Origin of the sequence: Roseovarius aestuariivivens, from assembly GCF_004761875.1 — a bacterium.
Lineage (GTDB): Bacteria > Pseudomonadota > Alphaproteobacteria > Rhodobacterales > Rhodobacteraceae > Roseovarius > Roseovarius aestuariivivens.
Window position 1 is genome coordinate 1 of sequence record NZ_SJEY01000001.1, and the last position, 113,570, is coordinate 113,570.

Annotated in this window: 104 protein-coding genes and 2 tRNA genes (1 of these 106 running past the window's edge); 64 read left to right on the forward strand and 42 right to left on the reverse strand. The window is 63.0% G+C overall.

Annotation, left to right across the window (positions count from 1 at the left end; all coding sequences use genetic code 11):
- On the forward strand, positions 1-651 hold a 651-nt coding region (locus EZV60_RS00005), incomplete at its 5' end, for a transposase (protein ID WP_210115040.1).
- Between the two features lie 103 nt (positions 652-754).
- Here the strand turns inward: EZV60_RS00005 and EZV60_RS00010 are convergent.
- Positions 755-3,214, reverse strand: coding sequence for a GcvT family protein (locus EZV60_RS00010; protein WP_135500882.1), 2,460 nt, complete (start codon positions 3,212-3,214; stop codon positions 755-757).
- 304 nt (positions 3,215-3,518) lie between these two features.
- Here EZV60_RS00010 and EZV60_RS00015 point away from each other — a divergent pair, with 304 nt between their 5' ends.
- Both EZV60_RS00015 and EZV60_RS00020 read left to right on the forward strand, forming a co-directional pair.
- Complete coding sequence (locus tag EZV60_RS00015; protein WP_135500884.1) at positions 3,519-3,893, forward strand: cupin domain-containing protein; 375 nt, start codon at positions 3,519-3,521, stop codon at positions 3,891-3,893.
- Positions 3,894-3,937: 44 nt separating this feature from the next.
- The gene (locus EZV60_RS00020; protein WP_280952560.1) at positions 3,938-5,311 is read left to right on the forward strand and encodes an aminotransferase; all 1,374 of its coding nucleotides are present in this window, start codon (positions 3,938-3,940) and stop codon (positions 5,309-5,311) included.
- Here EZV60_RS00020 and EZV60_RS00025 read toward each other — a convergent pair.
- The 11 genes from EZV60_RS00025 to EZV60_RS00075 form a co-directional block, all read right to left on the reverse strand.
- Positions 5,296-6,024 (reverse strand): cupin domain-containing protein, encoded by a 729-nt coding sequence (locus EZV60_RS00025; RefSeq protein ID WP_135500888.1) that lies wholly within the window; start codon positions 6,022-6,024, stop codon positions 5,296-5,298. The genes EZV60_RS00020 and EZV60_RS00025 overlap by 16 nt on opposite strands.
- 32 nt (positions 6,025-6,056) lie before the next feature.
- Positions 6,057-6,269 carry a hypothetical protein gene (locus EZV60_RS00030; RefSeq protein WP_135500890.1) on the reverse strand — a complete coding sequence of 71 codons (213 nt, stop codon included), beginning with the start codon at positions 6,267-6,269 and terminating at the stop codon, positions 6,057-6,059.
- A complete protein-coding gene (locus tag EZV60_RS00035) occupies positions 6,266-8,836 on the reverse strand; it encodes an oxidoreductase (RefSeq protein WP_135500892.1) in 2,571 nt (856 codons plus the stop codon). Before EZV60_RS00035 ends, EZV60_RS00030 begins: the two co-directional genes overlap by 4 nt.
- A gap of 12 nt (positions 8,837-8,848) precedes the next feature.
- Positions 8,849-10,903 carry an oxidoreductase gene (locus EZV60_RS00040; protein WP_135500894.1) on the reverse strand — a complete coding sequence of 685 codons (2,055 nt, stop codon included), beginning with the start codon at positions 10,901-10,903 and terminating at the stop codon, positions 8,849-8,851.
- Positions 10,893-11,585 carry a TetR family transcriptional regulator C-terminal domain-containing protein gene (locus EZV60_RS00045; protein ID WP_135500896.1) on the reverse strand — a complete coding sequence of 231 codons (693 nt, stop codon included), beginning with the start codon at positions 11,583-11,585 and terminating at the stop codon, positions 10,893-10,895. Before EZV60_RS00045 ends, EZV60_RS00040 begins: the two co-directional genes overlap by 11 nt.
- Positions 11,586-11,622: 37 nt before the next feature.
- Positions 11,623-12,720 (reverse strand): ABC transporter ATP-binding protein, encoded by a 1,098-nt coding sequence (locus EZV60_RS00050; protein ID WP_135500898.1) that lies wholly within the window; start codon positions 12,718-12,720, stop codon positions 11,623-11,625.
- Positions 12,713-13,537 carry an ABC transporter permease gene (locus EZV60_RS00055; RefSeq protein ID WP_135500900.1) on the reverse strand — a complete coding sequence of 275 codons (825 nt, stop codon included), beginning with the start codon at positions 13,535-13,537 and terminating at the stop codon, positions 12,713-12,715. Before EZV60_RS00055 ends, EZV60_RS00050 begins: the two co-directional genes overlap by 8 nt.
- A complete protein-coding gene (locus tag EZV60_RS00060) occupies positions 13,534-14,469 on the reverse strand; it encodes an ABC transporter permease (RefSeq protein ID WP_135500902.1) in 936 nt (311 codons plus the stop codon). Before EZV60_RS00060 ends, EZV60_RS00055 begins: the two co-directional genes overlap by 4 nt.
- A 128-nt stretch (positions 14,470-14,597) precedes the next feature.
- The gene (locus EZV60_RS00065) at positions 14,598-15,722 is read right to left on the reverse strand and encodes an ABC transporter substrate-binding protein (protein WP_135500904.1); all 1,125 of its coding nucleotides are present in this window, start codon (positions 15,720-15,722) and stop codon (positions 14,598-14,600) included.
- 408 nt (positions 15,723-16,130) lie between these two features.
- A complete protein-coding gene (locus EZV60_RS00070; RefSeq protein WP_135500906.1) occupies positions 16,131-16,910 on the reverse strand; it encodes a methyltransferase domain-containing protein in 780 nt (259 codons plus the stop codon).
- A gap of 101 nt (positions 16,911-17,011) precedes the next feature.
- Positions 17,012-17,769, reverse strand: a protein-coding gene (locus EZV60_RS00075; protein WP_135500908.1) for an IS5 family transposase whose coding sequence is annotated in 2 segments (ribosomal slippage) — positions 17,012-17,433 and positions 17,433-17,769 — 759 coding nt in all. Because the reading frame shifts where the segments join, the coding sequence is not laid out codon by codon here.
- Between the two features lie 348 nt (positions 17,770-18,117).
- Between EZV60_RS00075 and EZV60_RS00080 the strand changes: the two genes are divergently transcribed.
- Both EZV60_RS00080 and EZV60_RS00085 read left to right on the forward strand, forming a co-directional pair.
- Complete coding sequence (locus tag EZV60_RS00080; protein WP_135500910.1) at positions 18,118-19,065, forward strand: aminotransferase; 948 nt, start codon at positions 18,118-18,120, stop codon at positions 19,063-19,065.
- The gene (locus EZV60_RS00085) at positions 19,058-22,678 is read left to right on the forward strand and encodes a DEAD/DEAH box helicase (RefSeq protein ID WP_135500912.1); all 3,621 of its coding nucleotides are present in this window, start codon (positions 19,058-19,060) and stop codon (positions 22,676-22,678) included. Before EZV60_RS00080 ends, EZV60_RS00085 begins: the two co-directional genes overlap by 8 nt.
- 150 nt (positions 22,679-22,828) lie before the next feature.
- On the opposite strand, the gene EZV60_RS00090 is transcribed toward EZV60_RS00085, so the two are convergent.
- Positions 22,829-23,047 (reverse strand): SDR family oxidoreductase, encoded by a 219-nt coding sequence (locus EZV60_RS00090; protein ID WP_135500914.1) that lies wholly within the window; start codon positions 23,045-23,047, stop codon positions 22,829-22,831.
- Positions 23,048-23,116: 69 nt separating this feature from the next.
- Here EZV60_RS00090 and EZV60_RS00095 point away from each other — a divergent pair.
- Both EZV60_RS00095 and EZV60_RS00100 read left to right on the forward strand, forming a co-directional pair.
- A tRNA-Gly gene (locus EZV60_RS00095) sits at positions 23,117-23,190 on the forward strand.
- Positions 23,191-23,446: 256 nt separating this feature from the next.
- Entirely contained in the window at positions 23,447-25,243 is a 1,797-nt protein-coding gene (locus EZV60_RS00100; RefSeq protein ID WP_135500916.1) for an ABC transporter transmembrane domain-containing protein, read from the forward strand.
- A 115-nt stretch (positions 25,244-25,358) separates the two neighbouring features.
- Here EZV60_RS00100 and EZV60_RS00105 read toward each other — a convergent pair whose 3' ends face one another.
- Genes EZV60_RS00105 through EZV60_RS00125 form a run of 5 tightly spaced genes read right to left on the reverse strand, consistent with a single transcriptional unit; the run spans position 25,359 to position 31,203 of the window.
- A complete protein-coding gene (locus tag EZV60_RS00105; protein ID WP_135500918.1) occupies positions 25,359-26,642 on the reverse strand; it encodes an amidohydrolase family protein in 1,284 nt (427 codons plus the stop codon).
- Entirely contained in the window at positions 26,642-27,586 is a 945-nt protein-coding gene (locus EZV60_RS00110) for an ABC transporter permease (protein WP_135502150.1), read from the reverse strand. Before EZV60_RS00110 ends, EZV60_RS00105 begins: the two co-directional genes overlap by 1 nt.
- Positions 27,586-28,638, reverse strand: a complete 1,053-nt coding sequence (locus tag EZV60_RS00115; RefSeq protein WP_135500920.1) for an ABC transporter permease — start codon at positions 28,636-28,638, stop codon at positions 27,586-27,588. The genes EZV60_RS00110 and EZV60_RS00115 overlap by 1 nt, the downstream gene beginning before the upstream one ends.
- The gene (locus tag EZV60_RS00120) at positions 28,628-30,181 is read right to left on the reverse strand and encodes an ABC transporter ATP-binding protein (protein ID WP_167853421.1); all 1,554 of its coding nucleotides are present in this window, start codon (positions 30,179-30,181) and stop codon (positions 28,628-28,630) included. The genes EZV60_RS00115 and EZV60_RS00120 overlap by 11 nt, the downstream gene beginning before the upstream one ends.
- Positions 30,178-31,203 (reverse strand): BMP family protein, encoded by a 1,026-nt coding sequence (locus EZV60_RS00125; RefSeq protein WP_167853422.1) that lies wholly within the window; start codon positions 31,201-31,203, stop codon positions 30,178-30,180. Before EZV60_RS00125 ends, EZV60_RS00120 begins: the two co-directional genes overlap by 4 nt.
- Positions 31,204-31,414: 211 nt before the next feature.
- Between EZV60_RS00125 and EZV60_RS00130 the strand changes: the two genes are divergently transcribed.
- From EZV60_RS00130 to recO, 5 genes are all read left to right on the forward strand, one after another.
- The gene (locus tag EZV60_RS00130; RefSeq protein ID WP_135500927.1) at positions 31,415-32,410 is read left to right on the forward strand and encodes an NAD(P)H-binding protein; all 996 of its coding nucleotides are present in this window, start codon (positions 31,415-31,417) and stop codon (positions 32,408-32,410) included.
- 70 nt (positions 32,411-32,480) lie between these two features.
- Positions 32,481-33,389 (forward strand): GTPase Era, encoded by a 909-nt coding sequence (era, locus tag EZV60_RS00135; protein ID WP_135500929.1) that lies wholly within the window; start codon positions 32,481-32,483, stop codon positions 33,387-33,389.
- Entirely contained in the window at positions 33,386-33,718 is a 333-nt protein-coding gene (locus EZV60_RS00140) for a DUF1491 family protein (protein ID WP_135500931.1), read from the forward strand. Before era ends, EZV60_RS00140 begins: the two co-directional genes overlap by 4 nt.
- 81 nt (positions 33,719-33,799) lie before the next feature.
- Positions 33,800-34,327, forward strand: a complete 528-nt coding sequence (locus tag EZV60_RS00145) for a universal stress protein (RefSeq protein ID WP_135500933.1) — start codon at positions 33,800-33,802, stop codon at positions 34,325-34,327.
- 89 nt (positions 34,328-34,416) lie between these two features.
- Positions 34,417-35,154: a DNA repair protein RecO gene (gene recO, locus EZV60_RS00150; protein ID WP_135500935.1), complete on the forward strand. Its 738-nt coding sequence runs from the start codon at positions 34,417-34,419 to the stop codon at positions 35,152-35,154.
- Positions 35,155-35,167: 13 nt separating this feature from the next.
- Here recO and EZV60_RS00155 read toward each other — a convergent pair whose 3' ends face one another.
- Positions 35,168-35,749: a TetR/AcrR family transcriptional regulator gene (locus EZV60_RS00155; RefSeq protein WP_425353549.1), complete on the reverse strand. Its 582-nt coding sequence runs from the start codon at positions 35,747-35,749 to the stop codon at positions 35,168-35,170.
- Positions 35,750-35,874: 125 nt separating this feature from the next.
- On the opposite strand from EZV60_RS00155, the gene EZV60_RS00160 reads away from it, so the two are divergent.
- A complete protein-coding gene (locus tag EZV60_RS00160) occupies positions 35,875-36,570 on the forward strand; it encodes a fumarylacetoacetate hydrolase family protein (protein ID WP_135500939.1) in 696 nt (231 codons plus the stop codon).
- A 72-nt stretch (positions 36,571-36,642) separates the two neighbouring features.
- Entirely contained in the window at positions 36,643-37,239 is a 597-nt protein-coding gene (locus EZV60_RS00165; protein WP_135500941.1) for a hypothetical protein, read from the forward strand.
- Between the two features lie 3 nt (positions 37,240-37,242).
- Here the strand turns inward: EZV60_RS00165 and EZV60_RS00170 are convergent, their stop codons facing one another.
- Positions 37,243-38,931, reverse strand: coding sequence for an acyl-CoA dehydrogenase family protein (locus EZV60_RS00170; protein WP_135500943.1), 1,689 nt, complete (start codon positions 38,929-38,931; stop codon positions 37,243-37,245).
- Positions 38,932-39,238: 307 nt separating this feature from the next.
- On the opposite strand from EZV60_RS00170, the gene EZV60_RS00175 reads away from it, so the two are divergent.
- From EZV60_RS00175 to EZV60_RS00185, 3 genes are all read left to right on the forward strand, one after another.
- Entirely contained in the window at positions 39,239-40,012 is a 774-nt protein-coding gene (locus tag EZV60_RS00175) for a sulfite exporter TauE/SafE family protein (RefSeq protein WP_135500945.1), read from the forward strand.
- A 100-nt stretch (positions 40,013-40,112) separates the two neighbouring features.
- Positions 40,113-42,512, forward strand: coding sequence for a phenylalanine--tRNA ligase subunit beta (pheT, locus tag EZV60_RS00180; protein ID WP_135500947.1), 2,400 nt, complete (start codon positions 40,113-40,115; stop codon positions 42,510-42,512).
- Between the two features lie 60 nt (positions 42,513-42,572).
- Complete coding sequence (locus EZV60_RS00185; RefSeq protein ID WP_135500949.1) at positions 42,573-43,022, forward strand: YtoQ family protein; 450 nt, start codon at positions 42,573-42,575, stop codon at positions 43,020-43,022.
- 128 nt (positions 43,023-43,150) lie between these two features.
- On the opposite strand, the gene EZV60_RS00190 is transcribed toward EZV60_RS00185, so the two are convergent.
- Positions 43,151-43,531 (reverse strand): thermonuclease family protein, encoded by a 381-nt coding sequence (locus EZV60_RS00190; RefSeq protein WP_245306157.1) that lies wholly within the window; start codon positions 43,529-43,531, stop codon positions 43,151-43,153.
- A 404-nt stretch (positions 43,532-43,935) separates the two neighbouring features.
- On the opposite strand from EZV60_RS00190, the gene EZV60_RS00195 reads away from it, so the two are divergent.
- Complete coding sequence (locus EZV60_RS00195; RefSeq protein WP_167853423.1) at positions 43,936-44,565, forward strand: TetR/AcrR family transcriptional regulator; 630 nt, start codon at positions 43,936-43,938, stop codon at positions 44,563-44,565.
- Between the two features lie 386 nt (positions 44,566-44,951).
- The gene (locus tag EZV60_RS00200; RefSeq protein WP_135500952.1) at positions 44,952-45,854 is read left to right on the forward strand and encodes a M8 family metallopeptidase; all 903 of its coding nucleotides are present in this window, start codon (positions 44,952-44,954) and stop codon (positions 45,852-45,854) included.
- Between the two features lie 88 nt (positions 45,855-45,942).
- Here the strand turns inward: EZV60_RS00200 and EZV60_RS00205 are convergent, their stop codons facing one another.
- Entirely contained in the window at positions 45,943-47,541 is a 1,599-nt protein-coding gene (locus EZV60_RS00205) for a phosphoenolpyruvate carboxykinase (protein ID WP_135500954.1), read from the reverse strand.
- Positions 47,542-47,936: 395 nt separating this feature from the next.
- Here EZV60_RS00205 and EZV60_RS00210 point away from each other — a divergent pair, with 395 nt between their 5' ends.
- From EZV60_RS00210 to EZV60_RS00240, 7 genes are all read left to right on the forward strand, one after another.
- Positions 47,937-48,638: a response regulator transcription factor gene (locus EZV60_RS00210; protein WP_135500956.1), complete on the forward strand. Its 702-nt coding sequence runs from the start codon at positions 47,937-47,939 to the stop codon at positions 48,636-48,638.
- Positions 48,638-50,362 (forward strand): sensor histidine kinase, encoded by a 1,725-nt coding sequence (locus EZV60_RS00215; RefSeq protein WP_135500958.1) that lies wholly within the window; start codon positions 48,638-48,640, stop codon positions 50,360-50,362. The genes EZV60_RS00210 and EZV60_RS00215 overlap by 1 nt, the downstream gene beginning before the upstream one ends.
- 158 nt (positions 50,363-50,520) lie before the next feature.
- A complete protein-coding gene (locus EZV60_RS00220) occupies positions 50,521-51,003 on the forward strand; it encodes an HPr kinase/phosphorylase (RefSeq protein ID WP_135500960.1) in 483 nt (160 codons plus the stop codon).
- Positions 51,004-51,016: 13 nt separating this feature from the next.
- Positions 51,017-51,955 (forward strand): RNase adapter RapZ, encoded by a 939-nt coding sequence (rapZ, locus tag EZV60_RS00225; protein ID WP_135500961.1) that lies wholly within the window; start codon positions 51,017-51,019, stop codon positions 51,953-51,955.
- Entirely contained in the window at positions 51,952-52,344 is a 393-nt protein-coding gene (locus EZV60_RS00230; RefSeq protein ID WP_135500963.1) for a PTS sugar transporter subunit IIA, read from the forward strand. The genes rapZ and EZV60_RS00230 overlap by 4 nt, the downstream gene beginning before the upstream one ends.
- Positions 52,345-52,386: 42 nt before the next feature.
- Positions 52,387-52,665, forward strand: a complete 279-nt coding sequence (locus EZV60_RS00235; RefSeq protein WP_135500965.1) for an HPr family phosphocarrier protein — start codon at positions 52,387-52,389, stop codon at positions 52,663-52,665.
- A 36-nt stretch (positions 52,666-52,701) separates the two neighbouring features.
- Positions 52,702-53,583, forward strand: a complete 882-nt coding sequence (locus tag EZV60_RS00240) for a lysophospholipid acyltransferase family protein (RefSeq protein ID WP_135500967.1) — start codon at positions 52,702-52,704, stop codon at positions 53,581-53,583.
- A 66-nt stretch (positions 53,584-53,649) separates the two neighbouring features.
- On the opposite strand, the gene EZV60_RS00245 is transcribed toward EZV60_RS00240, so the two are convergent.
- On the reverse strand, positions 53,650-54,525 hold the full coding sequence (locus EZV60_RS00245; RefSeq protein WP_135500969.1) for a 3-hydroxybutyryl-CoA dehydrogenase: 876 nt from the start codon (positions 54,523-54,525) through the stop codon (positions 53,650-53,652).
- 158 nt (positions 54,526-54,683) lie between these two features.
- On the opposite strand from EZV60_RS00245, the gene EZV60_RS00250 reads away from it, so the two are divergent.
- Positions 54,684-55,517 carry a DUF6473 family protein gene (locus tag EZV60_RS00250; protein WP_135500971.1) on the forward strand — a complete coding sequence of 278 codons (834 nt, stop codon included), beginning with the start codon at positions 54,684-54,686 and terminating at the stop codon, positions 55,515-55,517.
- Between the two features lie 55 nt (positions 55,518-55,572).
- On the opposite strand, the gene EZV60_RS00255 is transcribed toward EZV60_RS00250, so the two are convergent.
- The 6 genes from EZV60_RS00255 to EZV60_RS19225 all read right to left on the reverse strand — a co-directional run bounded on the left by EZV60_RS00255 (position 55,573) and on the right by EZV60_RS19225 (position 59,988).
- A complete protein-coding gene (locus EZV60_RS00255; protein WP_135500973.1) occupies positions 55,573-56,502 on the reverse strand; it encodes an electron transfer flavoprotein subunit alpha/FixB family protein in 930 nt (309 codons plus the stop codon).
- Entirely contained in the window at positions 56,502-57,260 is a 759-nt protein-coding gene (locus tag EZV60_RS00260; RefSeq protein ID WP_135500975.1) for an electron transfer flavoprotein subunit beta/FixA family protein, read from the reverse strand. The genes EZV60_RS00255 and EZV60_RS00260 overlap by 1 nt, the downstream gene beginning before the upstream one ends.
- A 270-nt stretch (positions 57,261-57,530) precedes the next feature.
- Positions 57,531-58,103: a cob(I)yrinic acid a,c-diamide adenosyltransferase gene (locus tag EZV60_RS00265; RefSeq protein ID WP_135500977.1), complete on the reverse strand. Its 573-nt coding sequence runs from the start codon at positions 58,101-58,103 to the stop codon at positions 57,531-57,533.
- A gap of 2 nt (positions 58,104-58,105) precedes the next feature.
- Positions 58,106-58,315, reverse strand: a complete 210-nt coding sequence (locus EZV60_RS00270; RefSeq protein WP_135500979.1) for a twin transmembrane helix small protein — start codon at positions 58,313-58,315, stop codon at positions 58,106-58,108.
- A gap of 85 nt (positions 58,316-58,400) precedes the next feature.
- Positions 58,401-59,231, reverse strand: coding sequence for an SDR family NAD(P)-dependent oxidoreductase (locus tag EZV60_RS00275; protein WP_135500981.1), 831 nt, complete (start codon positions 59,229-59,231; stop codon positions 58,401-58,403).
- A gap of 49 nt (positions 59,232-59,280) precedes the next feature.
- A complete protein-coding gene (locus tag EZV60_RS19225; RefSeq protein ID WP_210115041.1) occupies positions 59,281-59,988 on the reverse strand; it encodes an SH3 domain-containing protein in 708 nt (235 codons plus the stop codon).
- Positions 59,989-60,137: 149 nt separating this feature from the next.
- On the opposite strand from EZV60_RS19225, the gene EZV60_RS00285 reads away from it, so the two are divergent.
- A complete protein-coding gene (locus EZV60_RS00285; RefSeq protein ID WP_135500983.1) occupies positions 60,138-62,561 on the forward strand; it encodes a DNA topoisomerase IV subunit A in 2,424 nt (807 codons plus the stop codon).
- Between the two features lie 65 nt (positions 62,562-62,626).
- Positions 62,627-63,097: a YHS domain-containing (seleno)protein gene (locus tag EZV60_RS00290; protein WP_135500985.1), complete on the forward strand. Its 471-nt coding sequence runs from the start codon at positions 62,627-62,629 to the stop codon at positions 63,095-63,097.
- 41 nt (positions 63,098-63,138) lie between these two features.
- On the opposite strand, the gene EZV60_RS00295 is transcribed toward EZV60_RS00290, so the two are convergent.
- Positions 63,139-64,515 (reverse strand): cytochrome P450, encoded by a 1,377-nt coding sequence (locus EZV60_RS00295; protein WP_135500987.1) that lies wholly within the window; start codon positions 64,513-64,515, stop codon positions 63,139-63,141.
- 144 nt (positions 64,516-64,659) lie between these two features.
- On the opposite strand from EZV60_RS00295, the gene EZV60_RS00300 reads away from it, so the two are divergent.
- Together EZV60_RS00300 and tuf are read left to right on the forward strand one after the other, a co-directional pair.
- The gene (locus EZV60_RS00300) at positions 64,660-65,316 is read left to right on the forward strand and encodes a hypothetical protein (RefSeq protein WP_210115042.1); all 657 of its coding nucleotides are present in this window, start codon (positions 64,660-64,662) and stop codon (positions 65,314-65,316) included.
- Between the two features lie 117 nt (positions 65,317-65,433).
- Complete coding sequence (gene tuf, locus EZV60_RS00305; protein WP_135500989.1) at positions 65,434-66,609, forward strand: elongation factor Tu; 1,176 nt, start codon at positions 65,434-65,436, stop codon at positions 66,607-66,609.
- A gap of 113 nt (positions 66,610-66,722) precedes the next feature.
- Here the strand turns inward: tuf and EZV60_RS00310 are convergent, their stop codons facing one another.
- Entirely contained in the window at positions 66,723-67,481 is a 759-nt protein-coding gene (locus EZV60_RS00310; RefSeq protein WP_167853424.1) for a helix-turn-helix domain-containing protein, read from the reverse strand.
- Positions 67,482-67,562: 81 nt separating this feature from the next.
- On the opposite strand from EZV60_RS00310, the gene EZV60_RS00315 reads away from it, so the two are divergent.
- The 7 genes from EZV60_RS00315 to nusG all read left to right on the forward strand — a co-directional run bounded on the left by EZV60_RS00315 (position 67,563) and on the right by nusG (position 72,540).
- Positions 67,563-67,943, forward strand: a complete 381-nt coding sequence (locus tag EZV60_RS00315) for an MAPEG family protein (RefSeq protein WP_135500993.1) — start codon at positions 67,563-67,565, stop codon at positions 67,941-67,943.
- Between the two features lie 238 nt (positions 67,944-68,181).
- A complete protein-coding gene (locus EZV60_RS00320; RefSeq protein ID WP_135500995.1) occupies positions 68,182-69,042 on the forward strand; it encodes an HTD2 family dehydratase in 861 nt (286 codons plus the stop codon).
- A complete protein-coding gene (locus EZV60_RS00325) occupies positions 69,039-70,277 on the forward strand; it encodes a CoA transferase (RefSeq protein WP_135500997.1) in 1,239 nt (412 codons plus the stop codon). The genes EZV60_RS00320 and EZV60_RS00325 overlap by 4 nt, the downstream gene beginning before the upstream one ends.
- A gap of 96 nt (positions 70,278-70,373) precedes the next feature.
- Positions 70,374-70,449, forward strand: a tRNA-Trp gene (locus EZV60_RS00330).
- Positions 70,450-70,638: 189 nt separating this feature from the next.
- On the forward strand, positions 70,639-71,508 hold the full coding sequence (locus EZV60_RS00335; RefSeq protein WP_135500999.1) for a hypothetical protein: 870 nt from the start codon (positions 70,639-70,641) through the stop codon (positions 71,506-71,508).
- Positions 71,509-71,619: 111 nt separating this feature from the next.
- Entirely contained in the window at positions 71,620-71,817 is a 198-nt protein-coding gene (gene secE / locus EZV60_RS00340; RefSeq protein ID WP_135501001.1) for a preprotein translocase subunit SecE, read from the forward strand.
- A 189-nt stretch (positions 71,818-72,006) separates the two neighbouring features.
- Positions 72,007-72,540 carry a transcription termination/antitermination protein NusG gene (gene nusG / locus EZV60_RS00345; RefSeq protein ID WP_135501004.1) on the forward strand — a complete coding sequence of 178 codons (534 nt, stop codon included), beginning with the start codon at positions 72,007-72,009 and terminating at the stop codon, positions 72,538-72,540.
- Between the two features lie 99 nt (positions 72,541-72,639).
- Here the strand turns inward: nusG and EZV60_RS00350 are convergent, their stop codons facing one another.
- Positions 72,640-73,557, reverse strand: a complete 918-nt coding sequence (locus EZV60_RS00350; protein ID WP_135502156.1) for an SGNH/GDSL hydrolase family protein — start codon at positions 73,555-73,557, stop codon at positions 72,640-72,642.
- A 320-nt stretch (positions 73,558-73,877) separates the two neighbouring features.
- On the opposite strand from EZV60_RS00350, the gene rplK reads away from it, so the two are divergent.
- Complete coding sequence (gene rplK, locus EZV60_RS00355) at positions 73,878-74,303, forward strand: 50S ribosomal protein L11 (RefSeq protein WP_135501006.1); 426 nt, start codon at positions 73,878-73,880, stop codon at positions 74,301-74,303.
- Position 74,304: 1 nt separating this feature from the next.
- On the forward strand, positions 74,305-75,003 hold the full coding sequence (rplA, locus tag EZV60_RS00360) for a 50S ribosomal protein L1 (protein ID WP_135501008.1): 699 nt from the start codon (positions 74,305-74,307) through the stop codon (positions 75,001-75,003).
- Positions 75,004-75,148: 145 nt separating this feature from the next.
- On the opposite strand, the gene EZV60_RS00365 is transcribed toward rplA, so the two are convergent.
- A complete protein-coding gene (locus tag EZV60_RS00365) occupies positions 75,149-75,904 on the reverse strand; it encodes a hypothetical protein (RefSeq protein ID WP_135501010.1) in 756 nt (251 codons plus the stop codon).
- A gap of 80 nt (positions 75,905-75,984) precedes the next feature.
- Complete coding sequence (locus EZV60_RS00370) at positions 75,985-76,548, reverse strand: carboxymuconolactone decarboxylase family protein (RefSeq protein WP_135501012.1); 564 nt, start codon at positions 76,546-76,548, stop codon at positions 75,985-75,987.
- Between the two features lie 132 nt (positions 76,549-76,680).
- On the opposite strand from EZV60_RS00370, the gene EZV60_RS00375 reads away from it, so the two are divergent.
- The 8 genes from EZV60_RS00375 (at position 76,681) to EZV60_RS00410 (ending at position 90,373) form a co-directional block, all read left to right on the forward strand.
- A complete protein-coding gene (locus tag EZV60_RS00375) occupies positions 76,681-77,280 on the forward strand; it encodes a TetR/AcrR family transcriptional regulator (RefSeq protein ID WP_135501014.1) in 600 nt (199 codons plus the stop codon).
- 301 nt (positions 77,281-77,581) lie between these two features.
- A complete protein-coding gene (gene rplJ, locus EZV60_RS00380; RefSeq protein ID WP_135501016.1) occupies positions 77,582-78,100 on the forward strand; it encodes a 50S ribosomal protein L10 in 519 nt (172 codons plus the stop codon).
- Positions 78,101-78,173: 73 nt separating this feature from the next.
- Positions 78,174-78,554, forward strand: coding sequence for a 50S ribosomal protein L7/L12 (rplL, locus tag EZV60_RS00385; RefSeq protein WP_135501018.1), 381 nt, complete (start codon positions 78,174-78,176; stop codon positions 78,552-78,554).
- Between the two features lie 603 nt (positions 78,555-79,157).
- On the forward strand, positions 79,158-83,294 hold the full coding sequence (rpoB, locus tag EZV60_RS00390) for a DNA-directed RNA polymerase subunit beta (protein ID WP_135501020.1): 4,137 nt from the start codon (positions 79,158-79,160) through the stop codon (positions 83,292-83,294).
- A 105-nt stretch (positions 83,295-83,399) separates the two neighbouring features.
- Complete coding sequence (gene rpoC, locus EZV60_RS00395) at positions 83,400-87,644, forward strand: DNA-directed RNA polymerase subunit beta' (protein ID WP_135501022.1); 4,245 nt, start codon at positions 83,400-83,402, stop codon at positions 87,642-87,644.
- 135 nt (positions 87,645-87,779) lie between these two features.
- Complete coding sequence (locus EZV60_RS00400; protein WP_135501024.1) at positions 87,780-88,376, forward strand: LysE family translocator; 597 nt, start codon at positions 87,780-87,782, stop codon at positions 88,374-88,376.
- A 57-nt stretch (positions 88,377-88,433) separates the two neighbouring features.
- On the forward strand, positions 88,434-89,864 hold the full coding sequence (locus EZV60_RS00405) for an amidase (RefSeq protein ID WP_167853425.1): 1,431 nt from the start codon (positions 88,434-88,436) through the stop codon (positions 89,862-89,864).
- Positions 89,861-90,373, forward strand: coding sequence for a L,D-transpeptidase family protein (locus EZV60_RS00410; RefSeq protein ID WP_135501028.1), 513 nt, complete (start codon positions 89,861-89,863; stop codon positions 90,371-90,373). The genes EZV60_RS00405 and EZV60_RS00410 overlap by 4 nt, the downstream gene beginning before the upstream one ends.
- A gap of 33 nt (positions 90,374-90,406) precedes the next feature.
- Here the strand turns inward: EZV60_RS00410 and EZV60_RS00415 are convergent, their stop codons facing one another.
- Positions 90,407-91,060 carry a YggS family pyridoxal phosphate-dependent enzyme gene (locus tag EZV60_RS00415; protein ID WP_135501030.1) on the reverse strand — a complete coding sequence of 218 codons (654 nt, stop codon included), beginning with the start codon at positions 91,058-91,060 and terminating at the stop codon, positions 90,407-90,409.
- 174 nt (positions 91,061-91,234) lie between these two features.
- On the opposite strand from EZV60_RS00415, the gene EZV60_RS00420 reads away from it, so the two are divergent.
- Complete coding sequence (locus EZV60_RS00420) at positions 91,235-91,720, forward strand: DUF3576 domain-containing protein (protein WP_135501032.1); 486 nt, start codon at positions 91,235-91,237, stop codon at positions 91,718-91,720.
- 52 nt (positions 91,721-91,772) lie between these two features.
- On the opposite strand, the gene EZV60_RS00425 is transcribed toward EZV60_RS00420, so the two are convergent.
- On the reverse strand, positions 91,773-93,020 hold the full coding sequence (locus EZV60_RS00425) for a glycosyltransferase family 4 protein (RefSeq protein ID WP_135501034.1): 1,248 nt from the start codon (positions 93,018-93,020) through the stop codon (positions 91,773-91,775).
- A 197-nt stretch (positions 93,021-93,217) separates the two neighbouring features.
- Between EZV60_RS00425 and leuS the strand changes: the two genes are divergently transcribed.
- The 4 genes from leuS to EZV60_RS00445 all read left to right on the forward strand — a co-directional run bounded on the left by leuS (position 93,218) and on the right by EZV60_RS00445 (position 97,960).
- Positions 93,218-95,794 (forward strand): leucine--tRNA ligase, encoded by a 2,577-nt coding sequence (gene leuS, locus EZV60_RS00430; RefSeq protein ID WP_135501036.1) that lies wholly within the window; start codon positions 93,218-93,220, stop codon positions 95,792-95,794.
- A complete protein-coding gene (lptE, locus tag EZV60_RS00435) occupies positions 95,781-96,275 on the forward strand; it encodes an LPS assembly lipoprotein LptE (protein ID WP_135501038.1) in 495 nt (164 codons plus the stop codon). Before leuS ends, lptE begins: the two co-directional genes overlap by 14 nt.
- A complete protein-coding gene (holA, locus tag EZV60_RS00440) occupies positions 96,272-97,294 on the forward strand; it encodes a DNA polymerase III subunit delta (protein WP_135501040.1) in 1,023 nt (340 codons plus the stop codon). Before lptE ends, holA begins: the two co-directional genes overlap by 4 nt.
- Before the next feature lie 78 nt (positions 97,295-97,372).
- Positions 97,373-97,960 carry a glutathione S-transferase family protein gene (locus tag EZV60_RS00445; protein ID WP_135501041.1) on the forward strand — a complete coding sequence of 196 codons (588 nt, stop codon included), beginning with the start codon at positions 97,373-97,375 and terminating at the stop codon, positions 97,958-97,960.
- A 10-nt stretch (positions 97,961-97,970) separates the two neighbouring features.
- On the opposite strand, the gene EZV60_RS00450 is transcribed toward EZV60_RS00445, so the two are convergent.
- Positions 97,971-99,131, reverse strand: coding sequence for a TIGR03862 family flavoprotein (locus tag EZV60_RS00450; protein ID WP_135501043.1), 1,161 nt, complete (start codon positions 99,129-99,131; stop codon positions 97,971-97,973).
- A gap of 182 nt (positions 99,132-99,313) precedes the next feature.
- On the opposite strand from EZV60_RS00450, the gene EZV60_RS00455 reads away from it, so the two are divergent.
- The 3 genes from EZV60_RS00455 to EZV60_RS00465 all read left to right on the forward strand — a co-directional run bounded on the left by EZV60_RS00455 (position 99,314) and on the right by EZV60_RS00465 (position 101,509).
- Entirely contained in the window at positions 99,314-99,607 is a 294-nt protein-coding gene (locus tag EZV60_RS00455; protein WP_135501045.1) for an HNH endonuclease, read from the forward strand.
- A 63-nt stretch (positions 99,608-99,670) separates the two neighbouring features.
- A complete protein-coding gene (locus EZV60_RS00460) occupies positions 99,671-100,039 on the forward strand; it encodes a SpoIIAA family protein (RefSeq protein WP_135501047.1) in 369 nt (122 codons plus the stop codon).
- A 93-nt stretch (positions 100,040-100,132) separates the two neighbouring features.
- Positions 100,133-101,509, forward strand: a complete 1,377-nt coding sequence (locus EZV60_RS00465; protein WP_135501049.1) for a multicopper oxidase family protein — start codon at positions 100,133-100,135, stop codon at positions 101,507-101,509.
- Between the two features lie 66 nt (positions 101,510-101,575).
- Here EZV60_RS00465 and EZV60_RS00470 read toward each other — a convergent pair whose 3' ends face one another.
- Both EZV60_RS00470 and EZV60_RS00475 read right to left on the reverse strand, forming a co-directional pair.
- Entirely contained in the window at positions 101,576-102,187 is a 612-nt protein-coding gene (locus EZV60_RS00470) for an enoyl-CoA hydratase/isomerase family protein (protein ID WP_135501051.1), read from the reverse strand.
- Positions 102,184-102,933 carry an SDR family oxidoreductase gene (locus tag EZV60_RS00475; RefSeq protein ID WP_135502158.1) on the reverse strand — a complete coding sequence of 250 codons (750 nt, stop codon included), beginning with the start codon at positions 102,931-102,933 and terminating at the stop codon, positions 102,184-102,186. Before EZV60_RS00475 ends, EZV60_RS00470 begins: the two co-directional genes overlap by 4 nt.
- A gap of 142 nt (positions 102,934-103,075) precedes the next feature.
- On the opposite strand from EZV60_RS00475, the gene EZV60_RS00480 reads away from it, so the two are divergent.
- On the forward strand, positions 103,076-104,614 hold the full coding sequence (locus EZV60_RS00480; protein WP_167853426.1) for a DUF2125 domain-containing protein: 1,539 nt from the start codon (positions 103,076-103,078) through the stop codon (positions 104,612-104,614).
- A gap of 71 nt (positions 104,615-104,685) precedes the next feature.
- Here the strand turns inward: EZV60_RS00480 and EZV60_RS00485 are convergent, their stop codons facing one another.
- Positions 104,686-105,645: a homocysteine S-methyltransferase family protein gene (locus EZV60_RS00485; protein ID WP_135501055.1), complete on the reverse strand. Its 960-nt coding sequence runs from the start codon at positions 105,643-105,645 to the stop codon at positions 104,686-104,688.
- Positions 105,646-105,799: 154 nt separating this feature from the next.
- Positions 105,800-106,642: an isocitrate lyase/PEP mutase family protein gene (locus EZV60_RS00490; RefSeq protein ID WP_135501057.1), complete on the reverse strand. Its 843-nt coding sequence runs from the start codon at positions 106,640-106,642 to the stop codon at positions 105,800-105,802.
- 127 nt (positions 106,643-106,769) lie between these two features.
- On the opposite strand from EZV60_RS00490, the gene EZV60_RS00495 reads away from it, so the two are divergent.
- The 4 genes from EZV60_RS00495 to EZV60_RS00510 all read left to right on the forward strand — a co-directional run bounded on the left by EZV60_RS00495 (position 106,770) and on the right by EZV60_RS00510 (position 110,308).
- On the forward strand, positions 106,770-108,116 hold the full coding sequence (locus EZV60_RS00495; RefSeq protein WP_135501059.1) for a TldD/PmbA family protein: 1,347 nt from the start codon (positions 106,770-106,772) through the stop codon (positions 108,114-108,116).
- Positions 108,103-108,888, forward strand: a complete 786-nt coding sequence (locus EZV60_RS00500) for an inositol monophosphatase family protein (protein WP_135501061.1) — start codon at positions 108,103-108,105, stop codon at positions 108,886-108,888. The genes EZV60_RS00495 and EZV60_RS00500 overlap by 14 nt, the downstream gene beginning before the upstream one ends.
- A gap of 179 nt (positions 108,889-109,067) precedes the next feature.
- The gene (locus EZV60_RS00505) at positions 109,068-109,337 is read left to right on the forward strand and encodes a hypothetical protein (RefSeq protein WP_135501063.1); all 270 of its coding nucleotides are present in this window, start codon (positions 109,068-109,070) and stop codon (positions 109,335-109,337) included.
- A gap of 68 nt (positions 109,338-109,405) precedes the next feature.
- The gene (locus EZV60_RS00510) at positions 109,406-110,308 is read left to right on the forward strand and encodes a DMT family transporter (protein WP_135501065.1); all 903 of its coding nucleotides are present in this window, start codon (positions 109,406-109,408) and stop codon (positions 110,306-110,308) included.
- Here EZV60_RS00510 and EZV60_RS00515 read toward each other — a convergent pair.
- Complete coding sequence (locus tag EZV60_RS00515; protein ID WP_135501067.1) at positions 110,241-111,059, reverse strand: glycosyltransferase; 819 nt, start codon at positions 111,057-111,059, stop codon at positions 110,241-110,243. The genes EZV60_RS00510 and EZV60_RS00515 overlap by 68 nt on opposite strands.
- Before the next feature lie 500 nt (positions 111,060-111,559).
- Here EZV60_RS00515 and rpsL point away from each other — a divergent pair, with 500 nt between their 5' ends.
- The 3 genes in view from rpsL to fusA are tightly spaced (at most 20 nt apart) and all read left to right on the forward strand, a layout consistent with a single transcriptional unit that may run on beyond the window.
- Positions 111,560-111,931 (forward strand): 30S ribosomal protein S12, encoded by a 372-nt coding sequence (gene rpsL / locus EZV60_RS00520; RefSeq protein ID WP_007817136.1) that lies wholly within the window; start codon positions 111,560-111,562, stop codon positions 111,929-111,931.
- A gap of 12 nt (positions 111,932-111,943) precedes the next feature.
- Complete coding sequence (gene rpsG, locus EZV60_RS00525) at positions 111,944-112,414, forward strand: 30S ribosomal protein S7 (RefSeq protein ID WP_135501069.1); 471 nt, start codon at positions 111,944-111,946, stop codon at positions 112,412-112,414.
- Between the two features lie 20 nt (positions 112,415-112,434).
- A protein-coding gene (gene fusA, locus EZV60_RS00530; RefSeq protein ID WP_135501071.1) for an elongation factor G crosses the window boundary here: on the forward strand, positions 112,435-113,570 show its 5' portion. 988 nt of this gene lie beyond the right edge of the window; the window shows 1,136 of its 2,124 coding nt (coding positions 1-1,136); its start codon is at positions 112,435-112,437; its stop codon lies beyond the right edge, outside the window.

Below are 113,570 nucleotides of genomic sequence, written 5' to 3' on the forward strand. Positions count from 1 at the left end.
CGCGGCTGGTTCGAAAGTAGCGGAACGGGTTGGGCTTGCTCATTCAGGAAGGGTAGGGGGCGGTTGCCGAGGTCGCAAGCTCATCCCTCTGACACTGCCCTTGTCGAAACACGGAAACGGCTTCTGGCGCAGATCAAGGCGCATGGGAAGTTGGGATCGGCCGATTTCTTTGATGCCATGGATGGCGAACTGAAAGACCTACTGGATCGTCAAATTGCAGGGCTTGAGGCCCGGATCGAACAGGTCATCGCCACAGATGAGAGCCTCGCCACGACAGCCAATATCCTGCGTTCTGTTCCCGGGATCGGCCCGGTTGCCAGCACGATGCTGATCGCTGAAATGCCGGAACTCGGCCAGATCACCGGAGAGCAAGCCGCCGCGCTCACAGGTCTGGCACCAATTGCACATGACAGCGGCGCGATGCGTGGTAAACGCGCAATTGGCGGTGGCCGACGACTGCTAAGGCATGTCATGTTCCAGGCGGCTCTCGTCGCCAGCCATCACAATCCAGTCCTGAAAAGATTCGCTGACAGGCTTCGCGCAGCTGGAAAACCACACAAGGTCGTCATCACTGCTGTCGCAAGAAAGCTTGTCACAGTTGCCAACGCTCTCTGCAAAACGCGTCAGAAATGGACGGCTCAAGCTGACTGAAGGATACAGTTGCTAGTACGATACTTTCCGGCGCGGGTGGACGATCGCAAAGAGCGCTGTGCGATCTGACCGGGTTAGCATAACTAAGCACAGTCCTCTGGAGTCACCTTTTTACGCGTTCCAGTTTCGGGTCAAACAAAGGTTTAAGCGATGCGGTCGCAGGCACATCACACCCAGCGACTACAATGCTCCAGTCACCTGAAGCCACACGCTCGGCGGTTAAGGGCTCGTCGAGTTCTGCAAACCCAATCCCGACCGCGCTGCCTAGGGTGTGTCCGTAGGCTCCGACTTGGATATAGCCTACCGGCTGGCCACTGAGCTGAATGATTTCGTTGCCATGCATGAGTGGCTCAGGATCGTTCAGAAGGAACTGGAGCATCCGGCGCTTTGGTACACCTTTCTCTTTTATCGCAGCCAGCGCGCCGCGCCCGAGAAATCCGTCGGGCTTGTCCAGCTTGACCGCAAAGCCGAGACCGGCCTCGATCGGATTGTCGGTATTATCCAGGTCCACCCCGAAATCCCGATAGGCCTTTTCAAGCCGCAGCGAGGAGAGCGTCTGCATTCCGGCATTTCGCAGTCCGTGGTCGCGTCCGGCCTTTGTTAGCAGGTCATAGACCTGCACTGCGTGCAGGGAAGGAACGTGAAGCTCCCATCCGAGCTCGCCCACATAGGTTACTCGCAACGCGTAGACACGGAAAAATCCGATATCGATGTGACGGGCGGACATGAAAGGAAACGACTCGTTCGAAAGATCGGCGTCGCTGACGCTTTCCAGAATTGTGCGCGCTTTCGGTCCATGAAGATTGATCTGGGTAATTCCGTCGGTCAGGTCCGTAATGGTCACGAATTCGTCTGCGCCAATCTGCCGCCGCATCCACGTTTCAGTGTGGCCGTGGCTGTTTTCCCCGACGACGACCATGAAGCGATCCTCCGCCATGCGGGTCACTGTCAGGTCGGCCTCGAAGCCTCCGGCCTCATTCGTCCATGCGGTATAGACCACGCGACCCGGCGCCACATCGACCTCGTTACAGGAAATCCGGTTTAGCAGTGCACATGCGCCGCGGCCCTGCACCAGAAACTTCGCCATCGACGACATGTCCATCAGGATCGCATCCTCACGGGCAGCACGATGTTCAGCAGCGTGCCAGTCGAACCAGTTCTGGCGCCCCCAGCTGTAGTGCTCCACCTGTGCCTCTTCTGGCGAGGGCGCAAACCAGTCGGGCAACTCCCAGCCATGGCTTTCCGAGAAGTAACCGCCTGCCGCTTTAAGCCGGTCGTAAAGCGCTGAGCGTTTCAGCCCGCGCGCGGTCTTGAATGTATCATTGGGAAAATGCGCGCCGAAACTTTTGGCCAGTAACTCCGGCGTGCGCGCGCGGCGAAAGGCGGGCGTGTTATGTGTGCCGTCGGCAAAACGATTTACGTTGAAGGCCGTGTGGTCGACAGGGCAGTGCCCATCAACGATCCAGTGCGCCAGCGTTTTGCCGATACCAGGACCGTAGAGTATGCCGAGAGAATTCATGCCAGCGGCGACCCAGGCGTTGCGCAGGCTAGGCGCTTCTCCGACCAAGGGTGCGAGATCCGGTGTAAAGCTTTCGGGGCCGCAAAAGAACTTGCGCACGCCTGCCTCGGCAACCTGTGGCACGCGGGAAAAGGCAGCCTCAAGATGCGGCGCCATACGATCCCAGTCGGGCTCGATCTCTCCGAAGGCGAAGTTGTCCGGTATCGCATCAACCATCCAAGGCGCGGCGTCCGGCTCGAACAGGCCAACCAGAAGACCACCCACTTCTTCACGGTAATAGGACCAGTTGTGTGGATCCTCCAGCAGCGGCAGATCGCGGCTCAGACCCTCTATCTCCTCCGTAATAAGGTAGTAATGCTCGGCGGCCTGAAGAGGCAGGTTCAGGCCCGCCCTGTCGCCAATCTGGCGCGACCACATCCCGGCTGCGATCACCACATGCTCTGCGGATATGTCGCCCTTGTCGGTTCGCACACCCACGGCATGGCCGTCGCGGGTCAGGATATCCTGAACGGCTGTATTTTCAATGATTTGCGCGCCGCGCTTTCGGGCCGCACGGGCGAGCGCCATTGTTGTGTCGACGGGGTTCGTGCGACCTTCCTTCGGATACCAGAATGCCGCCAAGGTTTTGCTGAAATCGCCGATGGGAAAACGTTCCTTTGCCTCCGATGGCGAGATTTCATGAATTTCGAACCCGTGCAGGTTCATGAACGCCGTCCCGCGGCGCATCTCTTCGAGCCGATCCGGCGTATCGGCCGGCTGAATATAGCCAACCTCGCGCCAGCCCGTCGCAAGACCCGTTTCCTCTTCCAGCTCTGCGATCAGGTTTCGGCCGTGCAGATAAAGCTCGCATTCCCACTCGGCGCCCAAGACCGCCGGAACGATTTCGCCTGCTGCGTGCCAAGTAGTGCCTGCGGTCAGCGTGTCACGCTCGAGCACGACCACGTCCGTCATGCCAAGCTGGGTCAGATGATAGGCGATGTTGCAGCCGATCGAGCCGCCGCCGATGATGACCGTCTGCGCGTGAGAGGGAAGGGTGGCTGTCATGAACACGTCTCCTGCGGTGATGTGCTTGCAGGAAAAATACATGCCGGGGGCAAAGCCATAAATCAAGTCAGCGATTGAATGAACATTCAATTCAGGTGGGCAAGCCATCTAAGTTGCGTAAAAAATCGTCGTAGCCCGATCCTGTCAATCGTCCTTGAAAATAGGCAGCTTGCGGTCACGGCCCTAATGAAGCCGCTCTTTCTTGGGCTTTTTGTTGAATGATCATTCAGTCGCGGGCTATCTTGACTTCAGCCAGCAGTCAGCCGTGATCCTGTCGCGGCATATCGAGAACTCAGGAACGCACATGAAACCTATTCAGCCACAGGAAAGAAGGGTCGCGAATATTCACGACATGTCGGCGTATACACCGTACGATCCCGAGGGGGTCAGCGAAACGGGGACGCATTTCATACAGCTGAACCCTGACGCGCAGCGCGACGTAGGGTTCTATATCTACCGGATGGAGCCCGGATCTCAATCGACACCGCACCGTCATGGCGGCGCCGAGGAATTCCTGATCGTCGAGGGCGAGCTCATCGACAATGACGGCACGGTGTACAAGGCCGGAGACGTGGTCTGGCTGGCCGGCGGGACGGAACACACCTCGCATACGGAAACCGGATGCGTGATCGCGGTCTATGCCGAGGCGGCCGAAGAAAAGCCCGGAGGTGGCTCGTGAAGACACAGACAGATCATCCCGGCTTTGCCCCGTCGGATCACAATTTGCCATCCGGAAAAATCGAGCAGTTAGATCAATGCCATCATCTGCATCCATGGGAGGACATGGCCAACTGGAAGCGGTCCGAAAGGTTCGTCATCACGCATGGCAAGGGTATCTACCTATATGACGATCAAGGCCGGGAGTTGATTGACGGGCCCGCCGGCATGTGGGCCGTCCAGATCGGCTATGGCCGCAAGGAGATGGCCGACGCGATTGCCGAACAGGTCATGGGCCTGCCTTACGCCTCGCCCTGGTCGGCGACGACAACCCCGGCGGCGCTGCTGGCGGATAAGGTCACATCGCTGGCACCGGGCGATCTGAACACCGTGATGTTTACCACCGGCGGCTCGACCGCTGTCGATACCGCCATTCGTACCATGCATTTCCTCAACAACCGGCTTGGGCGGCCCGAAAAGAAGATCGTGATCGCCAGGGAGAAGGGCTATCACGGCTCGACCTATTTGGCGGCAAGCGTCACCGGCAAGGAGCGGGACAAGAGCTTTTTCGACTTCGAGGAACGGCGCGTTCATTTTCTGCCGGACGTGAACCCGTATATCCGGCCAGATGGCATGACCGCGGCACAGTGGTGCGATGCCAAGGTGGAGGATCTGGAGCGGGCAATTGCAGAGCTTGGGCCTGGCAATATCGGCGCTTTCATCGCGGAGCCGATCCTGTGCTCGGGCGGTGTGGTGATCCCGCCCGAAGGATACCATCGCAGAACGCTGGAGCTGTGTCGCAAGCACGATATCCTCTACATCTCGGACGAGGTGGTGACCGGATTCGGCCGATTGGGCCACTGGTTTGCTTCCGAGGACGTGTTCGGTATCCAGCCCGACTTCATCACCTGCGCCAAGGGGATCACCTCGGGCTATCTGCCCTTGGGCGCATGCCTGATCTCGGATCGGGTGATGAGCCGGATGACGGGCGAGGACCATGACGTGCTTTTCCCCAACGGATATACGTACTCTGCCCATCCGGTCTGCTGCGCGGCGGCCTTGAAGAATATCGAGATCATCGAGACCGAGGGCCTGCTGGAACATGTCCGCGCGATATCGCCTCACTTTCAGGACCGGCTAAAGCGTCTTGAGGCGTCGCCGATCATCGGGGACGCGCGGGGCATGGGTCTTTTGGGATGCCTGGAGGGGCTCATGGACGAGGGGCGGGATACGCCGCTCAGCGTGCAGAGAAATCTGGGCGCAAAGCTGGACGAAGCCTGCGAAGCCCGCGGGCTGATCGTGCGACCAATGATAAACATGTGCGTTTTCTCTCCGCCCCTGACCATCAGCCGGGACGAGATCGACCGGATGTTCGATATCATCGAGGACGCGGTCAGGGACGTCGAGAAAGAGTTCGGCGCGGTTCAGACGCTTGCATAGACGCTCTGCAGCAGCCGTGTCCCAGGGCTTGTCCGCCAGCCCACGGTGCCGCCTTGCTTGATATAGGCGGTATCCCCCGGCTCCAGAAACTCGCGCCCGCCGCTGTGGGTCAACTCAAGCGTGCCGGCCAGCACGTGAACCAGCCGGTTTTCCACCACGGGAAGATGCGGAAAGTTTGCTTCTGAATACGCCCGGACACCGACACGCATGTTGCCCGAGGCGTTGATGAAGTCCGTGCGGCACGTCGCGACCGGCGCGGTTGAGGCGTCTTGGGATGCGACTCCCGTCAGATCCGGCTGGGTGATGCGCTGAAGCGAGCGGTTCACGCCGTTCTCGGGGGGCTGGCCGTCGAGGATCATGAAGTACTTGCGGAGATAGCCGTCCTGTTTCCACTGGCACTCGAGGCCTTTGGGAACGACGAAGGCCTGGCCTTGCTCGATCCTGACCTCGGTCCCGTCCGGCAGGGCAATCACCAGCGATCCCTCGATGAGATACATGAATTCGTCTACGGCGTAGGGTCCCATATGCTCCGTAAAGGCGGTGCAATCCCAGACCCCTGTCATGTAGCTGGCCTCTTGATCCTCGTGGTAGATGTGCCCGCGCTGGACGGGTTCGCCGGCAACCAGCGCGGCCGGGTCCATGCGCTCCCATTCCACAAGCCCGCTTTCCTCGGGGCCATACGGGTTGAAACGGATCACGTCCGCTGATTTCATCTCCGATCTCCTTTCAGGCGGCAAGCCAGTATTCACGGTCCGGCCTCCGCGTCAGATGTCAGGGCCTGTCTCAGCCGCGACAGATCCCGTTTTCTTGCCGCACAGCTGTCGCAGGCTGTGGTGTTCCCGATCCTTGTGGCTGCGTCTGGCTGACCGGACTGGCCCGGTGTGCCCGGGGCGACTGTCAGGGTCGCGATCATCAAAGCCAGCCCCGCGCCCGCCAGATATGCCGTGCGCCGTCTCATGCGGTGCCGGTCTTCAGATATTGCCGCAAGGGGGCGGCGCTGTCCGGATCATGCCGGGCCTCCCGCTCCAGAAACGCGATCGCCGCCGTTTCATGGGCTGTCAGGGTTTGCAGGGCTGGCAAGTCTTCGGGCGGCGCCATGGCCTCCAGCGCGTGAAATTCGTTCATGTAGGCCGGAAAGGTTTCGCACATATCTGCAATCAGCGATTGCCAGTCGCGGCTTGCCGAGCCGGCCTGTGCCTGACCGTTGTCGCGCAGCGTCTGCGCGCAGCGCGGTGTAAGCCCGTATTTCGCAAGCAGGGGCTTTACCGAGGCAGCGGCATGCGTTTCGACGTCTGCCATGAGGTGCATCTTTTCCCGCTGCGCCGGGTCGTCCAGACGCTTGGCGATTTCCCTGAAATAGCTCTCCCCCTCGATTTCCTCTTCATAATAAAGCTGAAGGGTTTTCAGGTATGTTTCACCGGGACCGTCCTCAGGCCTGGTGGCGCTCAGCTCTTCGTCGGAAAGCTGGCCCACATCGATCCGGTCGTGACGCAGCGCGTCGTCTGCGTCAGATTCGCTGTCAAGCCCTCTTGCATAGCGATGACCGGCATAGACCGCGCCCGCGATGATGGCCGGCGCTTCGCAATCGCCGATCCGCGACAGGCTGAAAGGCAGGCGCGCGGCCTCGCCATCGACCTTGGCCAGAATCTCGTGGTATAGCGCATCCTTGGGGGCGCGCTGCGTCACCATCACGACGGCGTTCGCGGGCACGGTCTTTTCCGCGCCGGAATACTGGCATCGCAGCGTTGCCTTTTCTCCGTCGAAACAGGTCAGAGCCTGGGCAAGATCCAGCGTTACGCCCATGCGCATCAGATGCGCGCGCACCCGCCAGCGTTCGGACGTCTTGCCCGCCCATTCCGAAACGGAATCGGATGGAGTGCAGAAATGAACGTCGAGGCCCTGGTTTCGCAAGGCCTCCGCGATTACGCCGCCCATGTAATAGCCGTCTTCGTCGTAGACCAGGGTCGGGCCGTCGGGCAGCCTGCCTGACATGATGTCGTCCGGCGTGAAGATATCCGGAGCGGTTCCCGGGGCCGCGACAGAGACATAGACCTCGCCGTCGAAACGTTCCTTGCGCCACGAGGCGCCCGTGGCGATGGCTACGTGATCGGCTTTGACGTCGAACACGTTCTCCGCCGTCAAGCGGCTCTCGCGGAAGATCTCGACATTAGGCATCTCGGCAAAGGCCTGTTCGCGGTAGTCGAGAACACGGATGTACTCGCTCATGCCCGGAAGTGCCGCTTCGCGCGTCAACCGCCCACCCAGTTCTCGACCGGCTTCGGCCAGGATCACGTCATAGCCCCGGGCGCCGGCGGCTCTTGCCGCTTCGAGACCGGCGGGACCGGCGCCGACGACCAGCACCTTTGAGCTCGCCCCTTTGGCCGGGACGTGCTCGGGATGCCATCCCTTGCGCCATTCCTCTCCCATGGTCGGATTTTGCGTGCACCGGATCGGCACCCCGATGGCATCGCCGGAATAGCAGATGTTGCAGCCGATGCATTCGCGGATAGCGGACAGGTTCCCGTCGCGGATCTTGGCAGGCAGAAACGGGTCGGCGATGGACGGCCGCGCCGCGCCGATCAGATCAACGATGCCGCGGCGCACCTGACTGACCATCGTATCGGGCGAGGTGAAACGGCCGACCGCGACGACGGGCTTGGATGTGTGCTGCTTGACGAAATCCATATAGGGCTCGAGCGCGGCTTCCTTGGTGAATCTAGACGTGCCCATCTCAAGCGAGTAATCCGCGATATTGATGTCCCAAAGGTCGGGCAGTTCGGCCAGAAGCGCGAACATGTCACGCCGCTCTCCGTGCAGCGGGGCGCCGTCCTCGCCGATTTCCTCGTCGGCGGCAAACCGGACGGCCACGGCGCAGCGATCGCCAACCGCGTCCTTCGTGTCCTCGATGAGTTCGCGCACAAGCCGTGTACGGTTCTCGAGCGAGCCGCCATATTCATCGCTCCGGGTATTGATCCTCGGGTTCAGGAAATTGGAGAGAAGATAAGTGTGGGTCGCATAGACATACACGATGTCAAAGCCCGCATCCCGAGCGCGCAGGGCGGCCGTGCGGTGCCAATGGCGGAGATTTCGGATATCCGTCCTGTCCATGGCACGGGTCTGGAAGGGGTGGCCGGCCAGGTTCGGCATCGAGGCGATATCCATGGCCACCTCGCGGGTCATCAGGTTCGCCGTGCGCGCCCCGCCATACCAGAGCTCGCAGCCGGCCAAAGCGCCATGTTCATGCACTTTTTCCGTCATCAGCGCATGGGCGCGGATATCGCTGTCGTTCCACAGGGAGGCAGAGGGATGGGGCAGATCGTCGGATGTGGGGTGAATCGAGTTATATTCGGTGCAGACCACGCCCCAGCCGCCTTCGGCCTTGATAGCTCGCATTTCGGCCAGCATGCGCGGCCGCAGCCAGCCCATGCCGGTGCAATGAGGCACCTGGTAGAACCGGTTCTTGGCCGTGACGGGACCGATCTGCACGGGGTCGAACAGAATGTCGTAGCGCGGATCGCGGCTCATCTTCACCTCCGCTCAGGTCTTGGGAAAGGCCGCGAGAGCGGGCAGTTCACGAGAAAAGGGCACCCCGTCCGAGGCAGGCTGACCCAATTCGCGCGCCATGCGGTGCCCGCTATAGACAGCGGCTGCGATTGTTCCCGGGGCAAGCGTATCGCCGATACGGTGCAGCGACGGCGCCGAGGCGCCGGTGAGTTCCCGGTAGACGTCATCCACTGGCAGGCGCATCGTGACGGGCACGAGTGCGGCGCAGGTCATCCCTGTTTCCCGCCCCGTGTAGATGCAGCCAAGCTTGGCCTGACCGTTTTCGACCGACACGATATTCGTTGCCGTCTCTATTCCGACACCGCACTCCAAAAGCCGTTTCTGGATCGCGCGCTGTTCCAGCGTGTTATGCGTCCAGGACGAGACCTCGGGCGCGGGCGTCACGAGCGTCACCTCGACCCCTGCATTTGCAAGCAGTTCCGCAAGGGCGCCGCCCATGTAGAAATGATCGTCATCGAAGATGATCACCGGTCCCTCGGGCACGGTGCCCGCCATGATGTCGTCCGGGGACAGCACGACGGCGCCGTCCTTGAGCGTCAAGCCAAGAGGGTTTTCCCGACCGATCCCATCCACGGCCCAGGCCGATCCCGTTGCCAAAATGATGTGATCCGCGCCGACGTCTTCGACGTCTGCGGCCGTCATCTCGCTTTCCAGATAGACCTCGACATTCGCCATCTGGCTGATCTGATAGGTTCGATAATCCACGACCCTTCCCCATTCGGCCAATCCTGGCAGCCGACGTTCGCCAATTAGGCGTCCGCCCAGTTCGGAGCGCTTTTCCGCGAGCATGACGGAATATCCGCGCTGTCCAAGGGCGCGGGCGCATTCAAGGCCCGAGGGCCCGGCCCCGATGATCAGAACGCTCTCGTTGCCGGTCTTGGGTGCGATCCTTTCGGGATGCCAGCCGCGCCGCCACTCCTCCCCCATCGTGGGATTCTGCGTGCAGCGGATCGGGACGGAGTGATTGTCGCCTGAGACGCAGATGTTGCAGCCGATACATTCGCGGATGTCCTCGATACGGCCGTCCTCCACCTTTCTGGGCAGGAATGGATCTGCGATGGACGGGCGCGCGGCGCCGATGAAGTCCAGCACGCCTTTCTTGACCAATGAGACCATCGCGTCGGGCGAGGTATAGCGTCCGACGCCGACAACCGGTTTCGACGTCACTTGCTTGACGAAGGAGATGTAGTCTTCTTGAAACCCCTGCGGCTTGAACCGCGACGTGGCCGAGTCGTTGTCCCAGTCGCTTATGTTGACGTCCCACAGGTCCGGGATTTCGGCCAGCATCTCGACCAGGTCCCGTCCCTCGCCCTCGCTGGTAAATCCCATCGGTCCCATCAGTTCATCGACGGAAAAGCGCAGAGCTATGGCGCAGGTGTCTCCGACGGCGTCCTTGGTATCCTGCAAAACCTCGCGCAAGAGCCTAGCGCGATTTTCAAGAGAGCCGCCGTATTCGTCCGAGCGGCGGTTTCTGTAGCCGGAAAGGAAATGCGAGATCGTCGAAAGCTGGTGGCCCGCATAGACGTAAATAACGTCAAATCCCGCCGTCCTGGCTCGCTTAGCGGCCTCTTTGTGCCAAAGGCGCAGGTTGCGGATGTCGGACTTGTCCATCGCGCGGGCCTGCACCGGATCGGGCAGGGCGATGGGGGTATGCGACGGCGCCATGGGCACATCGCGCGAGTATCGATTGGCTGCCATCAAGCCCGCATAGTTCAGCTCGATCCCCGCCAGGCTGTCGAATTCGTGGATGCCGTCGCACATGCGGGCCAGCACGGGAATATCCCGATCGTCCCATAACCGGCCACCTGCCCACGGGGCATGGTCCGAGGAGGGATGAATTTCGACTTCTTCGGTGCAGATCACGGCCCAGCCGCCTTCCGCCTTGACGCGGCGCATCTCGGCCATGCTCGACGGGAAGGTGGCCCCCATGCCGTTGCAATGCGGCACCTGGTAGAACCGGTTGCGTGCCGTGACCGGACCGATCTTTACGGGCTCGAACAGGATATCGTAACGCGGATCACGTCCCAAGTCTTGTCCTTTCGGAAACGTCCGTCTCTGGATGATCGAAATGCAGTGGAAACGTCCGGGCGAGGTAATCCCTCACCCTTTGCTTTGCCGTCTCCCGGCTGAATTCTCCGGGATAGATCAGGATATTCAGGCACAGCCCGTCATAAAGCCCCTCCAGCGTGTCCGCGACATCTTCGGGTTTGGCATTCGCGTATCCGCCATCCTCGATGAGCGTGCGGCAGATGCCCCTGGAGATGTCCCATCTTTCCTCGTCGATTTCCGACATTAGGCGGCGATAAAAGGCCCTGTACCGCGCTTCTCCGTAAAACCCGAACCAGACGGCCAGCTTCTTTCTGGTGCAGATACGCGGATGGAAATGCGCGTCGACAATAGCAAGCAACTTGGCTTGCGGGGTAAGCGCGGCATTGTTGTAATTCTTGCGCCATTGCTCGCGGTGCTCTTCTGCGAGGAAGCGGAGGGTCTCCTCGAAAAGCGTTTCCTTGTTGCGGAAATGGAAATTCACGAGCCCGATCGAAAGACCTGCAAAGCCGGTCACGGTGGTCATGGTCGTGCCAGATATGCCGTGCTTGCTGATCGACTCGATCGTGGCCTCTATCAGCTGATGCCTGCGCACCTCCTTGGACGCGGTACGTCCTTGTTTTTGTTCGGGCTTGGCCGCTTTTCGCCTGGTGAGGTCTGGCATTGATCTTCTCAAAGGCTCCGGATTGGTTACAAGAGCATTATTCAGGCGGAAGCAGGACGAGAGAGTCCTCGGTCCAGCTCAACCAGACAGGCTTTGAGCCGTCGCCGAATGCCTGCGTTCCGGCACTGTTTTGCGCTGAAACCGCGACCGTCTGATCCAGACCCTCCAGCCGGATAAAGAAATGGCTGCGCTCGCCCAGATAAGCCGAGGTCTCCACGATCCCTGGAACCGAAGATGATGGCGTGCCTGGCTGATCGGCTGTCAGAACGAATTTTTCCGGTCTGACAGCGACTTGGACTTTCTCACCTTCAGCAAGGGATTGCCCGGTCGTCCTGGCGGCTATATCGCCAAGGCCGCGCACCGAGATATCCACCTTCTCGCCCTGAACGCCTTTGACGGAGGCCTCGAAGAAATTCATGGTCCCGATGAAAGAAGCGACCTGCCGTGAGTGTGGACGCTCGTAAAGACCGCTCGGCGTGTCCAGTTGCAGCACTCGGCCCTCGGACATGACCGCGATGCGATCAGAGAGTGTCAGGGCCTCTTCCTGGTCGTGGGTCACGAAGACGAAGGTGATCCCGACCGTTCTTTGCAACTGGCGCAGCTCTAGCTGCATCTGTTCGCGCAATTGCTTGTCGAGCGCGCCCAGGGGTTCATCCAGCAACAGCACCTTCGGCCGCAGGATCAGGGCACGCGCCAAAGCTATCCGCTGCCTTTGCCCGCCCGAAAGCTCATTGGCGCGCCGGTCGCCGTAATCCGGCAGCTTGATCAAGTCGAGCATTTCGTCGACCATCTCGTAGCGCTTCGCTTTCGGCAGCTTATGCTTGCGCAGGCCGTAGGCGATATTGTCGCGCACGTTCAGATGCGGGAAGATCGCATAATTCTGGAAAACCATGTTCACCGGTCGGTGGTGCGGCGGCACGTCCGACATCGGCTGGCCGTCAATATATATCTCGCCATGGGTCGGATTTTCGAACCCAGCGAGCATACGCAGCAAAGTGGTCTTGCCGCATCCCGACGACCCCAGAAGCGAGAAGAACTCGCCCTGGCCGATGTCGATGGTCACGTCGTCCACGGCCTGGAACTTGCCGAAATACTTGTCGACATTCCGGATCGATATGTACGCGTCCTCAGTCATGTCCGCTCCCTTTTGTGCCGCCGAACTGGGCGCCGCGATTGATGTAGAGACTGAGGATCACCATCACGAACGAGACCGCGATTATGATCGAGGCGAGCGCGAGAACAGAAGGAAAGCTTTGGGGAAAGCGCAACTGGCCCCAGATATAGACCGGCAGCGTCGGCTGCGTGCCGGTCAGGAAAAAGGCCATGATGAACTCGTCGAACGAGACGGTGAAGGTAAGGATGAAACTGGCGAGCACGCCAGGAAAGACCATCGGCAGCGTGACGCGCCAGAAGGTCCACCATCCGTTTTCTCCCAGATCCGCCGACGCCTCCTCGATCGCCTGGTCGAACCCTTCGAAACGGGGGATCAGGGTCGCGATGGCGAAGGGCAGACAGACGATCAGGTGACCGGCCGATACGGTGTAAAGCGACAACGGGACGCCAAGCCGGCTCAGAAGCACCAGCAGCGCCACACCGAAAATGATGAGCGGTATGACCAGCGGCAGCATGATGAAGCCCACGATGGGGCCACGCCCGGGCAGTCTGTAGCGGGTGATGGCCTTGGCGGCGAAGATACCCAGAAACGTCGAGGCGGCGGCCACGAAAAGCCCGACCTTTATACTGTTGAACAGGGCCGCCCACATCGCGTCGCGGGTCCAGAGCTCTTCGTACCATTTCAAGGTAAATCCCGTGAGCGGAAACGTCGTGTAGAGAGAGTCGTTGAAACTGAAGAGGGGCAGAAAAAGCACCGGTACGTAAAGCAAGATGAGAAAAATCACCGCGTAGATCTGCAAAGGCCGGTTGCGGCGATGGATGTAGCTTTCCTCGCTCATGAGATTCGCCTCCGCACGAAGAGGGTGAGCAGAATGAACAGAACGCAGATCACCGAGATGCAGAGCATCAGCAGGATCGATAGCGTGGCACCCATCGGCCAATTGTTGATGGGGCCGAACATCTTCTGGATGAGATTGCCAATCATGGCGCCGTCAGGCCCTCCGAGAAGGGCGGGCGTGATGTAATCCCCGGTCGTCGGGATGAAGATCAGGAGACTTGCTGAGATCACGCCGGGCAAGGACAGCGGCAGCGTGACGCGCAAAAAGCGCATGACCGGTCCATCGCCCAGATCCGTCGCTGCCTCCAGCAAGGAGCGGTCGATTTTTTCCAAAGACACGTACATCGGCAGGATCGCGAAAGCGGCCCAGGCATGCGCCAAAGTGATGATGACCGCAGACTGACTGTAAAGCAGCACCTCAAGCGGTTCCTCGATCAGGCCCACGGAGATCAGGAAGGAATTGATGACGCCTTCGTATCCGAGCACCACCTTCCACGCGAAAACCCGCAGCAGGTAGCTGGTCCAGAATGGAAGCGTCATAAGGATGATCCAGAACATCTTATGGCGATGAACGTGGAAGGCCACGAAATAGGCCATGGGGTAACACAGGACCACCGCAGCAACGGTGGCGATTCCGGACATCCACAAAGACCGCTCAAGCAAAGCGGCGTAGATCGGACGCTCCAGGGCCTGCTTGTAGTTCTCAAGCGAGAAACTTGTGTCGAAATCGAACCCGGTCGCTGTCCAAAAGCTCATCACGACCAGGATCGCGAAGGGCAGGAGAATGGCGCAGAGCATGAAGGTCAGGGCGGGCGCGATCAGGCCGTAGCCGCGCGCCCGTTCCGACCGGTGCATGAGACGCGACAGGCGTCCGACCTTACCCGGCGGCGCCAGTTCCGCTGGTACAGAAGTGTGTATACTCTGCTCGCTCATTCTATCGAAGGATCCTTCCCAAGGCTTGTCCGGTGACAGCCAACGGCTGTGCCCGTGATGGCTGAAGACGAGATTTGGCCACAGCCGCGCCGGGCAGGCGGTCCGGCACGGCATGGCGACCAGGAGCTTTAGAAGCCCGCCTTGATCTCTTCGAACAGGCCGTTCATCTTCGTTTCCCATTCCTGCGACTGGGGTACCTGGAAATGACCCGCGTTCAGGATCTCGCCCGGGTTGCTGCTCAAGCCGAGGCTGGCCAGCGTCTCGCTGTCGAACTGCTCGAAGGATTTGGCGTTTGAATGACCGTAGCCGTAATCGTTGATCATGAACTTGCCCGACTCCACGCTGAGCAGCGAGTCGATCACGTCATAGGCAAGGTCGAGCTTGGGCGCGTCCTTGTGAACCATAACGCCGCAGACCCAGGTCAGCGCGCCCTCCTTTGGCTCGGCGAACTTGACCGGTACGCCTTCTGCCTTGAGCAGGGTTGCGGATGCGTTCCATGTCATTGCCGCGACCATCTCTCCAGAGGCAAGCGCCTGTTCCAGGGTGGTCGTATCGTCGGTATAGGTTCGGATCAGGGGGCGCTGTTCGCGCATGACCGCCGCAATCTTGTCGAACGCCTCGGGCGTGTCGATGTTCTCGAAATCGACGCCGGCCTTGATGGCACCGCACCACCAGGCATCGCCGCCCGAGGCCAGGCTGCCCAGCTGGCCCTTGTAGCGCTCGTCCCAGAGCATGTCCCAGCTTTCCTCGCCCTCAAGCTCGAACAGGTCGGTGCGATAGGTGATCGAGGTCTGTCCCCAGTCAAAGGGCGCCATCCAGACATTGCCGCCCTCGGCATCGTTGCCCGGAAGGTTCACAAGGCCGGGCATAACGTCAGGCCAGTTGGACAGTCGCGATGTGTCGATGGGCTGAAAGAGGTCGCTGGCCACCCAGCGGGGAAGGGCCTGGTTGCAGGGATGAGACACGTCCACCACATACCCGCCGCGCATCTTGGTCAGCGCTTCTTCCGATCCGCCAAAGGTCGCGAAATTAGGCAATTCGCCGTGTTCTTCACTGTAGGGGACGAAAAGCTCCGGAATGTCGTAACCGCCCCAGGTAAAGAACGTCGCCTGATCTTCCGGTGCTGCCAGCACCTTCCGCCCACCCATGGGGACGGCGGCAATGGCGACCCCGCTGGCGAAAAGCGATCGTGTGAACGCGCGGCGGCTCATCTTGCCTTCACGCATCGAGCCGAGTTGATCGAGTACGTCCATGATTATCTCCCTGTTCACGGGCCGGTATGCTCCGGCTCTCTGGATGTGTTCTTTGGCGGGCGCCGTGGCGCGCGCCTTGGTGAAATGACTCGTTACAAGAGTTTCGAATGATATTGGGGGACCGTAACACACAAGCGCTCTTCAATTGAATATTTGTTCAATCAATTTGGAGCCTCATTTCACTTTAGGCCTCTGTTTGATGCAGATTTAGTCAGATACGGACGCGACGTGCCAGACTTGAGGCGCTCCTGTCGGCAAGGCCTGAGGTCTTCGGCCGGCATGGGGCGTGCCAGCAATTTTGAGCAAAGGAACGCGCATGCTGCCGTCTCGCGGCTCTTTGCACGCAAATGATTTCTCTGGAGTGTCGCATGAAATCACGCGTCTTGGGGCATATACGAAGCTTGCTGGTCAGGCAGGTTTACGGCCCCGGATATGGTGCGGGCAGTGCTCACCGCTTTTCAGGACGGTGACGAGCTTTTTCCAGATATCTATTTGCTCGGCGATAAAGTCCTCGCCGTGCCGTTTTTCCAGCGCGGCGCGCTCGGGTCCGGTCAGCCATTCAAGTTCTTTGACAGCAACATCCGAATACCACGGGTTGCGGTTGACCAGTTCTACCTCCGTGAAACCTGCCTCTTCCATTGCTTGTCTGTAGCTCTCGGGCGAAGACATCGCGAAATCGAGAGCCTCTGCCGCGATATAGTCGGCCATCTCCTGAGAGGGCGTACCGTCATGGGAAATCAGCCAGTCAGAGGCCGCGAAGCGTCCACCAGGGGTCAGAACCCGAAACGCCTCGCGAGCCATGAACGCCTTGTCGGGAATGTGGATGATCGAGTCCTTCGAAAAGACGACATCAAAGGTCTCTTCGGGAAACGGCAGCGGACCGGGTGAGACCTTGTGGATCGTGATCCGGTCTGCCAATCCTGTCTTTTCGGCTTTGGCCCGAGCTGCCGTGCAGACAGGCTCTTCGACATCGATGCCAATCACGTGGGCCGCGCTGAAGTCTCCTGCGATCAGGGTTGCGCAGGCGCCTGACCCGCAGCCTATGTCCAGAACCTTTCTACCTGCAACCTCCACTCCGCTCAGCACGCGTCTAACTTCCTCTGGTCCCCCGGGCGATAGAAACCCGTCGCCCCATATGTGTTCCAGAAAGGCAATGTGCTGATCGTCGTACAGGAGTTCTTCGGCCATGGGTATTCCTCAGGCTCAATGTATGAATTGTCAAATTGTCACTAGAAAGTCGCAAGAGTGCAAGGCGAGGAAACCGTAAGAGCCGACACTAGGGTCAGGATTCATAACCAGAACATGACTATAGCGGCCAGTGCGCAGGCGGATAGGAAGACCTTCGGGCATCTGTCGTATCGGGTGGCGACACGCCGCCAATCCTTGAGCCTGGCAAAGCTGTTCTCGATCTTGTGGCGCTTACGATACCGGGTTTCGTCGTGTGCGATGGGCACCTTGCGTCCCTTGCGAGACGGGATGCAGGGCGTAATACCCCTTTCTTCAAGGGCTTCGCGATACCAGTCCGCATCATAACCGCGGTCTGCAAGCATGTGTTCGGCCGGTGGCAAACCGTCGAGCAAGGCCCGCGCTCCAATGTAATCACTCCGCTGACCCGCTGTCAGGAACATCCGCAACGGGCGCCCGGCCGCGTCCGTGATGGCGTGGAGCTTCGAGTTCATCCCGCCTTTGGTGCGCCCGATCAGTCGGCCACGCCCCCTTTTTTCAGCGCCAAGCTCGAAGCTGTGCGGTGCGTCTTGAGATGGGTCGCGTCGATCATCAGCGTGTCGGTCCCGCCACCCTGACCGGACAGTTCCAAGAGCATCCGGGCGAAGATGCCCTTCTCGCTCCAGCGTTTCCAACGGCTGTAAAGCGTCTTGTGTGGGCCGTATTCCGCAGGTGCATCGCGCCAACGTAAGCCATTCCGATTTATGAAAATAATCCCACTTAACACACGTGTGTCATCGACACGCGGCTTGCCATGTGACTTCGGGAAAAAGGGGCGCAGCTTCGCCATTTGCGCATCGCTCAGCCAGTAAAGGTCAGACATGTCACCGCTCCGTTTTTTGGAGCCGTGAATCACGCACGAGCCATAAGATCAATGCATCCTGAACCTAGAGAAGTTGGTGTGTATATTCGGGTCTGCAATAATGCCAATTATGTAAATCTTGGTTGAGGAACAAAGGGCGGAAAGCGGTCTTTCGCCGCTGGCGCGCATTAACTAACCCAGGGGATGAAAGCAGACATTAGTTCCAGTCCCTCAGACGGTCTGCCGTCGCGACTACTTTTGTTTGGGTTCAGGTAGAATAGCACGTTGCATTAGGCTCGGCGCTGAATGAAAATACCACTTAAAATAAGCGAAAATTGGATCAAAACACATTCTGAATGAAAGTACTCAATGCATAGCTGCGCTCCACCGATAGATGTTTTGGAAGAGAGGTTTGAGGAGTATGCGACCGTCAATGGTGGCCTTGGGCACACGCTGCTGGAACAAATCGAGGCAGATGACGGAGCATTGGCGCACGCACTCAGGGAATATTTTGAATCTGCTCACTTGGATGCGCGAACCAGATTTCATTCTTTTGTTGGAATAGACTTACACCCCGATGGAGACGGGGTTGCACCTGTCGTGACATATCCTGGTTCTCTGCCAAGCACTACAAGACGCGGGTTGTTTGGCGAGGTTCTTGCCGGGCTTTTAACCGAAAGCTACGAGTACATTGGCGCTCATAATTGGAATGTGCCGATCTTTCTTTTTCGTTACCACGATGATGCAGCGAACTATCTGTTTACGCTCGCTCGCGACCCCACTCAAACACGGCAAACCATCGGTCGTCTTGGAACTGATTTTATTGGTTTGTCATTAAACGATGATGGTGAGGTTGTCCGGATAATTTCTGGAGAAGCCAAGTGGCGTCTGACGTTGACGCAGGCCAAAGTCGATGACGTCATGTTGGGCAAAAAGGCCAAAGGCTCCGCGGTTCGATCCGGAAAGGGAGTGTGGCGAGACCTAAACAAGGAGCCAAGCCCGCCTAGCGGTGCTCGACAACTGCTTGAGCTCCTTCGCGAGTATGACTCAGACGGCTTTGATTCAGCGATACTCTGCTTAGAGCGCGCATTGGTTGTGAAAGATCCTGCGCCAATACCGAAGACGGATTTGATCGTGTTTGCCGGAAATGGCCGCGCCAAGCGCGAAAAAGGAGAACGCCTTCTCCCTTGGGAAGGTGTTCCAGATGAGTACACCGCTGGCAATGATCTTCAGATCGTAGAAGTAGTTCTTCAAGGTGGCGAAGACTTGATAGACACGATTTACGCAAGCCTCTGGGAGAACGGCGAAGATGCCTGATCTGGATCCAGAACGCAAAGAGATTGCTGAAGCGCTCAGGCGGCAAGTTGCTTCAGAGAACGAACTCACTGCTTCCCAAGCACGCGCATTTGTTCGCGGATTGCAGACAGGCTGGGACGTTCCCACCATTCAATGGGGCGAAGCAGAAACGCGGGAGCAGTATACCGATGCCAGGCGCCTGCTGAATGCGGCTTCGATACTTCAAAGCGTTGACGGGCGAGACTCGTCAGAAGCGCGTCTATGCTACAGGCGCAGCGGTGAGATACTCGAATGGCTGTCACGAGCACACGATGACCTTTCCACGACTGTTTCCCTGGAACTCTTGGCTGCTGCCGCCTATCAGCTTGGCGGTAGTCCAGCCATGGCTTCTGCGCTCTTGGCGCAAGTAGATGAAACCAAGCCCGGTGAACGCTTGTATGCGCAGTTCCTGCGAGCTGATTTCGATGGCGTAATCCTTTCTGTCTCTGACTTCTGGCGAGCAAACTTGGTAATCACAGACCGTGCCGCTCAGCAGCGTCTCATACAGGAAGGGGGTGACGATAAAGTCGGGTGGTTCGTGACGGTCGAACTTATCCGTGTCTTGGGTCTCATTTCGGACTCGCTCCGCCGTGGTGAAGAGGAGCGTTTGGCTCTTGCGACCCGCAAACTTGCTGCTCTGGAAAAGTTGATGATTCGAACTTTTTCAGATGAGATTTCACTCTTCTTAACTTTGCTTCACCAGGTTGCGGTTGGATTTGCCGAGGCTAGTATCTACGCACCGATCAGGCTTCTCAGTCAACTAAATGAAGAACGCTCACCCCGTTTGGAGCGCTTTGCTCGTGGACAGTTCAGACAAGGGCGGGGAATCCTTTGGGCTTCTCAAAGACAAGGTCTTGGCCGTCTTCTTGAAAAGGACTCCTTTGCTTTGTGCACACCAACGGGTTCTGGCAAGACCTTAGTTGCCAATCTTGCATTAGTGAAGGAGCTGATGCTCCGCGCTGAAGAAGATGGTCCTCTTGCACTCTATCTTGTGCCGTCTCGTGCGCTCGCAAGCGAGGTCGAAGCCAAGCTATCGAGTGAGCTTTCAAATGATGTGATTGTCACGGGCCTCTATGGCGGGACTGACTGGGGCGTCACCGACTATTGGCTCGATGCTGAAGAGCCCACGGTACTCATCGCCACAGTGGAAAAGGCTGACGCCCTCATGCGCTACCTCGGTCCACTGTTGTTGCGACGTTTACGTCTTTTGATCGTGGATGAAGCACACCAGGTTGTCCTCGAAGATAATGAGCGTACGCAAGATGATTTCGCCGAGCACTCGTCTCGCTCATTGCGGCTCGAAGCTTTCGTCTCAAAGCTGCTTACGCGCGCGCCAAACATTGCTCGTGTTGCTTTGACGGCAGTTGCCGGGGGAGCCGCTGGGCCAGTTTCTCGGTGGATAGAAGGCAGTGAAAACGCCGAGCCCGTAGGATCAGACTATCGAAGTACACGTCAGATCATTGGTTCTTTCGAAACCAATCCTGGAGGTGCTGGGCGAATGCTCCTAGAAATATTGAATGGCAAACCGTTGTTTGTCCGAGGGCGCGACGATCCCGTATATATTAATCTACGCACACCGCCGATGCCGCAACTCCCTGCGGCCATGCGGAACAGTGTCAATCGCTTCAATCAGCTAAACGTTCTTTGGACCGCATTACATCTTGCGTCCGGTGGGCGCCGCATTCTCATCTCACTGGCGCAGCAACCCGAGCGAACGATGGGCTGGTACAAAGATGCTCTTCAACTTGTATCTTGGGCGGAAATGCCAGGTTTCGCTCTTCCTGACGATAATGATGACAGGCAAAGGTATGAAGACGCTCGCGCAGCCTGCGTTGATTATTGCGGAGAAGAATCCTACGAGGTGGCCTTACTGGACCATGGTATTGCGTCGAACCATGGCCAAATGCCGCAGCGAATTCGCAGAGTTATGGTTGACCTAATAGACCGTGGTATTTGCCCGGTCACTGTTGCGACTGCGACCCTGACTGAAGGCGTTAACCTTCCCTTTGACATTATATTCGTTCCATCTTTGATGAGACGTTCGTTCAACGCTGCCGAAGAGCGGCAAGTCGAAAACCGGATTTCTACAGCTGAATTTCGCAACTTGGCTGGCCGAGCCGGTCGTCCTGGTGCAGGAAGCGGGCTTGAGGGGATTACACTCGTGCCAATTCCAGCGCGCCCCTCCACGACGGCAAGAAGTACTCTTCGAACGCAGCGTAGGCAAATCGCGGCAATGGAAGAAGACTGGCGACTGCTCAGGCAATCCCTGTTGGCAGAGGAGCTTGAACAATTCGACATCGATAGTCCACTCGCACTTTTGCTCGATGGCATTGCTGAGAGAGCCCGTGAGCTCCTGGACATCGATGGTGAGGATTTCCTCGCTTGGCTTGAAGAGGTCCTTCCTCCTGATGTGAGTCCCAATGCAGGGAGAGCATCGGAAGATGAACTGGCACGTCTTGCTGATAGCATAGATGAATTGGATGGCGTACTTTTGAGTGCGTTAGAGGAGCTTCAACGCGTCGATGACGCTGGGCTTGAGGGTGCTGCCGCAGAAGAAGCGCTCGCCGCATTATGGAGCAAGACATTTACCGTTTATGCTGCCGCACAAGAAGCGTGGATGGGGGCAGCATTTATCCGCAGGGGTCAAGCTGTTCTAGAAGAGATTTACCCCGAGCGTGAGGAGCGCAGTCGGCTCTATCAGTATGGCTTTACGCCCCATGTCGGACGCCGGTTTGAGGCCGTCGTTCCAAGCATCCTCGAACGCTTGAGAGATACAGAAGACTACGGCACCGCGAATGATGCGGACCGATTGACCGTGTTTCGCGAACTCGGTGAACTTTTGGAAGATGACAGAGGTTTTGGATTTAGAGTTCGTTCTACTGAGACGGACCAAGCGATATTGGCGAATTGGGAGAACGTATTGTCGTGGTGGATGCATGCCGCAGGTCACGAAGCTCCCGAACCACAAGCTCTTCGTTCGTGGCAGCGTTTCGTAAGCGACAACCTAGAGTTCCGATTAGGCGTCGGCCTGGGTGCAGTAGTAGCCCGCGCCTGGTCAGACGGAGTTGACGGTGCGATTGTAGTTCCGTCATTGGACGCTTGGCGCGCAACTACTGGTTTGCCATGGTTTGGCTTCTGGGCAAGGGAACTCCTCAGGTGGGGAACCTTAGACCCGTTCGTAGCATTCGCCTTAGCCGAGGGTTTGGTAGGAACGCGTGAAGCAGGAGAGCAGCTCAGACCAGAATTTAATGCTTGGCTGGAAGAACAGAGGCAGAAGATTGAGTCTGATGATCTAATCGATCCCCAATTGTTCCTTGAATGGAAAGGTTCGCGGGCCGTGCGGGCGGAGCGCAGAGTTCGTCGTAGAACATTGAACGCAACACTAAGCGGAACTGATGGTCGCCGTGGGCAATACGCCGTCATTCCTGTAGTCGATGATGGTATTATCCATTGGTTTGACGCGGCTGGTTTCGCTCTTGCGCGCTCAGACGAGGAGAATTCGCCCTTCCGAGGTTTGATACACCGCGATGATTTTCAGCTACGCATAAATCGAGGTGGGCCGATTGTGCGCCAAACTTACTCTGGTTCTGCCTGAGATATCTCGACTGAGAACTAATAAGTCTTGAGCGCTCAACGCCGTAATTTAGCTGTGCCGAGGCGACAGAGACATGAGCTGAATAGCAGTTATCAAAGCAACGTGATGGAACGATGGCATGGCGAACGACCGGTTTGGTGAAGCCGCACCCTAGTCACCTGAATCTAAAGTCCGCTGCATAGTGTCTTGAGCGGCCTCATCCGTTGCGTCCAGGCAAACCGCGCGTGCGCCGATCTCTTCTGTCAAGGCATTCATCTTGTCCTGACTGCGCGCCGCTAGCGTCAGCGCATGGTCTGCGGCAAGTTCCCGCGCCAGGGCTGCCGAAAGCCCATCCCCAACCCCGATGATGACGGCCTGCGAGTCGCCCATGCTCTTCTCCTTGTCTCAAACCCAATACTTGACGTCGGAACGTGCCTGAAATAGGTGATATCTCAGTGAGCGGGCGTTGTGTAATGGTAAGACCTCAGCCTTCCAAGCTGATGATACGGGTTCGATTCCCGTCGCCCGCTCCAAAAAAACTTTTCCGACAATTTGCCGACAAATTACTCTGTATATATCGGCTTAGTTTCTGAAATTTTTAATTAATTCTCAGACTTGGCACCTGTCTTCCAAGCTGATGATACGGGTTCGATTCCCGTCGCCCGCTCCATCGACTTTCCCCATGACTGACCGTCATCACCGGATTTATCCGTTTGGACCTTCTGACCACTTGACCCCACGGCGTTGCGCCGCCATGAACCTGCACCGTAAGAAAAGGACGCAAAGACCATGGTACGCAGAGCCGAGAACGGCGCGGATATGCTGGATCGGGAAAAATCCAAGCGGGTGAGTGCCCTCGGCGAGCTCTGGCCTTTCGTCAAGCCCTACCGCGTACTCTTGTCCGCGGCGGTACTGGCGCTTGTTCTCACGGCGACAGTATCTTTGATCCTGCCGATGGCCGTGCGCCGGGTGGTTGACAATTTCGGAACCGAGGATGGCAAGATCCTCGATCAGTATTTTCTGGCAGCGGTGGGAATTGCGGGGCTTCTCGCAATCGGTACCGGCCTGCGATATGCGCTTGTGACCCGTCTGGGCGAGCGCGTGGTGGCCGATATCCGGAAGGCCCTGTTTTCGCGCGTAATCGGGCTCAGCCCTGTTTTCTACGAACGCACCATGACGGGTGAGATTCTCAGCCGGGTGACGACCGATACAACCTTGATCCTCTCGGTGATCGGGTCGAGCATTTCCATCGCCCTACGCAATATTCTGATCTTCGTCGGCGGGCTTATCCTCATGCTGGTCACCTCGGCGAAGCTGACCGGGATGGTCCTTCTTCTTGTGCCGGCGATTATCGTGCCGATCTTGATGCTGGGCCGCAAGTTGCGAAAGCTGAGCCGCCAGAACCAGGACTGGATTGCGGCCAGCTCCGGCAACGCGTCCGAGGCGCTTTTGAACGTGCAGACCGTGCAGGCCTTCACCCACGAAGACGCCAGTCGCGCCGCTTTCTCGCACGTGACAGAGCAAAGCTATGATGTGGCCAAAACCCGTGTCACCGTGCGCGCGCTTATGACGGTAATCGTGATTTTTCTTGTTTTCACAGGGATTGTCGGCGTGCTTTGGATCGGAGCCAATGACGTGCGCGCCGAGGTCATGAGTGCGGGCGCTCTCATCCAGTTCGTCATCTACTCGGTCATGGTCGCCGGGGCGGTCGCCGCACTGTCCGAGGTTTGGGGCGAGGTCCAGCGCGCCGCCGGCGCGACAGAGCGTCTGGTCGAGCTTCTTCAGGCTGAAGACGAGGTCACGGATCCGGCGCGCCCGATGCCGCTGCCAAGACCCGTCAAGGGGCGGGTCGCGTTTGAGAATGTCAGCTTCCATTATCCCACGCGGCGCGAGGCCCCTGCTCTTGATGCGCTCAACCTGGTGATCGAACCGGGTGAAACCGTGGCCCTTGTCGGCCCCTCGGGTGCGGGCAAGACCACGATCATCCAGTTGATCCAGAGGTTTTACGATCCGCAATCGGGCCGCGTGACGCTTGACGGCGTGCCACTTGATGCGATGACACGGGCAGATTTCCGCACCGCGCTTGCGCTGGTGCCTCAGGAACCGGTGATTTTCGCGGCTTCGGCGCGCGACAATATCCGTTTTGGCCGGGCCGACGCCACCGATGCAGAGGTGGAGGAGGCCGCGCGGACTGCGGCGGCGCATGACTTTATCATGGGATTACCCGACGGGTACGACACGTTCCTAGGGGAACGGGGCGTCATGCTGTCCGGTGGTCAGAAGCAGCGTGTGGCCATTGCCCGCGCCATCCTGCGCGATGCGCCGGTCCTGCTTTTGGATGAGGCGACATCAGCGCTTGACGCCGAAAGTGAGCGCGCGGTTCAGGCGGCGGTCGACGCACTTTCAAAGGAGCGCACGACTGTGATCGTCGCGCATCGGCTGGCCACGGTGAAGAAGGCCGACCGGATCATCGTGATGGATCAGGGCCGGATTGTCGCCGAGGGCACCCATGACGCCCTTGTTTCGCAAGGCGGACTCTATGCGCGGCTCGCACGGCTGCAATTCACCGACGGTCAGGCGGCCTGAGCTTGTCGAAACCGTCTTAGCGGGCTTTGCACAAGCGCGGGATCACACCGCTTTCCGCCGTAAACGGACAATGTGGCATGAGGCGAACGCCGCGTGTTCCCTGCGGTGCGATATGTCAGTCTTGGCTGAGGCGATGGCGGCGCCGTACCGAAGCGGAACGGCCTGGCAGATCGAGCGTAGCGTCGTTGCGCATCTTCCGGGAAATGACCTTGCCCTTGGCGATCACGCAGAGCCTGTCGGGACGTAGTCGCAGCGCCTCGACCGGATTGCCGGCATCAAGCACCACGAGGGACGCCTGCGCGCCGACATGCAGGCCATAGTCCTCGAGGTTGAGGATATTCGCGTTCTCGGTCGTCACCATGTCAAAGCACCGCCGCATCTCGTCGGGATGCGTCATCTGTGCGACGTGCAGTCCCATAAATGCCACGTCGAGCATGTCCGCGGTGCCGAGCGGATACCACGGATCAAGCACGCAGTCCTGCCCCCAGCCTACGGTGATGCCGTGGCTTTGCATTTCCTTGACGCGGGTCAGGCCGCGACGCTTGGGAAAGGTATCGTGCCGGCCTTGGATGGTGATGTTGATCAGCGGGTTCGGGATGGCGGCAAGTTCGGCTTCGGCTATCAGCGGCAAGAGCTTCGAAACGTAATAGTTGTCCATCGAATGCATCGATGTAAGGTGAGAGCCCGCAGCGCGCCCCTGCAGGCCAAGACGGGTGACTTCCTGCGCGAGAGTCTCCACGTGGCGGGACATCGGGTCATCCGTTTCGTCGCAATGCAGGTCGATCATCAACCCACGTTCGCTGGCGATCTGGCAAAGCTCGTGGACCGAGGCCGTGCCGTCGCCCATGCTGCGTTCGAAATGCGGGATGCCGCCGACCACGTCGATCCCCATGTCTAGTGCGCGGATGGTGTTCTCGCGCGCCGAGGGGTCGCGGTAAAATCCGTCCTGCGGGAAGGCGACGAGTTGCAGGTCGATATAGCCTTTCACCTTGTCGCGGAGTTCCAGCATGGCCTGTACGCCCAAGAGGCGGTCATCGCAGGTGTCCACATGGCTGCGGATCGCCAAAAGGCCCATAGACGCCGCCCAGTCGCAATAGCGAAGGCCGCGCTCGACCATCTCTTCGACCTTGACGATCTCCTTGAGTTCACCCCATAGACCAATGCCCTCCAGCAGCGTGCCAGAGGCGTTGATGCGCGGCGTGCCGTAGCTGAGCGTGGCGTCCATGTGGAAATGCGGATCCACGAAGGGCGGCGAGACGAGATCGCCGAATGCATCGATCACCTCGCCGGCCTTGGCGCCGGTCAGCCGGTCGATAGCGGCAATCCGGTCACCCTTGATGCCAATATCCGTGACACGCCCATCTGGCATCGTGGCCCCTTGTACGATCACATCGAACATCAGCGGTCTCCTCTGTTGAAGGGCACCATAAGTGCCGCGGGCACCTCCGCGCGACGCGACATGGCGATGAGTGCTGCGATGGAGAGGATATAGGGCATCATCAGGAAGAATTGGTAGGGAACCACATTGCCGATGGGCAACTGCTGCAGTCGGATCTGAAAGGCATCGAAGGCCGCGTAAAGCAGCGCGCCGAGCACGGCCTTGCCCGGCTGCCACATGCCGAAGACCACCAGCGCGATGCAGATCCAGCCGCGCCCGTTGACCATCTCGAAAAAGAAGCTGGAAAAGGCCGAGAGCGTCAGGAAGGAACCGCCGACAGCCATGAAGCCCGACCCCACGATCACCGCGCCCATTCGCAGGCCCGTGACCGACAGCCCTTGTGCCTCGGCGGCTGCAGGATTTTCACCCACGCTGCGTAACGCAAGACCAAGCGGTGTACGGTAAAGCGCGAATGCAACGAGTGCCGCAAGCCCGAAGGCGGCATAGGTCAGAGGTGTCTGCGCGAATAGCGCTTCTCCGATTATCGGAATATCGGCCAGGATCGGTATTTCGAATGGCTGGAAAGGCTCGATTTTTGGCGGCGACGACACCTCGGGCAGGATCAGGCGATAGGCGTAATAGCTTGTCGAGGTCGCCAGAAGAGTCACGCCAAGCCCGACGACGTGCTGCGAGAGGCCAAAGGGAACAGTGAGCGTGGCGTGCAGAAGGCCAAAGAGCATGCCCGCCAGCATCGCTACCGCGACCCCGGACCAAAGCGGCGCGCCCTGATAGACCGCCATCCAGCCCGCGAAGGCGCCGATCACCATGATGCCCTCGATCCCAAGATTAAGCACACCCGCGCGTTCGCAGATGATCTCTCCCATCGTGGCGAAGATGAGCGGCGAGGCGATGCGCACTGCGGCGGCCCAAAAGCTGGCCGACAAGAGGATATCGAGCACCTCCATCATCCGCGCACGACCCGCACCCGACTGAGCAGGATCGCGAGCACCATGAAGAGAAGCGCAATCGCCATGAGCATGTCGGCGATATAGGTGGGCACGTCGGCGGCACGGCTCATGGAGTCGGAGCCGACGAAGACGCCCGCCACGAATACGGCCGATACGACGACGCCGAGGGGATGCAAAAGCGCCAGCATCGCGACAATGATGCCGGTGTAGCCAAAGCCGGGCGACAGATCGAGGCTGAGATGACCTTTGAGGCCAGAGACCTCGGAAAAGCCCGCAAGCGCGGCTAGTCCACCGGACAGCAGCGCCGTCTTGACCAGCACGGCGTTGACCGGGATTCCGGCGAAGCGCGCCGCCCGGATGTTGAGGCCAACGGCGCGGATCTCGTAGCCAAGGGTCGTGCGGGTCTGAATGATCCAGACCGCAAAGGCGCAGATGATCCCCAGCGCAAAACCCCAGTGAAGCCGCAGCCCATCTACGATTCTTGGAAGACGGGCGGATCGGTCGAGCGCCTCTGACTTGGGCCAGCCCATGCCCATCGGGTCCTTCATTGGGCCTTCCAGCAGGTAGGAGACGAAAAGAAGCATGATGAAGTTCAGGAGAAGCGTGGTCACGACCTCGTCGACGCCAAAACGGGTCTTGAGCAGGACCGGGCCGAGCAGGATCAGCGCGCCGATAAGAGCGGCGCTAAAGCCCATGAGAAACTGCAAGGGCAGGGTGGGCAGCGCGGCCAAGGCCGAGGTGCCCACCACGACTGTGATGATCGCACCGCCGTAAAGCTGTGCCTCGGCGCCGATGTTCCAGAGCTTGGCGCGAAAGGCCACGGCGACGGCCAGCCCCGTGAAGATCAGCGGCGTCGCGCGGTTCAGCGTCTCCAGCAGGGCGAACTTGGATCCCGCCGCGCCCTTCAGGATCAGCCCCAGCGTGGCAAAGGGGTTGGCGCCCGCGATGAGCGCCAGCAGCGAGGCCACAACGACGGTCAGGCCAAGGGCCGCCGCCGGAAACCCCAGCCTGCGCGCGAGCGAGGGATGGGCTATGGGCTCAAGCCGCATGGGCGTCCCCGTCGAAACCTTGCCCGGCCATCCAGAGACCCAACTCTGCGGGTGTCTTGGCGCCGCGCGGGAATTCGGGCGAGAGGCGGCCCTCGGAAATGACGTGGATCACGTCCGAGAGCTGGATGATTTCGTCGAGGTCCTCGGAGATCAGCAGTACCGCCGCGCCGGCGTCCCGCGCGGCCAGAAGGCGGTTATGCACGTAAGTGATAGCGCCGATATCGAGGCCGCGCACGGGCTGGTTGGCAAGGATCACCTTCGGGTTCCGTTCCAGCACCCGGCCGAGGATCAGCTTCTGCATGTTTCCGCCAGATAAGAGGCGGATGCGCGTGGAAGGGCCGGGGCAGCGCACGTCGTAGGCGTCGATCACTTCCTGCGCCATGTTTTCGGCAGCCGACCAGTTCATCCATCCCGCGTGGCTGACCGGTGGATCCATGTAGGTCTCCAAGATGGTATTCTCGGTCAGATCGAAATCGGCGATGGTGCCGGTATGATGGCGATCCTCGGGGATGCGGGCGATGCCGGCATGCACGGCGAGGCGGGGAGACCATGTAGCTTGGTCGGCGCCGCCGATGATCATGGCCCCGTTTTGGGGCATGCGAAGGCCGGAGATGAGATCGGACAGCGCCGCCTGCCCGTTGCCTGACACGCCGGCCAGTCCGGTGATCTGGCCCGCCTTCAGATCGAGGGTTACGTGGTCGAGCCCCGGTACCGCGCCTTCGCTTGGCGTGCTGACATCTCGCAACTGCAAAAGCGCCCGACCAGGCGTTGCGGGCGAAACCTCGGGCGGCGTGATCTCGGCGCCAACCATCAACGAAGCAAGCGCGTGGCGATCGGTGTCGGCGGTGTTGACCTCGCCCACAACCTTGCCATGGCGCAGCACCACGCAGCGATCGGCGATGGCCGTGACCTCGTGCAGCTTGTGGCTGATGAAGACGATGGACAGGCCAAGCGCCACGGCCTTGCGCAGGGTTTCGAACAGCGCGTCGGTCTCTTGTGGCGTCAGAACGGCGGTGGGTTCGTCGAGGATAAGGATCTTGGCGTCGCGGTAAAGCGCCTTGAGGATTTCCACCCGCTGGCGCTCGCCCACTGTCAGCGTGCCCACCTTGGCGTCAGGATGCACTGAAAGGCCAAAATCCTTGGACAGCTGCGCAATCCGCGCCTTCGCCTGGCCAAGCCCGAGCCCCATACGCCAGAGCGGCACCGTGCCGAGAAGGATGTTTTCCGTGACGGTCAGGTTATCGGCCAGCGTAAAATGTTGATGCACCATGCCGATCCCGGCCTCCAGCGCGGCACGGGGTTGACCGGGGGGCAGGGGTTCGCCGAACGCCTCGACGTGGCCCGCATCGGCGACGTAATGACCGAAAAGGATATTCATAAGCGTCGTCTTGCCCGCGCCGTTTTCGCCCAGCAGGGCCACGACCTCACCGCGCCTCAGATCGAGGCTGATGGCGTCATTGGCGACGAGCGCGCCGAAGCGTTTGGTAATCCCGTTGAGGCGCAGAACTGTCTCGCTCTGCGCCCCGGTCTTGTCTTGGTTCACGAGGATTTCGGTTCCTCGTCGTTGATCTCGACCGTGTACTCGCCGGCCTTGATCGCCTCGCGCCGCTGGTTGACAAGGTCCATGGCGTCTTGCGGGACCTTGCCCTCAAACGTGCCGAGCGGTGCCAGCGAGCAGCCGCCGTATTTCATGAACGAGTAGATCCCGTAATTGTCGGCTTCGAATTCTCCTTCCATGACCTTCTGGATGGCCACGTGCAGCGTGGGCTCGAAATGCCAGAGCGCCGAGGCGACAACCGTATCAGGATAATCGGGCTGCGTGTCGATCACGTTGCCAATGGCGAGAATGCCGCGTTCCTGCGCCGCGTCGGAGACGCCGAAGCGTTCGGCGTAAAGCAGGTCGGCACCGTTATCGATCATGGCAAACGCGGTTTCCTTGGCCTTCGGCGGATCAAACCACGACCCGATGAAGCTGACCTGAAAGGTCGCCTCCGGTTTCATCTCGCGCACACCGGCCATGAAGGCATGCATCAGGCGGTTTACCTCGGGAATTGGGAAGCCGCCGACCATGCCGATATTGCCGGTCTCCGACATCGCGCCTGCGATGATGCCCGACAGATAACTTGCGTCCTGAATGTAGTTGTCGAAGACCGCGAGGTTGGGCAGCTCGGGATCATGCAAAAAGGACGACCCCATCAGGAAGGACACGTCGGGATACTCCGCCACGACCTCGCGCGCTTCCTGCTCGACGCCGAAAATTTCGCCGATCATCAGCTTCACACCGCTTTCGGCATATTCGCGCATGACGCGGGGATAGTCGGTATTGGCGATGTTTTCGGTAAAGCTGTAATCGAGCTGTCCTGCCGCTTCGGCTGCTTCGGCAGCGATATGGATGCGGCTGACCCATTGTTGTTCGACCGGCACGGTATAGAGCCCCGCCGTCTTGATCGGTTCTGCAGCAAAAGGCATCCGTGGTGCGAGGCTCGCGCCTGCCAGTGCCGCAGATCCTCCAAGCAGCAGTCCGCGCCGCGACACACCCAGTTTGTTGAATGGCGTCATCTTCATCATCCCTGTTGTTGTTATGACCAAAAATTCTTTTACCGATTGGTAAAAGAAGTTTCGATTCCCACCAAGCGTTAACACTAGAGAGGAACGGGTGTGCCGCGTCAAAGGTCAAGCCCGTGCCGCCAATTTGAGCATTGCGTCGACCAAGCCGGTTGAAGATGCTGAATTGAGGAGCAAGCGCGCCGGTCTACACCGGCCAGAGAGGAAAGCGATGTCGGTTGAGGCGATCTACGCGCCGGGCTGGCGGTCCGACACGGCGCGCCGCCGTGTGATGCTGCTGGGGGGCAGCGGCACAATTGGTCAAGCCGCCGCGACGGCCTTGCACGAGGCGGGCCATAGCGTTGTCGCGGTTTTGCGCAGCAAGCCGACGACGCCTTGTCCCTTCAAGGTCGAGATCGGACGGCTGGAGGACGAAAGCTTTCTGACCGGGGTCTTGAAGGCCAATACTTGCGATGTGGTCCTGAGCTGTCTTGCCTCGCGGAGCGGGGCGCCCGCGGACGCTTGGGCGGTAGATCACGGGCTCAATTGCAACGCGTTGCGCGCGGCAAAGACAGCGGGCGTGCCACGTTTCGTATTGTTGTCTGCGATTTGCGTGCAGCGCCCGAAGCTTGAATTCCAACGCGCCAAGCTGGCTTTTGAAGGCGAGTTAGCCGCATCGGGCCTGACCTATTCCATCGTTCGGCCCACGGCGTTCTTCAAAAGCCTTTCGGGTCAGTTGGACCGGATCAGGCGCGACAAGCCCTTTCTGGTTTTCGGCGATGGCCGATTGACCGCCTGCAAGCCGATTTCCGATTCCGACCTGGCCCGGTTTCTGACCCGCTGCGTGGAAGGTGGGCCATCTGACAATCGGATTTTGCCGGTCGGCGGGCCGGGTCCGGCGCTGACCCCTTTGGAGCAGGGAGAAGCCTTGTTCGCGGCGGCAGGGCTGGCGCCGAAATTCCGTCATGTGCCGCCGGGCCTTCTGCGCGGGATCGTGGGTGGGCTGACGACCCTCGGGATGGTAAGCGCCAAAGCCCGCGCCAAGGCAGAGTTGGCCAAGATCGGGATTTACTACGCAACCGAGTCAATGCTGGTCTGGAACGAGAAGGCTGGCGGCTATGACGCCGATGCCACACCGGAATTCGGGGATGAGACGTTGTCTGATTTTTACCGCAGGCTTGCGTCCGGGGAAGCGAAGGTGGATCGGGGCGATCACGCGGTCTTTTGAACACACCAAGCCATCTGGCGTCACGCGAAGGGATAAGGTAGGGGAAGCCCATGCAACACAGGATTGCCCCATGACGACCCGCGCCGGTTTTATCGCCCTGATCGGAGAGCCCAATGCGGGCAAATCCACGCTGCTCAACCGGATGGTCGGCGCGAAGGTCAGCATCGTGACGCACAAGGTCCAGACCACCCGCGCGCGTATTCGCGGTGTCGCGATCGCGGGCGAGGCGCAACTGGTCTTCGTCGATACGCCGGGGCTTTTCGCGCCGCGCCGCAGGCTTGACCGGGCGATGGTGGCAGCCGCGTGGGGCGGGGCCGCGGATGCCGATCTGATCGTGCTTCTGGTCGAGGCGCATCGCGGGATCACCGAGGGCGTCGAGCGAATTCTGGAAGGCCTTGCCGAATTGCCCCGCGGCAAGCGCGTGGCATTGGCGATCAACAAGATCGACCGGGTGAAATCCGAAGCGCTGCTTGGCCTCACCAAGGACCTCAACGAGCGCTATGGCTTCGTCGAGACCTTCATGATCTCTGCCGAACGCGGGTATGGTGTCGAAGACCTGCGCAAGTGGCTCGCGGGCGAGATGCCGGAGGGGCCGTGGCTTTACCCCGAGGACCAGATCGCCGATCTGCCGATGCGCATGATCGCCGCCGAGATCACGCGAGAAAAGCTGACCCTGCGCCTGCATCAGGAGTTGCCGTATCAGCTTACTGTCGAGACGGAAAACTGGGAAGAGCGCGAGGATGGCTCGGCCCGGATCGACCAAATCATCTATGTGACGCGCGATGGGCACAAGGGCATCGTTCTGGGCCGCAAGGGCGAGACGATAAAGGCTGTCAGTCAGGCGGCGCGGGCGGAACTTGAAGAGTTTCTCGGGCGCCGCATCCATCTTTTCACGCAGGTGAAAGTACGGCCCGGTTGGCTGGACGAGGCGGAACGATATTCCGAAATGGGGCTTGATTTCAAGGACGGCAACGGGTGACGCGCCTGACGGCGCAATTCTGGGTGCAGGCCTATCTTGCAAGGCTCAGGGTGCGAGATATTCCTGCCTTCGTAACGTCCCACGGCGACGACACCGCCGGCGCGGTTCTGGTCAAGCTCAACACTCTGGATGGTCGCGCGCAGCTTTTCCAGCGATCGTTCGACGTGATGCGCGACATGCGCCATTGGATTACCTTGGCCGAAGGTCAGGAGTCAGAGGTCGACGCGGCGGTGGCGCGACAACGCGGCTTCGACCCCGATCTTTGGGTCATCGAGGTCGAGGATCGGCAGGGTCGGCATCTTCTGGATGAGCCGGGGATGTCGGAGTAAGCCGGTTTGACCGGAATCAAGGCGTCATCGGTACCTGTGCCATAACCTCTCATCCCATCTTCAAGACAGGGGAGAGGATAGATGACAACCCATGTATTCGTTGCCACCGACGGGTCCGAGACGGCCAACAAGGCGGTGGACATGGCCGCGGACGTCGCTGCGAAATTCGGCGTACCTTTGACCATCGGTCACGTCCTGCAATACGGACGCGCAAGTGAAGAGCTTGCGCGCATGGCCGACGTGGAGCATCTCGTCGAGCATGTGACCCGCAAGGCCGGGTTCGATTTCGCCAACGTGCCCGACACCATGCTGGGTCTTTTCGAAGAAACGCGCCCCGGTAACGATAGCGTTCGCGTGATTACTCTGATCGGGGAGGAAACGCTTGCGCGCGCGGCCGATCGGGCCAAGGCGCGCGAGGCCGAAAGGGTGACGACCGTGTCCTCTGAGGGAGACGCGGCGGACGCGATTCTGGATATGGCAGCAGACGCCGGGGCGGACATCGTCGTGGTCGGTCACCGTGGCCTTGGACGGCTCAAGACGGCGCTTTTAGGCAGTGTCGCGCATAAGGTCGTCCAGCAGGCCGCGTGTACGGTTGTTTCGGTGCGCTGACGCGGTCCTCTCTCCCGGGCCTGCCGCGCGGGGTTGGTATTCCTTGCAAACAGGTATTCAATAGCGATGGCAGATCTGGAAAGGGCGGTATGGAGTGGCGTGATCAGGGGATCCTGCTTGCCAGCAGGCGACATGGCGAGTCGTCCGCCATCATCGAGGTTTTCACGCCTGCCCACGGCCGCCATGCGGGGATCGTGCGCGGCGGCGCCTCTCGTAAGCTGGCGCCGATCCTGCAGCCCGGCGCGCAGCTCGATCTGACATGGCGGGCACGGCTGGAGGATCATCTCGGCACGTTCGCCGTAGAACCGGTGCGTTCGCGCGCAGCGGTGTCGATGGGGGACCGGCTGGCGCTTGCGGGGCTGAATGCCGTCTCTGCCCTGCTTCTTTTCGCCCTGCCCGAGCGTGAAGCGCATCCGCGGCTCTATGCGCAAACCGAGCAATTGCTCGACCTGCTGGGACAGGACGAGATTTGGCCTCTGGCCTATCTTCGCTGGGAGTTGGTGCTGCTTGAGGACATGGGATTTGGCCTCGATCTCTCGACCTGCGCGGTGATGGGCGCGCAGGCCAACGATCTGAGCTTCATTTCTCCACGCACGGGACGCGCTGTTTCGCGGGCCGGGGCAGGCCAGTGGGCGGACAAGCTTTTGCCCTTACCCGCTTGCCTGATCGGCGCAGGCGGAGAGGATCGCGACATAGAAGAGGGTTTGCGCGTGACGGGTTATTTCCTCGCCAATCACCTTGCGCCCGATCTTGGCAATACGCCCTTGCCTGGCGCGAGGGCACGGTTCGTGGATCGGCTTCGCGCGCGGATCGGCGAGACGTCTTAAGGTGGCCGGTGGCTCAGCGCAGCGCGAGCACAAGATCGACGAGTGATCCCATGGCGTTGCGGTTGTCGCTTGGTCCGGTTCTATCGAGCGCGGTCATGCCGACCGCGGCGGCGTAGACGATACGCGCCATTTCGGGATTGGCGATACCGGTCTCGCGCAGAAGTTCGTGTAACAGGGTGATCCGGGCGGTATCGACGCGTTCGACGGCCGCGCGCGCGCCGTCATGGCCCTGTGCCCAGCTTCGCACCGCCCGGTCTGTGGGATCGGGATCCGCGAGATCTTGTGCAAGGGCGCGCAATTGCGCCACCGGTGTGCCATCGGTGCGCGCGGCGCGTGAGACGGCGTCGGTCTCCCATTCCGAGAGCAGGATGTCCTGAAACGCCGGAACATCCCGAAAATGCCAGTAAAACGAGCCTTTTGAGACCCCGAGGCGTACCGCCAAGGGTTCCGCCTTGAGCGCTGAAGGCCCTGCATCGCATAGTGCCGACCTGCCGGCGGCAAGCCAGTCGTGAGGACCGAGTCGCGTGGAACGTTGAGCCATGCGCGAGGGATACGCCTGCGTATTGTCCAATGCAAGGCCGGCGAACCGCCCCATGCTCTCGTCGATCGGAATTTGCCGACACTGCCCGTTTCGTGGTCATTGACCGAACCTTGGAGAGGCTTTTGACAAGTCGCGTCGCCGCCCGCATAAGGCAGGTCAGTGCCAAAGGAGTCCGCGCCATGTCTCTTGATTTCGTTTTCGAGCCGCCCCAGCAACCGGCCATTCCGGTCGAGGGGGAAGGCCCGCTTTTCCCGTTGCGGCGTATCTTCTGCGTCGGACGGAACTATGCCGCCCACGCGATTGAAATGGGCAACGAGGTCGATCGCGAGGCGCCTTTCTATTTCACCAAGTCGGCCCAGTGCCTGTGTCATACCGGCAGCGTGATCGACTATCCCGTTGCGACCCAAGATTGCCACTACGAGATGGAATTCTGCGTCGCGATCGGCGCAGAGGCGCGGCAGGTGGACCCGGAGGCCGCAATGGACGCCGTATTCGGCTATGCCTGCGGGATCGACCTGACCCGCCGCGACCTGCAGGCCGTGGCCAAGCATCTGCGCCGCCCGTGGGACGTCGGCAAGGATTTCGAGAACGCCGCCATTCTGGGGCCGGTCACACGCAAGGAAGCCTTCGGTGCCATCGGCGCGCAGACGATCTGGCTTGAGCATGACGGCGCCCGGGTACAAGCTGCGCCGCTAAGTGACATGATCTGGTCGGTGCCCGAGATAATCTCTGACCTTTCAAAGCTTTACACGCTGCTTCCCGGCGATCTGATCATGACGGGCACACCCGCCGGCGTGGGCGCGGTGCACCCCGGCAGCCGGCTTGAGGGCAGCGTGGATGGGCTCGTGCCGGTGCGTGTCGAGTTCAGGGCATAGGGGACGCGGACGTCTTGAAATGGTACCGATTCCTTCCCGAAATAACCATGAGGGCGTGACAGCCTGCCCGGCATGAAAACGCCGTTGTCTTTTGGTCTGTCGATTGCTGCCGTTGTGGTCGCCGGGTTGGTTTTGACCGGCGCAAACGATGCGTCCGGCACCGGAGATGAGGCGGAAAACCCTTATATTTCAAAGGCTATAATCGAGGAGACCGGCCCCCCGCCGGAAGGTGGAGAGGCTGCAGACGTGTATCTGCAGCTTCTGAAAGAGAGCGCCTATGCCGCCGCCTTCGCGTTGAGCGACACAGGCGCTTTTGGGTGGGCGGACAATCATGCGGACATTGATCTGGCAGAGGCGCTGGCGCTTCGGCGTTGCACCGAACATGCGTCTGACTGCCGGATCGTGTTGCGGATTACCCCGGAAACGCCGGTTCAGGTCGATGGTTTCAGCCTGTCCTATACCACGGCGCGCGCACTGGGCGAGTACACATACAAGCCCGTGCCGAAAGCGGTCGCGCTATCCAACCGGGGCGATTGGGGTATGGCGTGGGGCCAGATGAGCAAGGGGGCAGCGGAAAAGGTTGCGCTTGCCAATTGCGAAAAGCACCTGCCGAAAAAAGACCCCGCCGGGTGGCCCGACGGGGTCTGCAAGAATATCTGGGCCGAGTGAAGCTCAGGCGAGCAGGCGGCGCGCGATCACCTGTGCCTGAATCTCGGCGGCACCCTCGAAGATGTTGAGGATACGCGCATCGCAGAGCACGCGGCTGATCGAATATTCGAGTGCGAAGCCGTTGCCGCCGTGGATCTGCAGCCCGTTATCCGCCGCCGCCCAGGCCACGCGGGCACCCAAGAGCTTGGCCATGCCGGCCTCGAGATCGCAGCGGCGCGCGTTGTCTTTTTCCCATGCCGAGAAATAGGTGAGCTGCCGCGCGACCATGATCTCGACCGCCATCATGGCGAGCTTGCCCGAGACGCGGGGAAACTCGATCAGCGATTTGCCGAACTGCTTGCGGTCGATGGCATAGCGCATGGCGATGTCGAGCGCGGATTGCGCAACGCCCACGGCGCGGGCGGCTGTCTGGATCCGCGCCGATTCGAACGTTTCCATCAACTGCTTGAACCCCTTGCCTTCTTCGCCGCCGAGCAGGTTCTCGCCCTTGACGTGGAAGTTGTCGAAGCCAAGCTCGTATTCCTTCATGCCGCGATAGCCCAGCACCTCGATCTCGCCGCCGGTCATGCCATCGGTGGGGAAGGGGGCCTCGTCGGTGCCCGGCGTCTTTTCGGCCAGGAACATCGAGAGGCCACGATGGTCTTTCGAGTCCGGATCGGTGCGCGCCAGAAGCGTCATCACATGGGTCCGTGCGGCATGGGTGATCCACGTCTTGTTGCCGGTGATGCGGTAATCTCCGTTCTCATCCTTAACAGCGCGTGTACGCAGCGCGCCAAGGTCGGAGCCGGTATTGGGTTCGGTAAAGACAGCCGTCGGCAGGATCTCGGCGCTGGCCAGCTTGGGCAGCCAGTTTTCCTTCTGCTCTTGCGTGCCGCCGGCGATGATGAGTTCCGCCGCGATCTCGGACCGGGTGCCGAGGGAGCCCACGCCGATATAGCCGCGGCTAAGCTCTTCGGAGACCACGCACATGGAGGCCTTGGACAGGCCGAAGCCGCCGAATTCCTCGGGGATCGTGAGGCCGAAGACGCCCATTTCCGCAAGTTCTTCAATGACTTCCATCGGGATGAGCTCATCCTTGAGGTGCCAGTCGTGCGCGTGCGGTTCGACTTTTTCAACGGAGAAGCGGCGGAACTGTTCGCGGATCATCTCCAGCTCGTCATCGAGGCCGGATTTGCCCACGGTGATCTCTGCCGAGCGTTCCTGCATCAGTTCGACCAGACGGGTGCGGGCGCCCTGCGAATTGCCGCGCGCCATCAGCGTCTGCACCTCGGCGGCCTGAAAGCCCGAGAGCGCGTCCCAGCCGAGGCCCAGATCGGCCAGACGCACAAATTCGCTCTGGTTCATCGGGATGCCGCCCGCGATGTGATGGAGGTATTCGCCAAAGGCGATCTGCAGGATAAGCTGCTCGACCTCGCCGAAACTTCCTTGGCTCTCCAGACGCTTGGCCCAGTTCTGCATCTGGCGCAGCGCCTCGACATAGGTGGCCATCCACGCCAGACCGTGACACGCGGTCTGGTGCGCCTCGACGGCGGCGCCCGACACACGGCCCTCGACCACGACCCGGTCTCGCAACGCCGCCTTGGCCTGTTCGAGCACGGCCTCGGCCGGGCCGACAGCGGCGGCTGTCAGGCTCAGAAGATCCTCGAGGACCACCGGTGCGTCGAGTGAAAGGTCCTGTCCGTCATGCGCCATGAATCACATCCTTTTCCAAGTCCGCCCCGTCCTAGCTATTTCGCAGTCGCAGCGCAACTATTTTGCCAAAGCGAGGCCCTTTTTATTCTTATCTTGCGCCAACCTGTCGCGGTCGCCGGCGCAACGCCCTGTGTGTTAAGGCGCCCACCGACCGTGGAAGGGGCGGTATGATCTGCGTACACATCCTGTACACAGGCTGTACACCGCCGCGCTGCGGCATGAACCTGCCGGGCGGCGTTAACCTTTGCCTTTCAGGATACACCATTTAGGCCGTGCGCGGCGCAGGAAAAATGGTAGGAGACGGGCCATGGAGACACTTCTGGGCGCAAACTGGCCGGTCCTGATGCTTTTCGCCGCTGCCGTGGCCATGGCCGGCGGCGTGGTCAAGGGCGTGGTCGGTTTTGCCATGCCGATGGTGCTGATTTCCGGCCTGAGCTCGATCGCCCCGCCCGAGGTCGCGCTGGCGGGCGTGATCCTTCCCACGCTATTCACGAATGGCTGGCAGGCGTTGCGGCAGGGCGTGCGCGCCGCCGCCGGCTCTCTCGCGCGGTTTCGGGTGTTCCTGCTCGCGGGGCTGGTGTTCATGCTGGCCTCGGCGCAGCTGGTGGCGGTGATGAGCCAGGCCGTGATGCTTTTGCTGATTGGCGTGCCGATCGTCGTTTACGCGGCCTTCTCGCTGGCTGGACGGCCGTTGCGCCTGCCGCCGCGTCCGGGCTGGCGCGTCGAGGCGGGCATCGGCGCGGTCGCCGGTGTTTTCGGGGGCATCTCGGGTGTCTGGGGGCCGCCCACCGTGGCGATGCTGACCGCGCTGCAGACCGAGAAGACCGAGCAGATGCGTATTCAGGGCGTGATCTACGGGCTGGGCGCCGTGGCGCTTCTGGGCGCGCATCTCGGGTCGGGGGTTCTGAACCCGGCCACGGTGCCACTGTCGGCGACGTTGATTCTGCCCGCCCTTGGCGGCATGTGGCTGGGTCTGCGCATCCAGGACCGGATCGATCAGGCCATGTTCCGCCGCCTGACGCTGGCGGTGCTGGTGATCGCGGGCCTCAACCTGGTGCGGCGCGGTTTGCTGTCGCTTTGATCGCAAGGCGCGCGTGCCACCGCGTCTCCGGGCCTTTCCCCCGTGGCGCAGATCGGCTAAAGCGCGCGGAACGCATCACAGCAGCGATGGAAAGACGGACATGAAATTCACCCTGTCCTGGCTCAAGGATCATCTGGACACCAACGCGAGCGTCGGGGAAATCGCCGAGGCGCTGACCGATCTCGGTCTCGAGGTCGAGGACATAAGCGACCCGGCGGCGCGGCTGCGGGATTTTACCATCGGCAAGGTGATCGAGGCGGAACAGCATCCCGACGCCGACCGGCTGCGGGTCTGCCAGGTCGAGACCGGCGAGGGGCGGACGCAGATCATCTGCGGTGCGCCCAATGCGCGTGCGGGCATCACCGTCGTCGTGGCCAAGCCGGGCGTCTACGTGCCGGGTATCGACACGACCATCGGCGTGGGCAAGATCCGTGGCGTGGAAAGCCACGGTATGATGTGTTCCGAACGCGAGATGGAGCTGTCCGAGGAGCATGACGGCATTATCGAGCTGCCGTCCGGCGAAGTCGGCGAGAGCTTCGCCGACTGGCTGGCGGCGCATGAGCCGGCACGCGTCGACCCGGTGATCGAGATCGCCATCACGCCCAACCGCCCCGACGCGCTGGGCGTGCGAGGCATCGCGCTTGATCTTGCGGCGCGCGGTCTGGGCGAGATGAAGCCCGCGCCCTCTGCCCATGTCGAAGGGCAGTACCCGTGCCCGATCACCGTCAGCATCGACGATGACACGCGCAAGGAGGGCTGTTTCGTCTTCGCCGGCCGCCTGATCCGCAACGTGAAGAACGGCCCGAGCCCGCAATGGCTTCAGGACCGGCTGCGCGCCATCGGGCTGCGGCCGATTTCGGCGCTTGTCGACATCACCAATTTCTTCACCTACGACCGCAACCGCCCGCTGCATGTCTTCGACGCCGACAAGGTCGTGGGCAACCTGCGGGTGCACCGTGCCAAGGGCGGCGAGACCATGGTGGGGCTCGACGAGAAGACCTATACGTTTTCCCGGGGACAGGTCGTCATCTCGGACGACAACGGGATCGAGAGCGTGGCCGGGATCATGGGCGGTCTGGCGACCGGTGTGACCGAGGAAACCACGAACGTGTTTCTCGAGGCGGCCGTGTGGGACCATGTGCAGATCGCACACACGGGCCGGGCGCTCAAGATCAACTCGGATGCGCGCTATCGCAACGAGCGGGGGATTGATCCTGCGTTCAACGGCGAGGGGCATGCGCTGGCCACGCAGATGATCCTCGATCTTTGCGGCGGCGAGGCGTCGAACCTTGTGCAGGCGGGCACCGTTCCGGATGTGCGGCGCGCCTACACGCTGGACGCCGCGCGGGTGCAGTCCCTGGTTGGCATGGAGATCCCCGAAGCCGAGCAGCGTCAGACCCTGACACGGCTGGGATTCCGGATGGAAGGCAACACCGCCCATGTGCCAAGCTGGCGCCCCGATATCCAGGGCGAGGCCGATCTGGTGGAAGAGGTGGCGCGGATCGCGTCGCTGACCAAGCTGCAGGGCAGGCCGATGGCGCGGGTGCAGCCCGGTGTGCCGAAGCCGATCCTGAGCGTTGCGCAGAGGCGCGAGCGCGCGGCGCGGCGGATGGCGGCGGAGCTCGGCTACAACGAATGCGTGACCTATTCCTTCATCGACAAGGCCAGTGCCACGCTTTTCGGGGGCGGCGGCGACGCCACGATGCTGGCCAACCCGATCAGTTCGGAGATGAGCCATATGCGGCCCGACCTGCTGCCGGGGCTGTTGCAGGCCGCCGCACGCAACCAGGCCCGGGGGCAGGCCGATCTGGCGCTTTTTGAGCTGGGCCACGCGTTTTCGGGCGGTGAGCCGGGCGAGCAGCATGTGCAGATCGCGGGGCTTCTGGTGGGCAAGACCGGCCCGCGCGATGTGCACAAGGCGCAGCGCGCCGTCGATCTTTACGACGTGAAGGCCGATGCCGAGGCCATCCTGGCCGCGCTTGGCGCGCCGGCGAAGGTGCAGATCCTGCGCGAGGGACCGGCCTGGTGGCATCCGGGGCGGCACGGGCGGATCTGCCTGGGACCGAAGAAGGTGCTGGGCGTCTTTGGCGAGCTGCATCCGAAGGTTCTGCGCGCAATGGACGTCAAAGGCCCGGCGGTGGCCTTCACGCTTTATCCCGGCGAGGTGCCGCTGCCGCGGCAGGCGGGCGCGAGCCGGGGCGCGATGCAGGTCAGCGACCTGCAGGCGGTCGAGCGTGATTTCGCCTTCGTCGTCGATGCGGATGTCGAGGCGCTCAACCTCGTCAATGCCGCGGCTGGTGCGGACAAGGCGCTGATCTCCGATGTGCGGATCTTCGACGAGTTCATCGGCGGGTCGCTGGGCGAGGGCAAGAAAAGCCTTGCCCTGACCGTGCGGCTGCAGCCGACGGATAAGACGCTGAAGGATGCCGATATCGAGGCGGTCGCCAGGAAAATCGTCGAGAAGGTCGAGAAGGCCACCGGCGGCGTCCTGCGCAGCTGAGACTGGATTTCGACGGAGCGGGCGTTACGTCGGCTTCTGACAAGGACAAAGGAGACAGTGATGGGCCTGAACGTGTATCTTTCCGGGGAAATCCATACCGATTGGCGGGAGCGGATCGTCGACGGGGCCAAGGGGCTTGACGTGACGTTCAACGCGCCGGTGACGGATCATGGCGCGAGCGATGATTGCGGTGTGGCGATCCTCGGGGCGGAAGACAACAAGTACTGGCACGACCACAAGGGGGCGATGGTCAATGCGATCCGCACCCGCAAGGGGATTGCCGACGCCGATGTCGTGGTGGTGCGGTTCGGGGACAAGTACAAGCAGTGGAACGCGGCGTTTGATGCGGGCTATGCGAGTGCGCTGGGCAAGTCGCTCATTATCCTGCAGCCGCCGGAGCATGACCATGCGCTGAAAGAGGTGGACGCCGCCGCGTTGGCCGTGACGCGGGAACCCGAGCAGGTGGTCGAAATCCTGCGCTACGTGCTGGACGGGTCGCTGCCGGGCTGAGGCCACGTTTCTTTCGATATGAGGACGCCCGTGCCGATTGCGCGGGCGTTTTTTTGTGCTCGAGTGGGAAGCGCCAGCGGTGACGGAGCGGCTGGCCGTTTCCGATACCGGGCTCGACGAACGGCCGGTCAGCGGTGCTGGTGCACCTCGAAGTCGTACCAGAGGTCTATCCGGCCCTTTTGACGGGCGTCGGCGAGCCAGAGCCTTTTGCGGACTTTGGGCGGCTCCAGCGCGCGGTATTTGCCGCCCGAGAATTTCGGCCAATCGATCGCCAGCCCGAGCTTTACCATTTCGGCGGACAGATCGCGGCCGTCTTCGAGTGTGCAGCGCGCGACTTTGCGGCCATAATGATCGACGTCGACGATTTCGGCCTGGACGGTCTTGCCCTTGCAGAGGCCGAACAAGGCCCATTTGGCCTTTTCGCCATAGGGGTGGTTCAGTTCCGGGGCATCGATGCCGTAGAGGCGGACTTGGGTCTTTCGGATGCGCAGCGTGTCCCCGTCAATCACGTAGGCTGCGCCACGAATGACCGGCTTACCGGAGGGTCGTCTTGCGGCGCTCGCGTCGATGGGCCGTGGCCGATCTGCAGGTCGCGGCGCCGGGGCTGGGCGTGGGGAGGGGCGTGAGGAGTGCCGTGGGCCACCTCTCATCCCGCCGGACCGCGCCACGAAATAGGCGATTATGCAAATGACAATAATGGTTTCCAAGGTTTGAGGTCCGGCAGAGCTTTTCGGTGTGAGGCGCCGGAAAGCACGGACCGTGTCACCGTGGGGTTGCGATTCTGGCAACGTTTGGGTCCGGCCTTCCGACATGGCCTATGTGGCAATTCGAAATGCGTAAATCAAGAATATTATTAACAATGTTAGTATTAATGCGATTGACTGACGTGACGTCACATTGTCATGTCTGGGCTATGAGGCAGACGAAATCGGGTCGGCGCGACCGGCAGACACTTAAAGACAAGAAAAGAGAAGAGACCCGCGGCAAGCTTATTGCGGCGGCCAAACGGCTGTTTGCAGAGCATGGCTATGATGATGTCCCGGTCACCGAGATCGCGCGGGAGGCCGGCGTGACGCATTCGATGATCAACGTCTATTTCGGCGGCAAGCCCGGGCTGCTTTATCAGATCATCCGCGAGAATAACGCACCGCAATACGAGGCCAGCCTGCGGATCGCCGAGGGCGGCGGGCGCGCGGTGCACCGGCTGTCGGACATGCTGCGCCTCTGGGCCGAGGAGGACGCCAGCGACCCGCGCCTTCTGGCGATCATGCAATCCTATTCCTGGGTCTGGCCCTTGGACACCGAGAGAGAGAACACCCTGGACAGGGCGAGGTTCAAGGGGCTTTTGGAGTCGTTGATCGGCGAGGCCCTCGCGGCCGGCGAACTGCGCCGCGACCTTGATCCCAAAGTCTCGGCCAAGGCGGTTTTCGCGATCTATACCTGGGCGCTGCGCGATGTTGTTTTCGACAAGCTGTCGGTGTCCGACTGCCACGCTGGCATGATGGCGCAGGTGCGCACGCTTTTGAAGCCGACCAAAGACTGACCGCGAGATACCGGTAAGGAGAGTGGCGGCGGTCTCGACGCATTGGGGATGAGTTGAGACCGCCTTTAAGCGACACCGGACAGTGGCGTCTGATCAGACGCTAGATGCCAAGTTCGGCGCTTTTATGACAAAACGCGGTCGCGCGCGGTCTCGCGGATCCCGGCTGATTTTGCAGTAGGATTTGCGGGTTTAGACGCAGCGCGGCTTCGGCAGGCCGGGCCGCGGGGCACCCGTTTGCGAAACGATTCCGCGGAATTGGTCCGGACCGTGTTTCGGCCGCGAACAGCTACGCAAAGTTGCCACATTTCCGCCACCAGATAGTCCAATGTGTAACCAAGCCTGTCCCCTGAGGTTCACCGCAATTTCATTTAAAACAGGATGCCCGCATGAGATCTTTCGACACTCTTCCCTTCGCAAGCAGCGCCGACCAGTTCACCTGGGCGGAAGCGAAAAACGACAAGGGTGGCGGCGGCGGCAAGCCGTCAGGCACGCCCGGCGGCGATACCGGCGGGGGTGGCGGCGATACGGTGTCCTACACCTATACCAGCGGGCTGGCCGACGATCTGACCACGGATTACTTCAATATCGAAGTGAACTACATGGGCGAGGGCTGGACCCTCGACAGCCTGAGCGCGATCGCCGCCGCAGCGGACTACCTGTCGCGTCTGATCACGGCCGGGCTGCCGGAAGACGAGGGCATCGACGACGTGTCGATCAACGTCTCGCTGTCCAGCATTGACACGCTGGGCGGCACGATCGCGCAGGGCCGGCCCCTTTCGGTGCGGTCGTCCGACAATGCCACGCCCGATGGTCTGACGGTGACCGGAGAGATCATTTTCGATTCCAACGATGTCGATCTCATACTGGCCAACGAGTCGCTCGACGATCTGGCGCTGCACGAGATGATGCATGTGCTGGGGGTCGGCACCCTGTGGAGCGTTCCGGGCGTGCGCGATTTCCTGTCCGACCCGGTTTTCGTGCCCGACCTGAGCACGAAGAACCCCAAGGACGGCACGACGATCATCGAATATACCGGCGGCGCGGTGGATGACACTGGCGCCCTGCCGCAGGTCGAGACCGAAGGCAGCCTCGGCCATTGGAGTGAAGATGCATATGGCGATGAACTCATGACCACGGTCTTCAACATCAACGGCAACTACATGTCCCAAATGACTGCCGACGCGCTGGCCGATCTCGGCTATGCGGTGGACGATGCGGTGGCCGCAGAGCTTGCCTCGGCAATCGATCTGGGCGGTATCTACACGCTGGACGACTTCGCCATCGCGTGACGCCAGAGCGTCGCGAACCGCCCAAAAGCAAACCCCCGCGCCCTTGGCTGGGCGCGGGGGTTTTGTTTTCGTCCGTGGTCTGCGCGAGTCAGCCGATAGCGGCGGCGCGCACGTCCTCGTCGATGTAAGGAAGGTACTGCTCGAAGTTGTCGGCGAACATCTTGACCAGTTTTGCGGCCTGCGCGTCGTAGGCGTCGCCGCTCTCCCAGGTGCGGCGCGGGTCCAGCAGGACCTCGGGGACGTCCGGCACGTCGACCGGCACGTCGAAGCCGAAGTTGGGATCCTTGCGGAACTCGACCTCGTTCAAGGAGCCGTCAAGCGCGGCGGTCAGGAGCGCGCGGGTGGCCTTGATGGGCATGCGCGAGCCGACACCGTAAGCGCCGCCGGTCCAACCGGTGTTCACCAGCCAGCAGGTGGTGCCGTGCTTGGCGATCTTCTCGCGCAGGAGGTTGCCGTAGACCTCGGGCCGGCGCGGCATGAAGGGAGCGCCGAAGCAGGTGGAGAAGGTCGGCTGCGGCTCGGTCACGCCGCGCTCGGTTCCTGCCACTTTGGCGGTAAAGCCCGACAGGAAGTGGTACATCGCCTGCGCCGGCGTCAGCCGCGCGATGGGGGGCAGAACGCCGAAGCTGTCGCAGGTCAGCATGATGACGTTCTTGGGATGCCCGCCAAGCGCGTTCTCGGATGCGTTGGAGATATAGTGCATCGGGTAGGCGCAGCGCATGTTCGCGGTCAGGCTGTCGTCCGCGAAGTCGAGATCGAGCGTTTCCTCGTCATAGACCATGTTCTCGATCACAGTGCCGAACATCTGCGTCGTGGCGTAGATTTCCGGCTCTGCCTCGGGGTCGAGATGGATCGTCTTGGCATAGCAGCCGCCCTCGAAGTTGAAGGTGCCGCGATCGGACCAGCCGTGTTCGTCATCGCCGATAAGCGTGCGGTTGGGATCAGCGGAAAGAGTGGTCTTGCCGGTGCCCGACAGGCCGAAGAAGACGGCGGTGTCCACGGGGTTGCCCTTGGCGTGGTTGGCCGAGCAGTGCATCGGCATGATGCCTTTTTCCGGCAGCATGTAATTCAGCAGCGAGAAGACCGATTTCTTGTTCTCGCCCGCATATTCGGTGTTGGCGATCAGGATCAGCTTGCGGTCGAAGTTGAGCGCGATCACCGTTTCAGAGCGGCAGCCATGCCGATCCGGATCGGCCTTGAAGCTGGGGCAGTTGATCACGGTGAAATCGGCGGTGAACGCGTCAAGCTCCGCGCGCTCGGGACGGCGCAGCATGTGGCGGATGAAAAGCCCGTGCCAGGCCAGTTCGGTGACCATGCGCATGTTGATCGAATGGGTCGGGTCGGCGCCGGCGACGAGATCCTGCACGTAATACTCGCGGCCCTGCATGTGCGCGATCATGTCGTCGTAAAGCGCGTCGAACGCGGCGGGCGTCATCGGGGCGTTGTTGTCCCACCAGATGCTGTCGGCGACGCTGTCGGTCTTGACCACGTGCTTGTCCTTGGGCGAGCGACCCGTGAACTTGCCGGTGGAGACGAGGAACGTGCCGCCCTGTCCCAGCCGGCCTTCACCCTTCTTGAGGGCCGCTTCGATCAGCGCCGGCTCGATCAGGTTGTAATGCACCTCTCCAAGCCCGGTAATACCCTGATCCTCGAGGCGGAATTGCGGGTTGACCCGTCCTGCTGCCATGTCTGCGCTCCCGTTTGTCGCTTGAACCGCTGGCCGCGGTCTGAAGGGTACGGCGACCCGTCGACGGGTCGCGGTACCGGAATGTATACCAAAGTTGCGAGGGCGTCTTAACACGACGCTTTCCCATATGAACAGCCGGGTTTTTCGCAGTTAGCGCAACCATTTGACCCGTTAGCGCAATCACGCGCGGACCGGGGCCAAAACCCGCCGGGACCCGCCCGGCCGCGCGCCGCGGGCGTCGCGCAACTGAGTCAATTTAGCCATTCCTTAGATTTTTTCGCGCGAAATGTGGCGGAAGCGCCCGCTGATTCGCAGTTTAGGATTGATTGTAAAGATCGAATTTGGGCATAGTAGCAGAAAAAACAGGCACAACGAGCAGTACAAGGAAATCAATAATGTCTAGAATCGCCCTTGTGGACGATGACAGGAATATCCTGACATCCGTGTCCATGACACTCGAGGCCGAGGGCTTCGAGGTCGAGACCTATAATGACGGCCAGCAGGCGTTCGATGCGTTCAACAAGAAACTGCCGGACATGGCCGTACTGGATATCAAGATGCCGCGCATGGATGGTATGGACCTGTTGCAGCGGCTGCGGCAGAAGACCTCGATGCCGGTGATTTTCCTGACCTCCAAGGATGACGAGATCGACGAGGTTCTGGGCCTGCGCATGGGCGCGGACGATTACGTGAAAAAGCCGTTCTCGCAGCGGCTTCTGGTCGAGCGGATCCGCGCGCTTTTGCGGCGCCAGGACGCGATGGACGGCAACGTCGTGGCCGAAACCGAGGACACCAAGGTGATCGAGCGCGGCGAATTGCGGATGGACCCGCTGCGCCACGCGGTGAGCTGGAAGGGCAAGGACGTGTCGCTGACCGTGACCGAGTTCCTGCTGCTGCAGGCGCTGGCGCAGCGCCCGGGCTTCGTGAAAAGCCGCGATCAGCTGATGGACGTGGCCTATGACGATCAGGTCTATGTCGACGACCGGACCATCGACAGCCATATCAAGCGGTTGCGCAAGAAGCTGCGCATGGTCGATTCCGAGTTTTCCGCCATCGAGACGCTCTACGGTATCGGGTACAGGTATAACGAGGAATAATGGCGCTGGCCGAGGGCATACGCATGCGGGATCATTCGCTGCAGGACGATGACGGCGTCGTTCTGGGCGATGATTTCGTGGCGCCGGAAAACGTTGTCGAGGAAGAGGTCCGCAAGCGGCGCGAGCGGCGCGGCTACTTTTCTGCCGGCAGCGGCGGGTCCCTGACGCGCAAGATCATCACCTTCAACCTGATCGCGCTGAACGTGATGGTGTTGGGCATCCTCTATCTGACCTCGTCGCGCGACGGGCTGGTGCAGCAGCGCGCCGACGGGCTTCAGGGCGATGTGGAGCTGATCGCCGACGTGTTCGAGGCGCAATTGCCGACCGGCGCGCCCATCAGTCTTGTGGCCATGGACGGGCTCGACGTGGAGAGCACTCTGGCCGGGCTCGACGTGCAGGAAGGCATCGAGGTCTTCGTCTTCGACGCCGACGCGCGCCTGGCGGGGCAGGTCGAGGGCCAGCTCGCCCGGCCCGGCGGCGGCGTGGGAGCCGATCAGCCGACCGTGATCACGGATGCGCTCAACGGAGTTTGGAACGCGGTGTCCGAACCGTTGGCCGCCGTGTTTCTGGACGACGAACCGCTGAGCGTCGAGGCGCAGGCCCAGGCTCTGGTGGAGGCCGCGCTGCAGACGGGCACGCAGACGGGCCGTGGCGAGGTCGACGGAACCACCGTCTTTACCGTGGCAACCCCGATCATGCAGGATGACGTGGCCGTGGGCGCCGTCGCGCTGGCAAGCGCGTCGGGCGAGATCGACCACCTGACGCGGATCGAGCGCGAGCGTGTGCTGCAGATGTTTCTGGTTGCGACCCTGGTGTCGGTCGGGCTCAGCCTGATCCTTGCCTCGACGATCGCCAACCCGCTGGCCGAACTGGCCGCGGCGGCCGAGGTGGGCGGCGCACGCAACCGCACCGGCGGCAATCGCGGTGGCGGGCGCATCCGCATTCCCGACCTCACCGCACGGCCCGACGAAATTGGCCGTCTGTCGGGTGCGTTGCGCGGCATGGTGACCGCGCTTTACCACCGGATCGACGGCAACGAACAATTCGCGGCGGACGTGGCGCACGAGATCAAGAACCCGCTGGCAAGCTTGCGCAGCGCAGTGGGCACGATGCGCGTGGCCAAGCGCGACGATCAGCGCGAGAAACTTCTCGACGTGATCGAGCATGATGTGCGCCGGCTCGACAGGCTTGTCAGTGATATCTCGAACGCCTCGCGTCTGGACAGTGAACTGGTCAAGGAAGAGCAGGAGCCTTTCGACCTTCTGTCAATGCTGGGCAATCTCTCGCAATATCTGGGCGAAGAGGCCGACAAGAAGGGCATTGAGTTCATCACCGATTTCCCCGACGAGCCGATCGTGGTCATGGGCCTCGAAGGCCGGCTGGCGCAGGTCTTCGTCAACCTCATCACCAACGCGATTTCCTTCTGTGAAGAGGGCGACGCGATCCGGCTCTGGACGCGCAAGCGGGAAAACCGCGTCGTGGTCGTGGTGGAGGATACCGGCCCGGGCATTCCCGAACAGGCGCTGACCAAAATTTTCCAGCGCTTCTATTCGCAGCGTTCTGAGAAGGATTTCGGCAACAATTCCGGTCTTGGCCTGTCGATCTCCAAGCAGATCGTCGAGGCGCATGACGGTGTGATCTGGGCCGAAAACATCCGTCCGACCGATGCCGACATCACCTCTGACCCTCTGGGAGCGCGGTTCGTGGTGGGTCTGCCGGTCTGAGGCCGCTCGGGCGCGGTTACGACAACGGAGTGCGCGCCTGGCCGGGTGAGGCTGGAAAACCGGTATCCCGGGCACCGGGCCCGATCCTTCCAAGGCAGGCGGGCCGGAAGAAGCCCGTAAACGGCGTCGCGGTGCGTGGGGCAAAACAGGACCTGCCGATGACCGGAACGGACAAAGAACCAGAGAATGACGCGGCACGAGGCGAGAGCGAGCCCACGAATGGTGCGGCACAAACCCTGCATGCCACCACCGTCGCGGTCGCCGGGCGCGGTCTTTTGATCCGTGGTGCCTCGGGGCGGGGCAAGTCGGGTCTTGCGCTGGAGCTGATCGCGCGCGGGGCCGGGCTGGTCGCGGATGACCGCACGGTCATCTGGCGCGCGGGCGCGCAGGTTATGGCCGACGCGCCCGACACGATCCGGGGCCGGATCGAAGCGCGTGGCCTGGGTATTCTGGCCGCGCCTGCGCAGGGACCGGTGCCGCTGGCGCTTGTGGTGGACATGGATGTCGAGGAAACCGATCGCCTGCCGCCCTTTCGCCGCACCACGGTTGCCGGGATCGACCTGCCGCTCGCAAGAATGTGCAGATCGCCGCATTTTTCTTCGGCGCTGCTGCTATATCTTAGCGGCGAGAGGCTGGAGTAGGGAGCGCCGGAGCATGCCGGAGCAGGTCAATGCAAAACGTCTGGTTCTGGTGACCGGGCCATCGGGCGCGGGGCGCACGACGGCCATTCGCGCGCTCGAGGACATGGGCTATGAGGCGATCGACAATCTGCCGCTGTCGCTGTTGCCGCGGCTGTTGGACGGAGACGTGCCCGACACGCCGCTGGCGCTTGGCATCGACGTGCGCAACCGCGATTTTTCGACCGCCGCGCTGATCGACGCGATCGACCGGCTGGGCGGCGCGGCGCCGGTGCCGATGCAGGTGCTTTACCTCGACGCGCGGGCCGATGTGCTGGTGCGGCGCTTTTCCGAGACCCGGCGGCGGCATCCGCTGGCGCCCGCGGAGGACCCGGATATGGGTATCGCGCGGGAATTCGACCTTCTGGGCCCGATCCGGGCGCGGGCCGACGTTCTGATCGACACGTCGGAGATGTCGCCGCACGATCTGCGCGCCGAACTGGAGCACTGGTTCGGGCCGCAGGGCCGCGGGCAGCTTTCGGTGACGGTGCAGTCCTTTTCCTACAAGCGCGGCCTGCCGCGCGGGCTTGACATGGTGCTCGACTGTCGGTTCCTGCGCAATCCCTATTGGGACGAGCGGTTGCGCGGTCTCGACGGGCGGGACGCGCAGGTTCAGGCCTATGTGGCCGCCGACGACCGGTTCGCCGGATTCCGGGACCGGGTGATCGACCTCACGGAGCTTTTGCTGCCGGCTTACGAGGCCGAAGGAAAGGCCTATCTCGCGATCGGATTCGGCTGCACCGGCGGGCAGCACCGCAGTGTCACCATGGCAGAAACTTTGGCTGCGGCCCTTGCAGAGGCGGGCTGGCAGGTGTCTATAAGGCATCGCGAGCTGGAGCGGCGCGGCCTTCTGGGCCAGCCCGGCGGCCCGCAAGAAGAAGGGCGGCAGCCCGGCAAGGGAGACGGCAGGCGGTGATCGGCATCGTGATCGTGGCGCATGGGGGGCTGGCCCAGGAATATCTGAAGGCGATCGAACATGTGATCGGCACGCAGACCGGCATTCGCGCGATTTCAATCGAGGGCGATCACGACCGCGCGGCCAAGCAAGCCGAGATCTGCGCCGCAGCCGACGAGGTGGATCGCGGGCAGGGCGTTCTGATCGTGACCGATATTTTCGGCGGCTCGCCGTCGAACCTGTCGCTCAAGGCTTGCCAGCCCGACGACCGCCGGATCCTTTACGGCGCCAACCTTCCGATGCTGATCAAGCTCGCCAAGAGCCGGGATCTGTCGGTGCCCGAGGCCGCCCGCGCCGCGCTCGACGCGGGGCGAAAATACATCGACAGCCACAATGTCACCGCGGATTGACCCGCCAGACCGGCGACCGCAGCATATTTCCGAAAGACCATCATGACCGAGACCGTCACCCGCCACCTGAAGATCGTGAACGAAAAGGGGTTGCACGCACGTGCGGCGGCCAAGCTTGTCGAGGTCGTTGAAGGATTCGACGCCGCCGCCGAAGTATCCCATGATGGGCAATCCACCGGTGCGGACAGCATCATGGGGCTTTTGATGTTGGCGGCGTCGAAAGGAATGACTATTGACGTGCGGGCTTGGGGACCCGATGCCGAGGCCCTGGCCGATGCGGTCGAGGCGCTGGTGGCCGACCGGTTCGGCGAAGACATGTAACGCGTGATCGGGCGCGGCGGGACAGGATCAGGACACGTGGCGGAACGCGTTGAGGAGCAAAGCGGAGGGGCGTCCACAGGCCCGGTATCGCCGACGAAGTACGACCGGCGCAGCCTGACCTATGCCAATTCCTTTGACACGCCCGCGACTGCGCTGACGATCCGCACCATCGAATGGTTCACCGGAAAGCTGACGATCCTGCGGATGATCCGCGAGTTCGAGAAGCGCGGCGCGCCCTCGGGTCAGCCCTTCTGGCGGGCGGCGCTGGGAACGATGGGGATCGACCTGCTGACCCCGCAGGAGCAGATCGACCAGATTCCGAAAGAGGGGCCCGTCGTCGTGGTGGCGAACCATCCGCACGGGCTTGTCGACGGGATGATCCTGGCCGATCTCATTGGCCGGCGACGCACCGATTACAAGATCCTTACGCGCGCCCTTCTGACGGGCATCGACGAGGTGGCGGCCTCTTACATGATCTCGGTGCCCTTCCCGCATGAGCCGGACGCGCAGCGCAAATCGGTGGAGATGCGGGCCAAGGCGATGGCCCATCTCAAGGAGGGCGGCGTGATCAGCGTCTTCCCGTCCGGCGTCGTGGCCTCGTCGGATACGCTCTTTGGCCCGGTGAAAGAGCGCGAGTGGAATGTCTTTACCGCGCAGATGATCCGCCGGTCCGGCGCGAAAGTGGTGCCGATCTTCTTTCCCGGGGCCAATAGCCGTGCCTATCAGATGGCCAACTGTGTTTCCGCGACGCTGCGCCAGAGCCTGCTGCTTCACGAGGTGGTGCGCAGCTGCAACCATCCGCAGAATCCGATCGTGGGCGCGCCCATCGGTGCGGAGGACATGCAGCAGCTGGACAAGGATCCGCGCGGCTTCATGGCGTGGCTGCGGGAACATACGCTAAGTCTTGGCAAGGGCTGACGGGCGCGCGCAAAAGAGATCCATGCCTCTGGCGGGAGTAGTTTCGCCAGGAAGAAGCCGGACGCGTCAGCGCGTCGGCACCGGCGTTTCTCCGCGGTAGTCGTAGAAGCCCCGGCCTGTCTTGCGGCCGAGCCAGCCGGCCTCGACATATTTCGTGAGAAGCGGGCAGGGGCGGTATTTTGTATCCGCGAGCCCGTCATGCAGCACGTTCATGATGGCAAGGCAGGTATCCAGCCCGATGAAATCCGCCAGTTCCAGCGGGCCCATCGGGTGATTGGTGCCGAGCTTCATCGAGGTGTCGATGGAGGTCACGCCGCCCACGCCCTCGTAGAGCGTGTAGACTGCTTCGTTGATCATGGGCATCAGGATGCGGTTGACGATGAAGGCCGGGAAATCCTCGGAACTGGCGGCGGTCTTGCCCAGCTTTTCCACCACGCCAAGGCAGGTGTCGTAGGTCGGCTTGTCGGTGGCGATGCCGCGGATCAGCTCGACTAACTGCATGATCGGCACCGGGTTCATGAAGTGAAAGCCCATGAATTTCTCGGGCCGGTCGGTGCGGCTGGCCAGACGGGTGATCGAGATCGACGAGGTGTTCGAGGTGAGGATCGTGTGCGGCTGTAGATGCGGCACGAGATCCTCGAAGATCGCCTGCTTGACGGTCTCGCGCTCGGTCGCGGATTCGATCACGAGGTCGGTTTCGCCGAGATCCGGCAGCTTTTGCGTGGTGGCGATCCGCGCCAGTGCCGCGTCCATGTCGGCCTGATCCATCTTGCCGCGGTCAACGCCGCGCTGCATGTTCTTGGTGATGGTGGCGAGCCCCTTTTCGAGCGCCTCTTCGCTGATGTCGTTGAGCAGCACGTCGAACCCTGCCGCCGCCATCACATGTGCGATGCCGTTGCCCATCTGACCTGCGCCGACGACGCCGACCTTTCGGATCTCCATGCCCGTATCCTCTCGCTAGATGGCGCGAGCATAGGCGCGGCGGCGGGGGGCCTCAAGAGCCGGAGATATCTAAAACTCGAGACGCATTGTGCGTTTAGGAAAATGTTAGGCGCTATGACCGAATCCTGTCGTCCGGGTGACAAAATCAGGTGGGTGCCATGACATTCGAAGAACTGGGGCGCGTGGGCGTGCGGGAAGAAACCTGTCGGTACAAGGGATCGCGGCTTGCCTTCCGGGGGCCGAGGCGCGATCTGCAGCAGGACTACATCGCCTTTCTTGGCGGGACCGAGACATTCGGGAAATTCGTCGACCGGCCGTTTCCGGCCCTGCTCGAGGAGCGCACCGGCAGAACCTGCGTCAATCTGGGCTGGCCGAATGCCGGGATCGACGTGGTTCTCAACGATCGCGGGCTGATGCGCATGGCCGGGGCGGCGCGGCTGACGGTGTTGCAGGTGCCCAACGCGGCCAACCTGTCCAACCGGTTCTATACGGTGCATCCGCGCCGCAACGACCGGTTCCTGAAGGCGCGCGAGCCGCTGCGCCGGCTTTATCCGGAGCTGGATTTCACCGAGTTCAGTTTCACGCGCCATATGCTGGTGGCGCTGAAGGGGCACTGTACGGACCGGTTCGCCCTGGTGCATCAGGACCTGGCGCAGGTCTGGATCGCGCGTATGCGCCGCGTGATCGGCAAACTCGGCGGGCCGGTGATCCTGCTGTGGTTTTCCGACCGCGCGCCGGAACGGGCCTGCGACAGGCCCGAGATGCAATATGACCCCGCACTGGTGAGCCGGGGCATGCTGGAGGCGCTGACGGATGTGGCCGCCGGCATGGCGCGCGCGCCGCGTGGTGGCACGGGCGAGCATACCGGGCTGGCCGAGCGGCTGTTCCAGCAAATCGAGACCCCCGCGGCGCGCGATCTTCCGGGGCAGGCGGCGCACGCGGCGGCGGCGCAGGCGCTGATCCCGCTGGTGACCGAGTACTGGGGCCGCTGAAACGAAAACGGCCCGCCGTGGGGGCGGGCCGCAGGAAATTTTCCGGGTGGGCCGCTTAGCCCAGCTTTTCGGAAAGCTCGGGCAGCGCGTCGAAGAGATCCGCGACGAGGCCGTAGTCGGCGACCTGGAAGATCGGGGCCTCTTCGTCCTTGTTGATCGCGACGATGATCTTCGAGTCCTTCATGCCCGCGAGGTGCTGGATCGCGCCGGAGATGCCGACGGCGATGTAGAGATCGGGCGCCACGACCTTGCCGGTCTGGCCGACCTGCCAGTCGTTGGGGGCAAAGCCCGAGTCGACGGCCGCGCGCGAGGCACCGACGGCCGCGCCGAGCTTGTCTGCAAGGCCTTCGATCAGGGCGAAGTTTTCCTCGGACCCGACGCCGCGCCCGCCGGAGACGACGATCCCGGCAGAGGTCAGCTCGGGGCGGTCGCTTTCGGCCACCTTGTCTTCGACCCATTCGGACAGGCCGGGATTGTCGGCGGCCGAGATCGTCTCGACAGGGGCCGAGCCGCCCGTGCCGGCGGCGTCAAAGGTCGACGTGCGGAACGACACGACCTTCTTGGCATCCGCGGACTTGACGGTCTGGATGGCGTTGCCGGCGTAAATGGGACGCTCGAACGTGTCGCCATCGACGACGCCGGAGACGTCCGAGATCACCATCACGTCAAGAAGGGCTGCCACGCGGGGCAGCACGTTCTTGGCGTCGGTGGTGGCTGGCGCCACGATATGGCTGTAATCGCCCGCGAGCGACACAATGAGCGCGGCGGTGGGCTCAGCCAGGCGGTGGCCCAGCATCGCGTCCTCGGCGACAAGCACCTTGGCGACGCCGTCGATCGTGGCGGCGGCTTCGCCTGCGGCGGCGGCGGAGGCGCCGGCACAAAGAACGGTCACATCACCCAATTGCTTGGCGGCGGTGACGGCCTTGGCGGTGGCGTCCATCGCCAGTTCGCCATCGGTGACTTCGGCAAGAAGAAGAACTGACATCAAACGGCCCCCGCTTCCTTGAGTTTCGCAACAAGCTCGTCAACCGAGCCGACCATTTCGCCCGCCTTGCGGGCCTCGGGTTCGGTCGTCTTGACGATTTCGAGACGCGGCGCGACGTCGACGCCGTAATCGGCGGCGGTCTTCTCGTCGAGCGGCTTTTTCTTGGCCTTCATGATGTTGGGCAGCGAGGCATAGCGCGGCTCGTTGAGGCGCAGATCGACGGTGACGATGGCGGGCATCTTGACCTTGATCGTCTGCAGGCCGCCGTCGACCTCGCGGGTCACCATCGCGCTGTCGCCGTCGATGTCGAGCTTGGAAGCAAAGGTGCCCTGGCTCCAGCCCAGAAGCGCCGACAGCATCTGTCCGGTGGCGTTCATGTCGTTGTCGATCGCCTGTTTGCCGGCAAGCACGAGGCCCGGCTGTTCTTCGTCGATCACGGCCTTGAGGATCTTGGCCACCGAAAGCGGTTCGATATCGGTGTGCACGTCCTCGGCGGCGACCACGAGAATGGCGCGGTCGGCACCCATGGCCAGCGCCGTGCGCAGGGTTTCCTGCGCCTGCTTGACGCCGATCGAGACGGCGATGACCTCTTCGGCCTTGCCGGCCTCCTTCAGGCGGATGGCCTCTTCGACGGCAATCTCGTCAAAGGGGTTCATCGACATTTTCACGTTGGCAAGATCGACACCCGTGCCATCCGCCTTCACACGGACTTTCACGTTATAGTCGATCACGCGTTTGACAGGTACGAGCACCTTCATCGGCATGGTCTCCCTTACATATTCCCCGAGCCGCAGAGGCGACTCTGCCGGTCTCACTTGGGCCTGTGATACCGTGTTGTTACCGTCCGAAACAGGTCAAAATCGTCACGTTTGCGTCTTGCGACGCCGCGTTTCCGGTGACAGCGGCAAAATTTCGTTACGTCACGGGGAAAGGGCGCGTGTGGCGCGGAGAAGTCAGACAACCGCACCCGGGCCTGTCACATGCCTTTTGGCAAGGTCAGCCGAGGGGGCATGTCCCGGCCAGCCACCTTAGCGGTTGGCGCCGGGAACCCACAAAACGTCGTCCTTGCCGCCGTCATTGGCCATGCGCGCGGCGACGAAGAACCAGTCGCTCAGACGGTTGAGATAGCGGATCGCGGCCTCGTTCACGCTTTCGACCGAGGCAAGCTCCACGGTCAGGCGTTCGGCCCGGCGCGACACCGTGCGGCACAGATGCAGATGCGCGGCAAGCGCACTGCCGCCGGGCAGGATGAAACTGCGCAGCGGTTCGAGCGCCTCGTTCATGATGTCGATCTCGGCCTCCAGTCGCTCGGTCTGGGAGGGGACCATGCGCAGCGGCGTATATTCGGCCTCGGTGTCTTTTTCCATGTCCGGACGGCAAAGATCTGCGCCAAGGTCGAAGAGATCGTTCTGAATGCGCGCCAACGCCTCGTCGGTTTCGTGCTCGGCGTGCAGACGGGCCATGCCGGCGCAGGCGTTGACCTCGTCCACGGTGCCATAGGCGGTCACGCGCAACGCGTGCTTGGCGACGCGGGTGCCGTTCCCGAGCGCGGTTTCCCCGGCATCGCCGGTGCGGGTGTAGATACGGTTGAGTACGACCATGGTTACTGCCCTCCTTGCCGGCGGATATAGACGAAAAGCAGGATCAGCACCACGGCTATGAACTGCGCGATGATGCGCCAGCGCATGAATTTGTTGGCGCGTTTGGCGTTGTCGAGCCCTTCCTTGCCGAAAGTGCTGATGCCCATGATCAGGATCACGGCGACAACCCCGCAGGCCAGCGCGGCGACGATGAAAAGCGGATCGTTCAGCATGGGTATTCTCCTGTCCTGGTCCCGTGGGCGCGATGTAGGCCGGGATGGGGGAAAAGCGAATGGAAATCGGGATGCGGGCGGGCGATCAGCCCTTGGAGATCACCCAGTCAAGCGCCCGGGTGGGCAGGATGCGGCGCAGTGTGCCCATGAGATAGGTGGGCGTCGTGACGTAATAGCGGGGCCGCGGACGGCGTGATTCGAGCGCGCGGATGAGCTTTTTCGTCACCGCCTCGGCGGGGAGTTCGAACGTGTCCTTCGTATACGGGCCATAAAGACGCGGCCGCACCGTGCTGCGGTAATCGTCGGCCCGCACGGAGTGTTCCCAGTCGATCCAGCGTTCAAAGGGCGCACGGGCGTTTTCACGGATCTTGCTGGTGACCGGCCCCGGTTCGATCAGCACGACATGGATATTCGTGCCGCGCAGTTCGACGCGCAAGGTGTCGGTCAGGCCTTCGACGGCGAACTTGGTGCTGACATAGGCGCCGCGCCAGCCGATGGCGACAAGGCCCAGCACGGAGGAATTCTGGATGATGCGGCCATGGCCCTGGGCGCGCATGACCGGGATGACCTGGCGTGTCAGGTCGTGCCAGCCAAACACATTGGCCTCGAAGATCTCGCGCAGAGCGCCGCGCGGCAGGTCTTCCACCAGGCCGGGGCAAGCGTAGGCGCCGTTGTTGAAAAGCGCGTCGAGCGTGCCGCCGGTCGCTTCGAGCACGTCGTTCAGGCCCGAGGCGATGCTGGCCTCGTCCTGATAGTCGATCCGGGGGCTGTCGAAGCCCTCGTCGCGCAGGCGCTGGCAATCGTCCTCTTGCCGGCAGGAGGCGAAGACGCGCCAGCCGCGCGCCCTGAGACCGCGTGCGGCGTCAAGCCCGATGCCGGACGAACAACCGGTGATGAGAAGGGATTTCGTGCTCATGGCGCGCAGACTGGACCGCCCGCGTGGCGGGCGCAATCGCTTTGCGGGATCAGTTGGCCGGAGCGGAGACGAGCCAGTCGGCCATCCAGCCTTCTTCGCCGGTTTCGGTCACGCGCAGCTTGAGCCAGCCGTCCTGGTTTTGTTCGAGCACGGCCACTTCGGTGCCTTCGGTGAGGCTGGTGATCCGCTCGAACCCGGTGCCGGGGCCGCCGCGCATGTTGACGACGTTGCCGGTGACATAGCGGATGTCTTCATAAGCGGTCGGCGTCGGCGTTTCGCGGGCGGCGGTGACGGCACGCTGACGCTCTTGTGTCAGCGAGAAGAGTTCGATCGCGCCTGGCCAGATCTTTTTCGCGCCTGCCACGTCGCCGGTCTCGGTGCCAAGAGCGGCGGCGACAGCCGCGTCGACCGCGTCGGTGTCTTCGGATTCGGTCAGCAGCGCGACCTTGTCCTCGTCCCGGGGCAGGGTGCGAACGCGTTCGGTCTTGAAGCTGTCGGTATCGACCGAGGCGAGGGTGATCCCGAAGCGGTCCTCCTTGGTCGTCTGAAGCTGGTTGAGGCGGGTCGTGCGGAGTTCTTCGACCGAAACGATCTCGGCGGACTTGGACGTCTGCGCGGTGGTAGCGGGCGTGGCTGACGTATCGTTCTTGGCGCGGGCCTGCAGGGAATTTTCGCCGGGCGCGTAATCGGCACCGCCGCTGAGTTCATAAAACGCAAAGCCCAGAAAGCCGAACGTCACAAGAATAAAGCGCCACATCTGCGCAGACCCCCCAAAAGACCCGTCGGCGGAAATCAGCCGCCGTGTTGAAAAGTTACACGATTCGCCTTTTGCGATCATGGAAAAACGCTCCGAATATCGCGAAGTGATGCTTTACGGCCCTCGGGCGGGCTTGTATCACATCATCTATGACGGATCTGGTCGATGACCCCAATATAGGCCCCGAAGCTGTGGCAGAGCCGCTACGCCGTGCGATTGGCGAACGGTATCTGACCTATGCCTTGTCGACCATCATGCACCGGGCGCTGCCCGATGCGCGCGACGGTCTCAAGCCGGTGCATCGCCGGATCCTGTATGCAATGCGCGAATTGCGATTGAGTTCCACGGGGGGCTTCCGAAAGTCGGCCAAGATCTCGGGCGACGTGATGGGCAACTACCACCCGCATGGCGATGCCGCGATCTATGACGCGATGGCGCGCCTCGCGCAGGATTTCGCGGTGCGCTACCCGCTTGTGGACGGGCAGGGGAATTTCGGGAATATCGACGGGGACAACCCGGCGGCGAGCCGGTACACCGAGGCACGGCTGACCAACGTGGCCGAGGCCCTTCTGGAGGGGCTGAACGAGGATGCGGTCGATTATCGCGACAATTACGACGGCACGCTGCGCGAGCCCGTTGTGCTTCCGGCGCAGTTTCCGAACCTTCTGGCCAACGGATCGAGCGGCATTGCGGTGGGCATGGCCACCAACATTCCGCCGCATAATATTTCCGAGCTAATCGACGCCTGTCTGCACCTGATCAAGACGCCCGATGCGCGCGATGATACGCTGCTCAATTACGTGCCCGGGCCGGATTTCCCCACGGGCGGCGTGGTGGTCGAGCCGAAGGAGAACATCGCACAGGCCTATCGCACGGGACGCGGCAGTTTCCGTCTGCGCTGTAAGTGGGAGGTCGAGGATGTGGGCCGGGGTCAGTGGCAGATCGTGGTCACGGAAATTCCCTATCAGGTTCAGAAATCCAAGCTGATCGAGAAGCTGGCCGAGCTGATCCAGACCAAGAAAGTGCCGATCCTCGCCGATATCCGGGACGAAAGCACCGACGAGGTGCGCATGATCCTCGAACCACGGTCTAAGAACGTGGACGCGGAGGTTCTGATGGGGATGCTCTTTCGCAATTCGGATCTCGAGGTGCGGTTCAGCCTGAACATGAACGTGCTGATCGACGGGCTGACGCCGAAGGTCTGTTCGATGAAGGAGGTGTTGCGCGCCTTCCTTGATTTCCGGCGTGAGGTTTTGATCCGGCGGTCGAAGCACCGGATGGACAAGATCGACCACCGGCTGGAGGTTCTGCAGGGTCTGATCACGGCGTTTTTGAACCTCGACCGCGTGATCGAGATCATCCGCTACGACGACGAGCCGAAGATGGCGCTGATGTACGAGGACTGGAGCCATGTGCACCAGGCGACGCTGCGCCGTGCACTGCACGAGGCCGAGTATCTTTCACCGCTTGACGGTGTGGATATGGACGCGCTGCGGCTGGTGGCCGATCCGGAGGGCGAGGCGCGTGGAATTCTGAGCGAAAGCGCCACGGAACGCGCTATCCCGCACAGCTATGAGGGGCGCGAGAACGGGCTGTCGGACGTGCAGGCCGAGGCGATCCTGAACATGCGGCTGCGCAGCCTGCGGCGGCTGGAGGAAGAGGCGCTGGTCAAGGAGCGCGACGCGCTGATGGAAGAGCGTGCGGGGCTTGAAGACCTTCTGGAGGAGGACGACCTGCAATGGTCGACCATCGCCGAGCAGCTGCGCGAGGTGAAGAAGACCTTCGGCAAGGACTATGAGGGCGGCGCGCGGCGCACGCTGATCGAGGAGGCCGCCGAGGTCGAGGAGGTGCCTCTTGAGGCGATGATCGACCGCGAGCCGATCACGGTCGTCTGCTCCAAGATGGGCTGGATCAGGGCCATGTCCGGGCATATCGACCTGACCCGCGAACTGAAGTTCAAGGATGGCGACGCGGGGCGCTTCGTCTTCCATGCCGAGACCACGGACCGGCTTTTGGTGGTGGGCTCGAACGGGCGGTTCTACACGTTGCAGGCCAGTGCCCTGCCCGGCGGGCGGGGCATGGGCGAGCCGGTGCGCCTGATCGTCGATCTGCCGAACGAGGCGGAGATCGTCACGATCCTCATTCACAAGCCGGGCCGCAAGCTTCTGGTGGCGTCCTCGGCGGGGGACGGGTTCATCGTGCCCGAGGACGAGGTCGTGGCGCAGACGCGTTCGGGCAAGCAGGTTCTCAACGTGAAAGGCGATGTGCGGGCGCGGGTCTGCAAGCCCGTGACGGGCGATCACGTGGCCTGCGTGGGCGAGAACCGCAAGGTGCTGGTCTTCCCGCTCGACGAACTGCCCGAGATGGGGCGGGGTAAGGGCGTGCGGCTGCAGAAATACAAGGATGGCGGTCTGAGCGACGCCACCACCTTTACGCTGGCAGAGGGGCTGAGCTGGCTTGATCCAGCGGGCCGGACGCGCACGGAAAGCGAGCTGGCCGAATGGATGGGCAAGCGCGCCAGCGCAGGGCGCATGGCGCCGCGCGGCTTCCCCCGTGACAACCGCTTCACCTGAAGGTTATTTGCGCGTGAGCGCGTGCCGCACCTACCTTGACGCAACGCGATGCGGGAGGTTGAGACATGCGGCTGACACGACGGACATTCCTGACAACGGCAACGGCGGGCGGGGCGGCAGCGCTGGTGTGGCGCCCGGCGATGGCCGACGAGGCCTACTGGTACGAAAACGGCGGGTACGCCGCTGACGGGGCGGATGTGGTGGCCTATTTCGGGCTTGCCGCCGGCGCGGATGGCGTGCGCGGCTCAGACAGTTTTGTGACCGAATGGAACGGCGCGCGGTGGCGGTTTTCGAATGCCGAGAACCTGGCCGCCTTTGAGGCCGATCCCCAGCGCTATGCGCCGCAATTCGGCGGCTATTGCTCTTACGCCGTGTCGCGCGGGTACACCGCCCATGGCGACCGCAACGCATGGACCGTGCACGACGGCCGGCTTTACCTCAACTACAACAAGTCGGTGCGCGCGCGGTGGCAGACCGATATTCCCGGCAACATCACCAAGGGGCGCGCGAACTGGCCGTCCGTTCTGAGCGGTTGAACCTGCGGGGGCGCGCTGAAGCACGCCCTGCCGGATCCGTATCAGGCGGCGCGCTGTGAGGCCGGCATCGGCTCGGCCTCGAGCCAGACGCCGCCCTCGGGACGCAAGGTCAGGATCATCACCGGTTTCGGATCCCGCCCCCTGACAGACGTAAAGCGGAAGCGACCGAGAAGCGTGGCGAGGATGATGACCGCCTCCTGCAGGGCGAAGCTGGCGCCGATGCAGATGCGTGGCCCGTCGCCGAAAGGCAGGTAGCTGAACCGGTCGATCGACTTGCGATCCGCGAAGCGGTCGGGGCGGAAATGATCCGGCTCTTGCCACAGATCGCGGTGCCTGTGCAGCGCGTAGATCGGCAGCATCACCGTGTCGCCGGGTTCGATCTCGGTCCCGCAGAGCGTGTCGTGGCTTTGCGCGGTGCGTGACACCACGCCGCCGGGTGGATAGAGCCGCAGCGCCTCGTCCACGATCTGCCGCACGAGGTGCAGCTTGTCCACGTCCGAGCCTGTGGCGGCTGCAGCCCCGCAGACGCTGTGCACCTCGGCCCGGGCGCGGTCCTGCACCCCTTGATCGAAGGCGCAGAGGTAAAGCGACCACGCGAGCGCAAGCGCGGTTGTCTCGTGCCCGGCCACGATGAAGGTCAGCAGGTTGTCGCGCATTTCCGCGGTGTTCATCTGCCGCCCGCTCTTGGGGTCCTCGCCCGCCATCAGCAGATCGAGCAGGTCCGGCACGCCATCCGCGCCGCGCGCGCGCCGCGCTTCGATCGCCGCGTCGGCGGCGCGGTGCATGTCGACCACCGAGGTGTGCGAGGCCATCAGGCGCGCCGGGCGCGGCACCCAGTCGGGGGCGCCCAGAACGTCGAGGATCGAAATCTTTCCCGCCTGCGCGATATAGGTGTCGATGCCGCGATGCACGGCCCCGGCATCAAAGCTGCCATCGTCGGAAAACGTCACCTCGGCGATCACGTCGAAGGTGGTGCGCACCATCTCGGCGGCCATGTCCACCGCCCGGTTGCCGGCCGCCGCGATCCGCGCCGCGCTGCGCTCGGCGGCCGCGGTCATGATCGGGGCAAGGTTCATCACGTTGCGGTGCGAGAAGACCGGCGCGGCGGTGCGGCGCTGCCAGCGCCAGTCCGCGCCCTCGGCGATGAACATCGACTCGCCGATGGCCGGGCGCAGCAGGTTCTTGGTGACCCTGGATTTCGGATAGTCCTCGACCCGCTCGATCAGGATGTGCCGGATCGCGGCGGGATCGGTCACCATATGCCAGCGGGTGCCGGTGCGGCCCGAGACGATCGGCTCTTGCGTGGCGCGTTCGGGGATGATGCCAAGAATGTTTTGCCGCGCCGCGCTCAGGCTGGCGAGCAGGCCGAGCGGCGCCTTGACCAGCGGGACCTGAACCGGTGTGTCGGGGCGGGGCATGGCGGCAGTCCTTTCGTGGAGCTTGACCAGCATATAAGCGCGCCAAGCGGTGCGGCAAACACGGGCAAGGCGCACTGCCGGTTTGCACTGGGCCGCGCGCTGCGCTATCGCGGTCGCACTTTAGGGCACGAGGGGGGTCTTTGCATGTTTCGCCGTTTTTTCCTGTTGATCGCCGGGCTGGCGCTGACCGCCTGCACCAATCCCAACGATCTGGACAAGACGCCGGTCTACCTCGGCAATTTCCATCTCGGACACAACGTGGTGGTCGCGCCCAACCTGACCAAGGGCCCGGCCTCGCGCGAGGCGAGCCAGGAGGAATGGATCGCGTATATGACCAAAGCCATCGACGAGCGGTTTTCACGCTACGAGGGCACGCGGCTTTACCATCTGGGGATCAGTATCGAAGGCTACGTGCTGGCGGTGCCCGGCATTCCGCTGGTGGCCTCGCCGAAATCCGCTCTGATCCTCAATGTCACGGTCTGGGACGATGCGAAACAGGCAAAACTGAACGCCAAGCCCGAGACGGTGACCGTGGTTGAAAGTATCTCGGGCAATACGATCCTTGGGTCGGGCGTGACCCAGTCCAAGGAAGTTCAAATGAAAAACCTCAGCCGCAACGCCGCCAAGCTGATCCAGAACTGGCTGGTGCGCCAGAACAACGCCGAGGGCTGGTTCGAGGATGACGGCGTGCCGGCCAACGACAAACCCGCCTCGCAGAAACGGTACCGGCCCGCAACCGCGGCCGAGCAGACCGCGGCGAACCCGTCCCGAGCGCCCGAGGAAGCGACACCCGCAGAGTGACGCCGGGCGGTTCGATCCCATGAAGCGCTTGATTTTCCCGCGGCAAGCCAATAAATGCGCGCAGGACTTTAAACCGGGCCGTTCGGGCCCTCCAACAACACAGGGCGCCTGAGAGAGATGGCAAAAGAAAAGTTTGACCGTTCGAAACCGCATGTGAACATCGGCACGATTGGCCACGTTGACCACGGCAAGACGACGCTGACGGCGGCGATCACGAAGTATTTCGGCGATTTCCGGGCCTATGACCAGATCGACGGTGCGCCCGAGGAGAAGGCGCGCGGGATCACGATCTCGACGGCGCATGTGGAATACGAGACCGACGCGCGCCACTACGCCCATGTCGACTGCCCCGGCCACGCCGACTACGTGAAGAACATGATCACGGGTGCCGCGCAGATGGACGGCGCGATCCTGGTGGTGAACGCCGCCGATGGCCCGATGCCGCAGACGCGCGAGCACATCCTGCTGGCCCGTCAGGTCGGCGTGCCGGCGCTGGTGGTGTTCCTCAACAAGGTCGACCAGGTCGATGACGAGGAGCTTCTGGAGCTCGTCGAGATGGAAGTGCGCGAGCTTCTGAGCTCGTACGACTTCCCGGGCGACGACATTCCGATCGTGGCGGGCTCGGCCCTGGCGGCGATGGAAGGCCGCGATCCGGAGATCGGCGAGAACAAGATCCGCGAGCTGATGCAGGCGGTGGACGACTACATCCCCACGCCCGAGCGCGCCGTGGACCAGCCGTTCCTGATGCCGGTCGAGGACGTGTTCTCGATCTCGGGCCGCGGCACCGTGGCCACCGGCCGGATCGAGCGTGGCCTGATCAAGGTCGGCGAAGAGATGGAGATCGTGGGCCTGAACAAGAACAAGAAGACGACCTGCACGGGCGTCGAGATGTTCCGCAAGCTTCTCGATCAGGGCGAGGCCGGCGACAACGTGGGTCTTCTGCTGCGCGGCATCGAGCGTGACGGCGTGGAGCGCGGCCAGGTGCTGTGCAAGCCGGGTTCGGTGAACCCGCACACGAAGTTCGAGGCCGAGGCCTATATCCTGACCAAGGAAGAGGGCGGCCGCCACACGCCGTTCTTCGCCAACTACCGCCCGCAGTTCTACTTCCGCACGACGGACGTGACCGGCACGGTGACGCTGCCCGAGGGCACGGAAATGGTGATGCCGGGCGACAACCTGAAGTTCGAGGTCGAGCTCATCGCGCCGATCGCGATGGAAGACGGCCTGCGCTTCGCCATCCGCGAAGGCGGCCGCACCGTCGGCGCCGGCGTCGTCTCGAAAATCCTCGAGTAACCCAGACGTTTGGCACGGCCTGCGCCTCTGCGCAGGCCGCTCAGCAATCCAGAAAGGGCGCCGGAAACGGCGCCCTTTTTCCGTGTCTCGCGGGTGTGGACCAGGCGCGGACCTTAGCGCAGCGCCGCCTCGCTTGCGTCGTCGAGCGGCACCATCAACTCGATCTCCACCCCGTCGAGACGCGCCTCCTGCAACGCGACGAGGTGGCCGACGAAGGGCGTCATCCGCAAACGCGTGCCATCCGGCAATTCGATATCCGCCGCACGCGGATCGGCGTCATCCGGTGGCGCGGAGAGGGGGGCGTCGAAGAACCCGGCCTGCCGTGACTGGACCAGTGCCTCGCGCAGGTGGGCATTGCGCTCTGCGGCAGCGGCAAGCCGGTAGTGCAGGATCGGGCGGACCGTCTCCCAGTTGCGGATCGCGTCGCGAAAGGCCGGCGACAGCATCAAGGCCAGAAGGCTTTGTCCGGACTGACCGAGATCCATGCCGAACCCGGCAAAGAGGGCGCGCGCGCCGTCATTGGCGCGAAGGACCGTCCAGTCGCGGTCGAGCGCGAAGGCCGGGAAGGGCCAGTGGCGCAGAATCCGCGTTTCAATAAGATCGAGCGCGCTGGCGACCGCCGCATGATCGAGCGGGCGTTCCGGGAAAGGATTGCGCAGGCCCGAGGCCTCGAAAAGCGCGCCGCGCTGGGCGGGCGGCAACGCCAGGTCGCTGCACAGCCTTTGCAGGAAGGCCGCCGTGATGCGCGACCGCCCCGTTTCGAGAAAGGAGATATGGCGCTGTGTGCTCTGCAGGCGCTCGGCCAGCGCGAGTTGGCTGAGACCAAGCGCCTGCCGCGTCGCCCGAAGCGCGGTGCCGAAAGAGGAGGTCATCGTGGTCATTCCTTTCAAGGGTATTGAGATCATTCCTTTACTGGCTTAGCCCGGACAACATCGCGTGCAAAGGAGTTTCGCATGGTTTTCTGGATCCTCACCTGTCTCGGGCTTTACCTGTTCAACGTCTATGCGGCCGGGGCCGCGCTTATGCTGCGGATCGGGCCGGCGGCCTATATGGGGCCGCGGGATCGGCTGCCCGAGGCGGGCGTCATCCAGGCGAGATTGCAAAGAGCGGCGACCAATTTCCTCGAGAACCTGCCGGTCTTCCTGGCACTTGCCCTTGTGGCGCTGATCGTCGACGGGGCGGATATTGCCCTTGCCGAGACCGGCGCGATGGTGTTCGTGCTCGCGCGCGCGGTCTTCATCTCGGTCTACGTGGCGGGCGTGCCCTATATCCGCTCGGTGGTCTTCACGACCGGCCTGTTCGGCCTTGGAATGATGGCAATGGCGGTTGTCTGATGCGATGTGGGTCAATCTGCCGCAAAGGCGCGCCTGCGCGCTTTTGTCCGAAAAGATCGCGGGCGGGTTGGAAAATGCTGCAACTGCAAAGAGCTTTTGTCTTGGGATAACAAGGCTGGTACCGCTAATGCTGCTTGTGCGAAGACGCTCGGCATACAATTGCATTCATCTAACATACTGAAATATTGACTTTTTTCCGGCTCTCCCCATCTTTAAAGGGTGTAGTCCGGAGGTGTAGATGGATCAGGTCAACCTATCCGCTTGGGAAGGTAAAACCGAAACGCAGACCGGCGTGATCCAGATCGCGCAGGCATTGCAGATCCATGCGACGCTGGGACAGGCGAACACCTCGCCCCCGCAGGAGGGAGAGATCCTGCCGCCGCTTTGGCACTGGTTCGCTTTCACACCCACCGTTCCGAACGAAAAGCTGGCGCGCGACGGGCATCCCCGACTTGGGGATTTCCTGCCGCCCGTTCCGCTGGAGCGGCGGATGTGGGCGAGCGGGGCGCTGACCTTTCATCTGCCGCTCAAAGTCGGGGTTCCTTTCGTGAAACACTCGCAGATCGCGAATGTCGCCGAGAAAGAGGGACGCACCGGGCGCATGGTCTTCGTGACCGTCGATCACCGCATCGAAACGGAAGATCAAACCGCGATCGAGGAGAGGCAGGATATCGTCTATCTCGATATTCCCGACCGGTTCCGCCCGCCCGAAAAGCTGCCGATGCCCGAGGCGCCGGATTGGCACAGCCACGAGCGCGCGACGGAGCCGCTCTTGTTCCGGTTCTCGGCCATCACCTTCAACGCGCACCGCATCCACTATGATCTGCCGTATGCGCAGCAGGTCGAGCATTACCCGGGCCTTGTGGTGCACGGCCCGTTGCAGGCCTGCTGGCTGATCGGGGCCGCGCGCGCCCATCGCGGGACCGTGCCTCGGGCGTTCCGGTTTCGCGGGGTGCATCCGATGCTACTGATCCCCGGCGAGCCGCAGGAGATCGATATCATGGCGACCGGCGCGGACGGGACCGCTCTGTCGCTTTTCACCGGTCAGGCCGGACATCAATGCATGCAGGCCACCGCGTCTTGGGAGGAAACCACATGAACAGATTGTTGCAAGGCATGCGTGTCGTCGAGGGATCGGCCTTTGTCGCCGTACCGCTGGCGGGCATGACGCTGGCGCAGATGGGCGCCGAGGTCATTCGATTCGACCGGCTGGAAGGTGGGCTCGATGCCGGGCGCTGGCCCTTGGCGCCCTCGGGGCAGAGCCTTTTCTGGGCGGGGCTGAACAAGGGTAAGAAATCCGTGGCGGTGGATCTGCGCAGCGAGGAGGGGCGTGAACTTGTCACGCGGATCATCACCGCGCCGGGCAAGGACGCGGGCCTGTTTCTGACAAACCTGAGGGTGCGGGGCTGGATGGATTACGAAACCCTGAGCGCCCGGCGCAAGGACCTGATCATGGCCACGCTTCTGGGCGACCGGCAGGGGCGGCCGCAGGTGGATTATACGGTGAACCCGGCCATCGGCATCCCGCACATGACCGGCCCTGAGGACCACGCCGAGCCGGTGGCGAGCGCACTGCCGGCCTGGGATCTGATCGCGGGCAATATGCTTGTCTCGGCGATGCTGGGGGCAGAACGGCATCGCCTGCGCACCGGCAAGGGACAGGAAGTGGTGATGTCGCTGAAAGACGCCGCAGCCGCCACGTTGGGACATCTGGGGATGATCGGCGACGCGACGCTCAACAAGGCGGAGCGCGGCAAGGCGGGCAACGCGCTCTACGGGGCTTACGGCGGGGACTTTCTGTGCGCCTGTGGCCGTCGGGTGATGGTGGTCGGCCTGACATCCCGGCAATGGGCGGGTCTTGTCGACGTGACCGGTACCGAGGCCGAGATGCGGGCGCTGGCCAAGCGGACAGGTCGCGACCTGCGCGACGAGGGCGCGCGGTGGGACCTTCGCCACGAGATCACCGAGATCCTGCGTCCATGGTTCGCTGCGCGCCGTGTCGACGCCTTCGCCGGGCTTTTCGATCAAAAGGGGCTCACATGGTCGGTGTTCCGTACCACCAAGGAGGCCGTGACGCAGGATCCGGATTTCGGTGAGGCCAACCCGGTCTTCTCGATGCTCGACCAGCCGGGCCTGGGTCGGTTCGCCGTGCCCGGTCACCCGGCCGAGTTCGGCAGCCATGCCCGGATCAAGCCCGTGGCTGCGCCGCGGCTGGGGGAGCATACCGAGGAAGTGCTCGGCGACGTGGCGCGTCTGAGCGACACCGAGATTGCCCGGCTTTTCGATACGGGCGTGGTGCAAAGCCCGCGGTATACGTCGAAATCGGCCGCCTGACGGCCCGCGTCCGGGGCTGCATGAAATTCCCGGTCGCGCGCCCGGAATGGACGCTTGATTCCCGGCCGAAGGTGGCGTAATCACGCCCCCGGCCTTAGGGGTATAGCTCAGCTGGTAGAGCGACGGTCTCCAAAACCGTAGGTCGCGGGTTCGAACCCTGCTGCCCCTGCCAATTCCCTTCCGAAACGGTGACCGGACCACGCGGCGCAAGACCATGCATGCGACCCGCGCCGTCATGTTCGTGCCGGACAAAGACCACAATTCCGCCGCATTGCAGCCTTACCTTGATCATGAATCATCTAAAGCCCATCCGCCGGGCCGGGATGGTCCGCGTGGGGGCGTGGATAAATGGAAGGCTGCCATGACTGAACACACCGATGTTTTGCTGACGCGGCAAAAACATTTGCCGCATGATGGTCAGGAACTGCCCGGCGCACCGCCGCCGGACGCGCAAAAGGACGCCGAAGATCTGATCCGGTCTCTTATTGTCGAGCAGAAGCGCGAAACAAGCCCTAAGCGCCTGCCGCAGCTCAAGGCGCAATCCGAGATCCCCGCCGACCCAGCGCCGCGCGTTCCGGAGAGGGCGGCAGCCACTGCCGCGCCGGAAGAGGAGGGCGAGGACGACATTCTGACCCGGGAGATCGCGGAGGTGATCGAAGGAGGCGACGCGGCGCCCACGCCCGTGCGCCGGCGCTTTCGCCTGCCGCGCGTGGCGTTGCCCCGGATCGGGCTGCCCCGCGTTCCTGTCCCAAATATCCGGTTGCGCAATGCTGCAGAGCCGGCGCCAAAGACGCCCGCTGCGCAGCCGGAAACACGCCGGATGCCGCGCCTTGCCATCCCCGCCGCGCTGCGCGGCTATCGGCCGACGCGCAAGCACGTGATCCTCGCCGCACTTGCGCTGGTGGTCCTGTGGCGGCCCCTGCTTTTGCCGATCCTCGCGTTTGTGACCTTCTGGCTGGGTCTCATCATCTATCTAACCGTCGGTCCCGAGCGCTGCGCCGAGATGGGCGCGGGCATCTGGGCACGGTTCGCCGCGCGCTTTCCCAAACGCGCCGAGCGCGTGCGCCGCCGCGCGGACGCCTTCGCCGAGCGGTTCGACCGTTTTCTCGACCGCCTGCCCGAGCCTTTGGCCGACCGTCTTGCGCTGCCCGATTTCTCGGTCCCGATGCACGATGATCCGTCCCGACCGGATCCGTTCGACCGGCTGGTGGCGCAGACCCGCGACGCCTGAGCGCAACAGATCTGGGGCAGGGACGCGGTCAGGGCGTCTCTGCCCTTGAATTCGGATGGGCCGCCGCGTATGTCGCCTGCACGCATCAGCCGATCAGAGAGTTCAGCACGCATGGCCCGCACCAATCCGCTTCAGTTCATCCAGCAGGTCCGCGCCGAGGTGGCCAAGGTCGTCTGGCCGACCCGCCGCGAGGTCTTACTGACCACGGTCATGGTTTTCATCATGGCGACGCTGACGGCCATCTTCTTCGCGCTTGTGGATCTTCTGATCCGCACGGGTCTGGAAGGGCTTCTGGGTCTCTTCGGGTAAGTCGCGAAATTCTGCCCCCCAAGCCTTGAAATGAAGGGCGAAGGGCGGTAGGTGACGCCACACTTCGACACGGCGCGCGGCGATTCGAGCCCGCGCGCTGATTTGTTTTATCGGGGTGGTTCGGGCCAAGCGCCCGGCGCAACAGGAATCTTCCGGCACATGCCGGGGCAACGAAGGGCTTGGGTCGTCATGGCGAAACGGTGGTACTCTGTCAGTGTCCTCTCGAATTTCGAAAAGAAGATCGCCGAGCAGATCAGGCAATCCGTGGCAGAACAGGGTCTGGAAGACGAGATCGACGAGGTTCTGGTGCCCACCGAAGAGGTGATCGAGGTGCGCCGCGGCAAGAAAGTGACCGCCGAGCGGCGCTTCATGCCGGGCTATGTGCTCGTGCATATGGAAATGTCCGATCAGGGCTATCACCTGATCAATTCGATCAACCGGGTGACCGGTTTTCTTGGCCCGCAGGGCCGCCCCATGCCGATGCGCGATGCCGAGGTGAACGCCATCCTCAACCGCGTTCAGGAAGGCGAGGAAAGCCCGCGCACGCTCATCAGCTTCGAGGTGGGTGAGAAGGTCAAGGTCAATGACGGTCCGTTCGAGGATTTCGACGGCATGGTCGAGGCCGTGGACGACGACAACCAGCGCCTGAAGGTGACAGTGTCGATCTTTGGTCGGGAAACACCGGTCGAGCTGGAATTCACGCAGGTGACGAAGCAAGGCTGAGTGGCCCTTGCGCGCGGTGCGATCCGGGCGCGGCAGGCCCTATAGATTCGAAAACGCCCCGGTCCTTTGAGACCGGGGCGTTTTCTTTTGATGGATGGATCAGGCCGTGCGCCGGATACGGGTGGTTGCGCCGAGACCCGCCAAGGCCGTCAGCAAAAGGACAAGGCCCGCCGGCAGAGGCACCGGCGCCAGACGGGAGGCGGTGCTCAGCGCCGCGTCCGCGATCAGGCCATGGGCGCGCTCGCTGGGATGGAAGCTGTCGTAATAGAGATACTCGTTGGCAGTGGCGAGGCTGCAGCCGTTCACGAAGACCAAATTGACCACGCAAGGATCCACCACATTGGTGAAGCCAAAGCTTGCCGGACTCGATTTCGTGGCCAGAACGAGGGACGGAATATCGACGAACGCCATCTCGAGCGTTTCGGTCATCAGGCTCGCGACATTCAGCAACTGGGCATTGAAGAGGCCGGTCAGCGACGTCGCGAGCGCGGCGGCCCCTGGTTGTACTGCGTCAACGGCCTGAATGCGGGGCGTGTCACCCACATCGGGCGCCAAGAACACGAGCGCCTTGTCAAAGCCTGCCTGCGCCAGCTGGTCGAGGCCTGACGCCATGGCCTGTATCGCTTCGCCGATCCGCGCCACGCCGGTGCCGCTCAGCAAGGCGTCGGCGATATCGTTTCCGCCGAACCAGACCGCGGCCATGGCGCTGTCGCCCAGAGTTTGACCGGTGCCGGAGAAAAGCCCGATCTGCTCGGCGAAATCATCTGGGCCGTCGGTTTTCGCGGTCGCCGCGGACATGGCGAAATTGTTGCTGGTTGGGTCCGCCAGTCCAAGCTGGACCGCCCAGTTGTCGCCGTTCGTCACCTGCCCGTTCGGGTAAAGCGCGGGCGGCAAAGGATTGACCGGATCGCTCAGGCTGTCGCCAAAGACGACCACATCGCTGAATTGGCTTAAGGTCGTCGCAGACAGGACGTTCGGCAGGCACAGAGCAGCGGCCAGAACCAAAGATCGAAACATGATGGATTTTCCCCCCTTGAGTTTCGGGAACGCTAGCCAGCCGGGTTGCACCTGTAAATCCGTTCCACCGCCGCGCCCTGGATGACGTTGCGTTCATCAGCCTGGACGCTTTGGCCGAGCGTTTGAGAGCGGCAAGCCCGCAGGCCGCCGGGTTGACACAGGTGACTTGCAAACTTGGCCGTCTGGATGTATCCGGCCGCAGTTGCCCGTCAGGGTGACTCGTCCATGTGGGAGGCGAGGCGGTCGCGACCGCCGGACCGGACCACATCAACCCACAGACACCGGAACGCGTTTCGGTGTTGTTGAAAAGGAGATGGCCAATGGCCAAGAAACTCGCCGGCACCATGAAGCTTCAGGTGCCCGCCGGACAAGCGAACCCCTCTCCGCCGGTCGGTCCGGCGCTGGGTCAGCGCGGCATCAACATCATGGAATTCTGCAAGCAGTTCAACGCAAAGACGCAGGACATGGAGCCCGGCGCGCCGTGCCCGACCGTGATCACCTACTATCAGGACAAGTCCTTTGAAATGGACATCAAGACGCCGCCGGCGTCCTATTACCTGAAGAAGGCCGCCAAGCTGAAATCCGGCTCCAAGACCCCGGGCAGCGAAACGGTTGCCACGGTCACCCCCAAGCAGCTGCGCGAGATCGCGGAAGCGAAGTGGAAAGACCTGAACGCAAACGACGTTGAAGCGGCCATGAAGATCATTCAGGGCAGCGCACGCTCCATGGGCATCGAGGTGAAGTAACATGGCACAGCATGGAAAACGGACCCGCGCCGCACGCGAAGCTGTCGCCGGCAAGAGCGATCTGACCGTCGAAGAGGCGGTCGCGCTGATCAAGGGTAATGCGAACGCGAAATTCGACGAGACCGTCGAGATCGCCGTGAACCTTGGTGTAAACCCCCGCCACGCGGACCAGATGGTGCGCGGTGTTGTCGGCCTGCCCAACGGCACCGGCAAGGACGTGCGCGTCGCCGTCTTCGCCCGTGGCCCGAAGGCCGACGAGGCAAAGGAAGCAGGCGCGGATATCGTCGGCGCCGAGGACCTGATGGAAACCGTGCAGGGCGGCAAGATCGAGTTCGACCGCTGCATCGCCACGCCCGACATGATGCCCATCGTGGGCCGTCTGGGTAAGGTTCTGGGCCCGCGCAACCTGATGCCGAACCCCAAGGTCGGCACCGTGACCATGGATGTCGCGGACGCGGTCAAGGCGGCCAAGGGCGGCGAAGTGCAGTTCAAGGTCGAAAAGGCCGGTGTGGTGCATGCCGGGATCGGCAAGGCGTCTTTCGACGAAGAGAAACTCGTTGAGAACGTCCGCGCCTTCATCACCGCGGTGAACAAGGCCAAGCCAGCCGGCGCCAAGGGCACGTATATGAAAAAGATCGCGCTAAGCTCGACCATGGGCCCGGGCGTGACCATCGACGTGACGAGCGCGGCTGTCGAATAAGACGGCGCTAGTCCAATTGGTATGAAATGTGAAACGGCCCCTTCGCGGGGCCGTTTTTCGTTTTGAACGTGTATGGCGATTGGTCCGTGACGCCCGCGTTCGGCCGTCCTTGACCGGTGTGTCGCGCGGCGTTGCGCAAAACACGTCAGGCTGCGTCGGCGACCAGAAGCGCTTCCTGGGACTGTCGCCAGAATCCGCCGTTCTTTCGCACCAGCCGCGCCACCTTGCGCCGGTCCTGATTTATCGCGGCGGTGACCAGCTTGTGCAAGCCGCCGCTTTTTTTCAAATGCTGCCCCAGGGCGTGGGTCGCCTTTGGAAAGACAAAATGATCAAGGTGAGCGGCTTGGGAAAACGCGCTTGCGTGGGCGGTGTCATCGAGGAGTCCGTGAAAAACGAAGCTATGTCCGGGGCGAAGCCCAGACTCCGCGGTAGGAAAGTCTGAATGCGTTATCCGCCTGCGCCAGTACCGCCACCGGGTTTCGGTCGGCATCACAGTTTGCAACGGTGAATACTGCGGGGAAATCGCGATCGCAGTGTCGACATCAAAGAGGTTTGCGGCAACAAGCGCGCTGAAGCCACCCATGCTTAGGCCGAGCGTGGATGTCCTCTGAATATCCGCGCTTGCCTTGACGGAGGCCACAGCCTGGCGCACGGCGTCGCAGACATTGCGGCTGCTGAGCCAGGATCGTGTGATATCGCTGACAAATAGGCAATGGCGGTCGGGCGCCTTCAGAAGCGTTCCAGTGAACTCGTCGTCCGGCATGAGAGCCCGGCGCTGCCCGATTGAAGAAAACGACACCACCAGATCCGTACCTGTGCCTTCGGCATACCGAATGCGTACCGGAAGGCAGTCTACCAAATCGGCAAGAGGGCGGTTTCCGAACGGTTTTTCGGACCTCATGATCCAATTCCCAGAGTTGCGACACCGGAAATTGGATCATGGTTCTTTGACGATAGTACGGCTGAAAACCGTCAGTTTTCTTACGATTCTTTGTCCGATTTTTCCCAGGCGAATTTCTGGAAGGCGTCGTCGACGGGCGTTTCCGCGATGTGGTTGGTGTAGTTCGACATCACCTTTTGCGCATATCCCAGAATGACCTCGAGGACGTGCCGCCGCGTATATCCCGCGTCGAAAAAGGCCTGCAACGTCGCCTCGTCGAGATTGCCGCGCTCGCGGACCAGCGCCAGCGTGAAGGTGCGCAGCGCTTCCAGACGGGCGTTCGGCAGCGGTGTTTCGTTGCGCAGCGCATCGGTGATTTCGTCGTCCACGCCCATCATCTTGGCGATGCCGGTATGTGCGGGCACGCAGTAGTGGCACTCGTTCTCGACATTGATGGTCTGCCAAACCACGGTCGTTTCGTCATCGTCAAAGCTGCTTTCCACGAAGAGCTTGTGAAGCTGCTGGTAGCCGTCCAGCAAACCGGGCGCTTCGGCCATCACGGCATGCAGGCCGGGAATTCGGCCGAAGTTTTCCTGGGATTTCTGCAAGAGCGGTTTGCTGGCCTCGGGCGCGGTCTCGGGTGTGTGTTTTGTAAAGTCGGTCATGACTACTCCTTGCGTGACTGATTTCGTCTCATGCCGCTACATACTAAATTTGAGCGATCACTCAATAATAGATTTGAGTAATCACTCAAGTGTGATCTGGCATGCGCGCAGTTGGAAGGTTATATGCAGTGCATGACTGGCAGAGCCCGCCCCTACGACCGTGACGCCGCGCTGGACGCGGCCATGATCCTTTTCTGGCAAAAGGGCTATCACGCGACGTCGCTGAAAGACCTTGAAGCGGCGCTGTCCATGAAACCGGGCAGCATCTATGCCGCCTTCGACAGCAAGCAGGCCCTGTTCGCGCTGAGCCTGGAGCGGTATTTCGACCGGTCGATGAAGGCCTTGCGCGCAGCTTTGCGAGTCGCGCCATCACCGCTCGATGCATTGGCTGACCATCTTCGGCGCACGGGCCAGACCCCGGCCGAGGATCCGGCGCGGTGTGCCTGCATGTTGGTCAAGACCGTCCTGAACGCCACCGCGGAGGAGGCGCATCTTGCCGAGCAAGCGCGCGGGTATCTCGAGGCGATGCAGGAAGAAATGGCGCAGGCCTTCGCGCGGGCCCGCGATCTGGGCGAATTGCCGGACGCGGCGGACCCGCAAAAACTGGCCCGGCGGTATCAGGCGAATGTCACACAGCTTCGGATCGAGGCGCATCGCGGCCTTCCGCGCGCTGAACTTGCCGCTCTGGCAGAGGAGATGGCGCAGGAGATCGAGGCGCTGCGGCACGGCTGACACGGGGCGCAGATGCCTGGAAATTGGGGGCTTGGCATCCGAAGGCAGCCGGTCTAGACCGCTGCATGCACAAGTGGTCCGATTCGTCGGACCGCTTGCGTTTCGTCCGAGACGGTGGGTGCGCCGGGATTTGCCGGTGCTTAATCTCCTGCCTGAGACGGGAACAGACCAGATTTTCTCGCGGCTCTCCTTGACTGGTTTGGCGCATCTGGCTCAGCCCGCCTTACGGACCCCTTTGCCGGGTCGCACGTTGACCCGGTTCGACTGAGCCGGGGGTATCCCCCAATACTGGAGTGAAACTGTGGATAGAGCCCAGAAAGAGAAAGTGGTCGAGGAACTCGGCCAGATCTTCGAAAGCTCTGGCGTCGTCGTGGTTGCCCACTACGAAGGCCTTACAGTTGCCGAGATGCAGGATCTTCGGGCGCGTGCGCGCGACGCCGAAGCCTCCGTCCGCGTTGCCAAGAACAGGCTCGCCAAGATCGCCCTAGAGGGCAAGCCGTGCGCAAGCATTGCCGAATACCTCTCGGGCATGACCGTGCTCACCTTTTCCGAGGACCCCGTGGCAGCAGCCAAGGTCGCGGAAGGCTTTGCCAAGGATAACAAGAAGTTCGAGATCCTTGGCGGCGCAATGGGTGAGACGGCCCTGGACCGGGCCGGTGTCGAAGCCACGTCGAAACTGCCGTCGCGCGACGAACTGATCGCGACCATCGTCGGCATGATTGGCGCACCCGCTTCGAACATCGCCGGTGCAATTGGCGCACCTGGCAGCAACATCGCGAGCATCCTTTCGACCATCGAAGAGAAGGCGGAAGCAGCGTAAGCAACTGCAAGTCCTGCGTATCGGGTAACGACACCGACGTTGGAACACATCTTAGAACGGAAAGAGCTGAAAAATGGCTGATCTGAAAAAACTGGCTGAAGAGATCGTTGGTCTGACGCTTCTCGAAGCACAAGAACTGAAAACCATCCTGAAAGACGAATACGGCATCGAGCCCGCCGCTGGCGGCGCTGTGATGATGGCTGGCCCTGCGGATGCAGGCGGTGGCGAAGCTGCCGAAGAGCAGACCGAATTCGACGTCATCCTGAAGTCGGCCGGCGCCTCCAAGATCAACGTGATCAAGGAAGTCCGCGCCATCACCGGTCTTGGCCTCAAAGAAGCCAAGGACCTGGTCGAGGCCGGCGGCAAGGCCGTCAAGGAGCAGGTCTCCAAGGACGAAGCCGACGAGATCAAAGGCAAGCTGGAAGCAGCTGGCGCCGAGGTCGAACTCAAGTAATCGGGGCATCGACCTGATTGTGAAAGGGCCGCCGGCGTGCGGCCCTTTTTCGTGCCGGCCCGTCGGTGCACTGCCCCGGCGCGCAAAAACCGAGGCGCACAGGCCCAAACGGGCGCCGCGCGCTGCGTTAACCAAATTTTTGCCAATAGCCCGGTTGCGCTTCGGGGCTCTCTGACCTAGATAGCCCACTTCAGGGGACGCGTGCGATTCGCGTGCCCCATGACGTTTTTCGGCAGGAAGGAGCCCCTCTCACCCACATCGACGTATCCGCCTTCCACAGAAAGTTGCCGATTATCCCCGACGACGCAAGCATTTCATCGTCCCGGCTATTTTCTATGAGAGGCAAGATCGGGTTGACCTAGCACATCAAATCCGGCCCGAAAAGCGGGCCGACGCGGCTGGATCCGGCATATCGCGGATGCAGTCAAACCTGTCTCAGAGAGGCCCCGTCATAGCGGGGGTTCTCTCAGGCGAGGTTAACGATCGGGTGGTTCCTTGTGGGATTGGAGCCAAGAATGGATCGTTCCCGCCCCTCTCGGGTGGCCCTGCCGCTGTGGCCCGACAGTGTGCAGGACCGGTGAGACATGAAAGGTGACTTGTCACATGGCGCAAAGCTTCCTTGGCCAAAAACGTCTTCGTAAATACTACGGCAAAATCCGCGAAGTGCTGGAGATGCCGAACCTGATCGAGGTTCAGAAATCCTCGTATGATCTTTTCCTGAAATCCGGCGACCAGCCCGAGCCTGCCGATGGCGAGGGCATCAAGGGCGTCTTCCAGTCGGTCTTCCCAATCAAGGATTTCAACGAGACCGCCGTGCTTGAATTCGTCAATTACGAGCTGGAAAAGCCGAAATACGACGTCGAAGAATGCATGCAGCGCGACATGACCTACAGCGCACCGCTTAAGGTGACGCTGCGCCTCATCGTGTTCGATGTCGATGAAGATACGGGCGCAAAATCCGTCAAGGACATCAAGGAACAGGACGTGTTCATGGGCGACATGCCCCTGATGACGCCCAACGGTACGTTCGTCGTGAACGGCACCGAGCGTGTGATCGTTTCCCAGATGCACCGCTCTCCCGGCGTGTTCTTCGACCATGACAAGGGCAAGACGCACAGCTCGGGCAAACTGCTTTTCGCCTGCCGTATCATTCCCTATCGCGGCAGCTGGCTCGATTTCGAATTCGACGCCAAGGATATCGTCTTTGCCCGCATCGACCGCCGCCGCAAACTGCCGGTGACGACCCTGCTTTACGCGCTGGGCCTTGATCAGGAAGCGATCATGGACGCGTATTACGACACGGTCGATTACAAGCTGAAGAAGAAAGAAGGCTGGGTCACCAAATTCTTCCCCGAGCGCGTGCGCGGCACGCGTCCGACCTTTGACCTGGTCGATGCCGACTCGGGCGAGGTCATCGCCGAGGCGAGCAAGAAGGTCACGCCGCGCGCGGTCAAGCAGCTCATCGACGAGGGTAAGGTCAAGAACCTGCTCGTGCCGTTCGAGCATATCGTCGGCAAGTTCGTGGCTCGCGACATCATCAACGAGGAAACTGGCGCGATCTACGTCGAGGCGGGTGACGAGTTGACGCTCGAGCGCGACAAGGACGGCGAGATCACCGGCGGCACGCTGCAAGACCTGATCGAGGCCGGTATCACCGACATCCCCGTGCTCGACATCGATAACATCAATGTCGGCCCTTACATGCGCAACACCATGGCGAACGACAAGAACATGAACCGCGAGACCGCGCTCATGGATATCTATCGCGTCATGCGCCCGGGCGAGCCGCCCACCGAGGAAGCCGCAAGCGCGCTTTTCGAGACGCTGTTCTTCGACAGCGAGCGCTACGATCTCTCCGCCGTGGGCCGGGTCAAGATGAACATGCGTCTGGCACTCGACAAGCCCGACACCCAGCGAACCCTGGACCGCGAGGATATCGTGGCCTGCGTCAAGGCACTGGTGGAACTGCGCGACGGGCGCGGCGATATCGACGATATCGACCACTTGGGCAACCGCCGGGTGCGCTCGGTCGGCGAGCTGATGGAAAACCAGTACCGCGTCGGCCTTCTGCGGATGGAACGCGCGATCAAGGAGCGCATGTCGTCGGTCGAGATTGACACGGTGATGCCGCAGGACCTGATCAACGCCAAGCCCGCCGCTGCCGCCGTGCGCGAATTCTTCGGCTCCTCGCAGCTCAGCCAGTTCATGGACCAGACCAACCCGCTCTCGGAAGTCACCCACAAGCGCCGCCTTTCGGCCCTTGGACCGGGCGGCCTGACGCGTGAGCGCGCGGGCTTTGAGGTGCGCGACGTGCACCCGACGCACTATGGCCGGATGTGCCCGATTGAAACGCCAGAAGGGCCGAACATTGGCCTGATCAACTCGCTCGCTACCTTCGCGCGTGTGAACAAGTACGGCTTCATCGAGACGCCCTATCGCAAGGTGGCGAACGGGCAGGTGACGGATGACGTGCAATACATGTCCGCCACCGAAGAGCAGCGTCACACCGTTGCACAGGCCAACGCGACGCTCGATGAGAACGGCAAGTTCGTCAACGAGATGGTCAACACGCGGCAATCGGGGGAATACACGCTCGCACCGATTGAGAACGTGGACCTGATCGACGTGAGCCCGAAACAGCTGGTCTCGGTCGCGGCCTCGCTCATTCCGTTCCTCGAAAACGACGACGCCAACCGCGCCCTCATGGGCTCGAACATGCAGCGGCAGGCGGTGCCGACGCTGCGGTCCGAGGCCCCGCTTGTGGGCACGGGCATCGAGGGCATCGTGGCCCGCGACTCTGGCGCGTCCGTGCTGGCCAAGCGTGCCGGCGTGATCGACCAGGTCGACGCCAGCCGGATCGTGATCCGGGCGACGGAAGACCTCGAAATCGGCGATCCGGGCGTGGATATCTACCGGATGCGCAAATTTCAGCGCTCGAACCAGAACACCTGTATCAACCAGCAGCCGCTGGTGAAGGTGGGCGACACCGTGCAGAAGGGCGAAGTGATCGCCGACGGTCCGTCGACCGATCTGGGCGAACTTGCGCTGGGCAAGAACGTGCTCGTCGCCTTCATGCCCTGGAACGGCTACAACTTCGAGGACTCGATCCTGATCTCCGAGCGTATCGCGCGCGATGACGTCTTTACCTCGATCCATATCGAGGAATTCGAGGTCGCCGCCCGTGACACGAAGCTTGGGCCGGAAGAGATCACCCGCGACATCCCGAACGTCGGTGAAGAGGCGCTGCGCAACCTCGACGAGGCCGGCATCGTCTATATCGGCGCCGACGTGCAGCCGGGCGATATCCTTGTCGGTAAGATCACGCCCAAGGGTGAAAGCCCGATGACGCCGGAAGAAAAGCTTCTGCGCGCCATCTTCGGCGAAAAGGCCAGCGACGTGCGCGACACCTCGCTGCGCGTGAAGCCGGGCGACTACGGTACAGTGGTCGAGGTGCGCGTCTTCAACCGCCACGGCGTGGAGAAGGACGAGCGCGCGCTGCAGATCGAGCGCGAAGAGGTCGAACGTCTCGCGCGTGACCGCGACGACGAGCTAGCGATCCTTGATCGTAACATCTATGCGCGTTTGAAGTCGCTGATCCTCGGCAAGACCGCCGTCAAAGGCCCCAAGGGCGTCAAGGCGAACTCGGAAATCACCGACGAGCTTCTGGAAACGCTTAGCCGCGGCCAGTGGTGGCAGCTGGCGCTCAAGGACGAATCTGACGCGCAGATCGTCGAAGCGCTCCATGATCAGTACGAGGCGCAGAAGCGCACGCTGGATGCCCGTTTCGAGGACAAGGTCGAAAAGGTCCGCCGGGGCGACGACTTGCCGCCGGGCGTGATGAAGATGGTCAAGGTCTTCATCGCCGTGAAGCGCAAGCTTCAGCCGGGCGACAAGATGGCCGGCCGTCACGGCAACAAGGGTGTGATCAGCCGCGTCGTGCCGATGGAGGACATGCCGTTCCTCGCCGATGGCACGCCGGTCGATTTCTGCCTCAATCCGCTGGGCGTGCCCAGCAGGATGAACGTCGGTCAGATCCTGGAGACCCATATGGGCTGGGCCGCGCGCGGTCTGGGCATCAAGATCGACGATGCGCTTCAGGACTATCGCCGCACCGGCGACCTGACCCCGGTGCGCGAGGCAATGCACCACGCCTATGGCGACGATGTCTATGACGAGGGCATCGCCAACATGGACGAGGCCACGCTGGTCGAGGCGGCTGGTAACGTCACGCGCGGCGTGCCGATCGCGACACCCGTCTTCGACGGTGCCAAGGAGGCCGACGTGAACGACGCGCTCAAGCGCGCGGGCTTCTCGGAAAGCGGTCAGTCGGTGCTCTATGACGGACGCACGGGCGAGCAATTCTCGCGCCCCGTGACGGTCGGCGTGAAGTACCTGCTCAAGCTGCACCACCTTGTGGACGACAAGATCCACGCGCGTTCGACCGGGCCGTACTCGCTCGTCACGCAGCAGCCGCTGGGCGGCAAGGCGCAGTTCGGTGGCCAGCGTTTCGGCGAGATGGAGGTCTGGGCGTTGGAAGCTTACGGCGCCGCCTACACGCTGCAGGAAATGCTGACCGTGAAGTCGGACGACGTGGCAGGCCGGACCAAGGTCTACGAGAGCATCGTCAAGGGCGAGGACAATTTCGAGGCCGGCGTGCCGGAATCGTTCAACGTTCTGGTCAAAGAGGTCCGCGGTCTGGGCCTCAACATGGAACTCCTGGATGCGGAGGAGGACGAGTAACGGACCATCCCCTGGGGCGCGCTGAAGCACGCCCTACGATGCCACCCGTAGGGCGTGCTTCACGCGCCCATCTCCCCCGCACCCTCTGATTTGTGAGGAAATCGAATGAACCAGGAACTTACAAACAACCCGTTCAACCCCGCCGCTCCGGCCAAGGTCTTTGACGAGATCAAGGTTTCGCTGGCGTCGCCCGAACGGATCCTCTCGTGGTCCTATGGCGAGATCAAGAAGCCCGAGACGATCAACTACCGCACGTTCAAGCCCGAGCGTGACGGTCTCTTCTGTGCACGCATCTTCGGTCCGATCAAGGATTACGAATGCCTCTGCGGCAAGTACAAGCGCATGAAGTATCGCGGCGTCGTCTGCGAGAAATGCGGCGTCGAAGTCACCCTCCAGAAGGTCCGCCGCGAGCGTATGGGCCATATCGAGCTGGCCGCCCCCTGCGCGCATATCTGGTTCCTGAAGTCGCTGCCCAGCCGCATCGGCCTCATGCTGGACATGACGCTGCGCGATCTGGAACGCGTGCTCTATTTCGAGAACTACGTGGTGATCGAACCGGGCCTGACAGACCTCACCTATGGTCAGATGCTGACCGAGGAAGAGTTCATGGACGCCCAAGACGCCTATGGCATGGACGCCTTCACCGCCAATATCGGCGCCGAGGCGATCCGCGAGATGCTGGCCAATATCGACCTTGAATCCGAGGCCGAGAACCTGCGCGCCGATCTGGCCGAGGCCACGGGCGAGCTGAAGCCCAAGAAGATCATCAAGCGCCTCAAGGTCGTGGAATCGTTCCTCGAATCCGGCAACCGCCCGGAATGGATGGTCATGACCGTCATCCCGGTCATTCCGCCGGAACTGCGCCCGCTGGTGCCGCTGGATGGCGGCCGGTTCGCGACGTCGGACCTCAACGACCTCTACCGCCGCGTCATCAACCGCAACAACCGCCTCAAGCGCCTGATCGAGCTGCGCGCGCCGGATATCATCGTGCGCAACGAAAAGCGGATGCTGCAGGAATCCGTTGACGCCCTCTTTGACAACGGCCGCCGTGGCCGCGTCATCACCGGCGCCAACAAGCGCCCGCTGAAGTCGCTGTCGGATATGCTCAAGGGCAAGCAGGGCCGCTTCCGCCAGAACCTTCTGGGTAAGCGCGTCGACTTCTCGGGCCGGTCCGTGATCGTGACGGGCCCCGAGCTTAAGCTTCACCAGTGTGGCCTGCCGAAGAAGATGGCGCTCGAGCTTTTCAAGCCCTTCATCTACTCGCGGCTCGAGGCCAAGGGCCTCAGCAGCACGGTGAAACAGGCCAAGAAGCTTGTGGAAAAGGAGCGCCCCGAGGTGTGGGATATCCTCGATGAGGTGATCCGCGAGCACCCGGTTCTTCTGAACCGCGCGCCGACGCTGCACCGTCTGGGCATCCAGGCGTTCGAGCCGATGCTGATCGAGGGCAAGGCCATTCAGCTTCACCCGCTGGTCTGTTCGGCCTTCAACGCCGATTTCGATGGCGACCAGATGGCCGTGCACGTGCCGCTGAGCCTTGAGGCGCAGCTTGAAGCCCGCGTTCTGATGATGTCCACGAACAACGTTCTGTCGCCCGCCAACGGCGCGCCGATCATCGTGCCGTCGCAGGATATGGTTCTGGGCCTCTACTACACCTCGATCATGCGCGACGGCATGAAGGGCGAGGGCATGACTTTCGCCTCCATCGAAGAGGTGCAGCACGCGCTCGACGCGGGTGAGGTTCACCTGCATGCCAAGATCACTGCGCGGATCCCCCAGATCGACGAGACCGGTCAGGAGATCATGCAGCGGTTCGAGACGACGCCGGGCCGCGTGCGCATCGGGGCGCTTCTGCCGATGAACGCCAAGGCCCCGTTCGAACTGGTGAACAAGCTTCTTCGCAAGAAAGAGGTGCAGCAGGTCATCGACACCGTCTACCGTTACTGCGGTCAGAAAGAGTCGGTCATCTTCTGCGACCAGATCATGTCGATGGGCTTCAAGGAAGCGTTCCGCGCGGGCATTTCCTTCGGCAAGGACGACATGGTCATCCCGGACGACAAATGGACCATCGTCGAAGAGACCCGCGACCAGGTCAAAGGCTTCGAACAGCAGTACATGGACGGCCTGATCACGCAGGGCGAGAAGTACAACAAGGTGGTCGATGCCTGGTCGAAGTGTAACGATCAGGTCACCGAAGCCATGATGGGCACGATCTCTTCCGAGAAGCGTGACGAGAACGGCGCGGTCGAAGAACCGAACAGCGTCTACATGATGGCGCATTCCGGTGCCCGGGGCTCGGTCACGCAGATGAAACAGCTGGGCGGCATGCGCGGCCTGATGGCCAAGCCGAACGGCGACATCATCGAGACGCCGATTATCTCGAACTTCAAGGAAGGTCTGACCGTGCTGGAGTACTTCAACTCCACTCACGGGGCGCGGAAGGGTCTGTCGGACACCGCTCTGAAAACGGCGAACTCGGGTTACCTGACACGTCGTCTGGTGGACGTGGCGCAGGACTGCATCGTGCGCGAGCATGATTGCGGCACCGACCGCGCCATCACCGCCGAGGCCGCCGTCAACGACGGCGAGGTCGTGGCCTCGCTGGCCGAGCGCGTGCTGGGCCGTGTCGCCGCCGAGGATATCGTGAACCCGGTGAGCGAAGAGGTGATCGTGTCCGAAGGTCAGCTGATCGACGAACGCACCGCCGACCTGATCGACCAAGCCGCGGTCCAGACCGCGCGCATCCGCTCGCCGCTGACCTGCGAGGCCGAGGACGGCGTCTGCGCCATGTGCTACGGGCGCGACCTTGCGCGCGGCACCATGGTCAACACCGGCGAGGCCGTGGGCATCATCGCCGCGCAGTCGATCGGTGAGCCGGGCACGCAGCTGACGATGCGGACGTTCCACATCGGCGGCGTGGCCCAAGGTGGTCAGCAGTCCTTCCTCGAGGCCAGCCAGGAAGGCACCATCAGCTTCGAGAACGAGCAGCTTCTGGAAAACTCCTCCGGTGACACGCTCACCATGGGGCGGAACATGAAGCTTCTGATCAAGGGCGAAAACGGTGTCGAACTGGCCAGCCACAAGGTCGGCTACGGCTCCAAGCTGCACGTCAAGGACGGCGACAAGGTCAAGCGGGGCGACAAGCTCTTCGAGTGGGACCCCTACACGCTTCCGATCATCGCCGAGAAGGGCGGGACCGCGAAGTTCGTGGATCTGACCTCGGGTGTGTCGGTGCGCGACGTCACCGACGATGCCACGGGCATGACCCAGAAGATCGTGACCGACTGGCGCGCGGCCCCCAAGGGCAACGAGCTCAAGCCGGAGATCATCATCGTCGGCGCGGATGGCGAGCCGGTGCGCAACGAGGCTGGAAATCCGGTGACCTACCCGATGTCGGTGGACGCGATCCTGTCCATCGAAGAAGGGCAGGAGATCCAGGCCGGCGACGTCGTCGCGCGGATCCCGCGCGAAGGTGCCAAGACCAAGGACATCACCGGCGGTCTGCCACGTGTGGCCGAACTCTTTGAGGCGCGCCGTCCCAAGGACCACGCCATCATCGCCGAAATCGACGGCTACGTTCGTTACGGGCGCGACTACAAGAACAAGCGCCGCATTTCGATCGAACCCGCCGACGACTCGATGGAGCCAGTGGAATATATGGTGCCCAAGGGCAAGCATATTCCGGTTCAGGAAGGCGACTATGTCCAGAAGGGCGACTACATCATGGACGGCAACCCCGCGCCGCATGACATCCTGTCGATCATGGGTGTCGAGGCGTTGGCCGAGTACATGATCGACGAGGTGCAGGAGGTCTATCGTCTTCAGGGCGTTAAGATCAACGACAAGCACATCGAGGTGGTCGTGCGCCAGATGCTCCAGAAGTGGGAGATCCTTGACAGCGGGGAAACCACGCTGCTGAAGGGCGAACACGTGGACAAGGCAGAGTTCGACGCGGCCAACGAAAAGGCGATCGCCAAGGGCAAGCGCCCCGCACAGGGCGAGCCGATCCTTTTGGGCATCACCAAGGCGTCGCTGCAGACCCGGTCCTTCATCTCGGCGGCCTCCTTCCAGGAGACGACGCGCGTGCTGACCGAGGCCTCTGTGCAGGGCAAGCGTGACAAGCTTGTCGGCCTGAAGGAGAACGTCATTGTGGGTCGCCTCATCCCGGCCGGCACCGGCGGCGCCACGCTCGACGTCCGCCAGATCGCGCAAAAGCGGGATAATGTGGTCATCGAGGCGCGCCGCGAAGAGGCCGAGGCGGCAGCGGCCCTTGCGGCCCCCGCACAGGACGACGTGGTTGGCGGCGATGAGTTCGACACGCTGGTCGACACGCCGGAAAGCCGCGAGGACTAAAAGATCCTGAAACGATTGGAAAAGGCCTCGTCCACGACGGGGCCTTTTTTCGTGCGCATGCGCCAATGCGCATGATCCGGATCGCGTTGACCCCACCCTTGGTCTCTACTCAGTGCGTACCGAAGGGAGGTTCAGATGCTTCACATGATCCCCGCGCTCCTGCTCTTTCTCCTGCCGCTGGCCTACAGCCCCGGCCCGGGCAATATGTTCTTCGCCGCCAACGGCGCGCGCTTTGGCTTTCGTGCCACGATCCCGGCCAATATCGGCTACCATCTTGCGACTTTCCTCGTGACCGCCGCCATCGGCTTCGGGCTTTTGGCCGCGCTGGAGCGGTTTCCACAGGCCTTCATTGCGCTCAAGCTGGCCGGGGCGCTTTACGTGCTCTGGATCGCCTGGGGCCTCATTCGAGCGGGTGTCGTCAAGGAAGGCCACGCGGCGCGCCCGGCGGGCTTCGTCGACGGTATCGTACTCTTGCTGCTCAATCCCAAGGCCTATGTCATCATCGCCTTGATGTTCACACAGTTCCTGCCCGCGTCAGACGGTGGGCGCATCCTGACCGTGATCCTCATTGCGACGGTCTTCACGCTCAATAATCTCATGGCCTTCACCGCTTGGACGCTGGTCGGCGACCGGCTCGCGGCCTGCTTTCGCTCGCCGCAAGGCGCGCGGCGGCTCAATGTGGTCTTCGGTGCCACTCTGGCCGGCGTCGCGATCTGGATGGCGCTGGCCTGACGCCCGGTCTTTCAAAACTTCGGGCGTTCCGGCATGCTGCGCGCCAAGGAGCCCGCGATGCCCACCCCCGATCCGTGCTATCTGCCCACCCGAGAGGTGCTCGCCCGCTTCGCCTCGGGCGCGCTGACGCCGTCGGCCTATCTGGACGCACTCATATCGCGGACAGAGGCGGTCAATACCAAGATCAACGCCTACACGGAAACGTTCTTCGACGCCGCGCGCGAGGCCGCAAGCGCGGCTGACGCCCGGTATGTGTCCGGCACGCAGCGCCCGCTCGAAGGCCTGCCCGTGGCGGTCAAGGACGCGCAACGCGTCGCCGGGCAGCGCACCACGCAAGGCTCTTTCGCTCTGGAAGACAATATCGAAGACCACTCCGATCCGATGGTCGAACGGCTTCTGGCGGCGGGTGCGATCATTCACGCCCGCACCACCACGCCGGAATTCTGCCTCTCCGGCGTCTGTTGGTCGAACCTTTGGGGTGTGACCCGCAATCCTTTCAGTCTCGCGTTTGGCCCGGGCGGGTCCTCGGGCGGATCGGCGGCGGCGCTGGCCGCGGGCATGACGCCGCTTGCCACCGGCACGGATATCGGCGGTTCGATCCGTATCCCGGCAAGTTCCTGCGGGCTGGCCGGCTACAAGCCACCGCACGGGCGCAATCCCGACGGACCGCCCGCCAACTTCGACCGCTACAATCATTGCGGTTTCCTGGCGCGGGACGTGGGCGATATCGCCCTTGCGCAAAACATCGTTTCAGGCCCGCATCCGCGGGATCATGATAGCCTGCGCGACCGGGTGACGCTTCCCGACAGCTTCCCACCGCGCGCGCTGCGCGTCGCGTATTCGCTGGATTTCGGATACATGCCCCTGGATCCTGATGTGCGCGCCAACACGCAAGCCGCGCTCGATATCTTCCGCGCGACCGGCGCTATGGTCGAGAAGGTCGATCCCGGTTGGGACGCGCATGTCGATACTGCCTCGATGCAATGGTACACGGCGATGCATTTCGGCCGGATGCCGCTTTGGCTGCTGGAGGAGTTCGGGGCGCGCATGACGCCCTATGCCCGTGCCGCCGCCCATGCGGCCCAAAACGCCAAGCCCGACGATGTCGCGCGCTCGTGGGAGTATCAGCACGAGATGTATCAGCGGTTCGGCGCGCTGATGGAGGACTACGATATCTTCATCTGCCCGACGCAAACCATTGGCGCACTGCCCGCCGAGCACGATCCGCTTGCCCCGGATTTCCGGGTGGACGGGCAGGTGGTCGATGGCGAATATGGCTGGGTGATGACCCATCCTTTCAATATGCTGCACAACTGTCCGGTGATGTCCGTGCCCTCGGGCCGTGACCGTCACGGCATTCCCACGGGGATTCAGATCGTGGGCCGAACCTTCGACGACCGGGGCGTTTTCGAGGCCGCGATGCTGTACCGCGAGGCCGCGCCGGATCTCTTTCTGCCCGCGTCTGGCCTGCCGGGGTTCGCGCCATGACGCCGCGCGACATGGTTCTGACCCCGCGCGGCCTGCGCTTTCGCGGGCAGGTCTATCCCTGCACCATCGGGCGCGGCGGGATAGCCAGGGACAAGCGTGAAGGCGACGGCGCAACGCCCGTGGGTACACACCGGATCGTCGGCATGCTCTATCGCCCCGACCGCATGGCGCGGCCTGCTGACTGGGCGGTGCCGATCCGGCCCGGCGATTTGTGGTCGGATGACCCGGCGCACGAGGATTACAACCTGATGGTCCGCGCCCCCTACGCCCCCTCGCACGAGGTGCTGCGCCGGGCCGATCCGCTTTACGACCTGATCCTGATCACCGACTGGAACTGGCCACGCGCCGAGAAAGGGCGCGGCTCCTGCATTTTTCTGCATCGCTGGCGGCGGCCGGGCTTTCCTACCGCGGGCTGCGTCGCGTTCCGCCCCGATCACCTGCGCCGCATCGCGGGTCTGATCACCTATGACACTCGGCTGATCGTGCCACCGGGGGCCGCGCGCCGCTGATCACCTGGGCACTCGGTGCCGCTTTGCCGCGCCTCAGTCGTACTGGCGTTCACCGAAAATGGCGCTTCCCACGCGCACATGGGTCGCGCCAAGTGAAATGGCGCGTTCGAAATCGCTGCTCATGCCCATGGACAGACCGCTCAGACCGTTGCGCTCGGCGATCTTGGCCAGAAGCGCGAAATGCAGGCTCGGCTCCTCGTCGACCGGCGGGATGCACATCAGCCCCTCCAGCGAAAGATCGAGATCGCGGCACTCCGCGATAAAGGCATCGGCCTCCTTGGGTAGAACGCCGGCCTTTTGCGCTTCCTCGCCGGTATTGACCTGCACGAACAAGGGCGGGCACTTGCCCTCTTCCTGCGCCAGCCGCGCAAGGGTCTTGGCCAGTTTCGGGCGGTCGACGGAATGAATCACGTCGAAGAGCTCCAGCGCCTGCCGCGCCTTGTTGGTTTGCAACGGGCCGATCAGGTGCAATTCGATCCCGTCATACCGCGCGCGGAAATCGGGCCACTTGCCTGCCGCCTCCTGCACCCGGTTCTCGCCGAAGATCCGGTGACCGGCGTCAAGCACAGCCTCGACGCGCTCCAGCGGCTGCACCTTCGACACCGCGATCAGCTTGACCGATCCGGCCTCGCGTCCGGCCTCTTTCTCCGCCTTGGCAATCCGGTCGGTGATCTCCTGCAAACCCATCGCGGGGCTCCTTTCATCGCATGCGCTTCCGGCTTCGGTCATGCCACGGGCCGGGGGCGTCCCACAATCCCCAACGCCGCCGCAGCCTGCACCGGGTTGCGTGCGGGGTAAACTCCTTGCTTGGCCGGTAACGGTTGGATAGTAGAGGACAGGAAGCAAGCAACGGACGCGCCGATGACCTTTTTGCGTATCAAGACCGCCGGCATTGTGCTGGCCTGCCTCGGCCTTCTGGCCTCCTGCAGCGCGTGGGAAAACGCCCGGCTGAACCCGGATGCCTACGTGGTCGAAAGCGGTCCGAATAGAACCGCCACATACACCAATAACGGCACAAGCCTCTTCGATGCATTCCGTGGCGGCGGCTCGGGCATCAAGGTCAACCGCTTTCTCTGGACCGCCTCGCTTGAGGTGCTCGATTTCCTGCCGGTGCAGAACGCCGATCCCTTCACAGGGGTCATCACCACCGGTTATGGCACGCCGCCCGGTGGCGGGCGGGCCTATCGCGCGACCGTGCTGATCAGCGATCCGGCGCTTGACGCCCGGTCGCTCAATGTCGCGGTGCAAACGCGCGGCGGTCCCGTGGCCGCCGGAACGCAGCGCGCCATCGAGGATGCGATCCTCACACGCGCGCGGCAGCTTCGTACCCAGGCCGCCAGGTACTAGACGCCCCACGCCCGAAGCCGGACAGGGCCCAATCCAATTTACGGCGCCCGGCTCAGACCTCGGCGCCGTTCATCACCCCCGACAGCCAGCGCAATTGCCGCGGCAGGCAGATCCCGTAAAGATCGTACTGCTCGACCATAAGCCTGCGCGCCGCGCGCCCCAGCCGTTTGCGCGCCGCCTCGTCCTCCAGCAAGGCGCAAACCTCGTCGATAAGGGCTTCGCCGTCGAAGAAATCGACCAGCCGCCCGGTCTCGTCGTCGCGAATCACCTCGCGGACCGGCTCTGTGCCGCTGGCGACGATGGCGGCTTCGCAGGCCATCGCCTCCATCAGGCTCCAGCTCAGGACAAAGGGATAGGTGAGGTAGACATGCACCCGGCTGACCTGCAGCAGGCGCAGGAACTGGTCATAGGGGATGCGCCCGAGGAAATGCACCCGCGCCCAGTCGTCGTCGGGTATCTTGTCGCGAACCTCGTCGATGAAGATCTGCTTCCACGTCTGGCCCTTGGGCGGCGAGGCGCCATAGCTGACCTCGTCGCCGCCCACGATCAGCACCTTGGCATCGGGCCGTTCGCGCAGCAGGCGGGGCAGGGCCCGCATGAAAACGTGGTACCCCCGGTAGGGTTCGAGATTGCGGTTCACGAAGGTAATCACCTCGTCGTCGCGGGTGACGTCCAGCTTGTCCTCGATCGTCAACCGCACATCGGGCATCGGGCAGGCGGTGACCGTGTCGATCCCGTCATGGCTGACCGTGATCCGGTCCCGGAAATCGGCCGGAAAGGTGTCGGCCTGAAACCGGGTCGGGCTGATCCCGGCATCGGCCTGCGGGAAATGCAGGTGATTGTTGATGTTCTTGAGCCGGATGCGCAGCGCCTGCAGCCCGTGATCGCTCTTGTCGAATTCCGGGTCGAAGTTGAGATGCGGATGGTCCGACAGGTGATAAAGCTCGCAATAAATCGCCAGCTTCGCGTCGGGCCAGACGTCGCGCAGGAAAAGCGATTCGCCCCAGCCCGGATGCGCGAGGATCAGATCGGGCGTATAACCCTGCGCCTTCAGTTCCCGCGCCGCGCGATAGCACGCCTCGCCCCGGGTCACCTTGGTGTCCAGATCGATCAGCCACGGATGCAGCTTCTGGCCGTCGCGCGCCGGAAGGCTGTAGGGCAGGACCTGAACCCCGTGCCATTTCGCGGGCTTCTTGACCCGCAGTGTCAGGGCGACGCAATGGTGCCCGCGCCGCGCCAGAAGCGGCGCAAGGTGCTTGTACTGGCCGGGAAAGTTCTGATGGATGAAAAGGATCTTCATGGGCAGGCCTGTGGTTTTCCCGGCTTATAGCCGCGCGGCGCAGGTGTGCGATAGTCCGCAGGACAATTTTCGACGCCGCGATCCGAATTCTTTCCCAGGATCGCTTGCACCCGATTTTTGAGCCACCCCACTGGACCCTGCGCGCGCAGGGGCCTATCACCCTCGGGACGTTGGAACGAGGAAGGACGAGACGGCTCATGTCGCGCTACTCCGCCGCCGAGATCGAGAAGAAATGGCAAAAGGCCTGGGATGAGGCCGGAATCTTTCGGGCCACCCGCACGAAGGACAAGCCGAAATATTACGTGCTGGAGATGTTCCCCTACCCGTCGGGGCGCATCCATATGGGGCATGTGCGCAACTACACGATGGGCGACGTGATCGCGCGCTACAAGCTCAGCACGGGCCACAACGTGCTGCACCCGATGGGCTGGGACGCCTTCGGCATGCCCGCCGAGAACGCCGCGATGGCCTCCGGCGGCCACCCCAAGGACTGGACCTACGGCAACATCACCGACATGCGCGGCCAGATGAAGCCTTTGGGCCTGTCCATCGACTGGTCGCGCGAGTTTGCCACCTGCGATCCGGAGTATTACGGCCAGCAGCAGGCGCTTTTCCTCGATTTCCTCGAAAAAGGTCTCGTTTATCGCAAGAACGCTGTCGTGAACTGGGACCCGGTCGACATGACCGTGCTCGCCAATGAGCAGGTGATCGACGGCAAGGGCTGGCGGTCCGGTGCAGAGGTCGAGCGCCGCGAACTCACGCAATGGTTCTTCAAGATCTCGGATTTCTCAGAGGATCTGCTTGATGCTCTGCAAAACCTCGATGACTGGCCCGCGAAGGTGCGCCTGATGCAGGAGAACTGGATCGGCCGGTCGCGCGGTCTGCAGTTCAGCTTCGAACGCACCGATGGCGGCGACCCGATCGAGGTCTACACGACCCGCCCCGACACGCTGCGCGGGGCAAGCTTTGTGGGCATCTCGCCCGATCACCCGCTGGCCCGTGAACTGGCCGAACAGAATCCCGACGTCGCGGCCTTCCGTGCCGAATGCTCCAAGGGCGGCACCACCGAGGAGGCGCTGGAAAAGGCCCCTAAACTGGGCTTTGACACCGGGCTCAAGGTCCGCCATCCGCTCAACCCGGATTGGGAGCTGCCGGTCTGGATCGCCAATTTCATCCTGATGGATTACGGCACCGGCGCGATCTTTGGCTGCCCCGCGCATGACCAGCGCGACCTTGATTTCTGCCGCAAATACGAGCTGCCGGTGATCTCGGTCTACGTTCCGGCCATGGGCGAAGAGGGCACCTTCATTCCGCCCGAAGAGGGCGGCCCGGCCTATGTGCCGCCCAAACCCGAGACCGTGCGCTACGTCAACGGTTTCGCCGGGGAAGAGGCGCAGACCGCCACGCAAGCCATCGACGCCGCCATCGCGTTTTGCGAGGAAAACGGCGTGGGCAAGGGCGTGACCAAGTTCCGCCTGCGCGACTGGGGGCTGTCCCGTCAACGCTATTGGGGCTGTCCCATTCCCGTGGTGCATTGTGACGCCTGCGGCGTGGTGCCGGAAAAGAAAGAGAACCTGCCCATCGAGCTGCCCTATGACGAGGATGGCACGCCGATCGACTTCTCAATCCCCGGCAACCCGCTCGACCGGCATCCGTCTTGGCGCGATTGCACCTGCCCCTCATGCGGGGCCAAGGCGCGTCGCGAAACCGACACGATGGACACCTTCGTCGACAGCTCGTGGTATTACGCCCGCTTCACCGCGCCCCGCGCCACAACACCCACGGTGATGGAAGAGGCGACGTACTGGATGAACGTGGACCAGTATATCGGCGGGATCGAGCACGCGATCCTGCATCTCTTGTACTCGCGCTTCTTCGCCCGCGCGATGAACATCTGCGGCCACCTGCCCGATAAGGCGCGCGAGCCCTTCGACGCGCTTTTCACCCAAGGCATGGTCACGCACGAGATCTACCAGACGAAGGACGCCAAGGGCCGGCCTGTGTATCACCTGCCCGAGGAGGTCGAGGATGGTAAGCTGAAGGCAACCGGCGAAGCGGTGGAAATCATCCCGTCCGCCAAGATGTCCAAGTCCAAGAAAAACGTGGTGGATCCCGTGAACATCATCGGCGACTTCGGCGCCGACACCGCGCGCTGGTTCGTCCTGTCCGACAGCCCGCCCGAGCGTGATGTGGAATGGACCGCCGCCGGGGCCGAGGCCGCCTATAAACACCTCGCCCGCGTGCACCGCATCGTGTCCGAGATCACCACTGGCGAGACCGAGGCCGCCACGCCAGAGGCGGACGAGGAGCTTCTGCGCGAGATGCATAAAGCCATCGACGACGTGACCAAGGGCGTGGAATCCTTCGGCTTCAACGCGGCCATCGCGAAGCTTTACGCCTTCACCAACACGCTGGCCAAATCACAGGCCGGGACCGATGCGAAAGCTGCGGCCGCCCGCTCGCTGGCCCAGCTTATGTCGCCAATGACCCCGCATCTTGCCGAAGAGCTGTGGCAGATGCTGGGCGGCGAGGGGCTGGTGGCCAATGCCCCCTGGCCCGAGGCCGATCCTGCCCTGCTGGTCGAGGACACCGTCACTCTGCCCATTCAGGTCAATGGCAAGCGCCGGGCCGAGATCACTGTGCCCAAGGACATGGACAAGGCAGAGGTTGAAAAAGCGGCCCTCGCGGAGGAAGCTGTGCAAAGGTCGCTGGACGGGGCCCAGCCCAAGAAGGTTATCGTCGTCCCCGGGCGGATCGTGAATGTGGTCGTGTAATCGCCGTGCCTTGCTTGCCGCGCTGCCGGGCTTTGCGCTCGCCGGATGCGGCTTCAGCCCCGCCTACGGACCCGGCGGCGCAGCCACACGCCTGCAAAACACCGTGCTGGCCGACGCGCCCGTCGGCCGCCCGGCCTATCTTCTGACCCGCCATATCGAGGATCGTCTCGGCCGTGGCAGCCCGGCGCGCTACGGGCTGAGCTATGCGATCAACCTCGATGAAGAGGCCATCGCGATCTCCGCCAACAACGTCACCACGCGCTATAACATTCTGGGCAATGTCAAATACGCGCTGCGCGACCTGCAAAGCACCGAGGTTCTGCTGACCGGCTCGGCCGACAGTTTCGTCGGCTATTCCGCATCCGGGTCCACCGTGGCCACGCAGGCCGCCCGGCGCGACGCCGAGGCGCGTCTGATGACCATCCTCGCCGAACAGATCCTCAACCGCCTCACCGCCGAGGCGGGCGCGCTTCCGGCATGAAGCTTTCGCCGCGCGACGCGCCGGGTTATTTCGCCCGTCCCGATCCCGACAAGACCGGTCTATTGATCTATGGCAATGACGCCATGCGCGTCGCGCTGCGCCGGCAGGAGGTCATCGCGGCCCTGCTCGGCCCCGATGCCGAGGAGGAAATGCGCCTCACCCGCCTTCCCGCCGGGGACCTGCGCAAGGATCCCGCGGCGCTTCTTGACGCGATCAAGGCGCAGGGGTTCTTTCCGGGCCCGCGCGTGGCCTTCGTCGAGGAGGCCAACGACAGCCTCGCGCCCGTCGTCACCGATGCGCTTGCCGACTGGCGGTCGGGCGACGCGCAGGTGATCGTGACCGCCGGCGCGCTCAAACCGGCCTCAAAGCTGCGCAAGCTTTTTGAAAACCACAAGAACGCCTATGCCATCGGCGTCTACGACGAGCCGCCCAGCCGGGCCGAGATCGAGGCGACACTCGCCAAGGCGGGGCTCGACAACGTCGACAGCGAAGCGATGCGGGACCTTACCGCGCTATCCCGCGATCTCGATCCGGGCGATTTCCGCCAGACGGTCGAAAAACTGTCGCTCTACAAGCTAAACGATCCGACAGCGGTTTCGCCCGCCGACATCGCTGCCTGCGCGCCGCTCTCGACCGAGGCGGGGCTGGACGAAGTGCTTCACATCGTGGCCGAAGCGCGATCGGGCGAGATCGGCCCGATCATGAAACGCCTGCACGCGCAGGGCGTTCAGCCCGTCGGTCTGTGCATGGCCGCGACCCGGCATTTCCGCACGCTTTACACCGCCGCTTCTGATCCCGGCGGGGTCGGGCAGGGGATGGCGCGGGCGCGCCCGCCGGTCTTCGGCCCGCGTCGCGACCGGATGCAGCGCCAGGCGCAGGCTTGGGGCGCTGCCCGGCTGGAAGAGGCGCTGACTATCCTGACAGACACCGATCTGCGCCTGCGCTCGGCCGGTCAGACCGCGCCGGGGCTCGCGCTGGTGGAACGCACGCTGATCCGTCTGGCGATGATGGTGCGCTAATCTGCGATTACCCCTTGCCAGTCGGGCCTTTCCCGCGTCACGCTCACGCCCGACCGCACAAAACAGGAGCCGCCCGGCATGTACCAACTCATCGGCACCCGCGCGAGCCGCGCCTTCCGCGTGCTCTGGCTTCTCGAAGAGCTGGGCGCAGAGTACGAGCACGTCCCCGCGTCGCCCCGCAGCGCCGAGGCGCGCGCGGTCAATCCCTCGGGCAAGGTACCTGCGCTGCGCGACGGCGACACCGTGATCCCCGACAGCACCGCGATCATGACCTATCTAGCCGACCGGCATGCCGCGCTGACTTTTCCCGCAGGGACGCCCGACCGCGCCCGGCAGGATGCGCTGACCCACCAGATCCTCGACGATGTCGACGCCGTGCTCTGGACAGCGGCGCGCCACAGCTTCGTTCTGCCCGAGGAGCACCGCGTGCCCGAGGTCAAGACCTCGCTCAAATGGGAATACACCAACAATATCCGACGCCTTTCCGAACAGCTTCAGGACCCGTTCCTGATGGGCGACACGATGACGATCCCGGATATCATCCTGACCCATTGCCTCGGCTGGGCGTCGCGCGCGGGCTTCCCCGAGCCGGATGCGCACCTGTCGGACTATGCCGCGCGGCTGTCCTCTCGCGAGGCGTTTCAGCGCGCGGCCGCGTTGCCCTGAACCGCAGCGGTCAGGCGGTATAGGCCGCCGCCGCGCGCCCGGCCCACAGTCCCGTCGCAAGACACGCGGTCAGCAGGTAACCCCCCGTCGGCGCCTCCCAATCCAGCATCTCGCCGCAGGCAAACACCCCCGGCCTGCCGCGCAGCATGAGGCCGTCATCCAGCGCCTCGAATCTCAGACCACCGGCGGTGGAAATCGCCTCGTCCATCGGGCGTGGTCCGATCAGGGGCACCGGCAGCGATTTGACCAGCGGGGCAAGGTCGCGGGGCAGGGGCCGCGCGAATTCCTGCAAAAGTGCGGCGCGCACCGGATCAAGGCCCAGCCGCTTGCGCAGCACGTTCTTGATGCTCTCCTTGGGCCTTCCGCGCGCCAGCCTCTGGCGCAGATCCTCAAGCCTGAGGTCCGGCATCAGGTCGAGTGTCAGGCCTGCACCCTCCCGCAAGGTCTTGGACAAGGCGTAAATCCCGCCGCCCTCGAGCCCACGAGCCGACAAAACCACCTCACCGCGCGACACCTGTCCCCCCGCCAGTAGCGCCACGCCCTTGAGCGGTAGACCGAAATGCGGCGCCATATGCGCCGACCAATTGACGACAAAGCCCATATTGGCGGGCTGAAAGGGGCTCAGCGCCGCAGTGGGGATGTACTCCGCCCACGCCCCGTCAGAGCCGAGCCGCGCCCAGCTTGCCCCGCCACAGGCCAGAACCGCCACGTCCGGTTCCAGAACCTGCTCTCCCCCGGGCGTGTCGAAGCACAAGGTCTCCCCTTGCCAGCCGGTCCAGCGCCAGCGCTGTTCCAGCCTCACACCAGAGCCTTCCAGCCGTGCCAGCCAGGCCCGCAAAAGCGGCGAGGCTTTCATCGCCTTCGGAAAGACCCGGCCCGTCGAACCGGTGAACAGCGGCTGGCCCAAAGCCTCCGCCCAAGCCATCATGTCCGCCGGCCCGAACGCGTCCAGCATCGGGCGCAGCCGCGTCGCCGACGCGCCATAGGCGGCAAGACATGTCTCCAACGGCTCGTTCTTGGTCAGGTTCAGCCCGGATTTGCCCGCCATCAGGAACTTTCGCGCGGGCGACGGCTTGGCCTCGGCCACAGTCACCCTGAGGCCCGCGCGCGCCAATTCCTCAGCCGCCATAAGCCCCGCCGGCCCCGCGCCGATGACAACGGCCTTCCTCATGCGCCGGGGCCTTGCGGCAACCCTTTGAGGCGTGGCGAACCGCGCCCCCGCCGTCCGCTTCGGCATGTCATGCCCTTGGCCGGATTGTCCCCGTTCACGTGCCGCCCCTTGTCACCGGCCCCAACTCACCCATCCTCTTGCCTCTAAATCCTCCCTGCAATCAAGCGGAAGAGCCCGATCCCATGGATGACCCGATCTGCCCGCTTTGTGGCCGCCCGATCCCGCCCGAGGCGCGGCAAAGCCTGCACCACCTGATCCCCAAGCTCAAAGGCGGCAAGGGCGGCCCGGTCGTGCTCTTGCACCAGATCTGCCACAACGAGATCCACGCCACCCTCACCGAGGCCGAACTCGCGCGTGAATTCAACACGCCCGAGGCCCTGCGCGCGCATCCCCGGTTGGCGAAATTCATCGCCTGGGTGGCCAAGCGCCCGCCCGGCTTTCACTCCAAGACACCGGGACCGCGCCGCAAGCGTTGATCTGGCGCAAAGACAGAATGGGTGCCGTTGCGGCAGACTTGAGGCCCCGAGGAGGACCGCACCATGCCCACAACCTATCACGAAGACGACAGCACCGGCACCGCCGAGATCACCGTCTCGGGCCGCGTCACGCAGGACGATTTCGACGCGATCGCCAGCCCGCTGCAGGACTTCATCGACCGGCACGGCACGATCCGCCTCATCGAGGTGATCGAAAGCCTGACCGGCTTCGACGCCTCGATGATCTGGTCGGGGCTGAAATTCGATATCCGCAATATCCCGCATATCAGCCATGTCGCCGTGGTCACCGATATCGGCTGGCTCAGCCCGGTCTCGCGCGCCGCGGGGGCGGTCATTTCGTGCAAGCTGCGCACCTTCCCGATGGCTGACCTGGACGCCGCCCGCGACTGGATCCGCGCGCCCGACGGCTAAGCGCGCGCCCCATGTCGCACCCTGTCGTGCGCCGGGGGGCTTGACCGCGCCGCCCGGCATGTCACCTTCCCCCAAACCGACGGAGGGACGACCATGCAGCTCACACGACGTGCCTTTCTGGGTGGTGCGGCCGCCGCCCCGGTTCTGGCGCGTGCGCCCCTGGCCTCCGAGACCCCGGCGCAGGTGCTGCGCGCGGCCCCGGTCTCGGTGCAGCTTGCGCCGTCTGATTTTCCCAAGACCGATCTCTGGGCCTTCAACGGGACCGTGCCGGGCGAGACGCTGCGCCTCAGGCAAGGCGAGATGTTCCGCGCGCGGCTCGAAAACGGCCTCGAACAGGAGACCACCATCCACTGGCACGGCCAGCGCCTGCCCAACGCGATGGACGGCGTGCCTTACATGACGCAGGCCGGCGTTCTGCCGGGCGAGAGCTTCGACTATGCCTTCCCGCTGCGCGACGCGGGCACCTTCTGGTATCACCCGCATGCCAATTCGCTGGAACAGATCTCGCGCGGGCTTGCCGGCGTGATGATCGTCGAAGAACCGCAAGGCCCCGACGTGGATGGCGAAGAGGTGCTGGTTTTCGACGACTGGCGGCTTGATGAAGGGGCCCAGATCCATCACTCCTTCGGCAACCGCCACGACATGTCCCATGACGGGCGGCTCGGCAATTACATCACCGTGAACGCCCGGCCCGAGCTGACCGGCGAACAGGTGTCGGGCGCGCGCCTTCGCCTTCGCCTCGTGAATACCGCGACCGCGCGCATCTTCCGGCTGCGCTTTCAGGGACTGCGCGCCTGGGAAGCGGCGCTTGACGCCATGCCGCTTGAAACGCCGGCCGAGACGACCGAACTGGTGCTCGCGCCCGCGCAGCGCGCCGATCTCTTCGTCGACATCACCGCCGCGCCGGGCGAAGAGGCGATGATCGCCTCGGTCGAACGCGATGGCACCTACGCCATGGTCACCTGGACCGCGAGCGGCCCCGCGCAGGCCCCGCGCCCCGCGCCGGCACCATTGCCGCCCAACGACATGCCGGTGGTCTCACCCGACACCGCGCGCCGTCAGCCGCTCACGCTTGAAGGCGGCGCGATGCGCGGCCTGCCGGAACAGGCGGTCTGGAAGGGCGAAAAACAGGCGGCGCGCACGCTGATCGAAGGCGGGCAGTTCTGGCTTTTCAACGGGGTGGCAGGCATGCCCGATGCGCCGCTGCTGGACGCGAGCCTCGGCGAGACGATCCGCATCCCCATCACCAACCGGACCGCCTTTCCGCACGCGATGCACCTGCACGGCATGCATTTCCGCGAGATCGCCGCTGATGGCGCGCTCGGCCCGTGGCGCGACACTCTGCTGGTCGCCGCTGATGAGACACGAGAGATCGTCTTCGTCGCCGACAATCCGGGCGACTGGATGTTTCACTGCCACATGGCCGCGCATCAGATGTCTGGCATGATGAACTGGATCCGCGTCACCTGAGCCGCCGATCCGGTTTTCCCGCAAAAGCACCTGCCGGAATCCTTATGAGAAATTCCTCCGCAAGGCTTAGCCGCGGCACATCGCCTTGATCGCGGCGGCATGCGCGGGCGTGGCGGCCAGCGTATCAGCGCAAAGCGCGCGCGCCGCCTCCACAGGATCGGCCTCGACCATCCGGTCGATCAGCCCCCAGGCCAGCGCCGTGTCGCTGTCGATCTTCTCGCCCGCCATCAGGATCATCCGCGCCCGCGACGGGCCGATCAGCGCCGCCAGCCGCGCCGGGTCCGAGGGCTGCGGCAGGAACCCCCGCTGCATCACCGGGTAAAACACCTTGGTGCCCGCCACCGCCACGCGCAGATCGCAGGCAAGCACCATGCCAATGGCGCCGCCCGCCACCGTCCCGTTAAGCGCGGCGACCGTCATGCCGGGCAAGCCCGCCAGCGCACCCGACAGCCGTTCCCACACGCCATCCGTGGCCAGTCCCGATTTCGCCGCCTCCAGATCCATTCCGGCGGAGAACACCTTGCCTGCGCCGGTCAGCACCAGCGCCCGTGCCTCCTGCGCCGCCTCGGCAATTCCGGCCAGCTCTTCGAGCATCTCACGGGTCAGCGAATTGGCCTTGTCGGGCCGGTCTATGGTGACAACCCAAAGCCCGTCTTCATGTTTGTCCAGCCGGATCATGTCAGGCCCACCCGGGCGCGGATGTCCTCGTCGCGCAGGGAAATCTCCTGGCCCAGCCACGCGTCCGCCTCGGGCCCGCACATCCACAAAAGCGCCTTGGCCGGCCAGTCGGCCGGAATGTGATCGGACCAGTCGAGACGGCTCACCGGGTTCATCCCGCTTGCCTTGATCTCGTGCTGCATCTGCGTCGCCACCGTACCGGGCGAAAGGCCCATGATTCGCAGGCCCGCGTCGCGGTTTTCCTTGTCGGCGCATTCGGTCAGCATCTTGGCGCCGGCTTTGGAGGTGCAGTAATGGCTCCAGCCCTCCAGAGGGTTGTGCGCCGCGCCCGAGCTGATCGTGATGATCGACCCGCCGCCCGCTGCCCGCATCACCGGCAGTGCGGCGCGAATGCCGTAGAACACGCCCTTCAGGTTGATGTCGATCACGTGCCCCCAGGCCTCGGGATCGGCCTCCGCCAGATGCGCGATGGGCTCGATCACGCCCGCATTGCCGATCAGCACATCAAGCCCGCCGAACGTGTCGCAGGCCGCGTGCACGGCGGCCTCGATTTCCCAGTAGCGGCTGACGTCGCAGGGCACGGCCAGCGCCCGCTCTCCGATCTCGCCCGCCAGATCGGCGATCGCGTCACCGTTGCGCGCGGTCAGCACCACGTTGGCCCCGGCCCCGGCAAAGACGCGCGCCGCCGCCGCCCCGATCCCCCGGCTCGCGCCCGTGATCAGAACCGTCTTGTCCGTCATGTCCATCGCTACCGTCATCTTCGCCTCCTCTGGCTGGCCGATCCCAGAGCTACCCGGCGTCAGCCGGAAGGTCCAGCAACAACCCCTTGACCCGCCCTGCGCGAACCCCGAAGCTGCGGCGACGAATTTCAAAACGAAAGGGTCCCGCATGACCGCCTTTAAATCCGCCGCCACCCCGCTTTGTACATCGGCGGTGGCGCTCGGCCTTTGCATGACAGGGTCGGCCGCATTCGCCGACGTGACGGCCAGCCAGATCTGGGAGGATTGGCAAGCCTATTTCGAGACCTCCGGCTATACCGTGACCGGCGAGGAAACGCTGTCGGGCGGAACGCTTGCGGTCTCCGACATCACCATGACGATGGCGATCCCCGAAAGCGACGGGTCCGTCGTGCTGTCGATGGGCGAGATCACCTTTGAGGAGAACGGCGACGGCACCGTGTCCATCTCATTGCCCGAACGGCTGCCCATGACCGTGGATGTCGGCGGGTCGGACATCGAAGAGGTCATGATCACGCTCGAATACGTGTCCAGCGGTCTCGACATGACGGCCTCGGGCGATCCCGCCGATATCGTCTACGACTACACCGCCGACAATGTCGCGCTCGTTCTGGGCGAAGTGACCGTCGAGGACGAAACCATCGATCCCGGCACGGTCGAGTTCAGCATCGCCAACATCACGGGCACGTCGCGGATGCAGACCGGCGATCTGCGGCTCAGCGACCAAAGCTTCGAAGGCGGGCCGATGGCCTATACCGTCGACGTGACCGACCCCGAGGGGGGCGAGGGCCGGATGGTCATCAACGGAGAAGTTGCCGCGCTGGCGTTCAAGGCCACCGCAGCGATGCCGCCCGAGATGGACGCGGCCGACATGGCCGCCGCCATTGCCGACGGGTTCGAAGCCGAAGGGGTGCTGAGCTACGAGAACGGCACGACGGAATTTTCCTTCGAGGAAGACGCATCGTCTGCCAGCGGCGAGTCAAGCTCCGAGGGCGGAGAGCTTGTCGTGTCGCTCGGCTCGGACGGGCTTGTCTACGGGTTGGGCGCCACCGGCGCAAAGACGGTGATCAAAAGCGGCGACCTGCCATTCCCGGTCGAATACGCGATGCGCGAAGTGGCCTTTTCGCTCGGCCTGCCGGTCATGGCCAGCGACGATCCGCAGGGCTTCGCGCTCACCATGCGGCTGGCGGATTTCACCATGTCCGAGATGCTCTGGTCGATCTTCGACCCTCAGGGCCAGCTGCCCCGCGATCCCGCGACCTTCGACATCGATATGTCCGGCGTGGCGAAACTCGCGATCGACCTGCTCGATCCCGAAGATATGGAGGCGGTCGAGCGCGGCGCGGAAATGCCGGGCGAACTCAATGCGCTTGACCTCAACACGCTGGTGCTGCGCGCCGCCGGGGCCGAGCTGACCGGATACGGCAGCTTTACCTTCGACAATTCCGATCTGGAAACCTTCGACGGCCTGCCGGCCCCGGATGGCTCGGTCGACCTGCGGCTTCAGGGCGCCAACGGGCTTCTCGATACGCTGATCGCGATGGGCTACCTGCCCGAGGATCAGGCCATGGGCGTGCGCATGATGATGGGCATGTTCGCGGTTCCGGGCGAGGGCGAAGACGTGCTCACCTCCACCATCGCGGTCAAACCCGACGGCCAGGTGCTCGCCAACGGTCAACGCCTGCGCTGAGGCGCAAAGGCAATGACTCCGGACAAGGGGCCGCTCGCGCGGCCCCTTTTACGTCTGGCCGGCAAACGGCTCTATGCCGCCGCGCCCGCCTTCCGCACTGCCGCGACCTGCCGCGTGATCTCGCCGATATGCCGCCCGTCGGTGCCACAGCAGCCGCCCCAGACATTGATATGCGGATAGCGCCGCGCCAGATCGGCCATCTGCCCGCCCAGCTCGGCGGGGTCGCCATCCTCCAGATGTCCCAGCTTGCATAGGTCGAGCGTGTCCATCGCCACGGCGTTCGGCATGAAGCCCCCCAGCCGCCGGACCCAGCCGCCGTCATCGAGGCCGGGCATGAACTCGGTCGGATGGGTGCAGTTGATCATGTAATAGGCTGGTGCGCTGTCGGTGGCGGCGTCCACCTGCGCGATGGCCTCTTCAAGGGTCTCGCCACCCTTGAGCTTGCCGCCTTTCGCCACGAAGAACGAGATCACGACGGGCATCCCTGCGGCCTTAGCGGCCCGGGTCAGGCCGGTGGCCTCCGCGACCGAGGAAAACGTCGCGGCGGTCACAAGATCGGCCCCGGCCTTCTTGAAGGTCAGGATCTGCTCGGCGTGATAGTCCTCCGCCTCCGCTTCGTCGGGCGTGCGGCCGACATTATAGGCGTCGCCGCGCGGTCCGATGACGCCACCCACCAGCATCGGGGTCGCCTCGCTTTTGTACTCGCGGGCAAAATCCTTGTAGAACTCGATGCCCCGGATGTTGATCTCTTCCAGCGCCTCGCGGGAATACCCGATCAGCGTGCCCCAGTCGCGGCTGGCGCGATAGTGCAGCCCCTCGTTGATGACACCCACCCCGTTCGCCACCGCGGCCTCGACCAGTTTGCGGTGATAGTCCGCAAGGCAGGCTCGCCCGCGCGGATCGTCGATCAGCTCGAAAGCGCAGAAATGCCGAAGCTCGAAGCCATCGACATATTGCAGCCACGTTTCGAAGCCGCCCCCGCAGGTCATCAGCCGGCCCTGCGATTGCGGCAGGTCTCTTGCGTGCGTCATACATCAACCTCCCGTCGTCCGGGGCAGAGGATAGCAAAGCGCGCGCGTCGCGTCGCGCGGGACACGTATTGCGGCAGACGCCCGGCGCAGGCCCAACCAAAGGTCGTGATGACCGGGGCGGTTGGCGACGAACCGGCGACGGCCTGCAGTGCCTTCAGGTTCGGGGCCCGCACCGGGCCTGCGACATCAGCCGGCTGATCTCGGCGTCCGGGATCGCGTCGTCGGCATAGCTGAACGTACCGGCGTCGCGCACTTCCCGCGCGGCCCGCATCATCGCGCCAAGGGCGGCCCGCGCGAAAGACCCGCCGACGCCGATCCGCCGCACGCCCGCCTGCGACAGCTCCGCGACCGAGTAGCTGCGTCGCCCAAGTCCCATCACCACGTTCACGGGTTTGTCCACCGCGGCGCAGACGGTGCGGATCGCGTCGAGATCCGGCAGGCCGGGCGCATAGACCACATCGGCGCCGGCCGCGCAAAAGGCCTGCAGCCTGCGGATCGTGTCGTCGAGGTCGGGCCGGCCCCACAGAAAATTCTCGGCCCGCGCTGTCAGCAGGAAAGGCAGATCGCGCGCCGCGTCCGCCGCCGCCGCGATGCGCTCTACCGCCAGGTCAAGCGCGTGGATCGGGGCGTCCGGGTCGCCGGTGGCATCTTCGATGGACCCGCCGACCAGCCCGGTCTCAGAGGCCATCCGCACGGTCTGCGCGCAGGTTTCGGGGGCCGCGCCGAAACCGTCCTCCAGATCTGCGGAAACGGGCAGGTCGGTCGCCGCGACGATCTCTGCGGCGTTCTGCAGAATGTCGCGTCGGGACAGGCTTGCAAAGGAATCCCGCTTGCCGGCGGAAAAGGAATAGCCCGCGCTGGTCGTGGCCAGCGCCTCGAAGCCGAGGCTCGCCAGAAGCCGGGCCGACCCGGCATCCCAGGGGTTCGGCATCACGAAGGCTTCTTCGCGCGCATGCAGCGCCTTCAGGCGCGCGTACTTGTCCGCTTGATCGCTCATCCCGTGCTCTCCTTGACAGCGTATCACTGACCCTAAGGCATTCGGGCGGGCGCCAGAACATGTTTCGGCTGCGCCTTGCACAGGCCCCCCACGCGGTCTACCTGTTCAGCCAATCAAGGAGACCGCCATGGATCGACCTCTCGAAGACCTGACCGGGGCGCTGCTTCGCGCCGCGAAACAGGCGGGTGCCGAGGCCGCGGACGCGCTCGCGGTGACGGGTCAGGCCCAGATCATCGATGTCCGCGCGGGCACGCTCGAACAGGCCGAGCGCGCCGAGGGCACGGATATCGGGCTGCGCGTGCTCATCGGTCGGCGGCAGGCCTGCGTGTCGGCCTCCGACACGCGCGACGCGACCATCGCCATGCTGGCCGAACGCGCCGTCGCGATGGCCCGTGAGGCGCCCGAAGATCCCCATGCCGGTCTGGCCGACCCGGAACAGCTGGCCACCGACCGCGACTGGTCGGCGCTGGAGCTGCACGATTCCGCGCCCGAACCGCAGCCCGCCGAACTGCAGGACCGCGCGCGCGCCGCCGAAGCCGCCGCGCTGGCAGTCGAGGGCGTGACGCAGGTGCAATCCGCCAGTGCCGCGTGGTCCGATCAACGCCTCCATCTGGCCGCCACCAACGGGTTTTCCGGCAGCTATCGCCGCTCGGACAGCTCGATCAGTTGCGTCGCGATCTCGGGTGAGGGCACCGGCATGCAGCGCGACTACGACAGCGATGCCCGAGTCTTCGCCGTCGATCTGCGCGCACCAGAAGAAATCGGCCGCGTCGCCGGCGAACGCGCGGTGGCCCAGATCGGCGCGAAAAAGCCTCCCACGGGACGCTACCCGGTGCTTTATGACGAACGGATCTCGGGGTCTCTCGTAGGTCATTTGCTGGCCGCGTCGAACGGGGCATCCGTTGCCCGCGGCTCCAGCTGGCTTCTGGGCAAGCTCGAAGAGCAGGTCCTGCCCGAGGCGCTGTCAATCATCGAAGACCCGCGCCGCCCGCGCGCCACTGGTTCAAGGCCCTTCGATGCCGAAGGGCTGCCGACCGCGCGCCGCGCCATTGTCGAAAACGGGCGTCTGATGGGCTGGACGCTCGATCTGGCGACGGGCCGCAAGCTCGGCATGCCCTCGACTGCCAATGCCCGGCGCGGCACCTCCGCCCCGCCTAGCCCGGGGGTGGGCAATATCGCCCTGACCCAGGGCGACAAAAGCCGCGCCGATCTCTTGCGCGAGATGGGCACCGGGCTTTGGGTCACCTCCATGATCGGCGCCACGATCAATCCCAACACCGGCGATTATTCCCGCGGTGCATCGGGCTTCTGGGTGGAGAACGGCGAAATCGCCTATCCGGTCAACGAATGCACCATCGCCGGCAGCCTGCCCGAGATGCTGCGCCGGATCGTGCCCGCCAATGACGCGCGGCCCTGGCTGTCGCGGGTGGTGCCGTCGCTCCTGGTCGAGGGGATGACCCTTGCCGGAGACTGACGCGGCCCGCGATCTGGCGCTGCTGATCGAGGCCGCGCGCGGCGCGGGCGAGATCGCACAGCGCCACGCCGGCCCGCGGGCCCGGACCTGGGACAAGCCCGGCGGGCAGGGCCCGGTGACCGAGGCCGATCTCGAAGTGAACGCCTTTCTCGACCAGCATCTGCGCGGCGCGCGACCGGACTACGGCTGGCTGTCGGAGGAAAGCGACGACAGTGCGGCGCGGCTCGACCGAGAGAGCGTCTTCATCGTCGATCCCATCGACGGCACCCGCAGTTTCATCGAAGGCTCGCGGACCTGGGCGCATGCACTGGCCGTGGTGCGCCGCGGCGAGGTGACCGCCGGGGTGGTCTACCTGCCCGCCCGCGACAAGCTTTACGCCGCCGCAAAGGGGCAGGGGGCCACGCTCAACGGCGCGCCGATCCGCGTGGCCGGGCGCGTAGATCTGACCGGGGCGGCCGTGCTGGCCGCCAAGCCCGGCCTTGCGCCGCAGCACTGGCGCGGACCGGTGCCCGATGTGTCGCGCGGCTTTCGCCCCTCTCTGGCCTACCGGCTGGGGCTCGTGGCCGAGGGCCGGTTCGACGCGATGTTCACCCTGCGCCCGAGTTGGGAATGGGACATCGCCGCCGGCGCGCTCATCCTGAACGAGGCGGGCGCGGCAGTCAGCGACCGGCACGGGCAGACCCTGCGTTTCAACAACCCGCACCCGCAGCTTGACGGGGTGGTGGCCGCCAACCCTCGACTGCACGCCGCGATCACCGGCGCCCTGGCGTAATCCGGCGGTGCGGCATGCGCCGCGCGGGTTTGCTCGATAAGGGATTCCACGCCCTCAAACGCCCCGCTTTAGAATGCCCGGGGGTATTTCCGGCAAGATGAAGCGTGACAGAATGGCACAGCGCACTGGATCGGCAATAGGGACAGCCTAGCTGACCCTCTCTCAACGGGAGAGTGATGATGGACGGACAAACGATCGAGCAGGATCCGCGCACCGCCGAGGCGTTGCGCCAGAAAGAAGTTTTCAAGCGCGCCATGGCGCAGCTCGAGCGCGACAAGCGCCGGCGCGAGGCGGCAGGCTATGCCGTACTGGCCGCGGCCTATAGTTTCGAGCCCGCCGCGCGGGACGAAGGCCGCCCGGCCAAGATGGTGCATGTGGCCAAGCTCGTGCTGATCGCGGCGGCGGGCCTCATCCCGAACTACCTCGTCTGGAGCCTGCTGCTGTCCTAAACCCGCGGTGGGGCTTGCCTTGCGCTGCCGGTCGCGTCTAATCACGCCGGGGCAGGCAAGAGGCGGCCATGGCACGATCCGACAATCTGACCGGCGCGCTTCTGATGATGGCGTCGATGGCGGGGTTCACCTTCAACGACGCCGCGATGAAGGCGATGGCCGGGCAGGTGCCGCTTTACCAGCTTTTGTTCCTGCGGGGCGTTCTGACGACGCTCGCTGTGCTCTTTCTGGCGTGGCGGATGAAGGCGCTCGCGCCCCGCCTGCCGCGCCGCGACAAGATGCTGATCGGCTTGCGGATCGTGGCCGAAACCGGCGCGGCCTATTTCTTTCTAACCGCGCTCTTCAACATGCCCATCGCCAATGTGACGGCAATCCTGCAGGCCCTGCCGCTGACCGTCACGCTCGTTGCGGCGCTCGCCTTTCGCGAACCCGTGGGCTGGCGGCGGTTTCTGGCGATCCTCGCGGGATTTCTCGGCGTACTTCTGATTGTTCGGCCTGGGGCAGAGGACTTCAACGCCTTTTCGGTCTACGCGCTTATGGCGGTTCTCTGCGTCACGGTACGCGATCTGGCGACCCGCCGGCTGTCTTCGGCCACGCCGTCGATCTTCGTCACGCTGGCCACCTCGGCCTCGATCATGGCGGTCTTCGGTCTGGCCAGTCTTGCCGCACCCTGGGCGGCGATGGGCCCGCGCGAGGCAGGTCTCACCGCCTTTGCCGCGCTCTGCATCATCTGCGGGTATCTGTGCTCGATCATGGTGATGCGCGTGGGCGAAATCAGCTTCGTCGCGCCCTTCCGCTATACCGGACTCATCTGGGCGCTTGCGCTGGGGTGGATCGTCTTTGGCGAATGGCCGGCCTGGCAGACGCTTCTGGGCGCCGGCATCGTCGCGGCCTCGGGCGTGTTCACCCTTTACCGGGAGGCACGGCTGGCGCGCAGAAGGCCTCCTTTACCGACGCCTCACTCACGTTGAACCGGTTCTGAAAGTCCGCGCGCAGCCCATCATCTAAGGGCGCGAGCTTTGAATGCGCGGCGCGGCTGTCATTGTCCTCATGCACCGCACGCAGATACATCGGCTCGTCCGGCACGATCAGCGTCGGCATCGCGTGATGCAGCTTGTGATGGCCGTAATTCATCACCGTCTTGGGATCACCCGGCTTGAACAGAACCGCCAGCCCGCAGGCCAGGAATTGTCCCTGCACCGGCTGCGCGAGAATACCCTCCGCCCCAAGACGCACGGCATAGCCCGAGGAATACTCGATCACGAAATTCTGCCAGGTCGCCCACATCCGGTAGGACAGCCGCGCGGTGCGTCGGATGCCGCGCACGAACTGCGTGCCGACCGCGTCGTCATCGTCAAGCCGGAACTGCAGCGACGGCACGTCGTCCTCGCCCAGCTCCTCCTTGATCGCCAGCTGCATCGCGGTGCGGTGCCGCATCGGCGGCTTGGTAATGACCTTGATCTGCGGCACGCTCGCGCACACGTCGTTCAGACGGGACCACCACGGTTCGGGCATGTTCTCGCCCGTGATCACCAGAAATGCGAACCGCCCGTCCTGCTGCGCGGCAAGGCTGGGCAGGGTCAGCGTCTCGAAATGACGAAACCGCAGGGCCATGCGCGCGTCGTCGTAAAGATAGGCCTCGCGCTCTTCCACTGTGTCATGCATGCGCTTGAAGCCGCCAAGAGCGGGGTAGGAGAACCGGCAAATTCCAATCGCGCGCATGGAGCGGGGCACCTTTGACCACTATACGGGCAAGGATTACAAATGCCTGTGGCGCAAACAAGGCCAAAGACAGGCCGGCCTGGTCCTGTCGACAGGTGAAACGGCCAACGCGGCTGCAATACCGCGTCGCGGGATACCGCGCCCATACGGCACAAGACGAAAATCCGCGTGGTTTTCAAGGCGAACGGGGCCGGCTCCGCGCGCGGGCGACAGCGGCCGACCGAAATGTGCGCGGCTGTTGACACCCGTCCCGACTCCCCCTATACGCCGCACATCTCGACGCCGGGGGCCGCCCCGATCGTCGGCTTCAAAATTTAAGTGGACAAGATCCGGGCCGTTTGAGCGCCCCGATCCTCTGGGAACCCACCGCGTCGTTCACCTCGGAATGGGAACGATTGCGGTATTTGCGCTTTGCGGACGCGCGAAGGGCGAAACGAACTGAAACCGCGCGGGGGTGACCCGGTGCAAACACATGTGTTGAGAGACGGGGAACGAACCCAATGCCAACGATCCAGCAGCTGATCCGCAAACCGCGGCAGCCCAAAGTCAGAAGCCAGAAGTCGATGCACCTTCAGGGGTGCCCGCAAAAGCGCGGCGTGTGCACGCGCGTTTACACCACGACGCCGAAAAAGCCGAACTCGGCCATGCGGAAGGTGGCCAAGGTGCGCCTCACCAACGGCTTCGAGGTCATCAGCTACATTCCCGGCGAAAGCCATAACCTGCAGGAGCACTCGGTGGTCCTGATCCGCGGCGGCCGTGTGAAAGACCTTCCCGGTGTGCGCTATCACATCCTGCGCGGTGTTCTGGATACCCAGGGCGTCAAGGACCGTAAGCAGCGCCGTTCGAAATATGGCGCCAAGCGTCCCAAGTAAGAGGAATTTGAGATGTCTCGTCGTCACGCTGCTGAAAAACGCGAAATCCTGCCCGATGCCAAGTACGGCGACCGGGTTCTGACGAAGTTCATGAACAACCTGATGATCGACGGCAAGAAATCCGTTGCCGAAAACATCGTCTACAGTGCGCTGAACCGCGTCGAAGACAAGGTCAAGCGCGCGCCGGTGGAAATCTTCCACGAGGCGCTCGACAACATCAAACCGTCGGTCGAGGTCCGCTCGCGCCGCGTCGGTGGCGCCACCTACCAGGTGCCCGTCGAAGTGCGTCCTGAGCGCCGCGAGGCTCTGGCGATCCGCTGGCTTATCAAAGCCTGCCGCGCCCGCAACGAGAACACCATGGAAGAGCGCCTTGCCGGCGAGCTTCTGGATGCGGTGAACTCGCGCGGCACGGCCGTCAAGAAACGCGAAGACGTCCACAAGATGGCCGAAGCCAACAAGGCCTTCAGCCACTACCGTTGGTAAACTCCTAGAGGCATAGCATCATGGCACGCGATTATCCGCTCGAACGCTACCGCAACTTCGGCATCATGGCCCATATCGACGCAGGCAAGACCACCTGCTCGGAGCGTATCCTGTTTTACACCGGCAAGTCCCACAACATCGGTGAGGTGCACGATGGTGCGGCCACCATGGACTGGATGGAGCAGGAACAAGAGCGCGGTATCACCATCACGTCGGCGGCCACCACCACCTTCTGGCAGTGGCAGGAAGACCCGACGAAAGAGGGCACCGACGACACCAAGTTCCGGATGAACATCATCGACACGCCTGGCCACGTCGACTTCACCATCGAAGTCGAGCGCAGCCTCGCCGTGCTCGACGGTGCGATCTGCGTGCTGGATGCCAATGCCGGGGTCGAGCCCCAGACCGAGACCGTGTGGCGTCAGGCCGACCGCTACAAGGTGCCGCGCATCGTGTTCGTCAACAAGATGGACAAGATCGGCGCCGACTTCTTCAACTGCGTCGAAATGATCGAGGACCGCACCGGGGCCAAGGCCGTGCCGATCGCCCTGCCGATCGGTGCCGAGAACGAACTCGAAGGCATCATCGACCTCGTCACGATGGAAGAATGGACCTGGAAGGGCGAAGACCTCGGCGCTTCCTGGACCCGTCAGCCCATCCGCGACGATCTCAAGGACGTGGCCGAAGAGTGGCGCGCCAAGCTCATCGAGAACGCCGTCGAAATGGACGACGACGCGATGATGGAATACCTCGAAGGCAACGAGCCCGACGTGCCGACCCTGCGCAAACTCATCCGCAAGGGCACCCTCTCGCTCAGCTTCGTGCCGGTTCTCGGCGGCTCTGCGTTCAAGAACAAAGGCGTGCAGCCGCTTCTGAACGCCGTGGTCGACTACCTCCCGAGCCCGCTCGACGTGGTTGATTACATGGGCTTCTCGCCCGATGACGAGACCGAAGAGCGGAACATCGCCCGCCGCGCGGACGATTCCATGCCCTTCGCCGGTCTGGCGTTCAAGATCATGAACGACCCGTTCGTGGGCTCGCTCACCTTCACGCGCATCTACTCGGGCGTGCTGAACAAGGGTGACAACATCCTGAACTCGACCAAGGGCAAGAAAGAGCGCATCGGCCGGATGATGATGATGCACTCCAACAACCG

What these genes read in the sequence shown, in the direction of transcription:
- EZV60_RS00010 (WP_135500882.1), bottom strand. Translation starts at nt 3,214, where the DNA reads ATGACAGCCACCCTTCCCTCTCACGCGCAGACGGTCATCATCGGCGGC.
- EZV60_RS00015 (WP_135500884.1), top strand. Translation starts at nt 3,519, where the DNA reads ATGAAACCTATTCAGCCACAGGAAAGAAGGGTCGCGAATATTCACGAC.
- EZV60_RS00025 (WP_135500888.1), bottom strand. Translation starts at nt 6,024, where the DNA reads ATGAAATCAGCGGACGTGATCCGTTTCAACCCGTATGGCCCCGAGGAA.
- EZV60_RS00030 (WP_135500890.1), bottom strand. Translation starts at nt 6,269, where the DNA reads ATGAGACGGCGCACGGCATATCTGGCGGGCGCGGGGCTGGCTTTGATG.
- EZV60_RS00035 (WP_135500892.1), bottom strand. Translation starts at nt 8,836, where the DNA reads ATGAGCCGCGATCCGCGCTACGACATTCTGTTCGACCCCGTGCAGATC.
- EZV60_RS00045 (WP_135500896.1), bottom strand. Translation starts at nt 11,585, where the DNA reads ATGCCAGACCTCACCAGGCGAAAAGCGGCCAAGCCCGAACAAAAACAA.
- EZV60_RS00050 (WP_135500898.1), bottom strand. Translation starts at nt 12,720, where the DNA reads ATGACTGAGGACGCGTACATATCGATCCGGAATGTCGACAAGTATTTC.
- EZV60_RS00055 (WP_135500900.1), bottom strand. Translation starts at nt 13,537, where the DNA reads ATGAGCGAGGAAAGCTACATCCATCGCCGCAACCGGCCTTTGCAGATC.
- EZV60_RS00060 (WP_135500902.1), bottom strand. Translation starts at nt 14,469, where the DNA reads ATGAGCGAGCAGAGTATACACACTTCTGTACCAGCGGAACTGGCGCCG.
- EZV60_RS00065 (WP_135500904.1), bottom strand. Translation starts at nt 15,722, where the DNA reads ATGGACGTACTCGATCAACTCGGCTCGATGCGTGAAGGCAAGATGAGC.
- EZV60_RS00070 (WP_135500906.1), bottom strand. Translation starts at nt 16,910, where the DNA reads ATGGCCGAAGAACTCCTGTACGACGATCAGCACATTGCCTTTCTGGAA.
- EZV60_RS00080 (WP_135500910.1), top strand. Translation starts at nt 18,118, where the DNA reads ATGCATAGCTGCGCTCCACCGATAGATGTTTTGGAAGAGAGGTTTGAG.
- EZV60_RS00085 (WP_135500912.1), top strand. Translation starts at nt 19,058, where the DNA reads ATGCCTGATCTGGATCCAGAACGCAAAGAGATTGCTGAAGCGCTCAGG.
- EZV60_RS00090 (WP_135500914.1), bottom strand. Translation starts at nt 23,047, where the DNA reads ATGGGCGACTCGCAGGCCGTCATCATCGGGGTTGGGGATGGGCTTTCG.
- EZV60_RS00100 (WP_135500916.1), top strand. Translation starts at nt 23,447, where the DNA reads ATGGTACGCAGAGCCGAGAACGGCGCGGATATGCTGGATCGGGAAAAA.
- EZV60_RS00105 (WP_135500918.1), bottom strand. Translation starts at nt 26,642, where the DNA reads ATGTTCGATGTGATCGTACAAGGGGCCACGATGCCAGATGGGCGTGTC.
- EZV60_RS00110 (WP_135502150.1), bottom strand. Translation starts at nt 27,586, where the DNA reads ATGGAGGTGCTCGATATCCTCTTGTCGGCCAGCTTTTGGGCCGCCGCA.
- EZV60_RS00115 (WP_135500920.1), bottom strand. Translation starts at nt 28,638, where the DNA reads ATGCGGCTTGAGCCCATAGCCCATCCCTCGCTCGCGCGCAGGCTGGGG.
- EZV60_RS00125 (WP_167853422.1), bottom strand. Translation starts at nt 31,203, where the DNA reads ATGAAGATGACGCCATTCAACAAACTGGGTGTGTCGCGGCGCGGACTG.
- EZV60_RS00130 (WP_135500927.1), top strand. Translation starts at nt 31,415, where the DNA reads ATGTCGGTTGAGGCGATCTACGCGCCGGGCTGGCGGTCCGACACGGCG.
- era (WP_135500929.1), top strand. Translation starts at nt 32,481, where the DNA reads ATGACGACCCGCGCCGGTTTTATCGCCCTGATCGGAGAGCCCAATGCG.
- EZV60_RS00145 (WP_135500933.1), top strand. Translation starts at nt 33,800, where the DNA reads ATGACAACCCATGTATTCGTTGCCACCGACGGGTCCGAGACGGCCAAC.
- recO (WP_135500935.1), top strand. Translation starts at nt 34,417, where the DNA reads ATGGAGTGGCGTGATCAGGGGATCCTGCTTGCCAGCAGGCGACATGGC.
- EZV60_RS00155 (WP_425353549.1), bottom strand. Translation starts at nt 35,749, where the DNA reads ATGGGGCGGTTCGCCGGCCTTGCATTGGACAATACGCAGGCGTATCCC.
- EZV60_RS00160 (WP_135500939.1), top strand. Translation starts at nt 35,875, where the DNA reads ATGTCTCTTGATTTCGTTTTCGAGCCGCCCCAGCAACCGGCCATTCCG.
- EZV60_RS00165 (WP_135500941.1), top strand. Translation starts at nt 36,643, where the DNA reads ATGAAAACGCCGTTGTCTTTTGGTCTGTCGATTGCTGCCGTTGTGGTC.
- EZV60_RS00170 (WP_135500943.1), bottom strand. Translation starts at nt 38,931, where the DNA reads ATGGCGCATGACGGACAGGACCTTTCACTCGACGCACCGGTGGTCCTC.
- EZV60_RS00175 (WP_135500945.1), top strand. Translation starts at nt 39,239, where the DNA reads ATGGAGACACTTCTGGGCGCAAACTGGCCGGTCCTGATGCTTTTCGCC.
- pheT (WP_135500947.1), top strand. Translation starts at nt 40,113, where the DNA reads ATGAAATTCACCCTGTCCTGGCTCAAGGATCATCTGGACACCAACGCG.
- EZV60_RS00185 (WP_135500949.1), top strand. Translation starts at nt 42,573, where the DNA reads ATGGGCCTGAACGTGTATCTTTCCGGGGAAATCCATACCGATTGGCGG.
- EZV60_RS00195 (WP_167853423.1), top strand. Translation starts at nt 43,936, where the DNA reads ATGAGGCAGACGAAATCGGGTCGGCGCGACCGGCAGACACTTAAAGAC.
- EZV60_RS00200 (WP_135500952.1), top strand. Translation starts at nt 44,952, where the DNA reads ATGAGATCTTTCGACACTCTTCCCTTCGCAAGCAGCGCCGACCAGTTC.
- EZV60_RS00205 (WP_135500954.1), bottom strand. Translation starts at nt 47,541, where the DNA reads ATGGCAGCAGGACGGGTCAACCCGCAATTCCGCCTCGAGGATCAGGGT.
- EZV60_RS00210 (WP_135500956.1), top strand. Translation starts at nt 47,937, where the DNA reads ATGTCTAGAATCGCCCTTGTGGACGATGACAGGAATATCCTGACATCC.
- EZV60_RS00215 (WP_135500958.1), top strand. Translation starts at nt 48,638, where the DNA reads ATGGCGCTGGCCGAGGGCATACGCATGCGGGATCATTCGCTGCAGGAC.
- EZV60_RS00220 (WP_135500960.1), top strand. Translation starts at nt 50,521, where the DNA reads ATGACCGGAACGGACAAAGAACCAGAGAATGACGCGGCACGAGGCGAG.
- rapZ (WP_135500961.1), top strand. Translation starts at nt 51,017, where the DNA reads ATGCCGGAGCAGGTCAATGCAAAACGTCTGGTTCTGGTGACCGGGCCA.
- EZV60_RS00235 (WP_135500965.1), top strand. Translation starts at nt 52,387, where the DNA reads ATGACCGAGACCGTCACCCGCCACCTGAAGATCGTGAACGAAAAGGGG.
- EZV60_RS00245 (WP_135500969.1), bottom strand. Translation starts at nt 54,525, where the DNA reads ATGGAGATCCGAAAGGTCGGCGTCGTCGGCGCAGGTCAGATGGGCAAC.
- EZV60_RS00250 (WP_135500971.1), top strand. Translation starts at nt 54,684, where the DNA reads ATGACATTCGAAGAACTGGGGCGCGTGGGCGTGCGGGAAGAAACCTGT.
- EZV60_RS00255 (WP_135500973.1), bottom strand. Translation starts at nt 56,502, where the DNA reads ATGTCAGTTCTTCTTCTTGCCGAAGTCACCGATGGCGAACTGGCGATG.
- EZV60_RS00260 (WP_135500975.1), bottom strand. Translation starts at nt 57,260, where the DNA reads ATGAAGGTGCTCGTACCTGTCAAACGCGTGATCGACTATAACGTGAAA.
- EZV60_RS00265 (WP_135500977.1), bottom strand. Translation starts at nt 58,103, where the DNA reads ATGGTCGTACTCAACCGTATCTACACCCGCACCGGCGATGCCGGGGAA.
- EZV60_RS00270 (WP_135500979.1), bottom strand. Translation starts at nt 58,315, where the DNA reads ATGCTGAACGATCCGCTTTTCATCGTCGCCGCGCTGGCCTGCGGGGTT.
- EZV60_RS00275 (WP_135500981.1), bottom strand. Translation starts at nt 59,231, where the DNA reads ATGAGCACGAAATCCCTTCTCATCACCGGTTGTTCGTCCGGCATCGGG.
- EZV60_RS19225 (WP_210115041.1), bottom strand. Translation starts at nt 59,988, where the DNA reads ATGTGGCGCTTTATTCTTGTGACGTTCGGCTTTCTGGGCTTTGCGTTT.
- EZV60_RS00285 (WP_135500983.1), top strand. Translation starts at nt 60,138, where the DNA reads ATGACGGATCTGGTCGATGACCCCAATATAGGCCCCGAAGCTGTGGCA.
- EZV60_RS00290 (WP_135500985.1), top strand. Translation starts at nt 62,627, where the DNA reads ATGCGGCTGACACGACGGACATTCCTGACAACGGCAACGGCGGGCGGG.
- EZV60_RS00295 (WP_135500987.1), bottom strand. Translation starts at nt 64,515, where the DNA reads ATGCCCCGCCCCGACACACCGGTTCAGGTCCCGCTGGTCAAGGCGCCG.
- EZV60_RS00300 (WP_210115042.1), top strand. Translation starts at nt 64,660, where the DNA reads ATGTTTCGCCGTTTTTTCCTGTTGATCGCCGGGCTGGCGCTGACCGCC.
- tuf (WP_135500989.1), top strand. Translation starts at nt 65,434, where the DNA reads ATGGCAAAAGAAAAGTTTGACCGTTCGAAACCGCATGTGAACATCGGC.
- EZV60_RS00310 (WP_167853424.1), bottom strand. Translation starts at nt 67,481, where the DNA reads ATGACCTCCTCTTTCGGCACCGCGCTTCGGGCGACGCGGCAGGCGCTT.
- EZV60_RS00315 (WP_135500993.1), top strand. Translation starts at nt 67,563, where the DNA reads ATGGTTTTCTGGATCCTCACCTGTCTCGGGCTTTACCTGTTCAACGTC.
- EZV60_RS00320 (WP_135500995.1), top strand. Translation starts at nt 68,182, where the DNA reads ATGGATCAGGTCAACCTATCCGCTTGGGAAGGTAAAACCGAAACGCAG.
- EZV60_RS00325 (WP_135500997.1), top strand. Translation starts at nt 69,039, where the DNA reads ATGAACAGATTGTTGCAAGGCATGCGTGTCGTCGAGGGATCGGCCTTT.
- EZV60_RS00335 (WP_135500999.1), top strand. Translation starts at nt 70,639, where the DNA reads ATGACTGAACACACCGATGTTTTGCTGACGCGGCAAAAACATTTGCCG.
- secE (WP_135501001.1), top strand. Translation starts at nt 71,620, where the DNA reads ATGGCCCGCACCAATCCGCTTCAGTTCATCCAGCAGGTCCGCGCCGAG.
- nusG (WP_135501004.1), top strand. Translation starts at nt 72,007, where the DNA reads ATGGCGAAACGGTGGTACTCTGTCAGTGTCCTCTCGAATTTCGAAAAG.
- EZV60_RS00350 (WP_135502156.1), bottom strand. Translation starts at nt 73,557, where the DNA reads ATGTTTCGATCTTTGGTTCTGGCCGCTGCTCTGTGCCTGCCGAACGTC.
- rplK (WP_135501006.1), top strand. Translation starts at nt 73,878, where the DNA reads ATGGCCAAGAAACTCGCCGGCACCATGAAGCTTCAGGTGCCCGCCGGA.
- rplA (WP_135501008.1), top strand. Translation starts at nt 74,305, where the DNA reads ATGGCACAGCATGGAAAACGGACCCGCGCCGCACGCGAAGCTGTCGCC.
- EZV60_RS00365 (WP_135501010.1), bottom strand. Translation starts at nt 75,904, where the DNA reads ATGAGGTCCGAAAAACCGTTCGGAAACCGCCCTCTTGCCGATTTGGTA.
- EZV60_RS00370 (WP_135501012.1), bottom strand. Translation starts at nt 76,548, where the DNA reads ATGACCGACTTTACAAAACACACACCCGAGACCGCGCCCGAGGCCAGC.
- EZV60_RS00375 (WP_135501014.1), top strand. Translation starts at nt 76,681, where the DNA reads ATGACTGGCAGAGCCCGCCCCTACGACCGTGACGCCGCGCTGGACGCG.
- rplL (WP_135501018.1), top strand. Translation starts at nt 78,174, where the DNA reads ATGGCTGATCTGAAAAAACTGGCTGAAGAGATCGTTGGTCTGACGCTT.
- rpoB (WP_135501020.1), top strand. Translation starts at nt 79,158, where the DNA reads ATGGCGCAAAGCTTCCTTGGCCAAAAACGTCTTCGTAAATACTACGGC.
- rpoC (WP_135501022.1), top strand. Translation starts at nt 83,400, where the DNA reads ATGAACCAGGAACTTACAAACAACCCGTTCAACCCCGCCGCTCCGGCC.
- EZV60_RS00400 (WP_135501024.1), top strand. Translation starts at nt 87,780, where the DNA reads ATGCTTCACATGATCCCCGCGCTCCTGCTCTTTCTCCTGCCGCTGGCC.
- EZV60_RS00405 (WP_167853425.1), top strand. Translation starts at nt 88,434, where the DNA reads ATGCCCACCCCCGATCCGTGCTATCTGCCCACCCGAGAGGTGCTCGCC.
- EZV60_RS00410 (WP_135501028.1), top strand. Translation starts at nt 89,861, where the DNA reads ATGACGCCGCGCGACATGGTTCTGACCCCGCGCGGCCTGCGCTTTCGC.
- EZV60_RS00415 (WP_135501030.1), bottom strand. Translation starts at nt 91,060, where the DNA reads ATGGGTTTGCAGGAGATCACCGACCGGATTGCCAAGGCGGAGAAAGAG.
- EZV60_RS00420 (WP_135501032.1), top strand. Translation starts at nt 91,235, where the DNA reads ATGACCTTTTTGCGTATCAAGACCGCCGGCATTGTGCTGGCCTGCCTC.
- EZV60_RS00425 (WP_135501034.1), bottom strand. Translation starts at nt 93,020, where the DNA reads ATGAAGATCCTTTTCATCCATCAGAACTTTCCCGGCCAGTACAAGCAC.
- leuS (WP_135501036.1), top strand. Translation starts at nt 93,218, where the DNA reads ATGTCGCGCTACTCCGCCGCCGAGATCGAGAAGAAATGGCAAAAGGCC.
- lptE (WP_135501038.1), top strand. Translation starts at nt 95,781, where the DNA reads ATGTGGTCGTGTAATCGCCGTGCCTTGCTTGCCGCGCTGCCGGGCTTT.
- holA (WP_135501040.1), top strand. Translation starts at nt 96,272, where the DNA reads ATGAAGCTTTCGCCGCGCGACGCGCCGGGTTATTTCGCCCGTCCCGAT.
- EZV60_RS00445 (WP_135501041.1), top strand. Translation starts at nt 97,373, where the DNA reads ATGTACCAACTCATCGGCACCCGCGCGAGCCGCGCCTTCCGCGTGCTC.
- EZV60_RS00450 (WP_135501043.1), bottom strand. Translation starts at nt 99,131, where the DNA reads ATGAGGAAGGCCGTTGTCATCGGCGCGGGGCCGGCGGGGCTTATGGCG.
- EZV60_RS00455 (WP_135501045.1), top strand. Translation starts at nt 99,314, where the DNA reads ATGGATGACCCGATCTGCCCGCTTTGTGGCCGCCCGATCCCGCCCGAG.
- EZV60_RS00460 (WP_135501047.1), top strand. Translation starts at nt 99,671, where the DNA reads ATGCCCACAACCTATCACGAAGACGACAGCACCGGCACCGCCGAGATC.
- EZV60_RS00465 (WP_135501049.1), top strand. Translation starts at nt 100,133, where the DNA reads ATGCAGCTCACACGACGTGCCTTTCTGGGTGGTGCGGCCGCCGCCCCG.
- EZV60_RS00470 (WP_135501051.1), bottom strand. Translation starts at nt 102,187, where the DNA reads ATGATCCGGCTGGACAAACATGAAGACGGGCTTTGGGTTGTCACCATA.
- EZV60_RS00475 (WP_135502158.1), bottom strand. Translation starts at nt 102,933, where the DNA reads ATGGACATGACGGACAAGACGGTTCTGATCACGGGCGCGAGCCGGGGG.
- EZV60_RS00480 (WP_167853426.1), top strand. Translation starts at nt 103,076, where the DNA reads ATGACCGCCTTTAAATCCGCCGCCACCCCGCTTTGTACATCGGCGGTG.
- EZV60_RS00485 (WP_135501055.1), bottom strand. Translation starts at nt 105,645, where the DNA reads ATGACGCACGCAAGAGACCTGCCGCAATCGCAGGGCCGGCTGATGACC.
- EZV60_RS00490 (WP_135501057.1), bottom strand. Translation starts at nt 106,642, where the DNA reads ATGAGCGATCAAGCGGACAAGTACGCGCGCCTGAAGGCGCTGCATGCG.
- EZV60_RS00495 (WP_135501059.1), top strand. Translation starts at nt 106,770, where the DNA reads ATGGATCGACCTCTCGAAGACCTGACCGGGGCGCTGCTTCGCGCCGCG.
- EZV60_RS00505 (WP_135501063.1), top strand. Translation starts at nt 109,068, where the DNA reads ATGGACGGACAAACGATCGAGCAGGATCCGCGCACCGCCGAGGCGTTG.
- EZV60_RS00510 (WP_135501065.1), top strand. Translation starts at nt 109,406, where the DNA reads ATGGCACGATCCGACAATCTGACCGGCGCGCTTCTGATGATGGCGTCG.
- EZV60_RS00515 (WP_135501067.1), bottom strand. Translation starts at nt 111,059, where the DNA reads ATGCGCGCGATTGGAATTTGCCGGTTCTCCTACCCCGCTCTTGGCGGC.
- rpsL (WP_007817136.1), top strand. Translation starts at nt 111,560, where the DNA reads ATGCCAACGATCCAGCAGCTGATCCGCAAACCGCGGCAGCCCAAAGTC.
- rpsG (WP_135501069.1), top strand. Translation starts at nt 111,944, where the DNA reads ATGTCTCGTCGTCACGCTGCTGAAAAACGCGAAATCCTGCCCGATGCC.